At 72.5% G+C, this 115,343-nt stretch carries 104 protein-coding genes and 5 pseudogenes (2 of these 109 only partly in view); 86 read left to right on the top strand and 23 right to left on the bottom strand.

All coding sequences use genetic code 11. The features are described 5' to 3' along the window. The 38 genes from rplA to FE251_RS13200 form a co-directional block, all read left to right on the top strand. Positions 1-562 carry the 3' portion of a 50S ribosomal protein L1 gene (gene rplA, locus FE251_RS13385; RefSeq protein ID WP_139071853.1) on the top strand. The gene continues 155 nt to the left of window position 1, outside the view, so only the last 562 of its 717 coding nucleotides appear in the window; its start codon lies beyond the left edge, outside the window; it ends in the stop codon at positions 560-562. 300 nt (positions 563-862) lie between these two features. Then, a complete protein-coding gene (rplJ, locus tag FE251_RS13380; protein WP_139071852.1) occupies positions 863-1,387 on the top strand; it encodes a 50S ribosomal protein L10 in 525 nt (174 codons plus the stop codon). A gap of 74 nt (positions 1,388-1,461) precedes the next feature. Then, complete coding sequence (gene rplL, locus FE251_RS13375) at positions 1,462-1,851, top strand: 50S ribosomal protein L7/L12 (RefSeq protein ID WP_139071851.1); 390 nt, start codon at positions 1,462-1,464, stop codon at positions 1,849-1,851. A 403-nt stretch (positions 1,852-2,254) separates the two neighbouring features. Continuing rightward, positions 2,255-5,770: a DNA-directed RNA polymerase subunit beta gene (gene rpoB / locus FE251_RS13370; RefSeq protein WP_139071850.1), complete on the top strand. Its 3,516-nt coding sequence runs from the start codon at positions 2,255-2,257 to the stop codon at positions 5,768-5,770. A 92-nt stretch (positions 5,771-5,862) separates the two neighbouring features. Further along, complete coding sequence (locus FE251_RS13365) at positions 5,863-9,753, top strand: DNA-directed RNA polymerase subunit beta' (protein WP_139949027.1); 3,891 nt, start codon at positions 5,863-5,865, stop codon at positions 9,751-9,753. Between the two features lie 277 nt (positions 9,754-10,030). After that, on the top strand, positions 10,031-10,405 hold the full coding sequence (gene rpsL / locus FE251_RS13360; protein ID WP_110852524.1) for a 30S ribosomal protein S12: 375 nt from the start codon (positions 10,031-10,033) through the stop codon (positions 10,403-10,405). After that, positions 10,405-10,875 (top strand): 30S ribosomal protein S7, encoded by a 471-nt coding sequence (gene rpsG / locus FE251_RS13355; RefSeq protein WP_139071849.1) that lies wholly within the window; start codon positions 10,405-10,407, stop codon positions 10,873-10,875. Before rpsL ends, rpsG begins: the two co-directional genes overlap by 1 nt. A 48-nt stretch (positions 10,876-10,923) precedes the next feature. Then, positions 10,924-13,026: an elongation factor G gene (fusA, locus tag FE251_RS13350; protein WP_139071848.1), complete on the top strand. Its 2,103-nt coding sequence runs from the start codon at positions 10,924-10,926 to the stop codon at positions 13,024-13,026. Positions 13,027-13,143: 117 nt separating this feature from the next. After that, entirely contained in the window at positions 13,144-14,337 is a 1,194-nt protein-coding gene (gene tuf, locus FE251_RS13345; RefSeq protein WP_139071847.1) for an elongation factor Tu, read from the top strand. 1,114 nt (positions 14,338-15,451) lie between these two features. Continuing rightward, positions 15,452-15,760 carry a 30S ribosomal protein S10 gene (gene rpsJ / locus FE251_RS13340; RefSeq protein ID WP_110852528.1) on the top strand — a complete coding sequence of 103 codons (309 nt, stop codon included), beginning with the start codon at positions 15,452-15,454 and terminating at the stop codon, positions 15,758-15,760. A gap of 11 nt (positions 15,761-15,771) precedes the next feature. Next, positions 15,772-16,440, top strand: a complete 669-nt coding sequence (gene rplC / locus FE251_RS13335; RefSeq protein ID WP_139071846.1) for a 50S ribosomal protein L3 — start codon at positions 15,772-15,774, stop codon at positions 16,438-16,440. A 2-nt stretch (positions 16,441-16,442) separates the two neighbouring features. Further along, on the top strand, positions 16,443-17,096 hold the full coding sequence (rplD, locus tag FE251_RS13330) for a 50S ribosomal protein L4 (protein ID WP_139071845.1): 654 nt from the start codon (positions 16,443-16,445) through the stop codon (positions 17,094-17,096). Further along, positions 17,093-17,398 carry a 50S ribosomal protein L23 gene (gene rplW / locus FE251_RS13325; protein WP_139071844.1) on the top strand — a complete coding sequence of 102 codons (306 nt, stop codon included), beginning with the start codon at positions 17,093-17,095 and terminating at the stop codon, positions 17,396-17,398. Before rplD ends, rplW begins: the two co-directional genes overlap by 4 nt. Positions 17,399-17,432: 34 nt before the next feature. After that, positions 17,433-18,269: a 50S ribosomal protein L2 gene (gene rplB / locus FE251_RS13320; RefSeq protein WP_139071843.1), complete on the top strand. Its 837-nt coding sequence runs from the start codon at positions 17,433-17,435 to the stop codon at positions 18,267-18,269. Between the two features lie 18 nt (positions 18,270-18,287). Further along, positions 18,288-18,569, top strand: a complete 282-nt coding sequence (rpsS, locus tag FE251_RS13315) for a 30S ribosomal protein S19 (protein WP_122824923.1) — start codon at positions 18,288-18,290, stop codon at positions 18,567-18,569. A gap of 50 nt (positions 18,570-18,619) precedes the next feature. Then, positions 18,620-19,015, top strand: coding sequence for a 50S ribosomal protein L22 (gene rplV / locus FE251_RS13310; protein ID WP_139071842.1), 396 nt, complete (start codon positions 18,620-18,622; stop codon positions 19,013-19,015). Beyond that, entirely contained in the window at positions 19,015-19,827 is an 813-nt protein-coding gene (gene rpsC / locus FE251_RS13305) for a 30S ribosomal protein S3 (RefSeq protein WP_139071841.1), read from the top strand. Before rplV ends, rpsC begins: the two co-directional genes overlap by 1 nt. Before the next feature lie 5 nt (positions 19,828-19,832). Then, on the top strand, positions 19,833-20,252 hold the full coding sequence (gene rplP / locus FE251_RS13300) for a 50S ribosomal protein L16 (RefSeq protein ID WP_139071840.1): 420 nt from the start codon (positions 19,833-19,835) through the stop codon (positions 20,250-20,252). Next, positions 20,252-20,491 (top strand): 50S ribosomal protein L29, encoded by a 240-nt coding sequence (rpmC, locus tag FE251_RS13295; RefSeq protein WP_139071839.1) that lies wholly within the window; start codon positions 20,252-20,254, stop codon positions 20,489-20,491. The genes rplP and rpmC overlap by 1 nt, the downstream gene beginning before the upstream one ends. A gap of 5 nt (positions 20,492-20,496) precedes the next feature. Continuing rightward, positions 20,497-20,778 (top strand): 30S ribosomal protein S17, encoded by a 282-nt coding sequence (rpsQ, locus tag FE251_RS13290; RefSeq protein ID WP_139071838.1) that lies wholly within the window; start codon positions 20,497-20,499, stop codon positions 20,776-20,778. Between the two features lie 140 nt (positions 20,779-20,918). Further along, positions 20,919-21,287: a 50S ribosomal protein L14 gene (gene rplN, locus FE251_RS13285; protein ID WP_139071837.1), complete on the top strand. Its 369-nt coding sequence runs from the start codon at positions 20,919-20,921 to the stop codon at positions 21,285-21,287. Between the two features lies 1 nt (position 21,288). Then, on the top strand, positions 21,289-21,630 hold the full coding sequence (rplX, locus tag FE251_RS13280; protein WP_139071836.1) for a 50S ribosomal protein L24: 342 nt from the start codon (positions 21,289-21,291) through the stop codon (positions 21,628-21,630). A gap of 1 nt (position 21,631) precedes the next feature. Next, positions 21,632-22,201, top strand: a complete 570-nt coding sequence (gene rplE / locus FE251_RS13275) for a 50S ribosomal protein L5 (RefSeq protein WP_139071835.1) — start codon at positions 21,632-21,634, stop codon at positions 22,199-22,201. 1 nt (position 22,202) lies between these two features. Beyond that, on the top strand, positions 22,203-22,388 hold the full coding sequence (locus tag FE251_RS13270; protein WP_110852541.1) for a type Z 30S ribosomal protein S14: 186 nt from the start codon (positions 22,203-22,205) through the stop codon (positions 22,386-22,388). 58 nt (positions 22,389-22,446) lie between these two features. Then, on the top strand, positions 22,447-22,845 hold the full coding sequence (rpsH, locus tag FE251_RS13265) for a 30S ribosomal protein S8 (RefSeq protein WP_139071834.1): 399 nt from the start codon (positions 22,447-22,449) through the stop codon (positions 22,843-22,845). Between the two features lie 19 nt (positions 22,846-22,864). After that, on the top strand, positions 22,865-23,404 hold the full coding sequence (rplF, locus tag FE251_RS13260; RefSeq protein ID WP_139071833.1) for a 50S ribosomal protein L6: 540 nt from the start codon (positions 22,865-22,867) through the stop codon (positions 23,402-23,404). Further along, entirely contained in the window at positions 23,404-23,778 is a 375-nt protein-coding gene (gene rplR, locus FE251_RS13255; protein WP_139071832.1) for a 50S ribosomal protein L18, read from the top strand. Before rplF ends, rplR begins: the two co-directional genes overlap by 1 nt. Before the next feature lie 34 nt (positions 23,779-23,812). Further along, a complete protein-coding gene (gene rpsE, locus FE251_RS13250; protein ID WP_139949026.1) occupies positions 23,813-24,487 on the top strand; it encodes a 30S ribosomal protein S5 in 675 nt (224 codons plus the stop codon). Next, complete coding sequence (gene rpmD / locus FE251_RS13245) at positions 24,487-24,669, top strand: 50S ribosomal protein L30 (RefSeq protein ID WP_139071831.1); 183 nt, start codon at positions 24,487-24,489, stop codon at positions 24,667-24,669. The genes rpsE and rpmD overlap by 1 nt, the downstream gene beginning before the upstream one ends. A 1-nt stretch (position 24,670) precedes the next feature. After that, positions 24,671-25,147 carry a 50S ribosomal protein L15 gene (gene rplO / locus FE251_RS13240; RefSeq protein WP_139071830.1) on the top strand — a complete coding sequence of 159 codons (477 nt, stop codon included), beginning with the start codon at positions 24,671-24,673 and terminating at the stop codon, positions 25,145-25,147. A gap of 164 nt (positions 25,148-25,311) precedes the next feature. Next, the gene (secY, locus tag FE251_RS13235; RefSeq protein WP_139071829.1) at positions 25,312-26,616 is read left to right on the top strand and encodes a preprotein translocase subunit SecY; all 1,305 of its coding nucleotides are present in this window, start codon (positions 25,312-25,314) and stop codon (positions 26,614-26,616) included. Then, positions 26,613-27,185, top strand: coding sequence for an adenylate kinase (locus FE251_RS13230; RefSeq protein WP_139071828.1), 573 nt, complete (start codon positions 26,613-26,615; stop codon positions 27,183-27,185). Before secY ends, FE251_RS13230 begins: the two co-directional genes overlap by 4 nt. Continuing rightward, positions 27,185-28,012 (top strand): type I methionyl aminopeptidase, encoded by an 828-nt coding sequence (gene map / locus FE251_RS13225; RefSeq protein ID WP_139071827.1) that lies wholly within the window; start codon positions 27,185-27,187, stop codon positions 28,010-28,012. Before FE251_RS13230 ends, map begins: the two co-directional genes overlap by 1 nt. Positions 28,013-28,019: 7 nt before the next feature. Next, positions 28,020-30,497: a helix-turn-helix transcriptional regulator gene (locus tag FE251_RS13220; RefSeq protein ID WP_139949025.1), complete on the top strand. Its 2,478-nt coding sequence runs from the start codon at positions 28,020-28,022 to the stop codon at positions 30,495-30,497. Positions 30,498-30,581: 84 nt separating this feature from the next. Then, complete coding sequence (locus FE251_RS16040) at positions 30,582-33,017, top strand: LuxR C-terminal-related transcriptional regulator (protein ID WP_139949024.1); 2,436 nt, start codon at positions 30,582-30,584, stop codon at positions 33,015-33,017. A gap of 154 nt (positions 33,018-33,171) precedes the next feature. Beyond that, positions 33,172-34,197, top strand: coding sequence for a glycosyltransferase (locus tag FE251_RS13210; protein ID WP_223147545.1), 1,026 nt, complete (start codon positions 33,172-33,174; stop codon positions 34,195-34,197). Between the two features lie 190 nt (positions 34,198-34,387). Continuing rightward, positions 34,388-35,641: a right-handed parallel beta-helix repeat-containing protein gene (locus FE251_RS13205; protein WP_168202741.1), complete on the top strand. Its 1,254-nt coding sequence runs from the start codon at positions 34,388-34,390 to the stop codon at positions 35,639-35,641. 285 nt (positions 35,642-35,926) lie between these two features. After that, the gene (locus FE251_RS13200; protein WP_168202740.1) at positions 35,927-37,375 is read left to right on the top strand and encodes a lipopolysaccharide biosynthesis protein; all 1,449 of its coding nucleotides are present in this window, start codon (positions 35,927-35,929) and stop codon (positions 37,373-37,375) included. Between the two features lie 37 nt (positions 37,376-37,412). On the opposite strand, the gene FE251_RS13195 is transcribed toward FE251_RS13200, so the two are convergent. The 7 genes from FE251_RS13195 to FE251_RS13165 all read right to left on the bottom strand — a co-directional run bounded on the left by FE251_RS13195 (position 37,413) and on the right by FE251_RS13165 (position 49,475). Continuing rightward, on the bottom strand, positions 37,413-38,393 hold the full coding sequence (locus FE251_RS13195; protein WP_168202739.1) for a glycosyltransferase: 981 nt from the start codon (positions 38,391-38,393) through the stop codon (positions 37,413-37,415). After that, positions 38,390-39,235 (bottom strand): glycosyltransferase, encoded by an 846-nt coding sequence (locus FE251_RS13190; protein WP_139949021.1) that lies wholly within the window; start codon positions 39,233-39,235, stop codon positions 38,390-38,392. The genes FE251_RS13195 and FE251_RS13190 overlap by 4 nt, the downstream gene beginning before the upstream one ends. Further along, positions 39,232-40,371, bottom strand: coding sequence for a Coenzyme F420 hydrogenase/dehydrogenase, beta subunit C-terminal domain (locus FE251_RS13185; protein WP_223147544.1), 1,140 nt, complete (start codon positions 40,369-40,371; stop codon positions 39,232-39,234). Before FE251_RS13185 ends, FE251_RS13190 begins: the two co-directional genes overlap by 4 nt. Positions 40,372-40,466: 95 nt before the next feature. Then, on the bottom strand, positions 40,467-41,780 hold the full coding sequence (locus FE251_RS13180) for a polysaccharide pyruvyl transferase family protein (RefSeq protein ID WP_139949019.1): 1,314 nt from the start codon (positions 41,778-41,780) through the stop codon (positions 40,467-40,469). A 198-nt stretch (positions 41,781-41,978) separates the two neighbouring features. Further along, on the bottom strand, positions 41,979-47,081 hold the full coding sequence (locus FE251_RS13175; protein WP_139949018.1) for a Kelch repeat-containing protein: 5,103 nt from the start codon (positions 47,079-47,081) through the stop codon (positions 41,979-41,981). Between the two features lie 4 nt (positions 47,082-47,085). After that, a complete protein-coding gene (locus tag FE251_RS13170) occupies positions 47,086-47,985 on the bottom strand; it encodes a glycosyltransferase (protein WP_139949017.1) in 900 nt (299 codons plus the stop codon). 23 nt (positions 47,986-48,008) lie between these two features. Next, a complete protein-coding gene (locus FE251_RS13165; protein ID WP_139949016.1) occupies positions 48,009-49,475 on the bottom strand; it encodes a sugar transferase in 1,467 nt (488 codons plus the stop codon). 692 nt (positions 49,476-50,167) lie between these two features. Between FE251_RS13165 and FE251_RS13160 the strand changes: the two genes are divergently transcribed. Genes FE251_RS13160 through FE251_RS13150 form a run of 3 tightly spaced genes read left to right on the top strand, consistent with a single transcriptional unit; the run spans position 50,168 to position 53,573 of the window. Then, entirely contained in the window at positions 50,168-50,890 is a 723-nt protein-coding gene (locus FE251_RS13160; protein WP_139949015.1) for a hypothetical protein, read from the top strand. Next, a complete protein-coding gene (locus FE251_RS13155) occupies positions 50,887-52,404 on the top strand; it encodes an O-antigen ligase family protein (protein ID WP_139949014.1) in 1,518 nt (505 codons plus the stop codon). The genes FE251_RS13160 and FE251_RS13155 overlap by 4 nt, the downstream gene beginning before the upstream one ends. Continuing rightward, positions 52,401-53,573: a glycosyltransferase family 4 protein gene (locus FE251_RS13150; RefSeq protein ID WP_223147543.1), complete on the top strand. Its 1,173-nt coding sequence runs from the start codon at positions 52,401-52,403 to the stop codon at positions 53,571-53,573. The genes FE251_RS13155 and FE251_RS13150 overlap by 4 nt, the downstream gene beginning before the upstream one ends. A gap of 27 nt (positions 53,574-53,600) precedes the next feature. On the opposite strand, the gene FE251_RS13145 is transcribed toward FE251_RS13150, so the two are convergent. Continuing rightward, entirely contained in the window at positions 53,601-54,497 is an 897-nt protein-coding gene (locus FE251_RS13145) for a glycosyltransferase (RefSeq protein WP_168202738.1), read from the bottom strand. 330 nt (positions 54,498-54,827) lie between these two features. Here FE251_RS13145 and FE251_RS13140 point away from each other — a divergent pair, with 330 nt between their 5' ends. The 15 genes from FE251_RS13140 (at position 54,828) to FE251_RS13070 (ending at position 71,194) form a co-directional block, all read left to right on the top strand. After that, a complete protein-coding gene (locus tag FE251_RS13140; RefSeq protein WP_139949013.1) occupies positions 54,828-58,931 on the top strand; it encodes a vWA domain-containing protein in 4,104 nt (1,367 codons plus the stop codon). Positions 58,932-59,702: 771 nt separating this feature from the next. Continuing rightward, positions 59,703-61,889: a prealbumin-like fold domain-containing protein gene (locus FE251_RS13135; RefSeq protein ID WP_139949012.1), complete on the top strand. Its 2,187-nt coding sequence runs from the start codon at positions 59,703-59,705 to the stop codon at positions 61,887-61,889. Positions 61,890-61,988: 99 nt separating this feature from the next. Continuing rightward, entirely contained in the window at positions 61,989-62,618 is a 630-nt protein-coding gene (locus tag FE251_RS13130) for an alternate-type signal peptide domain-containing protein (protein ID WP_139073182.1), read from the top strand. A gap of 92 nt (positions 62,619-62,710) precedes the next feature. Next, the gene (locus FE251_RS13125) at positions 62,711-63,313 is read left to right on the top strand and encodes a signal peptidase I (protein ID WP_139949011.1); all 603 of its coding nucleotides are present in this window, start codon (positions 62,711-62,713) and stop codon (positions 63,311-63,313) included. Beyond that, a complete protein-coding gene (locus FE251_RS13120; RefSeq protein WP_139073183.1) occupies positions 63,310-63,933 on the top strand; it encodes an alternate-type signal peptide domain-containing protein in 624 nt (207 codons plus the stop codon). Before FE251_RS13125 ends, FE251_RS13120 begins: the two co-directional genes overlap by 4 nt. After that, positions 63,930-64,637 (top strand): hypothetical protein, encoded by a 708-nt coding sequence (locus FE251_RS13115; protein ID WP_139949010.1) that lies wholly within the window; start codon positions 63,930-63,932, stop codon positions 64,635-64,637. The genes FE251_RS13120 and FE251_RS13115 overlap by 4 nt, the downstream gene beginning before the upstream one ends. Next, a complete protein-coding gene (locus FE251_RS13110; protein ID WP_139949009.1) occupies positions 64,634-65,392 on the top strand; it encodes a hypothetical protein in 759 nt (252 codons plus the stop codon). The genes FE251_RS13115 and FE251_RS13110 overlap by 4 nt, the downstream gene beginning before the upstream one ends. A gap of 355 nt (positions 65,393-65,747) precedes the next feature. Continuing rightward, on the top strand, positions 65,748-65,969 hold the full coding sequence (gene infA, locus FE251_RS13105) for a translation initiation factor IF-1 (RefSeq protein WP_110851913.1): 222 nt from the start codon (positions 65,748-65,750) through the stop codon (positions 65,967-65,969). Positions 65,970-66,029: 60 nt separating this feature from the next. Further along, a complete protein-coding gene (gene rpmJ, locus FE251_RS13100) occupies positions 66,030-66,143 on the top strand; it encodes a 50S ribosomal protein L36 (RefSeq protein ID WP_139073186.1) in 114 nt (37 codons plus the stop codon). A 134-nt stretch (positions 66,144-66,277) separates the two neighbouring features. After that, positions 66,278-66,652 (top strand): 30S ribosomal protein S13, encoded by a 375-nt coding sequence (rpsM, locus tag FE251_RS13095; protein ID WP_139073187.1) that lies wholly within the window; start codon positions 66,278-66,280, stop codon positions 66,650-66,652. A 73-nt stretch (positions 66,653-66,725) separates the two neighbouring features. After that, positions 66,726-67,136 carry a 30S ribosomal protein S11 gene (rpsK, locus tag FE251_RS13090; RefSeq protein WP_139073188.1) on the top strand — a complete coding sequence of 137 codons (411 nt, stop codon included), beginning with the start codon at positions 66,726-66,728 and terminating at the stop codon, positions 67,134-67,136. A gap of 133 nt (positions 67,137-67,269) precedes the next feature. Further along, complete coding sequence (locus FE251_RS13085; RefSeq protein WP_139073189.1) at positions 67,270-68,280, top strand: DNA-directed RNA polymerase subunit alpha; 1,011 nt, start codon at positions 67,270-67,272, stop codon at positions 68,278-68,280. A 30-nt stretch (positions 68,281-68,310) separates the two neighbouring features. Then, positions 68,311-68,853 carry a 50S ribosomal protein L17 gene (gene rplQ, locus FE251_RS13080; protein WP_139073190.1) on the top strand — a complete coding sequence of 181 codons (543 nt, stop codon included), beginning with the start codon at positions 68,311-68,313 and terminating at the stop codon, positions 68,851-68,853. A 213-nt stretch (positions 68,854-69,066) separates the two neighbouring features. Then, entirely contained in the window at positions 69,067-69,318 is a 252-nt protein-coding gene (locus tag FE251_RS13075; RefSeq protein ID WP_139073191.1) for a PqqD family protein, read from the top strand. Positions 69,319-69,325: 7 nt separating this feature from the next. Beyond that, entirely contained in the window at positions 69,326-71,194 is a 1,869-nt protein-coding gene (locus tag FE251_RS13070; RefSeq protein ID WP_230976432.1) for an ABC transporter ATP-binding protein, read from the top strand. A gap of 1 nt (position 71,195) precedes the next feature. On the opposite strand, the gene FE251_RS13065 is transcribed toward FE251_RS13070, so the two are convergent. From FE251_RS13065 to FE251_RS13050, 4 genes are all read right to left on the bottom strand, one after another. Next, entirely contained in the window at positions 71,196-72,155 is a 960-nt protein-coding gene (locus FE251_RS13065) for a phosphoenolpyruvate carboxykinase (ATP) (RefSeq protein WP_139949008.1), read from the bottom strand. Continuing rightward, the gene (locus tag FE251_RS13060) at positions 72,152-72,607 is read right to left on the bottom strand and encodes a lasso peptide biosynthesis B2 protein (protein WP_168202737.1); all 456 of its coding nucleotides are present in this window, start codon (positions 72,605-72,607) and stop codon (positions 72,152-72,154) included. The genes FE251_RS13065 and FE251_RS13060 overlap by 4 nt, the downstream gene beginning before the upstream one ends. Continuing rightward, positions 72,604-73,782 (bottom strand): asparagine synthase-related protein, encoded by a 1,179-nt coding sequence (locus FE251_RS13055; protein WP_139949007.1) that lies wholly within the window; start codon positions 73,780-73,782, stop codon positions 72,604-72,606. Before FE251_RS13055 ends, FE251_RS13060 begins: the two co-directional genes overlap by 4 nt. Before the next feature lie 82 nt (positions 73,783-73,864). Then, entirely contained in the window at positions 73,865-74,014 is a 150-nt protein-coding gene (locus FE251_RS13050; protein WP_139071099.1) for a lasso RiPP family leader peptide-containing protein, read from the bottom strand. 290 nt (positions 74,015-74,304) lie between these two features. Between FE251_RS13050 and FE251_RS13045 the strand changes: the two genes are divergently transcribed. Continuing rightward, positions 74,305-75,438, top strand: a complete 1,134-nt coding sequence (locus FE251_RS13045; RefSeq protein WP_139071100.1) for a nucleotidyltransferase domain-containing protein — start codon at positions 74,305-74,307, stop codon at positions 75,436-75,438. 29 nt (positions 75,439-75,467) lie between these two features. Continuing rightward, complete coding sequence (locus FE251_RS13040) at positions 75,468-76,199, top strand: alpha/beta fold hydrolase (protein WP_139949006.1); 732 nt, start codon at positions 75,468-75,470, stop codon at positions 76,197-76,199. On the opposite strand, the gene FE251_RS13035 is transcribed toward FE251_RS13040, so the two are convergent. Next, positions 76,177-76,974, bottom strand: coding sequence for an ROK family protein (locus tag FE251_RS13035; RefSeq protein WP_139949005.1), 798 nt, complete (start codon positions 76,972-76,974; stop codon positions 76,177-76,179). The two genes, FE251_RS13040 and FE251_RS13035, sit on opposite strands and share 23 nt — an antisense overlap. A gap of 27 nt (positions 76,975-77,001) precedes the next feature. On the opposite strand from FE251_RS13035, the pseudogene truA reads away from it, so the two are divergent. The 6 genes and pseudogenes from truA to FE251_RS13005 form a co-directional block, all read left to right on the top strand. Further along, positions 77,002-77,889 (top strand): annotated as a pseudogene (gene truA / locus FE251_RS13030) (tRNA pseudouridine(38-40) synthase TruA); the annotation flags it as partial. A gap of 310 nt (positions 77,890-78,199) precedes the next feature. Next, entirely contained in the window at positions 78,200-78,415 is a 216-nt protein-coding gene (locus FE251_RS15740) for a DUF5709 domain-containing protein (RefSeq protein WP_223147541.1), read from the top strand. A gap of 218 nt (positions 78,416-78,633) precedes the next feature. Beyond that, a complete protein-coding gene (rplM, locus tag FE251_RS13020; RefSeq protein WP_139071105.1) occupies positions 78,634-79,077 on the top strand; it encodes a 50S ribosomal protein L13 in 444 nt (147 codons plus the stop codon). A gap of 44 nt (positions 79,078-79,121) precedes the next feature. Continuing rightward, positions 79,122-79,613 carry a 30S ribosomal protein S9 gene (rpsI, locus tag FE251_RS13015; protein ID WP_139071106.1) on the top strand — a complete coding sequence of 164 codons (492 nt, stop codon included), beginning with the start codon at positions 79,122-79,124 and terminating at the stop codon, positions 79,611-79,613. 91 nt (positions 79,614-79,704) lie between these two features. After that, positions 79,705-81,057: a phosphoglucosamine mutase gene (glmM, locus tag FE251_RS13010; RefSeq protein WP_139071107.1), complete on the top strand. Its 1,353-nt coding sequence runs from the start codon at positions 79,705-79,707 to the stop codon at positions 81,055-81,057. A gap of 84 nt (positions 81,058-81,141) precedes the next feature. Then, positions 81,142-81,858: a DedA family protein gene (locus FE251_RS13005; RefSeq protein WP_139071108.1), complete on the top strand. Its 717-nt coding sequence runs from the start codon at positions 81,142-81,144 to the stop codon at positions 81,856-81,858. Here FE251_RS13005 and coaA read toward each other — a convergent pair. Beyond that, on the bottom strand, positions 81,855-82,820 hold the full coding sequence (gene coaA, locus FE251_RS13000) for a type I pantothenate kinase (RefSeq protein ID WP_139071109.1): 966 nt from the start codon (positions 82,818-82,820) through the stop codon (positions 81,855-81,857). The two genes, FE251_RS13005 and coaA, sit on opposite strands and share 4 nt — an antisense overlap. Before the next feature lie 69 nt (positions 82,821-82,889). Here coaA and glmS point away from each other — a divergent pair, with 69 nt between their 5' ends. From glmS to rimI, 8 genes are read left to right on the top strand one after another with little or no spacing between them, the layout of a single operon-like run. Further along, positions 82,890-84,740 (top strand): glutamine--fructose-6-phosphate transaminase (isomerizing), encoded by a 1,851-nt coding sequence (gene glmS, locus FE251_RS12995; RefSeq protein WP_139071110.1) that lies wholly within the window; start codon positions 82,890-82,892, stop codon positions 84,738-84,740. Between the two features lie 4 nt (positions 84,741-84,744). Next, positions 84,745-85,095: a holo-ACP synthase gene (locus tag FE251_RS12990; protein WP_139949004.1), complete on the top strand. Its 351-nt coding sequence runs from the start codon at positions 84,745-84,747 to the stop codon at positions 85,093-85,095. Next, positions 85,095-86,630 (top strand): NAD(P)H-hydrate epimerase, encoded by a 1,536-nt coding sequence (locus FE251_RS12985; protein WP_139949003.1) that lies wholly within the window; start codon positions 85,095-85,097, stop codon positions 86,628-86,630. The genes FE251_RS12990 and FE251_RS12985 overlap by 1 nt, the downstream gene beginning before the upstream one ends. 31 nt (positions 86,631-86,661) lie before the next feature. After that, positions 86,662-87,807, top strand: coding sequence for an alanine racemase (gene alr, locus FE251_RS12980; protein WP_139949002.1), 1,146 nt, complete (start codon positions 86,662-86,664; stop codon positions 87,805-87,807). Next, positions 87,804-88,328 (top strand): tRNA (adenosine(37)-N6)-threonylcarbamoyltransferase complex ATPase subunit type 1 TsaE, encoded by a 525-nt coding sequence (gene tsaE / locus FE251_RS12975; protein WP_139071114.1) that lies wholly within the window; start codon positions 87,804-87,806, stop codon positions 88,326-88,328. Before alr ends, tsaE begins: the two co-directional genes overlap by 4 nt. Then, positions 88,325-89,122, top strand: coding sequence for a hypothetical protein (locus FE251_RS12970; protein WP_139949001.1), 798 nt, complete (start codon positions 88,325-88,327; stop codon positions 89,120-89,122). Before tsaE ends, FE251_RS12970 begins: the two co-directional genes overlap by 4 nt. 40 nt (positions 89,123-89,162) lie before the next feature. Further along, the gene (tsaB, locus tag FE251_RS12965; protein ID WP_139949000.1) at positions 89,163-89,867 is read left to right on the top strand and encodes a tRNA (adenosine(37)-N6)-threonylcarbamoyltransferase complex dimerization subunit type 1 TsaB; all 705 of its coding nucleotides are present in this window, start codon (positions 89,163-89,165) and stop codon (positions 89,865-89,867) included. Then, positions 89,864-90,322: a ribosomal protein S18-alanine N-acetyltransferase gene (rimI, locus tag FE251_RS12960; RefSeq protein WP_139071117.1), complete on the top strand. Its 459-nt coding sequence runs from the start codon at positions 89,864-89,866 to the stop codon at positions 90,320-90,322. The genes tsaB and rimI overlap by 4 nt, the downstream gene beginning before the upstream one ends. 32 nt (positions 90,323-90,354) lie before the next feature. Here rimI and FE251_RS12955 read toward each other — a convergent pair whose 3' ends face one another. Continuing rightward, positions 90,355-90,969, bottom strand: a complete 615-nt coding sequence (locus tag FE251_RS12955; RefSeq protein ID WP_139071118.1) for a malonic semialdehyde reductase — start codon at positions 90,967-90,969, stop codon at positions 90,355-90,357. A 95-nt stretch (positions 90,970-91,064) separates the two neighbouring features. Here FE251_RS12955 and tsaD point away from each other — a divergent pair. After that, positions 91,065-92,109: pseudogene (gene tsaD, locus FE251_RS12950) on the top strand (tRNA (adenosine(37)-N6)-threonylcarbamoyltransferase complex transferase subunit TsaD). 89 nt (positions 92,110-92,198) lie between these two features. Continuing rightward, a pseudogene (locus tag FE251_RS12945) lies at positions 92,199-93,035 on the top strand (acyltransferase family protein); the annotation flags it as partial. Between the two features lie 232 nt (positions 93,036-93,267). On the opposite strand, the pseudogene FE251_RS12940 reads toward FE251_RS12945, so the two are convergent. Together FE251_RS12940 and FE251_RS12935 are read right to left on the bottom strand one after the other, a co-directional pair. Then, positions 93,268-94,406 (bottom strand): annotated as a pseudogene (locus tag FE251_RS12940) (glutamate--cysteine ligase). Positions 94,407-94,450: 44 nt separating this feature from the next. After that, positions 94,451-95,655, bottom strand: a pseudogene (locus FE251_RS12935) (class I SAM-dependent methyltransferase). 208 nt (positions 95,656-95,863) lie between these two features. On the opposite strand from FE251_RS12935, the gene groES reads away from it, so the two are divergent. Continuing rightward, positions 95,864-96,160: a co-chaperone GroES gene (gene groES / locus FE251_RS12930; protein WP_139071700.1), complete on the top strand. Its 297-nt coding sequence runs from the start codon at positions 95,864-95,866 to the stop codon at positions 96,158-96,160. Positions 96,161-96,251: 91 nt separating this feature from the next. On the opposite strand, the gene FE251_RS12925 is transcribed toward groES, so the two are convergent. Continuing rightward, positions 96,252-96,542 (bottom strand): WhiB family transcriptional regulator, encoded by a 291-nt coding sequence (locus FE251_RS12925; protein ID WP_139071699.1) that lies wholly within the window; start codon positions 96,540-96,542, stop codon positions 96,252-96,254. Positions 96,543-96,778: 236 nt separating this feature from the next. Here FE251_RS12925 and FE251_RS12920 point away from each other — a divergent pair, with 236 nt between their 5' ends. The 3 genes from FE251_RS12920 to FE251_RS12910 all read left to right on the top strand — a co-directional run bounded on the left by FE251_RS12920 (position 96,779) and on the right by FE251_RS12910 (position 100,065). Then, entirely contained in the window at positions 96,779-97,696 is a 918-nt protein-coding gene (locus tag FE251_RS12920) for a MerR family transcriptional regulator (protein WP_139948999.1), read from the top strand. 43 nt (positions 97,697-97,739) lie between these two features. Continuing rightward, on the top strand, positions 97,740-99,242 hold the full coding sequence (gene guaB / locus FE251_RS12915; protein WP_139071698.1) for an IMP dehydrogenase: 1,503 nt from the start codon (positions 97,740-97,742) through the stop codon (positions 99,240-99,242). A gap of 103 nt (positions 99,243-99,345) precedes the next feature. After that, a complete protein-coding gene (locus FE251_RS12910) occupies positions 99,346-100,065 on the top strand; it encodes an exonuclease domain-containing protein (RefSeq protein ID WP_139071697.1) in 720 nt (239 codons plus the stop codon). Between the two features lie 268 nt (positions 100,066-100,333). On the opposite strand, the gene FE251_RS12905 is transcribed toward FE251_RS12910, so the two are convergent. Then, on the bottom strand, positions 100,334-100,744 hold the full coding sequence (locus FE251_RS12905) for a QcrA and Rieske domain-containing protein (RefSeq protein ID WP_139071212.1): 411 nt from the start codon (positions 100,742-100,744) through the stop codon (positions 100,334-100,336). Positions 100,745-100,781: 37 nt separating this feature from the next. On the opposite strand from FE251_RS12905, the gene FE251_RS12900 reads away from it, so the two are divergent. The 8 genes from FE251_RS12900 (at position 100,782) to FE251_RS12865 (ending at position 110,697) form a co-directional block, all read left to right on the top strand. Next, positions 100,782-101,915 (top strand): GuaB3 family IMP dehydrogenase-related protein, encoded by a 1,134-nt coding sequence (locus FE251_RS12900; RefSeq protein ID WP_139071213.1) that lies wholly within the window; start codon positions 100,782-100,784, stop codon positions 101,913-101,915. Between the two features lie 12 nt (positions 101,916-101,927). After that, positions 101,928-102,197, top strand: coding sequence for an HPr family phosphocarrier protein (locus tag FE251_RS12895; RefSeq protein ID WP_139948998.1), 270 nt, complete (start codon positions 101,928-101,930; stop codon positions 102,195-102,197). 33 nt (positions 102,198-102,230) lie between these two features. After that, positions 102,231-103,634, top strand: coding sequence for a class II fumarate hydratase (locus FE251_RS12890; protein WP_269144717.1), 1,404 nt, complete (start codon positions 102,231-102,233; stop codon positions 103,632-103,634). Further along, the gene (aspA, locus tag FE251_RS12885; protein ID WP_139949343.1) at positions 103,631-105,148 is read left to right on the top strand and encodes an aspartate ammonia-lyase; all 1,518 of its coding nucleotides are present in this window, start codon (positions 103,631-103,633) and stop codon (positions 105,146-105,148) included. Before FE251_RS12890 ends, aspA begins: the two co-directional genes overlap by 4 nt. A gap of 191 nt (positions 105,149-105,339) precedes the next feature. Further along, positions 105,340-106,725: a polysaccharide biosynthesis tyrosine autokinase gene (locus FE251_RS12880; protein WP_139948997.1), complete on the top strand. Its 1,386-nt coding sequence runs from the start codon at positions 105,340-105,342 to the stop codon at positions 106,723-106,725. 19 nt (positions 106,726-106,744) lie between these two features. Beyond that, positions 106,745-108,004 carry a polysaccharide biosynthesis protein gene (locus tag FE251_RS12875; RefSeq protein WP_139071216.1) on the top strand — a complete coding sequence of 420 codons (1,260 nt, stop codon included), beginning with the start codon at positions 106,745-106,747 and terminating at the stop codon, positions 108,002-108,004. After that, a complete protein-coding gene (locus FE251_RS12870; protein ID WP_139948996.1) occupies positions 108,001-109,215 on the top strand; it encodes a hypothetical protein in 1,215 nt (404 codons plus the stop codon). Before FE251_RS12875 ends, FE251_RS12870 begins: the two co-directional genes overlap by 4 nt. Positions 109,216-109,218: 3 nt before the next feature. Continuing rightward, complete coding sequence (locus FE251_RS12865) at positions 109,219-110,697, top strand: glucosamine inositolphosphorylceramide transferase family protein (protein WP_139071218.1); 1,479 nt, start codon at positions 109,219-109,221, stop codon at positions 110,695-110,697. On the opposite strand, the gene FE251_RS12860 is transcribed toward FE251_RS12865, so the two are convergent. The 4 genes in view from FE251_RS12860 to FE251_RS12845 are tightly spaced (at most 41 nt apart) and all read right to left on the bottom strand, a layout consistent with a single transcriptional unit that may run on beyond the window. Further along, complete coding sequence (locus tag FE251_RS12860; protein WP_139948995.1) at positions 110,636-111,859, bottom strand: glycosyltransferase family 4 protein; 1,224 nt, start codon at positions 111,857-111,859, stop codon at positions 110,636-110,638. The two genes, FE251_RS12865 and FE251_RS12860, sit on opposite strands and share 62 nt — an antisense overlap. Then, positions 111,849-113,057, bottom strand: a complete 1,209-nt coding sequence (locus FE251_RS12855; RefSeq protein WP_139071220.1) for a DUF1972 domain-containing protein — start codon at positions 113,055-113,057, stop codon at positions 111,849-111,851. The genes FE251_RS12860 and FE251_RS12855 overlap by 11 nt, the downstream gene beginning before the upstream one ends. 41 nt (positions 113,058-113,098) lie before the next feature. After that, positions 113,099-114,913 (bottom strand): right-handed parallel beta-helix repeat-containing protein, encoded by a 1,815-nt coding sequence (locus FE251_RS12850; protein ID WP_139071221.1) that lies wholly within the window; start codon positions 114,911-114,913, stop codon positions 113,099-113,101. 2 nt (positions 114,914-114,915) lie between these two features. Further along, positions 114,916-115,343 carry the 3' portion of a CDP-alcohol phosphatidyltransferase family protein gene (locus tag FE251_RS12845; RefSeq protein ID WP_139071222.1) on the bottom strand. 298 nt of this gene lie beyond the right edge of the window, so 428 of the gene's 726 nt are visible here — the last part of the coding sequence; the start codon falls outside the window, past its right edge; its stop codon occupies positions 114,916-114,918.

Below are 115,343 nucleotides of genomic sequence, written 5' to 3'. Positions count from 1 at the left end.
CCGCAAGGCCGACCAGATGGTCCGCGGCACCGTGAGCCTGCCCCACGGCACCGGCAAGACCGCCCGCGTCATCGTCTTCGCCGTCGGTGAGCGTGCGGCGCAGGCCGAGGCCGCCGGCGCCGACGTCGTCGGTGGCGACGAGCTCATCGAGAAGGTCGCCGGCGGCTGGACGGACTTCGACGCCGCCGTCGCCACCCCGGACCTCATGGGCAAGGTCGGTCGTCTCGGCCGCGTCCTGGGCCCCCGCGGCCTCATGCCCAACCCGAAGACGGGCACGGTGACCATGGACGTCGCCAAGGCCGTCAACGAGATCAAGGGCGGCCGGATCGAGTTCCGTGTCGACAAGAACTCCAACCTGCACTTCATCATCGGCAAGGCCTCCTTCTCCGACGAGCAGCTCGTCGAGAACTACGCCGCCGCCCTGGACGAGATCCTGCGTCTCAAGCCGTCCTCCTCGAAGGGCCGCTACATCTCCAAGGCGACGATGACGACGACGATGGGCCCGGGCATCCCGCTCGACGCGACCCTGACCCGCAACCTCGCGTCGGACAGCCCGTCCTGACCTGAGCTCTGACAGCGCCCCGACCCTCCCGAGGGTCGGGGCGCTGTCGTTTCTCCCTGTGCGGTGCGGCACAGTCGGTCCCACGCACTTGGAGCCGCGGCGCCGGCGGGGTAGTGTTGCTCCTGCCCAAGACCGCCGGTCTCCCGTCAGCCATGACGGGCCGAAGTCCGCAGCTAGCGGAGCCAGCGCAGGTGAACATGAGACGCCGTCTCGCGACGAGCGCCCCGTGCACACGCTGCGCGGGGCTTTTTTCTTGCTCGCGGCCCTCACTCTCCGGCGGCACGATCGAAAAGGAGGGCCATGGCGAGGCCTGACAAGGTGGCGGCAGTCACCGAGCTCACGCAGCAGCTGCGTGAGGCGAACGCCGTCGTGCTCACCGAGTACCGCGGGCTCAGCGTCGGCCAGCTCAAGGAGCTGCGCCGCTCGCTCGGCAGCAATGCCAGCTACGCCGTGGTGAAGAACACGCTCACCGCGATCGCGGCCAAGGAGGCGGGTCTCGGCGAGCTCGAGAGCCAGCTCAACGGCCCGACCGCGATCGCCTTCGTCACGGGCGAGCCCGTCGAGGCGGCCAAGGGTCTGCGTGACTTCGCCAAGACCAACCCCCAGCTCGTCATCAAGGGCGGTGTCCTCGAGGGACGCATGCTGTCGGCGCAGGACGTCGACAAGCTTGCGAGCCTCGAGAGCCGCGAGGTGCTGCTGGGCAAGGCTGCTGGCGCGTTCAAGGCAGCGCTCTACCAGGCTGCTTACCTGTTCACCGCGCCGGCCACCCAGGCTGCGCGCACCATCGAGGCCCTTCGCGAGAAGCAGGCCGCCGACGCTGCCTGAGGCATCGGCACCCCCACCCACCCTGCTCCACGCAGTACCAGCACGGGCAGACAGATAGGAAGGAACGCCCCATTATGGCGAAGCTCACCACCGAGGAGCTCATCGAGGCCTTCAAGGAGCTCACCCTCATCGAGCTCTCCGAGTTCGTGAAGCAGTTCGAGGAGACCTTCGAGGTCACCGCTGCTGCTCCGGTCGCGGTTGCCGCGGCCGCCCCGGCCGGCGGCGGCGACGCCGGCGCGGCCGAGGAGGAGAAGTCGGAGTTCGACGTCGTCCTCGAGGCCATCGGCGACAAGAAGATCCAGGTCATCAAGGAGGTCCGCGCGCTCACGAGCCTCGGCCTCAAGGAGGCCAAGGACCTCGTCGACTCGGCCCCCAAGGCCGTGCTCGAGGGCGTCGACAAGGACACCGCGGAGAAGGCGAAGGCGGCCCTCGAGGGCGCCGGCGCGACCGTCGCCGTCAAGTGACCTCTCACTGACACCTGAGCCTCACGGCTCACGCTCACGGCCCGGTACCCCCAGGGGTGCCGGGCCGTCGGCGTCCCCGGGGCCGCGCCCGTCGCGCGGGGGAGCGGTCCGCAGCGGCTCGGCGGGCGGGCCACGCACGCCGATGTGCAACGAAACGGCAACGACCCGCGCGCCGGCGCTTCACGCACAAGCCCTCATGGCGTATGGTGGGCGCCGTTGGCCCTGAGTCTTCAGCGTGATGGAGCGCTGGACACAGCCCTGCCTGCGCATGTATGCTATCGCTTTGCGCTGACTTCTGCCTGCCCGCCAGCCGTCCTCGGCCATGCCCGACTCTTCGGGCTCGTGACGGCGAGCCAGTCACCATCAGCGCAGTGTGCACACAATTCGCAGGGAAGGACCCCCTTTGGCTGCCTCGCGCACCTCTTCTGTTCCCACCGCTGAAGACATTGCCGCACGGACCGCATCGCGCCGCGTCTCGTTCGCAAAGATCCACGAGCCGCTCCAGGCACCCGACCTGCTCGGCCTGCAGACCGAGAGCTTCGACTGGCTGCTCGGCAACCCGGCCTGGCGCGCCCGCGTCTCCGCCGCCATCGAGCGGGGCGACAAGAACGTCCCGCAGACCTCGGGCCTCGAGGAGATCTTCTCGGAGATCTCCCCGATCGAGGACTTCGGCCAGTCGATGTCGCTGTCCTTCAACGACCACCGCTTCGAGCCGCCGAAGTACACGCCGGAGGAGTGCAAGGAGAAGGACTTCACCTACGCGGCCCCGCTGTTCGTCACGGCGGAGTTCACGAACTACGAGACCGGTGAGATCAAGTCGCAGACGGTCTTCATGGGCGACTTCCCGCTCATGACCGAGCGCGGCACGTTCATCATCAACGGCACCGAGCGCGTCGTCGTCTCCCAGCTGGTCCGTTCCCCGGGTGTGTACTTCGAGCGCTCCGCGGACAAGACGTCCGACAAGGACATCTTCACGACGAAGGTCATCCCCTCGCGTGGCGCCTGGCTCGAGTTCGAGATCGACAAGCGCGACGCCGTCGGCATCCGCATCGACCGCAAGCGCAAGCAGTCCATCACGGTCTTCCTGCGCGCCCTCGGCATGACCGAGAGCGAGATCCGCGAGGAGTACGCGGACTACCCCGTCCTGCTCGAGACGCTCGAGAAGGACAACGTCTCCACGCAGGAGGAAGCCCTCCTCGACATCTACCGCAAGGTGCGTCCGGGCGAGCCCCCGACGGTCGAGGCCGGCAAGAACCTGCTGGAGAACTACTACTTCAACCCCAAGCGCTACGACCTCGCCAAGGTCGGCCGCTACAAGGTGAACAAGAAGCTGGGCACGGACGCGGACCTCTCCGAGTCGGTGCTGCGCGTCGAGGACATCAAGGCCGCCGTGCGCTACCTCCTCGCCCTCCACAAGGGTGAGACGGAGTACACCGTCGACCGCGACGGCGAGCAGGTCACGGTGCGCGTCGAGACCGACGACATCGACCACTTCGGCAACCGGCGCATCCGCTCGGTCGGCGAGCTCATCCAGAACCAGATCCGCACGGGTCTGTCCCGGATGGAGCGCGTCGTGCGCGAGCGCATGACGACGCAGGACGTCGAGGCGATCACGCCGCAGACCCTCATCAACATCCGACCGGTCGTCGCCTCCATCAAGGAGTTCTTCGGCACGTCGCAGCTGTCGCAGTTCATGGACCAGAACAACCCGCTGGCCGGGCTGACGCACAAGCGGCGTCTCAACGCCCTCGGCCCCGGTGGTCTGTCCCGTGACCGCGCGGCCATGGAGGTCCGTGACGTCCACCCGTCGCACTACGGCCGCATGTGCCCGATCGAGACCCCTGAGGGTCCGAACATCGGCCTCATCGGCTCGCTGGCGACCTTCGCCCGGATCAACCCGTTCGGCTTCGTCGAGACCCCGTACCGCCGGGTCGTCGACGGCCGGGTGACCGACGACGTCGACTACCTCACCGCCGACGACGAGGACCGCTACGTCATCGCCCAGGCCAACGCCAAGGTGGACGAGGACGGCAAGTTCGTCGAGGACCAGGTCCTCGTCCGCGAGAGCGGCGGCAGCGGCGAGATGGCGACCGTGTCGCCCGACGAGATCGACTACATGGACGTCTCGGCGCGCCAGATGGTCTCCGTCGCCACCGCGATGATCCCGTTCCTCGAGCACGACGACGCCAACCGCGCCCTCATGGGTGCGAACATGCAGCGCCAGGCCGTGCCGCTGGTGCGCAGCGAGGCTCCGCTCGTCGGCACCGGCCTCGAGCGCCGCGCGGCGGTCGACGCCGGCGACGTCATCACCGCGACCAAGGCCGGTGTCGTCTCCGAGGTCTCGGCCGACGCCATCCACGTGGCCGCGGACGACGGCACGACCCAGATCTACCGGGTCGCGAAGTTCCGCCGCTCCAACCAGGGCACCTCCTACAACCAGCGCGTGCTGGCCAACGAGGGTGACCGCGTCGAGGTCGGCTCCGCGCTGGCCGACGGCCCGGCGACCGACGAGGGCGAGCTCGCGCTCGGCAAGAACCTCCTCGTCGCGTTCATGTCGTGGGAGGGCCACAACTACGAGGACGCGATCATCCTGTCGCAGCGCCTCGTGTCCGAGGACGTCCTCACCTCGATCCACATCGAGGAGCACGAGGTCGACGCCCGCGACACGAAGCTCGGCCCCGAGGAGATCACCCGGGACATCCCGAACGTCTCCGAGGACGTCCTCGCCGACCTCGACGAGCGCGGCATCATCCGCATCGGCGCCGAGGTCTCCGCGGGCGACATCCTCGTCGGCAAGGTCACCCCGAAGGGTGAGACCGAGCTGACCAGCGAGGAGCGCCTCCTGCGCGCGATCTTCGGTGAGAAGGCCCGCGAGGTCCGCGACACCTCCCTCAAGGTGCCCCACGGTGAGTCCGGGACGGTCATCGGCATCCAGGAGTTCAACGCGGACGAGGACGACGAGCTGCCCGCCGGCGTCAACCAGATGGTGCGGGTCTACATCGCCCAGCGCCGCAAGGTCACCGACGGCGACAAGCTCGCCGGGCGTCACGGCAACAAGGGTGTCATCGCCAAGATCCTGCCCGAGGAGGACATGCCCTTCCTCGAGGACGGGACCCCGGTCGACATCATCCTCAACCCGCTCGGCGTGCCCGGCCGTATGAACGTCGGCCAGGTGCTCGAGACCCACCTCGGGTGGGTCGCCAAGCGCGGGTGGGACGCGACGGACGCCCCGCGCGGCGAGGGTGCGTGGGTCGAGGACCTGCCGGAGGAGGCCCTCGTGGGTGCCCCCGGCACCCCGGTCGCCACCCCGGTCTTCGACGGCATCCACGAGCACGAGCTCACCGGCCTGCTCGGGCACACCACCCCGAACCGCGACGGCGTGCGCATGGTCGGCACCGACGGCAAGGCCCGCCTCTTCGACGGCCGCTCCGGCGAGCCGTTCCCGGAGCCGGTCGCCGTGGGCTACATGTACATCCTCAAGCTCCACCACCTCGTGGACGACAAGATCCACGCCCGGTCCACCGGTCCGTACTCGATGATCACCCAGCAGCCGCTCGGTGGTAAGGCGCAGTTCGGTGGCCAGCGCTTCGGTGAGATGGAGGTGTGGGCCCTGGAGGCCTACGGCGCCGCGTACGCGCTGCAGGAGCTCCTCACCATCAAGTCCGACGACATCCCCGGTCGCGTCAAGGTCTACGAGGCGATCGTCAAGGGCGAGAACATCCCCGAGCCCGGCATCCCCGAGTCCTTCAAGGTGCTCATGAAGGAGATGCAGTCGCTGTGCCTGAACGTCGAGGCGCTCGACGCGGAGGGCAACGCCATCGAGCTGCGTGACGCCGACGAGGAGGTGTACCGCGCTGCAGACGAGCTCGGTATCGACCTGTCCCGTCGTCCGGACGCCAGCAGCGTCGACGACATCTAGTGGCCGCGGCTGCCGTGGCGTCCCCGCCACGGCAGCCTGCCGGCCCCTTGTTTGGATTCCACACGGTGACTCGCCGAAGGAAGTAGGAAACCTTGCTCGACGTCAATGTCTTCGACCAGCTCCACATCGGACTGGCCACGGCATCGGATATCCGTGGCTGGTCGCACGGAGAGGTCAAGAAGCCCGAGACGATCAACTACCGCACGCTCAAGCCGGAGAAGGACGGCCTGTTCTGCGAGCGGATCTTCGGTCCCACCAGGGACTGGGAGTGCAACTGCGGCAAGTACAAGCGCGTGCGCTACAAGGGCATCATCTGTGAGCGCTGTGGCGTTGAGGTCACGCGCTCCAAGGTGCGCCGTGAGCGGATGGGCCACATCGAGCTCGCCGCTCCCGTCACCCACATCTGGTACTTCAAGGGCGTGCCCTCGCGCCTCGGTTACCTCCTCAACCTCGCCCCGAAGGACCTCGAGAAGGTCATCTACTTCGCGGCGTACATGATCACCGAGGTCGACGAGGAGGGGCGTCACGAGGACCTGCCCAGCCTCCAGAACGAGATCGACCTGGAGAAGCAGGACGTCGAGCGCAAGCGCGACACCGACATCGAGGCGCGCGCCAAGCGCCTGGAGGAGGACCTCGCCGAGCTCGAGCAGGCCGGCGCGAAGGCCGACGCCCGCGAGAAGCTGCGCAAGTCCGCCGAGCGCGAGATGGCGCAGCTGCGCAAGCGTGCCGACCAGGACCTCGAGCGTCTCGCGACGATCTGGGACCGGTTCAAGAACCTCAAGGTCGGTGACCTCGAGGGCGACGAGCTGCTCTACCGCGAGCTCCAGAGCCGTTACGGCATCTACTTCAAGGGCTACATGGGGGCCGAGGCCATCCAGAAGCGCCTGGAGACCTTCGACCTCAAGGCGGAGTCCGACTCGCTGCGCGAGACCATCGCCACCGGCACCGGTCAGCGCAAGACCCGCGCCCTCAAGCGGCTCAAGGTCGTCAACGCGTTCCTCACGACCGACAACTCCCCGCTCGGCATGGTGCTGGACGCGGTCCCGGTCATCCCGCCGGACCTGCGTCCGATGGTCCAGCTGGACGGTGGCCGCTTCGCGACCTCCGACCTCAACGACCTCTACCGCCGCGTCATCAACCGGAACAACCGCCTCAAGCGGCTGCTCGACCTGGGCGCGCCGGAGATCATCGTCAACAACGAGAAGCGGATGCTCCAGGAGGCCGTGGACTCGCTGTTCGACAACGGCCGCCGCGGCCGCCCCGTCACCGGACCGGGCAACCGTGCGCTGAAGTCGATCTCCGACATGCTCAAGGGCAAGCAGGGCCGCTTCCGGCAGAACCTGCTCGGCAAGCGCGTCGACTACTCCGGCCGAAGCGTCATCGTCGTGGGTCCGCAGCTCAAGCTCCACCAGTGCGGTCTGCCCAAGCAGATGGCCCTCGAGCTGTTCAAGCCCTTCGTCATGAAGCGGCTCGTCGACCTCAACCACGCGCAGAACATCAAGGCCGCCAAGCGCATGGTCGAGCGCGCCCGCACCCAGGTGTGGGACGTGCTCGAGGAGGTCATCACCGAGCACCCGGTGCTGCTCAACCGCGCCCCCACGCTCCACCGTCTGGGTATCCAGGCGTTCGAGCCGCAGCTCGTCGAGGGCAAGGCGATCCAGCTCCACCCGCTCGTGTGTGGCGCCTTCAACGCCGACTTCGACGGCGACCAGATGGCGGTCCACCTGCCGCTGAGCACCGAGGCGCAGGCCGAGGCCCGCATCCTCATGCTCTCGAGCAACAACATCCTCAAGCCGTCGGACGGCCGGCCCGTGACCATGCCCACCCAGGACATGATCATCGGCCTGTTCCACCTGACCGGTGAGAAGGCAGACGCCAAGGGCGCCGGCCGGTCCTTCACCTCCCCGTCCGAGGCGCTCATGGCCTTCGACGCCGGTGAGCTGGACCTCAACGCCGTGGTGAAGATCCGCCTGGACGACATCGTCCCGCCGCGCGGCTGGACGGCTCCGGAGGGCTGGGAGCAGGGTGACCCGATCACCCTGGAGACCTCGCTCGGCCGCGCGCTGTTCAACGAGCTGCTCCCGGTGGACTACCCGTTCGTCAACGGCGTGGTGACCAAGAAGGAGCTCTCGGCGATCGTCAACGACCTCGCGGAGCGCTACCCCAAGGTCGACGTCGCGGCGAGCCTCGACGCGCTCAAGGAGGCCGGCTTCTACTGGGCCACCCGCTCGGGCGTGACGATCGCCATCTCCGACGTCGTCGCCCCGGACGCCAAGGCCAAGATCCTCGAGGGCTACGAGGAGAAGGCGCAGAAGGTCCAGCGCGAGTACGACCTCGGTCGTCGCAGCGAGGAGGAGCGTCGCTCCGAGCTCATCGACATCTGGACCCAGGCGACCAACGAGGTCGACGAGGCCATGCGGGTGAACTTCCCGCAGGACAACAACATCTTCCGGATGGTGTCCTCCGGTGCCCGTGGTAACTGGCACCAGGTCCGTCAGATCGCGGGTATGCGTGGTCTGGTGGCCGACCCCAAGGGTCAGATCATCCCGCGTCCGATCAAGTCGAACTACCGCGAGGGCCTGTCCGTCCTCGAGTACTTCACCGCGACGCACGGCGCCCGTAAGGGCCTGGCGGACACCGCACTGCGCACCGCCGACTCCGGGTACCTCACCCGTCGTCTGGTGGACGTGTCGCAGGACGTCATCGTCCGTGAGGACGACTGTGGGACCTCGCTCGGCCTCACCATGCCGATCGCCGCGCCGGACTCCTCCGGGAAGCTCCAGCGCGTCGACACGGTGGAGACCAGCGTCTACGCCCGCACCATCGCCCAGGACGTGACGGCGCCGGACGGCACCGTCGTCGCCGAGGCCGGTGCGGACGCCGGGGACGTCCTCATCGCCAAGCTCATCGAGGCCGGCGTCTCGGAGGTGAAGGTCCGCTCGGTCCTCACCTGCCAGTCCCGCGTCGGCACGTGCGCGAGGTGCTACGGCCGTTCGCTGGCCACCGGCAAGCTCGTCGACATCGGCGAGGCCGTCGGCATCATCGCCGCGCAGTCCATCGGTGAGCCCGGTACCCAGCTGACGATGCGTACCTTCCACACCGGTGGTGCGGCCTCCGCCGACGACATCACCCAGGGTCTGCCGCGTATCCAGGAGCTCTTCGAGGCCCGCACCCCCAAGGGTGAGGCCCCGATCAGCGAGGCGGCCGGCCGGGTGAAGATCGACGACAGCGAGCGCACCCGCAAGATCGTCGTCGTCCGCGACGACGGCGGTGAGGACCTGTCCTACCCGGTGTCCAAGCGCATGCGTCTGCTGGTCGAGGACGGCGAGCACGTGGCCGTCGGCCGCCAGCTCGGCGCCGGCGCCGTCGACCCGAAGAAGGTCCTGCGCATCCTCGGCCCGCGCGCGGTGCAGAAGCACCTCGTCGACCAGGTCCAGGAGGTCTACCGCTCGCAGGGCGTGGACATCCACGACAAGCACGTCGAGGTCATCGTCCGCCAGATGCTCAAGCGCGTGACCGTGCTCGACTCCGGCGACTCCCGGCTCCTGCCGGGTGAGCTGGCGGAGCGCTCGCGCTTCGAGGACGAGAACCGTCGCACCGTGTCCGAGGGCGGCACCCCCGCCTCCGGGCGTCCCGAGCTCATGGGCATCACGAAGGCCTCGCTCGCGACCGAGTCGTGGCTCTCGGCGGCCTCCTTCCAGGAGACCACCAAGGTGCTCACCGAGGCCGCGATGAGCAGCCGGCGTGACCCGCTGCTCGGCCTCAAGGAGAACGTCATCCTCGGAAAGCTCATCCCCGCGGGGACCGGCCTGCCCCGGTACCGGAACGTGGCGGTCGAGCCCACCGAGGAGGCGAAGGCCAAGGCCTTCTCCCAGATGGGTTACAACGAGCTGGACTTCGTCCAGGGCGGTTCGGACCCGATCGTCCTCGAGGAGCTGGACTTCGGTCCGGACTCCTTCGGGGTCGACTTCCGGGGAGTCTGACACCGGCCGTGGGGCGGCCCCCGGGCCGCCCCACGGACCACCCGGCGTGACGGACGTCAAGCCGCCACGCTTTGACGCGATAAACAGCCGCAGAGTACGCTACTGGGCGGTGCCCGCGACATCGGGTCCCTCGTGCGTGCGTGTGAACCGCAGGCTCGGCGACACTCCCGAGTGCGGGGGACAGGGTCGGCAGTCAGGCCGCCCGGTGTCATGCCGGCGGCCCACCCGGTCCGCCGGGCGAACATCAAGCAGAGAACACATCCGAGACGGAGACGTAGTGCCCACGATTCAGCAGCTGGTCCGCAAGGGCCGCAGCGTCAAGACCTCGACGTCGAAGACGCCTGCCCTCAAGGGCAGCCCTCAGCGGCGCGGGGTGTGCACCCGTGTGTACACGACGACCCCGAAGAAGCCGAACTCGGCCCTTCGCAAGGTCGCACGTGTGCGCCTGTCCAGCGGGATCGAGGTCACGGCCTACATCCCGGGCGTCGGCCACAACCTCCAGGAGCACTCCATCGTGCTCGTCCGCGGCGGGCGCGTGAAGGACCTGCCCGGCGTTCGCTACAAGATCGTGCGCGGCGCACTGGACACCCAGGGTGTCCGTGGGCGTCAGCAGGCTCGCAGCCGTTACGGCGCGAAGAAGGAGAAGAAGTAATGCCGCGCAAGGGCCCCGCCCCGCAGCGGACGCTCGTGGTCGACCCGGTCTACGGGTCCCCGGTCGTCACGCAGCTCGTCAACCGCATCCTCAAGGACGGCAAGAAGTCGACCGCCGAGCGGATCGTCTACGACGCCCTCGAGGGCGTTCGTCAGAAGACCGACGGTGACCCCACCGTCGTCCTCAAGCGTGCGCTCGAGAACGTGCGTCCCTCCCTCGAGGTCCGTTCCCGCCGTGTCGGTGGCGCCACCTACCAGGTCCCCGTCGAGGTCCGCCCGGTCCGCGCCACCACGCTGGCCCTGCGCTGGCTCGTGGACTACGCCCGCGCCCGCCGCGAGAAGACGATGACCGAGCGCCTCATGAACGAGATCCTCGACGCGTCCAACGGTCTGGGTGCCGCGGTGAAGCGTCGCGAGGACACCCACAAGATGGCCGAGTCCAACCGGGCCTTCGCGCACTACCGCTGGTAGTCGCCGCCTCCTCGCCCTGCACCCGCAATCGACTGAAGAGAGTCTCCTGTGGCACTTGACGTGCTGACCGACCTGACCAGGGTCCGCAACATCGGCATCATGGCGCACATCGACGCCGGCAAGACGACGACGACCGAGCGGATCCTGTTCTACACGGGCATCAACTACAAGCTCGGCGAGACCCACGACGGCGCGTCGACGATGGACTGGATGGAGCAGGAGCAGGAGCGGGGTATCACCATCACCTCCGCCGCCACGACCTGCTTCTGGCGCGACAACCAGATCAACATCATCGACACCCCGGGTCACGTCGACTTCACCGTCGAGGTGGAGCGCTCCCTGCGCGTGCTCGACGGGGCCGTCGCGGTGTTCGACGGCAAGGAGGGCGTCGAGCCCCAGTCGGAGACCGTGTGGCGGCAGGCCGACAAGTACAACGTCCCGCGGATCTGCTTCGTCAACAAGATGGACAAGCTCGGCGCGGACTTCTTCTTCACCGTGCAGACCATCAAGGACCGCCTCAAGGCGAAGCCGCTGGTCATGCAGGTGCCGATCGGCTCCGAGTCCGACTTCATCGGCGTCGTCGACGTTGTGCACCGGCGCGCGCTCACGTGGCGTGGCGAGGTGCAGAAGGGCGAGGACTACGCGATCGAGGAGATCCCCGCGGACCTCGTCGACCTCGTGGAGAAGTACCGCTCCGAGCTCATCGAGCAGGTCGCCGAGTCCGACGAGGCGCTGCTCGACAAGTACCTCGGCGGCGAGGAGCTCTCCATCGAGGAGATCAAGAAGGGCGTCCGCGCCCTCACGGTCACCGGTGAGGCCTTCCCGGTCTTCTGTGGCTCGGCGTTCAAGAACAAGGGCGTGCAGCCCATCCTCGACGCCGTCCTGGACTACCTGCCCTCCCCGCTCGACGTCCCCGCCGTCGAGGGCCACGCCGTCGGCAACGAGGAGGAGATCCTCATCCGCCGGCCGAGCGAGGACGAGCCGTTCTCCGCGCTGGCCTTCAAGGTCGCGGTGCACCCGTTCTTCGGCAAGCTCACCTACGTCCGCGTGTACTCCGGTACCGCCTCGCAGGGCGCCCAGGTCCTCAACTCGACCAAGGGCAAGAAGGAGCGCGTCGGCAAGCTCTTCCAGATGCACTCCAACAAGGAGAACCCGGTCGAGGAGGCCCACGCGGGCCACATCTACGCGTTCATCGGCCTCAAGGACACCACCACCGGTGACACCCTGTGCGCCCAGGACGCCCCGATCGTCCTCGAGTCGATGAGCTTCCCCGAGCCCGTGATCCACGTGGCCGTGGAGCCCAAGACCAAGGGTGACCAGGAGAAGCTCGGCACCGCGATCCAGAAGCTCGCCGAGGAGGACCCGACCTTCACCGTCCGCCTGGACGAGGAGACCGGCCAGACCGTCCTCGGCGGTATGGGCGAGCTTCACCTCGACGTCCTCGTCGACCGCATGCGTCGCGAGTTCAAGGTCGAGGCGAACGTCGGCAAGCCGCAGGTCGCCTACCGCGAGACCATCCGCCGCAAGGTGGAGAAGATCGACTACACGCACAAGAAGCAGACCGGTGGCTCCGGCCAGTTCGCGAAGGTCCAGGTGACCCTCGAGCCCCTCGACACTGCCGAGGGCGAGCTGTACGAGTTCGAGAACAAGGTCACCGGTGGCCGCATCCCGCGTGAGTACATCCCCAGCGTCGACGCCGGTATGCAGGACGCGATGCAGAACGGTGTGCTCGCCGGCTACCCGCTCGTGGGTATCAAGGCCACCCTGCTCGACGGCGCCTACCACGAGGTCGACTCCTCGGAGATGGCCTTCAAGATCGCCGGGTCGATGGTGCTGAAGGAGGGCGTCCGCAAGGCGGACCCCGTCCTCCTCGAGCCGGTCATGGACGTCGAGGTGCGTACGCCCGAGGAGTACATGGGTGACGTCATCGGCGACCTCAACTCCCGTCGTGGGATGATCCAGTCCATGACGGACGCGACCGGCATCAAGGTCGTTCGCGCCCTGGTGCCGCTGTCCGAGATGTTCGGCTACGTCGGTGACCTGCGTTCCAAGACGCAGGGCCGCGCGGTGTACTCGATGCAGTTCGACAGCTACGCCGAGGTCCCTCGGAACGTTGCCGAGGAGATCATCAAGAAGACCCGGGGCGAGTGAGTCCCACAGGTCGATCCAGCAGTACCCGTTAAACAACCGACCCGTAGGGCTCGCTCCCCGCAGGCGCATCCGCACCTGTTGAGAGCAGACAACTACCCGAGTCCCAGGAGGACACAAGTGGCGAAGGCCAAGTTCGAGCGGACCAAGCCGCACGTCAACATCGGCACGATCGGTCACGTCGACCACGGTAAGACGACGCTGACCGCGGCCATCTCGAAGGTGCTGGCGGACAAGTACCCGGACCTGAACGAGTTCACCCCGTTCGACCAGGTCGACAACGCTCCCGAGGAGCGTCAGCGCGGTATCACGATCAACGTCTCGCACGTCGAGTACCAGACGGAGAAGCGTCACTACGCTCACGTCGACGCTCCCGGTCACGCGGACTACATCAAGAACATGATCACCGGTGCCGCCCAGATGGACGGCGCGATCCTCGTGGTCGCCGCGACCGACGGTCCGATGGCCCAGACGCGTGAGCACGTCCTGCTCGCCCGCCAGGTCGGCGTGCCCTACGTCCTCGTCGCGCTGAACAAGTCCGACATGGTCGACGACGAGGAGATCCTCGAGCTCGTCGAGGTCGAGGTCCGCGACCTGCTCTCCAGCCAGGGCTTCCCCGGCGACGACGCCCCCGTCGTGCGCGTCTCCGCGCTCAAGGCCCTCGAGGGTGACCCGAAGTGGGTCGCCGCCGTCGAGGAGCTCATGGACGCCGTGGACGAGAACGTCCCGACCCCCGAGCGTGACGTCGACAAGCCGTTCCTCATGCCCATCGAGGACGTCTTCACGATCACCGGCCGCGGCACCGTGGTCACCGGTCGTGTCGAGCGTGGCACGCTCAAGGTCAACGACGAGGTCGAGATCGTCGGCATCAAGGAGAAGAACCTCAAGACGACCGTCACCGGCGTCGAGATGTTCCGCAAGCTCCTCGACACCGCCGAGGCCGGCGAGAACGTCGGTCTGCTCCTGCGCGGCATCAAGCGCGAGGACGTCGAGCGCGGCCAGGTCGTGTGCAAGCCGGGTTCCATCACCCCGCACACCGACTTCGAGGCCCAGGTCTACATCCTCAACAAGGACGAGGGCGGGCGTCACAACCCGTTCTACTCGAACTACCGTCCGCAGTTCTACTTCCGCACCACGGACGTCACCGGCGTCATCCAGCTGCCCGAGGGCACCGAGATGGTCATGCCCGGCGACAACACCGAGATGACGGTCAGCCTCATCCAGCCGATCGCGATGGAGGAGGGCCTCGGCTTCGCCATCCGTGAGGGTGGCCGCACCGTTGGCTCCGGCCGCGTCACCAAGATCCTCAAGTGATCTCCCGCCGGACGTGAGTCCGGCACCCCGAAGGGCCCGGCGAGCACCGCTCGCCGGGCCCTTCGCCCTTTCTGCCCAAGCCCCCCGCCGAGGCTCCGGACACCCCAAGCCCCAGCCGGCCCCCACGCCCCCGAGCACCCGCCTCCCCTCTCCCCCCCCGGGGCCCCCGCCGGCAACCCCCCGCGCCGACAGCCGACTTCTGCGCGAGAGCCGACTTCTGTGCGACAGCCGACTTCTGCACGAGAGCCGACTTCTGTGCGACAGCCGACTTCGGCACGAGAGCGGGACTTTGTCGCGAGAGCTGGATCGTGCGCAACAACGGAGCTGCGGGCGTGAGCGGGCTTCTTCGCTCGAGCGGTGCTCCGGACGAGGCCACGGACCGCAGGCCGGCCGGCACGGTACCGCTGTGGCCTCAGTGAGGTGCGGGCGCGCTTCGTACTTTCCGTCCGAGGTCGTTCGAAACATCAGTGCACCCGTGAATGGAATGTGCGACCTCGCAGGCAGTCAGCTCGCGCGCGGAAGTCCGCTCTCGCGCGGAAGTCGGCTCTCGCGCGGAAGTCGGCTCTCGCGCGGAAGTCCGCTCTCGCGCGGAAGTCGGCTGTCGCGCGGAAGTCGGCTGTCGCGGGGGAGGGCGGTGTAGGTGTGGGGCGGGGGAGGGCGGTGTAGGTGTGGGGCGGGGGAGGCCTGTGGGGGCCGGGTGAGGGCCGGCGGGGGTGGGCGGGGTGGGTGGGCGAGGTCACGGGAGGGCGTCTCGTCAAGGAGGCGCGCGGGCTGGTAGAGTTTGTCGTTGGCCGCGGTCACGCTGGCCCGCGCGTCGGGCAGCCGGCCGCAGCACACCTCGTCGGGGAGCTCCGCGTTTCCCCGATGACCAAGAACACACCGGCGTTCGCCGGACTCGATTCGCCATGCGGCGTGTCGGTCTGGCAGACTGTTCCGGTTGCCTGGGACCGAGTGTCCCGAGCAAAGATCCGAGTCGGGCCCCGAGCCCAGGCTCCACAGCAAGTACAAGGGCCCCGCATCGACGATGCGCCGCGGTCAGGTGTGAGCGTCACAGGCGACACGCCCGAGCGCGGGGGACGGTAACAGAGCGGTACGAGAGAGGTTAGACGACGCCATGGCGGGACAGAAGATCCGCATCAGGCTCAAGTCCTACGACCACGAAGTCATCGACAGCTCGGCGCGCAAGATCGTCGACACGGTGACTCGCGCTGGTGCGACGGTCGTGGGTCCGGTGCCGCTGCCGACGGAGAAGAACGTCTTCGTCGTCATTCGCTCACCGCACAAGTACAAGGACAGCCGCGAGCAGTTCGAGATGCGCACTCACAAGCGCCTCATCGACATCATCGACCCGACGCCGAAGGCCGTTGACTCGCTCATGCGGCTCGACCTGCCCGCTGACGTCAACATCGAGATCAAGCTCTGAGGTTCCCGCAAATGACTACCTTTACCAAGCAGGCTGCGGGCACGCCGGTCACGGCGCTGCTCGGCACGAAGCTCGGCATGACCCAGGTGTGGGACGAGGCAGGGCGCCTCGTTCCCGTCACGGTCGTGCAGGTCGGCACCAACGTGGTGACCCAGCTTCGTACCGAGGAGACCGACGGCTACAGCGCCGTCCAGCTGGCCTTCGGCGAGATCGACCCGCGCAAGGTCACCCAGCCCCTCAAGGGCCACTTCGAGAAGGCGGGCACGACGCCGCGCCGCTACGTCGCGGAGATCCGCACCTCTGAGGCCGACGGGTTCTCCGTCGGTCAGGAGCTGCGTGCGGACGCGTTCGAGGCCGGCACCGTCGTCGACGTCATCGGCACCACCAAGGGCAAGGGAACCGCGGGCGTCATGAAGCGCCACGGCTTCTCCGGCGTCGGTGCCTCCCACGGTGCGCACCGCAACCACCGCAAGCCCGGCTCGATCGGCGGGGCCTCGACCCCGGGTCGCGTCTTCAAGGGTCTGCGCATGGCCGGTCGCATGGGCAACAAGCGCCAGACCACCCAGAACCTCAAGATCCACGCCGTCGACGTCGAGAAGGGCCTGCTGCTGATCACCGGCGCGGTCCCGGGCCCGAAGCACGGCGTCGTGGTCGTCCGTACCGCCGTGAAGGGGGCGTGACCATGGCTGACACCCAGACCGTGGATGTCCTGGATGCCGCAGGCAAGAAGACCGGCTCCGCCGAGCTGCCTGCCGCCATCTTCGACGTCCCCACGAACGTTCCGCTGATCCACCAGGTCGTCGTCGCCCAGCTCGCCGCAGCGCGTCAGGGCACCGCGAAGACCAAGACCCGCGGCGAGGTCCGCGGTGGTGGTCGCAAGCCGTACCGCCAGAAGGGCACCGGCCGCGCCCGTCAGGGCTCGACCCGCGCTCCGCAGTACGCCGGCGGTGGCGTCGTCCACGGCCCGGTGCCGCGCGACTACACCCAGCGCACCCCCAAGAAGATGAAGGCTGCCGCCCTCCGTGGCGCCCTCTCCGACCGGGCCCGCGCCGGCCGCGTGCACGTCGTCAGCTCGCTCGTCTCCGCCGAGACCCCCTCGACCGCCGCCGCGCTCACCGCGCTGCGCAACATCGTCGAGGACCGCAGCGCGCTCATCGTGGTCCGTCGCGACGACGAGCTCACGGTCAAGTCGCTGCGCAACGTGCCCAGCACCCACCTCATCTGGGTCGACCAGCTGAACACCTACGACGTCCTCGTCAACGACGACGTCGTGTTCACCGCCGCCGCTCTCGAGGAGCTCCTCGGTGCGGGTTCGCGCGAGGAGGATGACAAGTGAGCGTCGAGCACAACAAGAACCCCCGGGACGTCATCGTCGCCCCGGTGGTCTCGGAGAAGAGCTACAGCCTTATCGACGAGGGGAAGTACACCTTCCTCGTCGACCCGCGCTCGAACAAGACCGAGATCAAGAACGCCGTCGAGGCGATCTTCGGAGTCAAGGTCAGCTCGGTGAACACGGCCAACCGCAAGGGCAAGACCCGGCGGACCCGTACCGGCCTCGGCAAGCGCAAGGACACCAAGCGCGCCATCGTGACGCTGCGCGAGGGCACCATCGACATCTTCGGTGAAGTCGCCGGCTGACGCCGCGTACTGGAGAGATTGAGGATCGACACCCATGGCAATCCGTAAGTACAAGCCGACGTCGCCGGGCCGCCGCGGCTCGAGCGTGGCCGACTTCGTCGAGATCACCCGGTCGCAGCCGGAGAAGTCGCTGGTCCGCCCGCTGAGCAAGAGCGGCGGGCGCAACAGCACCGGCCGCATCACCACCCGTCACAAGGGTGGCGGCCACAAGCGCGCCTACCGCGTCATCGACTTCCGTCGCCACGACAAGGACGGCGTCCCCGCGAAGGTCGCTCACATCGAGTACGACCCCAACCGCACCGCGCGCATCGCGCTCCTGCACTACGCCGACGGCGAGAAGCGCTACATCATCGCGCCGAACAAGCTGACGCAGGGCGCGGTCATCGAGAACGGCCCCGGGGCCGACATCAAGCCGGGCAACAACCTGCCGCTGCGCAACATCCCCGTCGGCACGGTCATCCACGCGATCGAGCTCAAGCCGGGCGGCGGCGCCAAGATCGCCCGCTCCGCGGGTGCCTCGGTCCAGCTCGTCGCCCGCGAGGGCACGATGGCCACGCTGCGTATGCCCTCGGGCGAGATCCGCATGGTCGACTCCCGCTGCCGCGCCACCATCGGCGAGGTCGGCAACGCCGAGCAGTCCAACATCAACTGGGGCAAGGCCGGCCGCATGCGCTGGAAGGGCAAGCGCCCGACCGTCCGTGGTGTCGCGATGAACCCGGTCGACCACCCCCACGGTGGTGGTGAGGGCAAGACCTCCGGTGGTCGCCACCCGGTCAGCCCCTGGGGTCAGGTCGAGGGCCGGACCCGCCGTCCGAACAAGCCGAGCGACCAGCTCATCGTGCGCCGCCGGCGCACCGGCAAGAAGCGCTGAGAGTAGGAGTACGACGAGATGCCTCGCAGCCTGAAGAAGGGTCCCTTCGTCGACGGCCACCTGCTCAAGAAGGTGGACGCCGCGAACGAGACCGGCTCCAAGAACGTCATCAAGACCTGGTCCCGACGGTCGGTCATCACGCCCGACTTCCTGGGCCACACCTTCGCGGTCCACGACGGCCGCAAGCACGTCCCGGTCTTCGTCACCGAGTCGATGGTCGGCCACAAGCTGGGGGAGTTCGCCCCGACCCGCACCTACCGCGGGCACGACAAGGACGACCGCAAGGCCCGTCGCCGCTGAGGCGACAGGCAACCCAGCAACCCGAACATCCGACAAGTAAGGCAGGAATGATGGAAGCCAAGGCGCAGGCGCGATATGTGCGCGTCACGCCCCTCAAGGCTCGGCGCGTCGTGGACACCATCCGTGGACAGCGCGCCACCGAGGCCGTGACGGTGCTGCAGTTCGCCCCCCAGGCGGTTGCCGAGACGGTGCGTAAGGTCGTGGAGAGCGCGATCGCCAACGCGCGCGTCAAGGCTGACCAGGCCGGCGAGGCGTTCGACGAGAACGCTCTCGTCATCAGCGCTGCTTACGTGGACGAGGGTCCGACGCTCAAGCGTTTCCGGCCGCGTGCCAAGGGCAGCGCGAGCCGCATCCTCAAGCGGACCAGCCACATCACGGTCTACGTGGGCGACGACAACGACGGCGCGAGCTCTTCCGCCGCTGGAACGAAGGGGAGGACCCGCTAGTGGGTCAGAAGGTCAACCCGACCGGGTTCCGGCTCGGCATCACCACGGACCACCGTTCCCGGTGGTTCGCTGACAGCACCAAGCCTGGTCAGCGCTACCGGGACTACGTCCGCGAGGACGTCGCCATCCGCAAGCTCATGGCCTCCGGCCTCGAGCGGGCCGGCATCTCCAAGGTCGACATCGAGCGCACCCGTGACCGGGTCCGCGTCGACCTGCACACCGCGCGTCCGGGCATCGTCATCGGTCGCCGCGGCGCCGAGGCCGACCGCCTGCGCGGCGAGCTGGAGAAGCTCACGGGCAAGCAGGTGCAGCTGAACATCCTCGAGGTCAAGAACCCCGAGATCGACGCTCAGCTCGTCGCCCAGGGCATCGCCGAGCAGCTCGCGAGCCGCGTGTCCTTCCGCCGTGCGATGCGCAAGGGCATGCAGTCCGCCCAGCGCGCCGGCGCCAAGGGCATCCGGGTCCAGTGCTCCGGCCGTCTCGGCGGCGCCGAGATGTCCCGCTCGGAGTTCTACCGCGAGGGCCGCGTGCCGCTGCACACCCTCCGCGCGAACATCGACTACGGCTTCTTCGAGGCCCGCACCACCTTCGGCCGCATCGGCGTCAAGGTGTGGATCTACAAGGGCGACCAGACCGAGCGCGAGTTCGCTCGCGAGCAGGCCGACGCCGCTCCCCGTGGCCGTGGCCGTGCCGCCGCCGGTGACCGGCCGCGTGGCCGTCGTCCCGAGGGTCGCGGTCCCCGGTCCGAGCAGACCGAGGGCGCGTCCGCTCCGCAGGACGCCGCCCCCGCCGAGTCAGGAACGGAGGCCTGAGCGAGATGCTCATCCCCCGGCGGACCAAGTTCCGCAAGCAGCACCACCCCAAGCGCTCCGGCGTCTCCAAGGGTGGCACCGAGATCGCCTTCGGTGACTACGGCATCCAGGCTCTCGAGCCGGCCTACGTCACCAACCGGCAGATCGAGGCCGCCCGTATCGCCATGACCCGTCACATCAAGCGTGGCGGCAAGGTGTGGATCAACGTCTTCCCGGACCGCCCGCTCACCAAGAAGCCGGCCGAGACCCGCATGGGTTCCGGTAAGGGTTCGCCCGAGTGGTGGGTGGCCAACGTCAAGCCCGGCCGTGTGCTCTTCGAGCTGGCCGGCGTCCCCGAGGAGCTCGCCCGCGAGGCACTGTCTCGCGCGCAGCACAAGCTCCCGATGAAGACCCGTTTTGTGCGCCGTGAGGGTGGTGAAGGCTGATGGCTATCGGTTCGAAGGGCATGACCCCGGTCGACCTGGACGAGATGACCGACGAGACCCTGGCCGAGAAGCTTGCCGAGGCCAAGGAGGAGCTGTTCAAGCTCCGTTTCTCCTCGGCAACCGGACAGCTGGAGGACCACGGTCGGCTCAAGGCTGTGCGGCGTGACATCGCCCGCATCTACACCATCGTGCACGAGCGCGAGCTCGGCATCCGCACCGCGCCCAGCAGCGAGAAGTGATCGATATGAGCGAGAACACCGCAGAGACCACCACTGAGCGCAACGACCGCAAGGTTCGCCGTGGCTACGTCGTGTCCGACAAGATGGACAAGACCGTCGTCGTCGAGGTCGAGGACCGCGTCAAGCACCCGCTGTACGGCAAGGTCATCCGCCGCACCAGCAAGGTCAAGGCGCACGACGAGACCAACTCGGCCGGCGTCGGCGACCTCGTTCGCATCATGGAGACCCGGCCGCTGAGCGCGACCAAGCGCTGGCGTCTCCTCGAGATCGTCGAGAAGGCGAAGTAACCCGCCGACCCACCTGGCCGGGCCCGCCCGGCCAGGTGGAACAGACAGGCAGCCCGGCGGCAGCCGGACCGAGCTGTGAAGAGAACTAGTTCACCAAGGCTCGCGCAGCACGCGAGAACCAGGTCGACAAGGAGAAACCAGTGATCCAGCAGGAGTCGCGACTCAAGGTCGCCGACAACACCGGCGCGAAGGAGATCCTCTGCGTCCGTGTGCTCGGAGGCTCCGGCCGGCGCTACGCCGGTATCGGTGACGTCATCGTCGCCACCGTCAAGGACGCCATCCCCGGCGGCAACGTGAAGAAGGGCGATGTCGTCAAGGCGGTCGTCGTGCGCACCACGAAGCAGCGTCGCCGCCCGGACGGGTCCTACATCCGCTTCGACGAGAACGCCGCCGTCATCCTCAAGGCCGACGGCGAGCCGCGCGGAACCCGCATCTTCGGCCCCGTGGGCCGCGAGCTGCGCGACAAGAAGTTCATGCGCATCGTCTCCCTCGCTCCGGAGGTGATCTGACATGGCACGGATCAAGAAGGGCGACCTCGTGGTCGTCATCGCAGGCCGTGACAAGGGCAAGCAGGGCCGTGTGCTCGAGGTCGACGTCGAGCGCTCGCGCGTCGTCGTCGAGGGTGTCCAGCGCATGAAGCGCCACACCAAGGTCGGCCAGTCCGGCCGGGGCGCGCGCACCGGTGGCATCGAGACGATCGAGGCCCCGATCCACGTCAGCAACGTCATGGTCGTCGACCCGGAGACCAAGAAGGGCACCCGGGTCGGGATTCGCACCGAGACGGTCGAGCGCGACGGCGTGGAGCGCACGCAGCGTGTCCGCGTGGCCAAGCGCTCCGGTAAGGACATCTGAGATGACTGAGACCACCACCGCAACCACGAGCCCGCGGCTCAAGCTCCGTTACCGCGAGGAGATCCGTAGCGCCCTGCGCGAGGAGTTCCAGCACGGGAACATCAACGAGGTCCCGACGCTGACCAAGGTCGTCGTCAACATGGGTGTCGGGGACGCGGCTCGCGACTCCAAGCTCATCGAGGGCGCCATTCGCGACCTCGGCCTCATCACCGGCCAGAAGCCGCAGGTGACGAAGGCCCGCAAGTCGATCGCCCAGTTCAAGCTCCGTGAGGGTCAGCCGATCGGCGCCCACGTCACGCTGCGCGGCGACCGCATGTGGGAGTTCCTCGACCGCCTGCTGTCGATCGCCCTGCCCCGTATCCGCGACTTCCGTGGGCTCTCGCCCAAGCAGTTCGACGGGAACGGCAACTACACCTTCGGTCTCAACGAGCAGTCGATGTTCCACGAGATCGACCAGGACAAGATCGACCGCGTGCGCGGCATGGACATCACGGTCGTCACCACGGCCAAGACCGATGACGAGGCCCGCTCGCTGCTCAAGCACCTCGGCTTCCCGTTCAAGGAGAACTGACGTGGCGAAGACCGCCCTGATCCAGAAGGCGAACCGCAAGCCCAAGTTCGCGGTGCGCGCCTACACCCGGTGCCAGCGGTGCGGCCGGCCGCACTCGGTCTACCGCAAGTTCGGCCTGTGCCGCATCTGCCTGCGCGAGATGGCCCTTGCGGGCCAGCTCCCGGGCATCACGAAGAGCAGCTGGTAAACGACTACGTCGTAGGTCCGGCGACCGGAAACCACGACGAGGAAGGGCCAAGGCCCCGATGACAATGACAGACCCGATCGCAGACATGCTCACGCGTCTGCGTAACGCCAACTCGGCGTACCACGAGTCGGTGACCATGCCGTACTCCAAGCTCAAGGCGAACATCGCCGAGATCCTCAAGACCGAGGGTTACATCGCCGGCTGGGAGGTCGAGGACGCGCCCGTGGGCAAGAACCTCACCCTGCAGCTGAAGTTCGGCCCGCAGCGCGAGCGTTCGCTCGCCGGCGTGCGCCGCGTCTCCAAGCCGGGACTGCGCGTGTACGCCAAGTCGACCAACCTGCCGCGCGTTCTCGGCGGCCTCGGTGTGGCCATCCTGTCCACCTCCTCCGGACTCCTCACGGACCGCGAGGCTCAGACCAAGGGCGTTGGCGGGGAAGTCCTCGCCTACGTCTGGTGATCGGGAAGGAGTAGACACTATGTCCCGCATCGGAAAGGTCCCGGTCCCGGTTCCTGCAGGCGTCGACGTCACCATCGAGGGGCGTCTCGTGACGGTCAAGGGTCCCAAGGGCACCCTGTCCCACACGGTCCCCGAGCCCATCACGGTCGTTCGCGACGACGATGGCGCGATCCTGGTGAGTCGGCCGAACGACGAGCGCGAGTCGCGGTCGCTGCACGGCCTCACCCGCACGCTCATCTCCAACCTCGTCACGGGTGTGACGCAGGGCTACGAGCGCAAGCTCGAGATCGTCGGCACGGGTTACCGCGCCGTCGCCAAGGGCAGCTCGGTCGAGCTCGCGCTCGGCTTCTCCCACCCGGTGGTCATCAACCCGCCGGAGGGCATCACGGTCACCGTCGACGCCCCGACCAAGCTCACGGTCTCCGGGATCGACAAGCAGCAGGTCGGCGAGGTCGCCGCGAACATCCGCAAGATCCGCAAGCCCGAGCCCTACAAGGGCAAGGGTGTGCGCTACGCCGGCGAGCAGGTCCGCCGCAAGGCCGGAAAGGCAGGTAAGTGATGGCTGTCACCGTCAAGAGGGCGAAGGGCAAGAACGCCGCTCGGACGCGCCGTCACATGCGTGTCCGCAAGCACATCTCCGGCACCGCGGCGCGTCCGCGGCTCGTCGTCACCCGTTCGGCGCGCCACATGGTCGCGCAGCTCGTGGACGACACCACCGGTACGACGATTGCCTCCGCCTCGACCCTCGAGGCCGACCTGCGTGCGTCCAGCGACGAGAAGGTCGCCAAGGCACGCCGCGTCGGTGAGCTCCTGGCCGAGCGGGCCAAGGCTGCCGGCATCGAGGTCGCCGTGTTCGACCGCGCCGGGAACAAGTACCACGGTCGTGTCGCGGCCGTCGCCGAAGGTGCGCGCGAGGGCGGGCTCGCCCTGTGACCCGCGTGAACGTACGAGAGCAAAGGAACATCTGATGGCTGCACCGCAGCGAAGCAGGACCGGTTCCGGTACCGGTACCGGCACCGGCGGCGAGCGCGAGCGTTCCGGCGGCCGCCGGAACGAGGGCGGCCGTCGCGGCGCCGAGCCGAGGAACGAGTTCATCGAGCGCGTCGTGACCATCAACCGCGTGTCGAAGGTCGTCAAGGGTGGTCGTCGCTTCAGCTTCACCGCCCTGGTCGTCGTCGGCGACGGTGACGGCACGGTCGGCGTTGGCTACGGCAAGGCGAAGGAGGTGCCGGCCGCCATCGCGAAGGGTGTCGAGGAGGCGAAGAAGAACTTCTTCCGCGTCCCCCGCATCCAGAAGACGATCCCGCACGCCGTCACCGGCGAGGCTGCGGCCGGCGTGGTCTTCCTGCGCCCCGCCGCCCCGGGTACCGGTGTCATCGCCGGTGGTCCGGTCCGCGCCGTCCTCGACTGCGCCGGCATCCACGACGTGCTGAGCAAGTCGCTCGGGTCCGAGAACGCGATCAACATCGTCCACGCCACCGTGCAGGCGCTGCGCAACCTCGAGCAGCCCGAGTCCGTCGCGGCCCGCCGCGGCCTCCCGCTCGAGCGCGTCGCCCCCGCCGTCATGCTCCGCCGCCGTGCGGAGGGTGAGGACAAGGTCCGCGAGGAGAAGCAGGCCGAGGCCGGGAAGGTCGGTGCCTGATGGCTCAGATCAAGGTCACGCAGACCAAGTCCGCCATCGGCGGCAAGGAGAACCAGCGCCAGACGCTGCGCACGCTCGGCCTGGGTCGTATCGGCCGTAGCGTCGTGCGTGAGGACCGTCCCGAGGTCCGCGGCATGATCACGACCGTGGCTCACCTGGTCACCGTCGAGGAGGTGGACTGACATGGCAGAGTCCAAGCAGACCCCCGCGCAGCCCCGCACCCTCAAGGTGCACCACCTGCGTCCCGCCCCGGGTGCCAAGAGCGCCAAGATCCGTGTGGGTCGTGGTGAGGGCGGCAAGCGTGGCAAGACCGCGGGTCGCGGTACCAAGGGCACCAAGGCCCGCTACCAGGTCAAGGCCGGGTTCGAGGGCGGGCAGATGCCGCTGCACATGCGGCTGCCCAAGCTCCGCGGGTTCAAGAACCCCTTCCGCGTCGAGTACCAGGTCGTCAACCTCGACCGTCTCGCCGCCCTCTACCCCGAGGGTGGTGCGGTGAACGCCGAGGACCTCGTCGCCAAGGGCGCCGTGCGCGCCAACCAGCCCGTCAAGGTGCTGGGCAGCGGCGAGATCAGCGTCAAGCTCGATGTCGTCGTCGACGCCTGGTCGGCGTCGGCGAAGGAGAAGATCGAGGCGGCAGGCGGGTCCCTGACCCAGGGCTGAGCCGTCGCACGGAAACGGGCGGTCCGGAGTTCCGGGCCGCCCGTTCTCGTCCCTGGGCGTCGTTACGTTCGCAGGGGCGTGAGCGGGTACAGTACGTGGCGGCCCAGACCGCCGTTCGGGGGCAAGGTAGCCCCATGACGTGACGATGCATTCCAGGAGGAAGATTGCTCAGCGCATTCGCCCAGGCGTTCCGTACGCCGGACCTGCGGCGCAAGCTGCTCTTCACGCTGGGGATCATGGCGATCTTCCGCCTCGGGTCCGTCGTCCCCACCCCCGGGGTGTCCTACCCGAACGTGCAGCAGTGTCTCGACGCCGCAGGCAGCACCAACGACCTGCTCGGCCTCGTCAACCTGTTCTCGGGTGGAGCCCTGCTCCAGCTCTCGATCTTCGCGCTGGGCATCATGCCCTACATCACCGCGAGCATCATCGTGCAGCTGCTCCGCGTGGTCATCCCGCGGTTCGAGGCGCTGCAGAAGGAGGGCCAGGCCGGCCAGGCCAAGCTCACCCAGTACACGCGCTACCTGACGATCTTCCTCGCCATCCTGCAGTCGACGACGATGATCACGATGGCCCGCAGCGGCAACCTCATCCCCGGCTGCCCCGTGCCGCTCATCCCGAACGACTCGGTGATGACGATCATCCTCATGATCATCACGATGACCGCCGGCACCGGCTTCATCATGTGGCTCGGCGAGCTCATCACCGAGCGCGGCGTCGGCAACGGCATGTCGCTGCTCATCTTCACCTCGATCGCGGCCGGCTTCCCGTCGGCGCTGTGGTCCGTGGGTGGTGCCGCCAACGGCATCGCCAACGTGACGATCGTCGTCGCGCTGCTGCTCGTCATCACGCTGCTCGTCGTCTTCGTCGAGCAGTCCCAGCGCCGCGTGCCGGTCCAGTACGCCAAGCGCATGGTCGGACGGCGCATGTACGGCGGGTCGAGCACCTACATCCCGATCAAGATCAACATGGCCGGCGTCATCCCGGTGATCTTCGCGTCGTCGCTTCTCGCGCTGCCGGGCCTGTTCGCCCAGTTCGGCGACCAGACCGAGGGCTGGGTCCAGTGGATCTCCCTCAACCTGCTCTCGCCGTCGGCGCCGCTGTACATGGTGATCTACTTCTTCCTCGTCCTGTTCTTCGCGTTCTTCTACACGTCGATCACGTTCAACCCCGACGACGTCGCGGACAACATGAAGCGCTACGGCGGGTTCATCCCCGGCATCCGCGCGGGCCGCCCGACGGCCGAGTACCTCCAGTACGTCATCTCCCGCATCACGACGGCCGGCGCGTTGTACCTCGCGCTCATCGCGATCTTCCCGGTCATCGTGTTCGCCGCGCTCAACCTGCCCGACACCGTCGGCTTCGCGCTCGGCGGCACGTCGATCCTCATCGTCGTGGGCGTCGGTCTGCAGACCGTCAAGGAGATCGACTCCCAGCTCCAGCAGCGTCACTACGAAGGGTTCCTGCGATGAGCCGCCGCCTCGTCCTCCTCGGCCCGCCCGGAGCGGGCAAGGGCACCCAGGCCGCCCGCCTGAGCGCCGAGCTCGGCATCCCGGCGATCTCCACCGGCGACATCTTCCGCAGCAACGTCGCCGAGCGCACCGAGCTCGGCCGCCGCGCGCAGCGGTACATGGACGCGGGGGAGTACGTCCCGGACGAGATCACCAACGCGATGGTCCGCGACCGGCTGGCTCGCGAGGACGCCGCCGAGGGGTTCCTCCTCGACGGCTACCCGCGCACGCTGGACCAGGTGCGTGAGCTCGACGACATGCTCGCCGCGAACGGCCTCGCCCTGGATGCCGTCATCGAGCTCACCGCCGACGACGAGGTCGTCGTCCAGCGCCTCCTCGGCCGGGCGGCCGAGCAGAACCGCGCGGACGACACGGACGTGGTCATCCGCCGCCGGCTCGAGGTCTACCACGACCAGACCGCCCCGCTCGCCGACCACTACGCCGAGCGCGGCATCCTCGCGCGCGTCGACGGGATCGGCGCCGTCGAGGAGGTCACCGAGCGTCTGCTCGGCGCGCTCCACGCGGGCTGATGCGCGAGCGCATCGAGTACAAGACCCCGGACCAGGTCCGGGTCATGCGGCGGGCCGGCCTCGTCGTCGCGGACATCCACGCGGCGCTGCGCGAGGCGGCAGCCCCCGGCGTGAGCACGGCCGACCTCGACGACGTCGCACGCGGTGTCCTCGAGCGGGCCGGCGCCCGGTCGAACTTCCTCGGCTACCACGGCTACCCGGCGCACGTGTGCATCTCCGTCAACGAGGAGGTCGTCCACGGCATCCCGGGCAGCCGCGTGCTCGCCGACGGTGACGTCGTCTCCTTCGACTGCGGCGCCGTCGTCGACGGCTGGCACGGGGACGCGGCCTTCACCATGGTGCTGGGCGAGGCGGACCCCGAGGACCTCGCGCTGAGCGAGACGACCCGCAGGGCCATGTGGGACGCGATCGCCGCGCTCGACGGCGCGACCCGCATCGACGTCGTCGGTGAGGCGGTCGAGGACGCGGTGGCCGCGCACGAGGCTGCCGGCCACGCCCCGCTCGCCGTCATCGAGGACTACGTGGGCCACGGGATCGGCTCGGCGATGCACCAGCCGCCCGACGTGCTCAACTACCGCACTGCCCGCCGCGGGCCGCGGCTGCGGCCGGGCATGTGCCTGGCCATCGAGCCGATGATCACCCGAGGCGCCATCGAGACCCGGATCCTGGCGGACGACTGGACCGTCGTCACGGCCGACGGCGCGCGATCGGCGCACTGGGAGCACACTGTCGCGGTGCTCGAGGAGGGCCTGTGGGTGCTCACGGCGCCCGACGGTGGGGCCGCTGAGCTCGAAAGTCGAAACGTACGGTTCACCCCTCTGTCATGATAAGGACATGGGTGGCGGGCGGCGGGTGCGGGGTCCGCTTCCGCGTGCCAGCCGGACGGCGCACGTCGCGCCGCGGGTCCTCGCCGCACTCGAGTCCCGTGCCCCGCTGACGGTCCTGCGTGGTCCGCGCGGGTACGGGAAGACGACCGCGCTCGTGGAGTGGCTCTCGCGCCAGACCGACGACGTCGAGACGCTCTACGTCCCGCTCGACGCCGAGGCGCGGCTGCCGAGCGGCTTCTGGTGCACCGTGCGCGACGCGCTCGTGCGGGCAGGGCTCGCCGCGCAGGACGGCGTCGGTGACGTCGCGCGCGGGGGCGCCGAGCAGTCGGCCGTCCTCCGGTCCGTGAGCGGCCGCGAGGACACGCTGCGCATCGTCCTGGACAACTACCACGAGGCCGGGCTGCTCGACGGACGCGCGGAGATCGACGACGACCTCCTCGAGCTCGTGCGCACCAGTCCCGCGCTCGAGCTCGTCGTCGCGACCCGGGCCCTGCGCTCCCTGGAGACCACCGGGGCGCTGTCGGTCGACATCACCGTCGTGCGCCCCGCCGACCTCGCCATGCACCCCGACGACGTCATCGCGCTCGCCGAGCGGCACAGGGTCGCGATCACCCAGGACCAGGCCGACCAGGTGGTCGTCGAGCTCGGTGGCTGGCCGGCCGCCGTCCGGGCGTGCGTCGCGGCCGCCGCCGTCGGCGGGCACGAGGTGCGGGTCGACGCGGAGACGGTCGACGGGTACATCGACACGCTCCTCGCCGACGTCCGCTCGGCGGCCCTGCGTGAGTTCCTCCTGCGCACCTCGGTGCCCGACGAGTTCTCCGCCTCCGCCGCCCGCGCGATCGTCCCGGACGGCACCGGCATCCGCGAGCTGCGCAACCTGCGCCTCAGCGGGCTGCTGCGGGAGCGGGACACCGTCAACGGGCTGCGCTACTCCTACCCGCCGGCCGTCCGCGAGGCCCTGCGCCGGGTCGGCGTCGAGCGCCACCCCGAGCTCGAGCGGGAGGTCCACATCGCGCTCATGGCCCTCGCCGCCGAGGAGGAGGGCCCCGTCGGCGTGCTCGGGCACGCCGTGCGGGCCAGGGAGTGGGACACGGCGCTACGGATCATCGAGGAGGAGTGGGCCGGCCTCGTCACCGGGCACCCCGAGCGCCTCATCGAGGTCGCCCTGGAGTTCCCCCGCGACCTGCTCGAGTCCGAGCCCCGGCTCCAGGTGGTGCGCCGTCACCTGCCGCGCATGGCGGGCGGGGCCGGGCTGCGCGCGAGTGAGTGGAAGCCGACCGGTGCGCACTTCGTCGACGCCGCCGTGCAGCAGCGCTGGCGTGAGATGGAGGAGACCACCGACGAGGTGCTCGTCCTGGTCCAGTCGGGCCTCGCGGCGGTCTTCGCAGGCGAGAACGAGGCGGCTGCGTACGCCTTCGAGCGGGTGCGTGACCACGGCCTGGCGCACGACGACCGCACCGCCCGGCTCATGGGGATCGGCGGCATGCTCACCGCGAAGGCGATCCACGGGGAGGCCGACCTCGCGCTCGCCCTCCTCGATGACCCGGAGCTGGCCGACGTCGTCGCCGGTGGGGACGACGACGACGTCAGTGTGCTCGTCCGGGTCAGCGCGCGGATCATGCGGGCGATGGCCAGCGTGGACGCGATGCGTCCGGACGCCGAGGACGCCGTCGGCGCCATGCTCGAGCCGGTCCGGCGTGATGAGCTGTGGGCACTGGGCATCATCATCCGCGGCCTGTACGCCTCGGTGTACGGCAGCCCGGAGGACCAGGCCCGCATCGTGGGCCAGCTGCGCGCAGCGATGCGGCACCTCGAGCCCGGCGGGATCGCCGAGTCGACGATCGCCACCCAGCTCGTCGAGCTGCTCGTGGCCGGGGGAATGGTCGACGTCGCGGAGCAGGTCTTCGAGCGGCTCACCGACTCCTTCGTCTCGAGCGCGACGCGCGCCTACCTCCTCCAGGCCCAGGGCCGGGACCAGGAGGCGATCGATGCCGCCTCGCGCGGCCTGGCGGACGCGCGGATGACCGCCCGCAGCCGGGTCTCCAGCGAGCTCGTCATCGCGGGCTCGCTCTACCGGCTCGGGCAGACCACGGCGGCGCGGCGACGGTTCGGACGCGCGGTCCGGGTGGCGTACGAGACCGGGCAGCGCCGACCGTTCGCACTCATGGCTCCGGAGGTCTTCGCCGCGCTCGCGGGCCACGACCCCGAGCTGCTCGCGCTGCGTCCGCTGCCGTCCACGGCCGAGGCCTCGCTCCAGCGCCCGGTGGCCGCCGCCGTGCCCGGGCCGACCGAGCTCAGCGCCCGTGAGCTGCAGGTCCTCGCCGCCCTCCAGGACTGCCCCGGTCCCGCCGGGGTCGCGGCGGCCCTGGGGATGTCGGTGAACACCGCCAAGACCCACCTGCGGCACGTCTACCGCAAGCTCGGCGCCTCGAGCCGCGACGAGGCGCTCGTCCTCAGCCGAGGCCTCGTCAGAGGACGGAGCTGACCCGTGCCGGACCGGGGGAGCCGTCATAGTGGCCTGCCACGAGTCCCGAGCATCTTCTGCCCGACGCCTGCCGCCCAGGAGGTCGTGCGTCACCTGCCGCCGCTCGTCGTCCTGCGCGCCCCGCGCGGGTTCGGCAAGACGAGCACCGTCGCCTACTGGCTGCGCAGCGGCGCGCTCGACGACCGCACCGCGCTGTGGCTCACGCTGCCCGAGCACACGACGCCCGCCGAGCTGTGGGCCGCGATGCACGCCTCGCTCGTGTCCGTGGGCCTCACTGAGCCGACGGTCGCCCCCGACCGGGGGGCGGTCGACCAGGTCCTGCGGCAGCTGGGCCGACGGCTCGTCGTCGTCGTCGACGGCCTGCACAACCTCACCGACCACGCGGTCGACGCCGAGCTCGTCGAGCTCGCCCAGGCCCACGAGCTCGTCCACCTCGTCGTCCTCACCCGGGTGGACACCCCGATCGTCAGCATCGGGCCGGCGACCGTGGACACGACGGTGCTCGGGGTGCCCGAGCTCCTGCTCACGACCGCGGAGGCCAGGCTCCTCGCCACGCGCCTGGGCCTGAGCGCGGAGGAGGAGGAGCTGGCCCGGCTGGTCGCGGACTACGCGGGCTGGCCGGCGCTGGTCCGGGCGGCGCTGCTGGACACGCGGCGCGGACCCGACGGGCGGCTGGTCACCGAGCCGACCGGGGCGGCGCGGTACGTCTCCCTCATCCTCGCCGACCCGGAGCAGCAGAAGTGGGGTCCGATCGTCAGGGCGCTGGCGGTCCCCGGTCCGGTCCAGCGCGACGACCTGCCGGTGCTCTTCGACGACCCGGAGCAGCGGGCCGCCGCCGAGCTCGTCATGGCGAGCTCCTTCACGATGGTCCGCGCGAACGGGTACGCCGTGTACCCGGACGGGCTGCGCACGGCGATCGTGGAGAACCTACGCACCGAGGACCCGGAGCGCTACCGGGAGCTCAACGAGCGGGTGAGCCGGCGTCGGCGCCGACAGCAGCGCCCGGAGGAGGCGCTGCGGTACGCGATGCGGGCCGAGTCGTGGCCGCTCGTGCTCGCGATCCTCGAGGAGAACTGGGCTCAGCTGCTGCGGCGGCACACCGGCCAGGTCACCGCGGCGGTGCAGGCCATGCCCCGGGAGCTCGTCGCCTCGAGCCCTCGTCTCGTGGTCGCCCGTGACTACGTGCTCGACCGGGCCGTGGCGGTCCAGGCGGAGGCAGCGCTGCGCGGTGGGCTGCTCACGCCGAGGGCCCGCATCCCGGTCGGGTCGATGACGACGACGCAACGCCTCGCGCTGCGCTTCGACGGCACACCGACGTTCGGGGCCGAGGACATCCTCCTCGGCCGACTCGACAGCACGCTCACGAGCGGCGAGCACGGCCAGCACGCCCCGCACGTCGAGCGTGCCGTGCCAGAGCTGCTCACCCAGTGGGCGCTGTCCCTGCTCTACGACAACGACGGCGTCGGTGCGGTGTACGGCTTCGCGCTCGCCTGCCAGGAGGCCGAGCGGCTCGGCGACGCCCCGGCTGCGCGGGAGGCGGCGAGCGCGACCGCGCTCGCGATGGCGCTCCTCGGTCACATCCGGGTGGCCGAGATGTGGACCGAGCACGCCGCCCGCTTCCCGGTCCCGCCGTCGCGCCTGGAGGAGGTCGCGGAGCCGCTGACGCTCGCCCTGGTGCGAGGCCTGCGCATGGAGGAGACCCCCTGGCCGGAGCCGCCGCAGGCGGGTCTGGAGCACGGCCTCGCGCCGCTCGCGGCACTCAGCCGTGTGGCGGCGGCGTTCGCGGACATCCTCTTCGGACGGCTCGAACGCGTCCGGGCCGAGCTCCAGCGGCGGACGGGTGACCACGAGGGGGAGCAGGAGGAGGTCGTCCGGGCCTCCGTCGGGGCCCTGCAGGTCGACCTCGCGCTCGCCGAGGGCCGGATCGACCGTGCGGGGGCGCTGCTGGTCGGCACGCACGGGGGTGACTCGTGGTCGCTCGCCTCGCGCGCGCGCCACGCCTTCTACGTCGGCGCGTACGCGGAGGCACTGCGGTTGACGGAGCAGGCCGCGTCGCACGCCGGGACCAGGCCGCGCGTGGGCCTGGAGCTGCTCCTCCTGCACGCGTGCGCGGCGTGGCGCTCTGGACAGCGCGAGGCCGCCGTCGACCACCTGGCGAACGCCGTGAGCATCGCCGCGGACACCGGTGTGCTCAGCCCGTTCATCACGGTGCCGCGGGCCGACCTCGAGGCCATCGCGCCCGCGGGGTCCTGGGCCCGCGAGCTCCTCGACCAGCCTCCGCTCGCGGGCACCGACACGGTCTTCCCCGAGCCGCTGCGGGCGGGGCAGCTGAGCGTCGCCGAGATGCGGGTGCTCCGTGAGCTGCGCGCCGGCGTGCCGCTCGCGCACATCGGACGACGGCTCTACCTGTCGGAGTCGACCGTGAAGACCCACGTGCGGCGGATCTACCGCAAGCTCGGTGTCTCGGACCGGGCGCACGCCCTGGAGCGTGCCCGCGAGCTGTCGCTGCTGGACGACTGAGCGGGTCTCACCCCCCGGCGAGCTCCGATTCGGCTCCCGATCACCCGGGCGTGCGGGGTCGCCGGGGTCGGGGAGGTGGTGGGCTGATCAATGCATCCGTCGGCCGGCAGGTGCGTGTCCCGGCCGGCCGCTGCTTCCGTCGGGGAGGGCCCACGTGAGCTCCGTCAGATCCATCACCGCAGCGTCCGCACGCGCGGGCGCCCCGCGCCGCAGGCGCGCGCTGCTCGTGGCCTCCACCGGAGGTCACCTCGAGCAGCTGTGGCGTCTCCACGAGCGCTTCCGACCACCCTTCGACGAGGTCGAGTGGGCGACCTTCGACGAGGCGCAGTCCCGCTCGCTCCTCGCCGGGCAGGTGGTCCACCACGTGCCCTACATCCCGCCACGCGGGTACGGGCAGGTCGCGAGGGCGATGGTGGGCGCCCGCCAGATCCTGCGCTCGGGCCGCTACGACGTGGTGGTGAGCACCGGCTCGGGCATCGCGCTCGCCTTCCTCCCGGTGGCCCGCGCGCTGGGGCTGCAGACCCACTACGTCGAGAGTGCCGCGCGCGCGGACGGCCCCAGCCTCACCGGCCGGCTCGTCTCACGGGTGCCTGGAACCAGCACCTACAGCCAGTACCCCGCGTGGGCGGGCGATCGCTGGCAGTTCCGCGGCTCCCTGTTCGACGGGTACGAGGCCGTGCCCGCCGTGCCCGCCTCGCCCTCCGGGGCAGCGCACCGGGTGGTGGTCACCCTCGGGACGATGCGCCGTTACGGGTTCCGCCGGGCGGTGGAGGCCGTGCTCCGCGCGCTGCCCGAGGTCCTGGCGCCGGACGCCGAGGTGCTCTGGCAGGTGGGCGTCACCGACTGCTCGGGCCTGCCGCTCGACGGCCGGGCGGACGTCCCCGCGGCAGAGCTGCGCAGGGCGATCGCCGACGCCGACCTCGTCGTCGCGCACGCCGGGATCGGCTCGTGCCTCACGGCGCTGGACGCCGGTCGCACCCCCGTGGTGCTGCCGCGACGGCGGAGCGAGGGCGAGCACGTGGACGACCACCAGGAGCTCATCGCGCGCGAGCTGGACCGGCGCGGACTGGCGGTCCGCAGACTGCCCGGGGAGCTCACCGCGGCGGACCTCATGGCGGCGATGTCACGGCGCGTCCAACGAGCAGAAAGCACCCGAGAATTCACTCTCGGAAGGGTGTGACGATTCTCACTAATTGCTCGACGGCTATTCGCTGACCAGGCGATTTGAGCCCATCTGTCCCGGTTTTGGGACTTTGGGCCGATTTGGCATGTAACGATCTGGTTACAGTGGGGGCGTTCACGGGGGACCGGGCGGGATCCCCATACAGGCGTGCTCAGGCACGCCTCCCTCCCAAATGAAAAGAGTACCCATGCGAGCCACACACATACTCGCGGCCGTCGCCGTCGCGCTCGGGGGAGCGATCACCGTCGCAGCCCCCGCCGCCGCCGTGACGGCCGGAGTCCCCGATGGAACCACCCTGACACCTTCCGGAAGCCTGACGATCACCGAGGACGGCACCGTCATCGACGGACTCGACGTCCACGGCAACATTCACATCAAGGCCGACGACGTGACCATCATGAACACGCGGGTCACCTACGGCGGCAACCACAGCATCCGCGTCGACTCGGACGTCGAGAACGCACAGATCCTCCACTCGACCGTGAACTGCGAGAACCCGAAGAAGACGAACGGCATCACGTTCGGCAATTACTACGCCGAAGGCGTCGCTATCGAGGGATGCCGCCACGACTTCATGTCCTCGGAGAAGTCGCCCGCCGTCGTCGTCGACAGCACGGTCGACGGCGTGCCGTACGAGCTCAACGCCGGCCAGCTCGGTGAGTCGGTGCTGCCGGAGCCCGCGCCGGGGCCCGAGTCCGGCCGCGACGGGTTCCCGACCGCGGAGACGACCGGTGTTCCCGACGGCGTCAGGCTCACGGACTCCGGCGGCCTGACCATCACGGAGCCGGGCACCGTCGTCGAGGGCATGCACATCCGCGGCACTGTCACCATCGCCGCCGACGACGTCACCATCCGCAACTCGCTGATCGAGACCGGCACGCCCCAGTACCCCGTCAAGGTGGAGAAGGGCGTCACGGGGGCACTCATCGAGAACGTCGAGATCGACAACCAGGACGGCACCGGCATCGGGGTCTTCTTCAAGGGGGCCGGAACTCTACGTGGGGCGGACATCCACTCCGCCGAGGACGGTATCCGGATCGAGGCGGACAACGTCACCGTGGAGGACACCTACATCCACGACCTCTTCCGTCAGCCCGGTGGCCACCACGACGCCCTGCAGATCCGCAAGGGTGACAACATCACCATCCGGGGCAACAACTTCCAGGCCTACCGGGCGGCGACGGACGACCCGATGAACGCGGCGATCCAGATCGGCTCGCTGCTCGGTGACGACCCCATCAGCAACCTCGTGGTGGAGGACAACCTCTTCAACGGAGGGAACTTCACCATCAACGGGGGCAAGGGCATCGTCGACAGTGCGCGGTACAGCAGGAACCAGTTCGGTCCCAACTACCGCTACGGCGCCGTCGGCAACCTCGCCGACGCCAGCCGGTGGGACGACAGCAACGTCTGGCAGGGCACTGACACGCCGGTGCGCTGATCCAGCACTCCGATGACGGGCCGGTCCGACGCACGTCGGGCCGGCCCGACGTACGTCACCGTCGGCTCACCCCCGGTCCGGGAGCCGTTCACCTCTCGGTCCGCCTGGGCGCGGGGACGGGCGTCACTACGCTGAGAGGGTTGCTACCGGAGGAGGCGAGGAGGTCCGGACTTGCGTCTCCGCGGAGAGGGCGGTGGAACAGGCAGGAGCACGCCGCGAGAGCTCGACGGCTGGCTCGCGCGGTCCGTCGCGGACGGGCAGCTCGGGCGCTCGGTCGCACGGGGAGTGAGCTGGACGCTGCTCGGGAGCTGGCTGTCCGCCCTGGTCCAGATCGGGACCACGATGGTGCTCGCCAGGCTCCTCACCCCCGCTGACTTCGGGCTCATGGCGATGGCGCTGACCCTGAGCGTCATCGTGACCCAGTTCAGGCAGCTCGGCCTCAGCCAGGCCGTCGTCCAACGCGCCGACCTCACCTGGAGCCAGGTGAACGCGCTGTTCTGGGTGAACGCGGTTGCCGGTCTGGTCCTCGCTGCGCTGGTCGCGGTGGGCGGCGTGCCGCTGGCGTCGTTCTACGACGAGCCGGCTCTCGTGCCGATCTGCATCGCGCTCGGTGCCGGGTTCGTCGTGTCCGGCCTGTCCGTCCAGCACGGCGCGCTGCTCAACCGCGCCATGCAGTTCCGGCGGATCTCCATGAGGGACGTCCTGGCCGGGCTCCTCGGCAGCGTCGCGGCGATCGTCGCGGCGCTCCTGGGGATGGGTGTGTGGTCGCTCGTGGTGCAGAACGTCAGCGCCCTGCTGTTCAGCACGGTCCTCAACTGGTGGGCCGTGCCGTGGCGTCCCTCGCGACCGCGTCAGCTCGCCGAGGCACTGCCGCTGCTGAGGTTCGGCGCGCACGTGTCGATCGCCAACCTCTTCCACACCGTGTCCCGGGAGGCCGACAACGTCGTCATCGGTCGGTTCCTCGACGCGGGCGTGCTGGGTCTCTACACGCGCGCGTACAGCCTGCTCATGCTGCCGTTGCGCCGGATCAAGACACCGATCCAGTCCGTCATGGTCCCCACACTCGCGAGCCTCCAGGAGGAGCCCGAGCGCTACCGTCGCGCCTACCGTGCGGCCATCAGCGGCTTGTGCCACGCGGGCATGCCCCTCGTGGTCGTCCTCGCCGTCGGTGCGAGGGAGATCGTCGACGTCGTCCTGGGCGACCAGTGGCTGGCCGCGGCGGGGATCTTCCAGCTGCTCGCCGTCGCGGGATTCGTCCAGCTCGTCTCGACGACGACGGGCTGGATCTACACGAGCACGGGTCGGGGCAGGCCCTACGCGGGCTGGGCCGTGCTCAGCGGGGCGGTGACGGTGGCGGGCTTCCTCGTGGGGGTGCGCTGGGGCGTCGACGGCGTGGCGGCGTCGTACGCCGTGAGCCAGGTTGTCCTGCTCGTCCCGGGCTTCGTGCTCGCCTGCAGGCACACCTCGGTCGCGCTCCGTGACCCGTTCGTGGCCATGACCCGTCCCGCGGTGATCGCGCTGCTCGTGCTCGGCGTCTCCGTGACGGTCCGGTCGGTCCTGCCGCAGGACCTCGGGTCGGCGGTCGTCCTGCTCGTCGTCGGCGCCAGTGCGCTGGTCGTGTGGGGTTCGTGCATGGCGCTGTGGCGCGGCGCTCGCCGCGAGCTCGCCGTGCTCGTCAGGACCGTCCGGAGCGGTCGCGGGGCCAAGCAGAAGCTGGGCGCACCTGCGAGCTGAGCCCCCGGAAGGACCTGCTCGGGAGTGCCCTGACGCGTCAGCGCGTCGCCCGCGCTCCCCCCGTCTGCACGGGACCCGGGGCGGTGTCCACCGGGAAGCGCACACCGCGGAGCAGCGCCCGGACGGCCTCGCGGTGCTGAGGACCGCGGCGGACCCGGAGCACCTCGTTGAGGAGCACGGCGGACCAGTAGGCCGCGCTCGGCAGCGCCCGATGGCGTCGGCGATACAGGCGCGTCCGGTTCACGGCCGCGAGGCTCCACAGCCACGGCGACGTGCCGAGCTCACCCCCGGGGTGCATGACGCTCGCGTCGGCGACGAGCGCGAGGCGCAGGCCGGCATCGCGCGTACGCAGGGCGAAGTCGGTCTCCTCGGAGTAGAGGAAGAAGTCCTCCGACCACGGGCCGACTCGTTCGACCGTCCGGGGCGCGATGAACATGGCGGCACCGGTGGCCCAGTCCGCGGTCGCGCCGTCGACGTACCTGTCCACGTCGCCGACGACCTCACCGAGCAGAGGCACGCGTGACGCGCGCCGGCCCCCGAGTGTGGCCTCTCCCAGCGCTCGCCAGAGCGTCGGCTCACGCCGCAGCGAGAGCTTCAACCGACCTTGCTCGTCGACGATCCTAGGGACCGCGATCCCCAGCCCGGTGTCCGTCTCGACCGCGCGCGCGAGGCGGTCCACGCTGCCCGGCGAGGGGATCGCGTCCGGGTTGAGCACGTAGGAGCCGCGACGTGCCGACGAACAGCTCAGCGCCAAGTTGATCCCGGCCGCGTACCCGCGGTTGGCGCCCACCTCGAGGACCACCGCCCACGGAGCCACGGTGCGGACGAGGTCCGGTGTGCCGTCCCGTGAGCCGTTGTCCACGACGACGACCCTCGCGGTGCCCGCGCCGGCGAGGGCCGCCGGCAGGGCGCGCAGGAACCCCTCGATCAGCGGTGCGCTGTTGTAGGTCACCACGGCGACGAGCACGTCCGGATCGGCCTCCGCCGCTGCCGGCGTGGGGGCCGCGACCGCCGTCACCACTTCGCGGGCCTCCCGGCCAGGCGCGCGACCTTCTTGCGAGCGGAGCTGACCTTACGGCGCCACCCCACGTAGGCGCGCGGGTCGACCGAAGCCGCTTGCAGGACGCGTGCGCTGCGCTCGAGCTGGGCGGTCCAGTCGGCGACGGTCTCGACGCCGTTCGCCGCCGCGGAGAGCGGCATCCGGTCACGCAAGTCGGCGTCGGTCCGGATGAGGGTGTGCGGCGAGCGAGGGTCGTCCATGTGGTCCTCAGGCACGAACGGGTAGTAGAAGCCGTTCAGTGCGCCCGCCTGGGCGAGACGGATGCAGAAGCTCGTGAAGGCCTCGCCCTCCCGGATCCCACCGTGCTGGACCGCGAGGGCGCGAGGCATGAGGTAGCCGCTGCCCTGGACCCAGAGGTTGCGCATGAGCCGGTGGCCGCCGGCCAGCGTGACGGTTTTGCGCTGGGCGAGCGCGGGGAGGTAGTCGGAGTCGGGATGGCGCCAGCTCCCGACCACGCCCAGCTCGGGGTTCGCGTCGTGGGCCGCGGTGAACGTGTCGAGCCAGCCGGGGGCGACACGGCAGTCGTCATCGACCTTGGAGACGAACCGCGCGGTCGACTCCTGCCACAGCCAGTTGGTCGGTTCGCGGAGCCGGACGTTCTCCCTGCTGTGGTGGTACCGGTGGACCCGGGGGTCGCTGCGGAAGGGGCGCAGCGCCTCGAGGGTGGCCTCGTCGTCGCCGTTGTGCCACAGCCAGACGCGGTCGCGCTCCCCGAGCGTCTCGAGGAGGCGCGGGAGGCTGAGGTGGAGGTAGCCGGCGCTGCGGTAGGTGATCATGAGGATGTCGGCTCGGTGGCTCATCGCGCCGCCACCTCCGGGCGCCGCAGGCCGCGCTCGCGGGCGCGCCGGTAGGTTCCCCCGACGGACGTGACCTTGCCGCGCAGGGGGAGGTCCCACCACAGCCGGAAGGCGGGCATGTGGCGGTAGCGCGGCACCTTCAGGCCCATGAGGGCCATGGTGAGCACGCGGCCCCAGACCGCGCCGCGGGTGGCCGCGAGGCCGGGCTGCGACTGCGGAAGGCGGTCGAGGGGGAGCGGTTCGCCGGCGAGGGCACCGTCCGCGAGGGCCGACATCAGCGCCGCCCGCCCGGCCTCCGTGCGCACGACGACGAGGGAACGCCCCGGCTCGTCGGGCCCGATCTCGCGGTACCACGGGTCGCCCACGGAGAGATCGGCGAACTCTCCGGTGTGGTCCGGGCAGACGAGGCAGCGCCACTGCCGGTGCTTGGTGAGGGTGCCGCCCCACGACTCGGCGTACGACATGCTCCTCACCTCCCCGTCGGTCCCGCGGACCCGGAAGAGCCCCGGCCAGCCCTCGCCGCGGTAGTCGACGGAGACGACGTCGGCGGGGTCCGTGCCGAGCCGGCGGACGAGCTTCTCCGTCGCGGCTGTCGACGGCGTTCCGGCACAGAAGATCGCGATCGTGACGTCGAGCTTGCCGTCGAGCACCGGCCGGAGCTCGGCGGCGCGACGGGTGGCGGCGACGTCGCACGGCTTTCCGACGAAGACGGTCCGGCCCTCTGCCTGCTCCACGAGGTCCAGCCGTTCGCACGGGCTGGCCGGGGAGTACCGCGAGCCGGTGGCCGCCGTGATCGTCGCGTAGGTCGTGTTCCGGACGGTGACGTTGCGCAACGGGTCGCCGGGGTCGGCCTGCACCTGCAGGGCGCCGGTCGCGCGCCCGGACGTCACGGCGTGGGCCGCGAGGGCCGTCGTCACGCCGCCCGAGGAGCCGCGGTGCCGGACGTCCGGGTCGGTGGACCAGCACTCGTAGAGCGCGAGGACCGGACCCCACTCCCCGCGCAGTGGGGCGCCGTCCAGCGCTCCTGGATCGTGGGCGAGGGCGCGGCCGGGGCAGGCGGCGAGCGCATCACCGGTCACGGTTCCGTTGACGGAGGCGATCGGGAGCGGACGTCGCCCGACGCCGGGCACCTCACGCATCTCGAGCGCGTCAGGCGCGAGGTGGGCGCAGGCACCACACCCTGTGCACAGGTGCGCGTCCACCACCTCCTGGATCGAGCGGGGCGTGCGGCCGATCACGCCACCACCTCCGCGGATCCCTCGGCCCGCCACGCCTGTGCCGCAGCAAGCACCTCGTCGAGCTGCTCGGTGGCGCGGTCGACCACGGCGGGGACGTGGTCCTCGAGACGACGGCGGACCTCATCGCGGGCGGAGAAGGACGCCATCGCCTGCTCGACGGCCTCCGCCCCCGCAATGTCGCGCGCGTCGGCGACCTGGTCCGCGGTCCCACAGGTGCCGAAGACCCCGCGCGCCTTGTCGCTGTAGGCGTAGCCGAACGCGGGGACGGCGGAGCTGAGCGCGGCGATCGTCGCGTGCATGCGCGAACCGGTGAACCAGTCCATCCGCGCGATGCACCACTTGAGGCGAGCCGCCCGGAGTGTGGGGTCGAGCCGCCACGTGCGCCGGCGCTCCGAGGGGCTCAGGGCGTCGTCGATGAGGTCGAACGCCGCCGAGTCGTTCTCGAGAGGGTGCTTTCCGTGCACGTGGGAGACCAGCACGACGTATGCGCCGGCGGCCACCAGGGCCTTGACCATGTCGGTCATGGTCCCGATGTAGTCGCCTGCGAGCCCGAAACGCTCCCCGGCCGACACCTCACGCAGGAGCCCGCTCGCGTTCACCCCGACCACGACCTCACCGGCGAGCGCGTCGAGGTGCGCCGCGATCGCGTCGTCCGGCCGCTGGGGGGCCAGGCCGAACGCGACGTCGACCCCCTCGCGGAAGCGACTGCTGTGGGCGTCCGGACCCGCGAGCTCGAGCAGACGGTCGTGGCTCCAGCTGTCGCGTGCGTAAGCGATCGTCGCCGAGCGCACCAGCCGCTCCGCCCGCCGTCGGCCGTCGGTCGTGGTGAACGGCCCGTAGGTCTGGGGGAGGAGCACCAGCGGTCTTCCGGAACGCAGGGCCGCCTCCTTCGGTGCGCAGACCGTGTCGAGACGCTGGGGTCCGTAAAGGTCGGTGAAGCTGTCGCCACCGCTGAGGTCGACGACAGCGTCCGCCTGTGTGAGGCGTGCGACAAGAGGGTTGCCGAGCCCACCCAGCGCCTGGTCGATCCGTACGCGTGTCCAGCTCTCCCGACGGTGCCAGCGCCGTGAGTTCCGCACCCCGATGCGCTCGACGACCGCGGAGCTGTCTGGCAACGGGGTCGTCCGTACTCCCCACCCGCCGTCCAGCATGCTCAACCGTTCGACCGAGGGTGCCCCTGCGAGATACGTGGCGACCGAGGTCCCCAACGCCTCGACCCCCCGGTTGTCGTTGTCGAGAGGGGCGCCCGCGAGGACGATCCTGATCCCGTCCTCGCGTGCCTCGATGGGGGCGTATGAGTTGGTCTTCATGGTCGGCGGGCGCTCCTCGGAGGTCGTCCATCAGCGAGTGGGGTGAGTCGGGAAGTTCTTCTGTGCGGTCGAAGCTCTGGCGCCTGTCCGGCCCCGCCCACGGCGGGCACTGCTGCGCGCCCACCAGCCTGGTGGGGGAACGGGTGAGCCGGTGAGTGGGCGCCCACGTCCTGGTCCGTCGGGGAGACGGGCACCGGCTCACTCATCGGGCATCGTCATGACCTCGTGCACGGAGGACGCGCTCGCACCGGTGGACGTGCCGCCGCCCACGACGTGGAGGCGGCCGTCGATCACGGCAGCCGCTGCGCCGTGTCGGGCCGTGGGCATCCGCCGCAGGGCGGTCCACTCGTCGGCGACGGGGTCGTAGACCTCCGCGGCGTCGAAGGGCAGCCCGTCGGGACGGGCCTCGCCGCCTGCGGCGACGATCCGGCCGTCGATGACTCCGGTGGCCATGGTCCGCCGGGCGGTCGGCATCGAGGCCCGTGGCGTCCACGCCCCCGCTGAGGGGGTGAGAGCCTCGACGGACCCGAGGGTGGGTGAGGGGGACTGCCCGTTCGCGAGACGTGTACGGCCGCCGAAGACGTACAGGGTGTCGCCGACGACGGCGGAGCCGGGGTTGTCCCGGGCCACGGACAGGGCCGGCGCTGTCTGCCAGGTGCCGGTCGCCAGGGTGAGTCGCTCGACGACGGCGGTGGACGCGCCGTTGCTCGTCATGCCACCGGCGACGTAGACCTGGCCACCGACCACCTGGGCCGTGGCACCGCCGCGGGCCGTGGGCAGCGCGGGCAGGGCCTGCCAGCTGTTGCTCGCGGGGTCGTAGGACCAGGCGGCGGAGACGGCGCCGGAGAACGGTGCGGTGGACCCGCCGAGGACGAGGAGCCTGCCGTCCGCCGTCGTGACCGCGGGGTTCTCGACCGCCGGTCCGGGACGGTCCGCCACCCGTGTCCACGTCCCGGGGCCGGCGTCGTAGCGGTAGACACGGTTGGAGTGCCCGTCAGGTCCCTTGCCGCCGACCACGTACATGGCGTCCCCGATCGCGACCCCGCCGGCATCCAGCACCTCCACGGGCAGCGGCGCGGCGGTGCTCCAGCAGCCGATGTCCCGGGGGGACAGGAAGGTGATCTTGCCCCCGGACCCGGCGAACTCGCCGACGACGATACGCCCGTCCGGGGCCTGGGTGATGGGGAGCGGGTCGGTGAACCCGCCGACGAGGCTGCGCGCCCGCTCGACCGAGCGGCCGTCGGGGGACAGCCGCACCGCCGTGATGTCGTCGCCGACGGAGTAGTTGGTGATGAGCAGGTCGTGGTCGAGCGCGCCGCAGAAGGCGTCGCCGTTGAACTCGATGATGCCGTTCGCGGAGCGGTTCGAGCCGAGGTCGGCGATCGGCGGGGTGTAGTTCGGCAGGGGCGCGACGCTCTGGTAGCTGCCGTCCTTGAACACGCACTCACCTCGCGTGGGGTTGGGAGAGCCGTAGTAGCGCCCCTCCTCGAGGAGGTTGAGCGAGTCGTGCTGGTTGCCGGGGTTGTTGCCTCCTTGCGTCCACGCGCGGGTGTCGCCCATACCGAAGCAGGGTGCCTGGGCGGAGGGCGGGTAGCTCCCCACGACGCCGAGCCCGTTGTCCGGCCCGTACATGTTGCCGTTGGAGTGCTCGACGAAGTCGTAGGTGTTGCGCAGGCCCGACGCGAAGACCTCGACGTCACAGTCGCCCGAGAGGTAGATGTCCGTCGGGTGCGCGCACGCGCCGTCGAACCCGGGCGCCTTGACGTCGGCGACCAGGAGGGCGGCGGAGAGCGGCTGCTCGCCGCGGTCACCGAACTCGGTGTTCGCGAGGTTCGGGGCGCCGGCGCCGGTGTTCCCGCCCTGCGCGATGTAGAGCCGCCCGTCGCTGCCGAAGTGCAGGGCGTTGGTGCCGTGGTTGGCCACCGATCTCGGCAGGCCGGTGATGACGTCCGTGCGCTGGCCGAGGCCCGGGCCGGAGAGGCGCGAGACGACGCCGGAGTCGGCCTCGCCCTCGTCCGCGGACGGGGAGGAGTGGCCGGCCCAGACGATGACGTCCTGCGGGGTGGAGGCAGGGTCGACCGTGAGCCCGAGGGCCAGGCGGCTGCCGAGCGTGGAGACCACCTGCGTGTCGGAGACGGTGCCGTCCGGGGCGAAGGACAGGACGTAGATCCTGCCGAACATGGACTGGACGTAGAGCCTGCCGTCCGGCGCGAACGCCATGGACGTCGGGAACGGCACGGGCACCGAGTAGCGGTCGAAGGGGTAGTCCGCGACGTCCGACGGGTCGTGCTCGCCCGTCACCGAGAACTGCGAGAAGCCGAACTCGGTGTCCTGCGTGGCGGTCCGCCGGCTGGCGAACAGTCCGCCGAAGCTCCGGGTGCCGATGAGGGGGTCGATGCCGGCGGCGTCGAAGCTGAAGAACTCCCCGGGGACGTCGAACGAGCGCATGGCGGACCGGCCGCCGTCGCCCACCCGGTAGTAGCCCGTCGCCTGGCGGGTCACCGGGTCCACCCGGATGGACAGCTCGACGGGGGTGCCGGCGGGAATGGTGAGGTAGGCGGAGTTGCGCCGGGCGACCTCGACGCCACCGACCTCGAGGACGTGCTCCACCCGCCAGCCGAGCGGGGCATTGACGAGTGAGACCCGGTCGACGTGGTCCTGGTCGTAACCGAACCAGATCCCCGCCTGCTCGAACTTGCCGGTCGCGGCGGGGAGCTCGGCGATCGTCGCGGTGAGGACGGTGGTCGTGGTCGGGCCGTCGAACCCGACGCCCAGGGCGTTGTCGAGCGTGTTCTCCTTGACCGAGCCGGCGGTGCCGGTGATGTCCAGGGTGCCGTCGCCGAGGTCGACGTCGAGGTGGTCGGGCCTGTACTCGGTGCCGTCGGGGCGGGCCAGGAGCATGGTGAACCCGGTACCGACGCCGGAGGAGTCGATGATCCCGCCGCTCCCGTAGCGGAAGCCGAGGTTGTAGGGCGTTCCGACCTTGATGAGCTCGCACGAGACGGGCTCGCAGCCGCCGGGGTCACCGACGACGAGCTCCACAGGGAGGACGGCCGAGAACGCGCCGGGGGCGGTGGCCACGACGTGACCGTGCCACACCCCTGCCGTCAGCCCGGAGGGGTCGACGGTGACGTCGACGGCCGCCGGGGCGGTGGCGGTGGCCGGGGTGACCTGGAGCCACGGGGCCGTCGACTCCAGGGACACGGCGGTGCCGGGGCTCGTCGCGCTCACGGTGGCTTGACGGGTGGTCGGCGTCTCGCCCTGGGGGACCTCGACGCGCAGCGTCCCGGGATCGAAGGCCAGTGAGTTCGTGTCGTTGACCGTCGTGAAGGCCGTGTGGGTCACGTGCACGGCGCCGTCCGAGCCCAGTACCGCCACGGTGATCGTGTGCTGCCCGTCGGGTATCTGCGCGGTGTCGAACGGTGCCGCGGAGTGCGCGACGGAGCCGGGGGCGAAGTCGAACGGTGGGGCCGAGTCGGTGCGCAGCGGCTGGCCCGTCATGCCGGGATCGTCCAACCACCACGTGGTTGAGGAGACGCCGTCGGTCTGGGCGAGGAACGCGTACATGCCGCCGCTGACCGTGCGGCCCGCGAGCGGGGTGGGGGAGCGGCGCTTGGCGTCGGCGCCGGTGACCACCTGGAAGGGGGCGGTGTCGCGCACGGTGAACGTCACGGGGACGACGACGTCGGGCAGGTCGGGTGACGTCAGGGTCACCTCGGTGCTGTGCTCGCCCGGCGGCAGGCTGCCGGGCGTCGCCCGGACGGCGAGCTGGGCCGGGGTGGTGCTCGTCGGCGGGTCGACCACGAGCCAGGGGGAGGAGGTGGACACCTCGAAGGGGACGGCGGTGCCGTCGCTCGCGCTCACGAGGAGCGGCCCGGTGACGGGGTCGCCGCCGGCCGGTGCCTCGAGCGTGATGGCGCCCGGGTCGACGACGAGCCCCGGCTCGGCGTCGACGACGAGCGACACGGTGAGCACGCCCGTCACCGCTCCGCCCGCGGTGGCCGTGAGGCGGCCGGTGTGGGTGCCGCCCGGCAGGCCGCTCGGATCGACACTCACCGTGACGTCCGCAGGTGTCGTGACCGTGGTCGTGGCCACGGAGAGCCACGGGGCGTCGCTCGTCAGCGTCACCGTCGTGCCCGGCGTGGTCGAGGTGAGCGGCACCGAGCGGGTGACGGCACCGTCGTCCTCCGCGGCCTCCACGACGAGCCGTGCCGGTTCCCAGGTGAGCGCGTTCGTGCCGTTGGCGGTGACGAAGTGCGCCGAGACGACGTGCTCGGCGCCGTCGGTGGTCGTCACCCGCACCGTGATGACGTGCTCCCCGTCGGGGAGCATCGTCGTGTCCAGGGGCTCGGCGCGGTGGGCGACGGAGCCCGACCCGAAGTCGAACGGAGCGGCGGAGTCGGTCCGCACGGGAGTGCCACCCATGTCGGGGTCGTCGAGCCACCACGCCGTGCTCGCGACCCCGGTCGTCGGGGCGAGGAGGGGGTACACCGCCCCGGAGATCTCGGCGCCGTCGAGCGGTCGCGGGCTCGTGCGCTTGGAGCTGAGGCTGTGGACGACCGTGAAGCCCTCCAGCGGCGCCGCGGACACGGTGAACGTGACAGCGACCGTGGCGCTGGGCAGGCCGGGCGACTGGAGCACGACCTCGGCCTGGTGGGTGCCGACGGGGAGTCCGGCCGCTGCCGTGAGGGTGAGCTGGGCGGGGGAGGTCGCGCCGCTCGGAGTGACCGTCAGCCAGCCCGATGACGAGGTGGCCGAGAACGTGCGCGCCACGCCGTCGGACGTGCCGACGTCGACGGTCGCGCCCGGTGCGGCACCACCCTCGGTGGCGGTGAGGGCGACGGTGGAGCGCGAGGTGGTGAGCAGGGCGGCGACGTCGTTGTCGGTGACGAACACCGCCTGCAGGGTCGCGGGCCCGGTGCTCGTCGTCACGCGGGCCGTGATCGTGTGCTCGCCGTCGGGCAGCGTCGCCGTGTCGAAGGGGGCCGAGGAGTGGGCGACCGAGCCCGGCGAGTAGTCGAACGGGGCGGCGGTGTCGGTGCGGACCGGGGCCCCTGTCATCTGTGGGTCGTCCAGCCACCAGCTCACGGCGCTGACGCCGGCGTTGCCGGTGAGGAAGGGGTGGATGACGCCCTGGACGTCGGCGCCGTCGAGGGGGCCGGGGGAGCTGCGCTTGCGGTCGAGGCTGAAGGAGATGGTCTCGTCGCCGGTGGCGGCCGGGGCGGACCCGGCAGCGACGAGGGAGAGCAGCACGGTGAGGGCGGTGAGGAGGGCCCAGCGGCGGGCCTGGGGTCGAGCCATGATGTCAGTACTCCGGAGGGACGTGGACCGCGGGGGAGGTGGCGCGGGGGAGGGTGGGAGGAGGGGAGGGGGTGCGGCTGCTCTCGTCCCGCAGCCACACGGTGCTGCCGCGGGAGATCGCCCAGCGGGCCCTGAGGCGCGCGATCGCGGCGGTGCCGAGGAAGACGGCCACACCCGGTGCCAGGCGCGGTTCAGCACGGGCGAGGGCCAGCAGCGTGCCGAGGCCGGCCCCGGAGCCGCGGACGACGGGAGCCGAGGAGTCGCGGGCGAGCCGGTGGTTCCCGGTCATCGCCCGCACCCGCCGCCGGAGAAGGTCGCCGTAGCGCCGTGGCGGCTGGATGAGGACCCGGGCGGTGGGCACGACCCTGACCTCGTGGGGTGCGAAGGACATCGCCGCGACGAGGTCGTCGGACATCGCCTCGCGCCACCCTGCGAGCCGGCTGTGGCCCTCCTCGTCGACGGCGATGACGCCGCGCCCGTAGAGCTCGGCGCGCACGCCCGGGAGCCTCTGCCAGACGGCGTAGTAGGCGCGGACCGTCCGGCTCACCCCCTCCATGACGAGCTCACGCGTCGGTCCTGCGGCGTGGACCCCGGGCTCGTCGAGGGCGGCGGCGAGCGCGCGCAGGTCCTCGGTCGTGACCACGACGTCCCCGTCGACGTAGAACCGCGGGAAGCGTGAGGTGAGGGAGTCCCCCAGGGCGAGCGCCTGGACCTTCGACGGGACCGGGGTGTCGACCACCCGGACACCCGCGTAGCCGCGCGCGACGTCGGCCGTGCGGTCCGTGCACCCGTTGGCGACGACGACGACCTCCGTCGCGCCGTCGGCCGGGAGCGCGGCGAGGAGCCGCCCGAGGACGTGCTCCTCGTCGTGTGCCGGAATGATGATCGCCCCCGTGCCGCTCATGTCGCACCTTCGTCCTGACGTGATCAGTACGCGCCGTTCCCGCTCAGCACCGCGTGGGCGGTGCGCCAGAGGATCGCGACGTCCATGCGCACCGACCAGTTGTCCGTGTAGCGCAGGTCCAGGCGCACCGACTGCTCGACCGAGAGGTTGGACCTGCCGCTGACCTGCCACAGGCCGGTGAGCCCGGGCTTGACGCGCAGTCGCTGGAGCACGTCGCCGTCGAACTGGGCGACCTCCGACGGCAGGGCGGGCCGTGGTCCCACGAGGGACATGTCGCCCCTGACGACGTTCCACAGCTGCGGCAGCTCGTCGATCGAGAGCCGCCGCAGGACGCCCCCGACCCGGGTGACCCGCGGGTCGTCACGGAGCTTGAAGAGCATGCCGTTGCCCTCGTTGCGGTCACGCAGCGCCTCGAGCCTCGCCTCGGCGTCGACGTACATCGAGCGCAGCTTGAGCATGGTGAACGGGACGCCGTCCAGGCCGACCCGGGTCTGCGCGAAGAAGGCCGGCCCCGGGGAGGTGAGCCGCACGGCGAGCGCGGCCGGGAGGATGACCGGGGTGGCGAGGAGCAGCAGGGCGGTTCCGACCACCTTGTCGAACACGAGCTTGGACAGGCGGCTGGGCCGGGGCGGCACGAGGGACACGCCCAGCAGCGGCGTGCCGCCGAGCGACTCGACGTGGAGGCGGCGCGGGGCCACCTCGGTGATCGAGGGCAGGACGAGCAGGTCGGTGGACAGGAGGCCCAGCCGCCAGCCGAGCCGGCGCAGGTCCGCGGCGTCCATCGCCCCTGCCGAGACGAGGACGGCGTCGATGTGCAGGTCGCGGACGAGGTCAGGGACGTCGGCGTACCCACCGAGCACCGGGCTGCGACTGCCGGCGTCCGCGGTCGTCGTCGGCGTGCACACCCCGACGACGACGAGCGCACGGGACTCGGCCTCCTCGAGCACGTCGAAGAGGTGGGTGAGCTCGGTCTCGGGCCCGACGAGGAGCGTGCGCCGGAGGAAGACACCGCGGGCCCGGACCTGGCGGGTGAGCAGACGAGCGACCAGCCGGACGAGGGCGGCCGCGAGGACGGTTGCCGCGAGGGCCTCGAAGAAGAGCCGGCGCGGAACCTGTGCGATCCCGGCGTAGTGGACGGCCAGCGAGGTGACCGCGAGCACGCCGGTCACCCGCATGAGGCTGCGGGGCTCGTTGCCGCCGGTCGCGGCGCCCGCGGGGCGGTAGCCCTGGCACAGCGCCATGGTGAGGACGAACCCGACGCCGGCGAGGACCGCCAGGGCGAGGGAGGCCTCCGGGGCACGCGCCCGGCCCGTCACGAGGCCGACGACGGTGGTGGTGACCGCGAGGTCGGTGACCACGAGGGCGACCAGGTAGCGGGAGACGGCGGTGTGCCAGGGCGTCGTGCGCCGGGCGGGACGGCCGCGGAGGAACGGGCGTGAGGAGGGGTCGACCTGGTCGGCGTCGCGGAACCGGTCCGTGTGAAGGGTCATGAGAGCCGCCTGCGGGATAGCACCGGGGGAGCCGGTGACGGAGCCACCAGCGGCAGCCGCCCTCGGGCGAGGACGGTGTGCCGCGTGGGGCGTGGAGGGGTCGTCACTTGTGGAGCTCACCTCCGTCGCGCGTCGTGGCCTGTGCCGATCGGCTGGTCCTCCGTCGGTACCGCTGAACGACGCGTTCCAATCTGGCACGGGCGATTCGGGGTCGTAAGGATGACCGCCGGGTGACGGTCAGGGGATGATCCGGGTCCCGGGGGTGAGCCCTCGGGGTGGCCCCCGACCAGGCTTTTCGTGGGCTCACCCCGGCTCTCACCTCGCCCGGTGGATGAGTCACCTTGCCGTCATCCGCCGAGGGGCAGAACGTGCCGCGGGAGGGGTGTTCTGCTAGTGCCCGGGTCCACGTGAGTGGTGCCCGAAGCTCTCGGCCCGTCGTCGGCACCGCCCGGCCGGCGACGGGTCGGGGGTCGCCCACGGGCCGGGACGCGACTGCTCTGTGATCGGTCGGTCGTCGTCATGGCTCGACCGCGACGTGGCGGGTGGGGACTCGCTCCCCACCCGCCATCGCTTTTGTGGGACCCGCCGCCTCGCGGCGACACGGGCGGTGCACGTTCCGGGCGGGGGCCTACCGGCCCTGAGGCCCGGGTGAACAAGACGCACATCACACCCGGCTCACGACGGAGGCACCCGTGGACGTCTGGCGCATCACCGTGGCGACCCTGCGCCGCTGGTACATCTTCCTCCCGCTGCTCGCGCTCACCGCGGGAGCCGTGTTCGTCGTCGGCCAGGGCGTGCAGCCGGAGTACGAGGTCTCCGGCACCGCGCTCATCACCCCCGGCCGGACCCCGTCGCCCGTCCCCAACCCCTACGGCGGGGAGCAGCAGGCGAGCGCCGCCGTGGCGATCGTCCTCAACAGCACGGAGTCCAGGGCGGGAGTGCAGGCAGCGGGTCTGCTACCGGCCTACGAGGTCGCCGGACGGAGCCGCAGCACGATCTTGAACGTGGCCGTGCGTGGGGGTGACGCCGACCAGGCCGTGGAGACCGCCCGTCACGTCCTGGAGCTGGCCGGGCAGGAGCTCGCGGAGCGCCAGGGCGGGGCGGGCATCCCGAGCTCGGCGCAGTACGGCCTCGACATCCTCGCCGCGCCGGCGCTCGCCGGCGTCGTGTACGACGGGAAGATGCAGGTGCAGGCCGTGACCGGTCTGCTCGGGGCCAGCCTCGCGCTCCTCGTCGCGGTGCTCTTCGACGACATCGTCGGCCTGTTCCGGCGGCGCCGGGCGCGCCGTCGCGCCGACCCTGCCGGGGCAGCTCCGACGGTCGCCGCGGAGGGCGCGCCGTCGACCGACGGGACGAGGTCCCGTGACCCGGAGCGCCCGCCCCGGTCGAGTGCCCGCGACCACGCCCGCGCGTGAGCACCGACGGTCGCGCGTCGCCGCGGACGGCGCGCCGTAGCGGGACGACGGAGCTCGACTTCGAGCCCGTCCTCCTGCGCCGCCCGGGTGCCGGCCGTCCGTGGGAACCCGCACTCCTGCGGCGGTGGCGCCCTCCCACCCTCGTCCTCCTCGTCGTCTTCCTCTGCCTCCAGTTCCTCATCCCGGCGCGGCTCGTCATCGGCGGGCTCGGGTCGGTCGGGCGCCCCTCGGTGGCCGTCGGCATCCTGCTCGCCTTCCTCTGGGTCGTCTCCGCCCGCCGGCCGGGACGCCTGCCCGCAGGACGTCAGCCGGTCCGGTGGCTGCTCGGCGGCTACCTCGCCGTGCAGCTCGTCGGCTACGCCGTCGGGTACGACCGGCTCCTGCCGCAGATCGAGGCGAGCAGCGCGGACCGCTGGCTCATCTACAACGTCGCGATGGTCGGTGTGGCGCTCGCCGTCACCGACGGGCTCGTGACGCGGCGCCATCTCGACATCCTGCTCCGGAGCGTGGTCGCCCTCGCCGCCGTCATGGCGTTCGTCGGCACGTTGCAGTTCCTCCGCATCGTCGACCTCACCCGGTACATCCGCATCCCCGGCCTGCGCGCGAACCGTGAGCTCATCGGGGTGGGGGCGCGCGGGGACGGGGACTTCGCCAGGGTGGCGGGAACGGCCAACCACTACATCGAGTTCGGGGTGGTGCTCGCCCTCGTGCTGCCGATCGCCCTCCACTACGCCTTCTTCGCCCCGCCCGGACGCCGATGGGTCCGATGGCTGTCGGTCGCACTCATCGCCTCCGCCATCCCGCTGTCGATCTCGCGCTCGGCGATCCTCACGGTCGCCGTCTCCATGGGGTGCCTCGCCGTCGTGTGGCCGTGGCGGCGGCGCTACAACGTGTTCGCGGTCGGGCTGGTCGGGCTCGTCGTGTTCCACTTCGTCAACCGCGGGGTGCTCGGGACGATCCGCTCGTTGTTCACGAACATGGACAACGACCCGAGCGTGCAGAACCGCATCGCGGACCAGGCGTTCGTCCAGCAGATGTTCGCCCAGCGCCCCTGGCTCGGCCGCGGGCCCGGGACCCTCCTGCCCGAGCGGTACATCCTGCTCGACAACCAGATCTACGGGACGCTCGTCGGAGGCGGCATCCTCGGGCTGGTCGCTCTCGTCGCCCTGTTCGCCGTGCCCTACGCCATGGCGAGGAGCGTGCGCCTGCGGGCCGCGGGCGAGGAGAGCCGGCACCTGGGCCAGGCCCTGGCGGCAGCGTTCCCGGCAGGGCTCCTCGCGAGTGCCACGTTCGACTCCTTCGGGTTCGCCACCTTCGCCGGGACGACCATGGTGTTCGTGGGCGCTGCCGGAGCGCTCTGGCGGCTCGAGGACGTCCGTCCGTGGCGGCCGATCTCGAACCAGCAGGGAGAGTTCGTGACCATGCCGCTGACCGCCGAGGTTCGCTCGCGGGCTCGCGCGGGATGGCAGAAGTCCCGGATCGGGCGCCCCGTGCTGTCGGAGGAGAACAGGTGAGCAGGAGCGGGCCGATGCGGGTCCTGTACAGCTTTCCCCAGCGACTGGGCGCCGGACGTATCTGCTACACGGCCTGGCAGCAGGTGCTCGGTCTGCACGCGGCCGGTGCGTCGGTGACGGTCCTGGCCGGCTCGGTCGCACGTCCTGTCCCGCCCGAGGTCGAGGTCCGCACCACCCTCAGCGTGGGGCCCGCTCGGTTGCCGCTGCGGCTGGTCGGGGTCACCCGTGCCTGCGAGCTGCACGACAGGATCGTCGCCCGGCAGCTGCCGCGACTCGCCGATCGCGTCGACGTGCTCCACCTCTGGCCGCGGGGAGCCCGCCACACCCTGCGGGTCGCACGGGAGCTCGGCATTCCCACCTTCCTCGAACGCCCGAACGCGCACACCCGTTTCGCCTACGACGTCGTCGCCCGGGAGAGTGCCCGTCTCGGTGTCGTGCTTCCCCCAGGGTCGGAGCACGCGTACGACCCTCACGTCCTTCGCATCGAGGAGGCCGAGTTCCGCCTCGCCGACAGGCTGCTGTGCCCCTCCGACTTCGTCGTCCGCAGCTTCCTGGACCAGGGGACACCGGCGGACAAGCTCGTCCGGCACACCTACGGCGTCGACCTCGAGCGTTTCGGTGCACTGGAGGCGCGCGAGCCGGGCCGCCCGTTCACCGCACTCTTCGTGGGGCACGCCGCGGTGCGCAAGGGGCTGCACGTCGCGCTCGAGGCGTGGCTGTCCTCGCCCCTCGCGGAGGCGGGCGAGCTCCTCGTGGCCGGGACGATCGTGCCCGAGTACGAGGCGCGGCTCCGCACGCAGCTGGCCCATCCGAGCGTCCACGTGCTCGGACACAGGGAGGACATCCCCGACCTCATGCGACGGTCGGACGTCATGCTCCTCCCCAGCTTCGAGGAGGGCTTCGGACTGGTCTGCGTCGAGGCGATGGCCGCCGGCAGCGTCCCGCTGGTGTCCGACGCGTGCACCGACCTCTGCCGGCACGACGACAACGCCCTGGTCCACCCCGCCGGTGACGCGGTCCGGCTCCGTGAGCACCTCACCGAGCTGGCAGCCGACCCGGCGAGGCTGCGGCGGCTGAGGGACAGTGCCCTGCGCACCGCCCCGGGCGTGACCTGGAGGGCGGCGGGCCGGCGGCTCCTCGACGTCTACACGGAGCACGCCCCGGTCTAGGTCGCCCGGCTCCTGTGGGCTCCGCCGTCACCGCCTCGTGCGTCCGAACCGGTCCCGCAAAGCCAGGTCGGTGGCCACCCACGCCGCGACGTACCGGTGGTAGAACTCCCCGACGAGGAGCGCGGCCCGCGCTCGCGGCGTGGTCAGCCGCTCGTCCCGCATGCCGCGCCGTGCCGAGCCCAGCGGGGGCACCAGTGACCGCAGCGGCGGCCACGGGGCCGGCCCCGTGCGCCCGTCGAGGACGTCACGCTCGTGGCGGCCGACCATGACGCGGCGCAGCTTCGTGCGCAGGGCGGCGTAGGACTCGCGGGCGGGGTGGTGGACGACGGCGCGGGCCCCGTAGACCGTGCGCAGGCCGAGGTGGTTGGCGCGCTGCGCCCACTCGATGTCCGCGCCGGAGCGCAGTGCGTCACGGAACGGTCCCGCGCGGTCGAACGCGGTTCTCGTCGTGCACATGTTCGCCGTCACCGCGGCGCCGCCCCGGGCCACGTAGGTCTCCTGCGGGAAGGCGTGGACGAGCTCGTAGGCCTCGACGGGGTGCGGGCGGGCCGGGTCGCGGGCGTACACCGCGACGTGGCCCGCGACGATGTCGGCGCCCTCGCGCAGCTCGTCCACCGCGCGTTCCAGCCACGTCGGCTCGGGCAGGCAGTCGGCGTCGGTGAACGCGAGGACCTCGCCGGCGCTCGCGAGCACGGCCGCGTTGCGCGCCGTGTACGAGCCCCCCGACGGCTCGGCGAGGTACCGGACACCGGGCTGGGCGCTCGCGGCCGCGAGTGCCTGCCCGTCCTTGCTGCCGTTGTCGACGACGACGACCTCGACGAGCTCAGCCGGGTAGGTCTGGCGGGCGAGGGCCGCCAGGCAGGCCGACAGCCGGGGGTCGTCCCGGACAGGGACGATCACCGACACCCGGGGCAGTGACGTCATGGTCGCCATTGTGTTGGACCGGGCGCGGCCGTGGAACCGCTTCGGGACGCCACCCGCGGCGGCCGGAGGCCGGGTGTCGGGGATGTCGCCCGGCAGGTCGGGCAGAACCGCCCGTGGAGGGTGACGTCGGCTCACCCCGGCAGGTGTCGACGTCAACCGGTGATCCCCCGCGCCCCCGGCGGCGCACCGGAGAGCCCGGTGGTGGGCTGGCAGCGCCCCATCGATCACAAGGAGCGCGCCATGCCTACTCACGCCCGTCCGTACAGACTCCCCCGCACATGGCACCACCGGGTTCGCGGAACGCTGGTCGGGCTGACCAGCCTCGCGCTCGTGCTCACGGGCAGCGCCTCCCTCGCGCTCACCGAGGAGGCCACGGCGGGCGACGTTCCCGAGGTCGTCGCGACGGCCCCCGCCGAGCCGGCGCCCACCCCCACCGAGCCGGCCGCGACGCCCGCGGAGACGGCCGATGCCCCTGCCACCGAGGAGACGACCGGTGTCCCGGTCGTCGAGGAGCCGCCCGCCGAGGAGTCGCCCGCCGAGGAGACCGACGCCCCGGAGGTCCAGGACACGGCGGCCTCCTTACCCGTCGCCCGGCTGAGCTCGGGTCCCGTCCCTCGCGACACCGTCGTGCCGCTGGAGGTCCCTCCCGGTGACCCCGGTGCGAACCAGGCCAAGATCATCGTGCGCGCGGGCGGGGACCGGACCGGGTCCGGACCCACGAGCTCCTCAGCCACCCCCCTGGCAGACGTCACCTTCGAGATCTACCGGGTGACCGCGCTCCCGGGCCCCGGCGGCACGCCGACCGGCGTGTCCGTCGGCACCTGCACCACCGACGCGACCGGCGAGTGCGGGCTGTTCGTCGACCTCGTCGGCGCGATCAACGGCGGCGACGTCTTCTACGCCGCGCAGACCGCAGCGCCCGCCGGGTGGGTCGCCCCGGAGCGCTGGGGGCCCGACGCCGGCCAGGAGTACATCTTCGCCAGCGGTCTCATCTCTGCCAGCGACCCCGTCGCCCAGCGGACGGTGGAGCTCCCGCTGGCGTTCAACAGCACCGTCACCGAGCCCACCGTCGCGAGCGTGCGGCCCAACAACCGGGTGGCGCCCCAGTGCGGCCTCGACCTCGCGATGGTCGTCGACCTGTCGAACTCGGTGACCGAGAACAACGCGCTGCTCAACCAGTACAAGGCCGCCGCGACCGGCTTCATCGACGCCCTCACCGGCACCCCCTCCCGGGTGGCGCTGTACACCTTCGCCTCGCTCGCCCCCGCCCAGGGCGCGACGAACGGCGGGGTTCCCCTCACCAGCGTCGCCACGGCGGCGGGCGCGGACGTCATCAACAACCGGATCAACGGCTTCGCGCAGCCGCCCTCCGGCGGTGGCGGCACGAACTGGGACCGCGGCTTCCACCAGGTCGCCGAGTCCACGGACGACTACGACGTCGTCCTGTTCCTCACCGACGGTGAGCCCACCTTCCACCGCGACCGCCAGGGTCCCGGCAACGCCTCCACCATCGCCGAGGTCAACGAGGCCATCCTCTCCGCCAACGCCGTCAAGGCGTCCGGTGCGGAGGTGATCGTCGTGGGCATCGGGGCCGACCAGGCCCCCGGCGCCGATATCCGGATCCCGTTGGTCTCCGGGCCCGTCGAGGGTGAGGACTTCTACCGCACCGACTTCGACCAGCTGGGCAGCGTGCTCCAGGAGATCGCGAGCGCGGAGTGCGCAGGCACGCTCACCGTCGTCAAGGAGGTCCGGGACACCGAGGGCGAGCTCCAGCCCGGCGGGGCCGGCTGGACCTTCAGCACCCCGACGGCGCTCGTCACCCCGGCGTCCGCGACCACCGACAGCACGAGCGCCGTGAACTTCGCGGTCTCCTACGAGACCGGCACCACCGCCCGCTCCGTCACCGTCAACGAGACCCAGCAGACGGGGTATGAGCTTGAGCAGGTGGGCGGCGCGAACGCCGTCTGTGTCGACACCGTGAGTGGTGACTCGGTCGCGGTGACGAACACGGGCGCCCTCGGGTTCACCGTCGACGTCGCCCAGCTGGCGGTGGTGAGCTGTACCGTCCGCAACGCGGAGGTCCCGCCGGACTACGAGGACCTCGTCGTCACGAAGACGGTGACGCCCGCCCTCGACCGGGACTGGGACTGGGAGATCGAGAAGCTCGCCCGGGAGGACCGCCTCGAGGTCCCCGCCGGCGAGGACGGCACCTTCACCTACGACGTCACGGTCACCCCGAGCGGCCCCACCGACAGCGGCTTCACGCTCGGCGGGGAGATCACGGTGACGAACCCGAACGACATCGCCGTCACCGGGGTCGACGTCGTCGACGCGGTGAGCACCCCGGCCGGCGCGCAGTGCACCGTCACGGGCGGTACGGACGTCACCGTCCCGCCGGACGGCTCGGTGACGCTGCCCTACTCGTGCTCGTTCACGAGCGCGACGGCCACGACGACGGGCACGAACACCGTCACCGCCACGTGGGACGCCGCCGCCTACCCGGGCTCGAGCGGCACGGCCACGGGGACCGCGGCGTTCGACTTCGCGGACGCGGACGTCGCCGAGACCGACCGGTTCGTCACGGTCACCGACTCCGAGCTCGACCTGTCCACCCTCCCCGGCGGCAACGAGCTCGACGCCGTCGACGGTGAGCGCGTGCTCACCTACGAGCTCACCTGGCCGAGCACGCCCGGTGAGTGCGTGGAGTTCCCCAACACGGCGACGGTGACCAACAGCGTCGGGGCGCTGGTGGGCCCGCTCGCGGTGGCCGAGGAGAGCACCGAGGACGTCACCCTGTGCGCCGGCCTCGACCTCACGGTCGAGAAGAACGTCATCCACTCCTTCGCCCGCACCCACCTGTGGGAGCTCGCCAAGGACGTCGACGCGACCACCGTGACGCCCGACCCGGTGACCGGGATCGCGCTCGTCGACTACGCCGTCACCGCGACCCCGGCGGGCCGCACGGACGGGGAGTGGGCGATGCAGGGCACGATCACGCTCACCAACCCCAACCAGTGGCTCGACATCACCGCTGAGGTCACCGACACCGTCGACGTCGGTGGTGGAGCGGTGTGCACGGTCGCGGACGCGAACGGGGCGCTCGTCGCCCGGAACAGCTCCCTCGACCTCAGCTACACCTGCACCTTCGTCACGCAGCCCAGCTACTCGGGCACGAACACCGCCACGGCGGTCTGGCCGGACACGCTCCCGACGCCCACGAACAGCGCCACGGGCACCGCGGAGATCACGGCAGAGGACTGGAACCCGGAGCTGGTGAACCGGACGGTCACCGTCGTCGACGACAAGACCGACCCCGCGAACCCGGTCGTGCTGGGTACCGCGGAGTGGAACGAGGAGGGGACGCCGACCCTCTTCACCTACACCCTCGAGCACCAGGGGGAGCCGGGCGAGTGCGTCGAGCACGTCAACACCGCCTGGCTCCAGGAGACCGGTCAGGACGACCAGACGTCGGTCGAGATCTGCCTCGGCGTCTCGGTCGACAAGCGGGCGGTGTCCGCCGACCTGCAGGACGACGGCACCTGGCTGGTGACCTACGCGATCGACGTCGAGAACGTCGAGGAGAACGACACCGCCTACAGCCTGAGCGACACCCTGGAGTACGGCGAGGGCATCACGCCGCTCGAGGCGGACTGGGTGCTCGAGGGCACGGACGAGGCGGGCGAGTGGACCGGCCTGCCGGACGACCCGACCACCATCCTGGCCACCGACCGGGTGCTCGCCGGCGGGGAGACGCACACCTACGTCGTCGCCGTCCTCGCCGAGGTCGCCGAGGGCGTCGCCGGGACCCCGGCCGGGCGCTGCACCGGCGAGGACGGCACCGAGGGCGGTGGCTTCCTCAACGCCGCGATCCTCACCGTCCAGGGTGAGGAGACCGTCGACCGGGCCTGCCTGCCCCCCGGCGGGGAGCTGCCCGACGAGCCGGCGTGGACGCTGCTGAAGACCTCGGACCCCGCCTCCGGGAGCACGGTGCGACCGGGTGACACGATCACCTACACGATCACCGCGACGCCCACGAGCGAGAGCGACCCCGTCGACCTCGTCGTGCGCGACGACCTCACCCGGGTGCTCGGCAACGCGCGGACCGTCGGAGCGGTCGAGGTGAGCACCGGCAGCGTCGAGTGGGACGGGGACGTCATCGTCTGGGACATCCCGCGGCTCGGTGAGGCGGAGACGCTGACCTTCAGCGTCGTCGTCGACCGCGGCGCCTGGGGCGTGACGCTGCACAACGTCGTCACCGGCGACGGGTCGCCGCCGCCCGTGTGCATCACGTGCACGACGACGCACACCACCCCGCCGCGGCCGGGGCTCCCGACGACCGGCACGGACCTCTCCGGGGCGGTGCTCATCGCGGTGCTGCTCTCCGCGGGCGGTGGCCTCGCGTTCGCCACCACGCGCAGGCGCAGGGAGAGCTGATGCACGGCGCCGGGCGGCAGGTCCGCCCGGCGCCCATGAACCCCCGTGTCCCTGCCAGCACCGCCCGGCAGGTAGGGACGCGGGCGGCCCATCCGGCCAACGGGACGCTCGGTGTAGTGATCGGCATCGCAGTGTCCCGCCCCGGTGACGGCCGGCGGACGGGGTCGTCGAAAGACGGCCCCGTCCGCGCTGTCCCCAGGCAGCTCGCCTTCCGCAGCCCCGGCGACTCCCACCCCCTCTGGGACACCCCCCGGCGCCCGCGGACACCCCGTGCGCGGGGCCTTCGAGCCGCGAAGGGGCGTCCCAGACGCGTCGCCGACGCACCGATGCGCGCTGGACGCTGGACGCGCTCCTCCTCCGGGACGCCCTGTTCTCCTCCGGCCGCCTCCGGGACACCTCGCGCGCTCTGGGACGCCCCTTCGGAGGCCAGGAGCGTGCTGTCGGGGGCGTCCGCGGGCGCCAGGGGGCGTCCCAGAGGTGGCGAGGGGGGCCGGGAGGGGGGCGGCGACAGCACGCCACTCACCCTCCTTTAGTGGGGGTGAGTGGTACGAAAGGAGGAGCCACCTCCCCCTTTGAGCGGAATGGCGCGGAAGGGGCGGCGGGCGCCCGGCACTGCTCCTCGCCCGGCTCACCCCCGCGCGGTGCGCGACACGTGAGGTCTAACCCCGGCGACGCCTGCCGATCATCTTGTCGCCACCCGCTGCGGAAGGTCGGACGGCCGGGGCGTTCTGGTGGGCTGACGTCATCAGCACACAGGGCGGAGCACAGATCATGAAGCACGGAGCCGACGACGGCACCCGGCGGCGCACTTGGCGCGTCGCCGTGACGACACTCATCAGCCTCGGCCTCGTCGCGAGCGCGACGACCTCGGTCGCCACCGGACTCGACGAGGACGTCGCCGGGGGGCCGAGCACGACCTTCGTCGAGCCGGCACAGGTCCTCACGCCCGCGGCCGAGGGTGACCTCGTCCTCGACGGCGACGCCGCGCCCGCGCCCCAGGACGAGGCGCCGGCACCCGCCGCCCCCGCTCCGAGCGCTCCTGCCCCCGTCGACGCGGCGCCCCCTGCCGCCCCGCTGACCGGGGCCCCCTCCCCGGCAGCCGCGAACGAGCGGGCCGAGGCGAGCAGCGTCGCCGCCCCGGCCGCTCTCGCGCCGCTCGCCGTGCCCGCCCCCACCGGGAACAGCGCCGTCATCACCGTCAAGGTCGGGGGCGACCGCTCGACGACATCGGCGGTGGCAGGCCTCCAGGGCGTGCGGCTGCGCCTGCACACCGGCTCCTCCAGCCCCGCCGGCCCGGTGAACGAGAGCTGGGCCTCGTGCGTCTCCGACAGCGCCGGCGACTGCTCGTTCGTCGTCCCCGAGACCCAGGCCGGGACCCGGGTGTGCGTCGAGTTCTTGTGGGGGTTCTGCATGCGCTGGGACGAGACCCCCGGCGGGGCCAACTACGACCGCAGGTTCTGGGTCGTCCAGGACTCGGCCCCCACCGGCTGGTACACCAACCCGGCGCTCGTCACCGGCGGAGCGAGCTCGCAGGTCGCCTCCACCTACGCCTTCCGCACGGGCGAGCAGCTCCGCGCGGCGACGACGTACCGGGCCGGGTCGCAGTTCATGACGGCCGGCAGCAGCGAGACCCGGACCGGCTCGGCCGGCACCTGGCAGACCTCCCGCGCCAACCCCCGCCTCACCCAGACGTGCGAGGCCGGCCTCGACGTCGCCCTCGTCCTCGACCTCTCCGGCTCCGTCGCCAACGCCGGTGCGGTCGGCGACCTCAAGGCCTCGGCCATCGCCTTCGCCGAGGCGCTGCAGGGCACCGGCTCCCGGATCGCGCTCTTCACCTTCGCCGAGACCGCCCCGCGGGCCAACGGCAGCTCGGGCCAGAACTACCCGACGCTGCTGCCCGTCGACGGCAACCTCGCGACCATCCGCGACCGGATCAACGCCTACAGCGCCGGCGGCGGCACGAACTGGGACCGCGGCATCCACCAGGTCGCGCAGAACGGCCAGCAGTTCGACCTCGCCATCGTCGTCACCGACGGCCAGGCCACCTACTCCGGGAACCCGGCGACGGGCCCGGGCAGCTTCACCCGCTTCTCCGAGACCGAGCAGGCGATCTTCTCGGCCAACGGGCTCAAGGCCAAGGGCACCCGGGTGCTCGCCGTCGGCGTCGGCGGCGGCATCGGCGGCGACGCCGCCAACCTCCGCGCGGTCTCCGGGCCGAGCGGGCACGCCCCCGGCGCGTCGGCGAACAGCGCCGACTACTTCCAGACGGGCTGGCGTCAGCTCGCCCCGCTCCTGGAGAACCTTGCGAAGGGCGCCACCTGCCAGGCGACCGTCAGCGTGGAGAAGGTCGCCCAGCCCTACGGCGGGACGGCGGCCCCGGCCGCCGGCTGGACCTTCGCTGCGACGACGTCGAACGGTGCCCTCACGCCCTCCGGCCCGCGGGTCACCGGCTCCACCGGGACGCTGGAGTACGCCGTGCGCTTCTCCAGCCCCGACGCCGCCACTGCGGCGGTGCGGATCGAGGAGCGGATGACCGCGGACCAGCAGGCCGCCGGATGGTCGCTCGCCGATGTCAGCTGCACGGCCAACGGCGTGCCGCGCCCCGCCACCCGCGACGGCGCCGCCCTCACCCTCGACGTCACCGTCGGCGACGACGTCAGCTGCACCTTCACCAACGTCCAGACCCGCGAGCCCGGCGTCGAGATCGTCAAGCGGGCCTGGGACGTGCCGACGGCCGCGCAGCTCGGCGGCGCCGCCGAGCTGGCGCCCGGCACGACACTCACCGACGGCGCGACCGTCACGTGGACCTACACGGTCCGCAACACCGGACGGACGGCGCTGCTCGACATCGTCGTCGTCGACCGACCCACGGTCGACGTCACCTGCCCGCGGACCCGACTCGAGGTCGGCGAGCACATGGTCTGCACGGGGTCCGCGGCGCTGACGCCGCGGCCCTAGGACGGGCCCCAGAACTACCGGGCGAAGCCCGGTCCACGGCGCCGGCGCGACCACTGGTCGAGAGCCGTGGCCACCCCACCCCCACACAAGGAGATCACGATGAACAAGAAGACCACCGGCGTCGTCGCCGGCGCCGCCGGCGCAGCCCTCCTCCTCGGCGGGGCGACCTTCGCCCTCTGGAGCGACAGCGCTCCCGTCGACGGCGGCACCATCACCGCCGGAAACCTCGACGTCGAGGCCGTCGCCGCGCAGTGGAAGGACGTCTCGGCCGACCGCACCGACGCCGGCCACGCGATCGACCTCGACACCTTCCGCATCGTCCCGGGCGACACGGTCCAGGGCACCTTCGGCTTCCGGGCCGCCCTCGAGGGCGACAACATGGTCGCCCGGCTCTCCCTCGACGACCTCAGCGCCCAGGGCGCCCTCCTCGCCGAGCTCGCCGAGCACGCCACCTACACCGTCCTGTCCGGCGGCACCGTCGTCGAGACCGGCGACCTGAGCGACGCCGAGGGCGTGCTCTTCGCCTCGGCCGACAACAGCAACAACGTCGCGGCCCTCCCGACGCTGCCCGCCGACCTCGGCACCGACCCGAACGTCTCCCTCGTCGTCGAGGTCACCTTCGACGAGGACGTCGCCGACCAGGACCTCGTCCGCGCGAACGCCGTCATGGCCGACTTCAGCGCCACCCTGTCGCAGGTCCGCGACGCCGGCGTCGGCGGCGGTTTCTGACGCACCCCCAGGACCCGGGTGGGGGTGCGCTCGCCCCCCGAGGACGCGCCCCCGCCCGGCACCACCGGCACCACCACCCGAGAGGAGGAACGATGAACACGCTGACGACGACGCCGACCGAGGCCCCGGCCCCGGCCGAGTCGACCGAGGCCCCGGCCGAGGCCCGCGCCTTCCGGCGCGCGGTGCTCCGCGGTCTCAACCTCGTGCTCGTCCTCGCGCTCCTCCTCCTCGTGCTCGCCGTCGCCGTCGTGCCGCGGCTGCTCGGTGGTGCCGCCCTCACGGTCCTCACCGGCTCGATGGAGCCGACCTACTCCCCGGGCGACGTCGTCGTCTCCGTGCCGGCCGAGCGTTACGACGTGGGCGACGTCGTGACCTTCCAGCCGGTCCCCGACGACCCCGCGCTCATCACCCACCGCGTCGTGGGGATCGAGCTCGGCTCCGAGACCCGATACGTCACCCGCGGCGACGCCAACGGCGCGGACGACGAGCCGATCGTGCACGAGCAGGTCATGGGCCGCGTCGCCTACCACGTCCCCCTCGTCGGCCACGTGGCCGACGCCGCCGGGCCCCACCGCGGGCTCGTCGTCACCGGCGTCGCCGCCCTCCTCATCGGGTACGGCGCCTACCTCTTCATCTCCGACTCTCTTGCCGGCCGCCGACGCGGCGCAGGACAGATCACCAAGGGAGAATCATGAACCCCCCACCTCGCAGACGCCGACGCCGGCGCGGCGCCGGACCCCTGGTCCTCGCCGCGGCCTTCCTCGCCGGTGTCGCCGGGGCCGGCGGCACCGCCGCCCTCTGGTCCGCAGACGCCGCCACCCCCCTCGGCACGATCGTCGCCGGGGACCTCGACCTCGAGCTCCTCGACCCGACCGTGTGGCAGGAGACCTCGCCGGACGTCGCGGGCGCCCCGCGCACCATCGACCCGGCCGCCTTCCTCGTGCGCCCCGGCGACACGCTCGCCGCGCACCAGCGCTTCACCACCGACCTCACCGGCGACAACATGCTCGGCCGGCTGAGCGTGGCGTGGGAGCAGGGCCCCCAGCTGCCGGCCGGAGCCACCGCGACCTACACGGTGCGCGACGGCGCGGGCGACGCGCTCGTCGCCGACGTCCCGCTCGGGACCGCCGCGACGCTGCCCACGCTCGACGCCGACGACGACGGTCGCGCCGACGAGTTCACCCTCGAGGTGACGCTCGGTTTCCCCGGCACCGCGGACCGGTTCGGTCCGGGCGCCCCCGCCCAGGTCACCGACCTCGGCGCGATCGTGCTGGACCTCGACCAGGTCCGCTCCGGAGAGGGGTTCACCTCATGAGGACCAGCAGGCGCGCACGACGCACGCTCGCGGTCACCGCAGTCGCCCTCGCCGGTGGCGCCGTCGGTATCGGCGGGGTCTCCCTCGCGCTGTGGGGTGACTCCGAGCGGGTCACCGGCGCCGTCGCCGACGGGTACGAGCTCTTCGCCGTCGGCGCCCCGGGCGCCACGACGCCCACGCCCGCCGGGACCGCGACGTTCGTCGTCGGTCCCGAGGCCGCGGCGGCGCTCGCCCGGGACGGGGAGGTCGCCGTGCCGATCCAGGTCGACAGCGTCAGCCAGGGCAACAAGGGGCTGCACTACGTGCTCACGCCCCCGCAGGACTGGGGCGGCAACCTCCTGGGAGCCGCGGACGTCGCCGTCTTCCGGGTCGACACGGCCGCTGCCTGCAGCACCGACGCCCTGGCCCCCGGCGACCCCCACCCCGCCGGGCCGTGGGACTCCACCCCGGTGCCCGCCACCTACTCCACGACGACGACGCCGGTCACCGAGTACTGGTGCGTGTACGCCGCCTACGACGGCCCGCCCGTCACCGGGGAGTACGAGAACACCGCCACGGTCACGGCGACGTCGCCCGACGGCCGGCAGGTCACCGACGAGGACTCGTGGAACGCCGTCCTCGTCGCCGGCCTCGACCCGGCCGCCGAGCCCGACCACGAGATCACCCTCACCTACACGACGTTCCGACCTGGGGAGGAGCCGTGAGCACGACACGAGCCCGACGGGCGGCGACGACCGCGGCCCTCACCCTCGTCCTGAGCGGCGCAGGGGCGGCAGCCCACGCGGACGTCTACTTCGACGAGGCCGTCCACCTGTCCTGGGACGGGCGGACCTACTCCGGGGTGACCGTCGAGAGCTTCCTCGGCACCCCGGTCACCGTCCCCGGGGACTCCACCTCCCGCACGCTGCTGGTCCGCAACGACGGACCGACGGCGGGGCTCCTGCGGGCGAGCATCGTCGACGTCGAGCTCCTCGACCCCGACACCCCGGACACCCACCACGCGACGGGGGAGGACCTCGGCAGCTTCTACGACGACCTCGTCGTCGGGTGGGGGAGCGGCTCGGCATCGCTCACCGACCTCGGCACGGACGGTGTCACCGCGATCCTCGAGCAGGAGCTCGCCAAGGACGAGGAGCTGGCGATCACGCTGAGCTACGCACTGCCGGCCGACGCGACCTCGGGCAACCGGGCGAACGTCGGGCCACGGGAGGCGTCCTTCGACGTCCTCCTCGAGATCGGCGGGGACATGCCCACCGACCCACCGGAGGAGTCGACGGCCGCCCCGGTCGTGCTGCCACCGCAGCCGCCGGCGAGCGGGACCAGCGGCACCACGGACCTGCCCACGACGGGCGCCGAGGTCCGGGTGCTCGCCGGCCTCGCGGCGCTCGTCGCAGGGCTGGGGGCGGCCGTGCTCGTCGCACGCCGCCGGACGGTGGCAGGCCGGGTGCCCGGCCCCTGAGACGTGTCCCGCCGGTTCGCCCGCCGGCGGGGCGCACGGGACGTGCCGGTCCGTGGGACCGCCCTGGCGCTTGTGATCGGCGCCGGGGCGGGGAGCGGCAGCGCAGGCACGTCCGCGGGCGGGGTCCTTCGGGGCCCCGCCCGCACCTGTCGTCCGGGTAGGCTCGTGGCCCGGCGCAGGCGCAGCGCTGTGAGTGAGGTCATGGACACGGGCAGGTGCCCGATGTCGTATGATGGAGCGCTGGACGAGCGTGCCTGCCCACAACTCTGCCCGGAAGCAGACGAGTGGGGCTCATGGGGTGCGCCCCACCGCCGAGACGCGGTGGCCATGCAGGAGAGAAGAGTTAGCGGAGGACATGGCGAAGAAGGACGGCGTCATCGAGATCGAGGGCAGTGTCGTCGAGGCACTGCCCAACGCGATGTTCCGGGTGGAGCTGAGCAACGGCCACAAGGTGCTCGCGCACATCTCGGGCAAGATGCGTCAGAACTACATCCGGATCCTTCCGGAGGACCGGGTCGTCGTCGAGCTGAGCCCGTACGACCTCACCCGGGGTCGCATCGTCTACCGCTACAAGTAATCACCCGACACAACTGCATCGCCGTCCCGACGTGTGCGTCGACGGCGGCGGAGGAATGACATGAAGGTCAAGCCCAGCGTCAAGAGGATCTGCGACAACTGCAAGGTCATCCGGCGGCACGGCCGCGTGATGGTCATCTGCACGAACGTTCGGCACAAGCAGCGTCAGGGCTGACCTGACGACGGCGGCGACCTGCCGCCAGACGTACCACCAGCACAGCGTGCAACCCCCGGTTCGGAGGCCGGGGCCCGTCCGGCTCGGACGGGAGGGTGGTGCGGAGGACCTCCGAGCAGCATGAGGAGCACAAGTTGGCACGACTCGTCGGCGTCGACCTCCCCCGCGAAAAGCGGCTCGAGATCGCGCTCACCTACATCTACGGCGTCGGTCGCACCCGCGCCAAGCTGGCGCTGGAGGCCACGGGCGTGAGCCCGGACCTGCGCGTCAAGGACATGACGGACAGCGACCTCGTCGCCCTGCGTGACTACATCGAGGGCAACTTCAAGGTCGAAGGAGACCTGCGCCGCGAGGTCCAGGCCGACATCCGCCGCAAGGTCGAGATCGGGTCCTACCAGGGCCTTCGCCACCGCCGCGGTCTGCCGGTCCGCGGTCAGCGCACCAAGACCAACGCGCGCACCCGCAAGGGCCCCAAGCGCACGGTGGCCGGCAAGAAGAAGGCCCGCTAAGAAGTAGTCCGGTCGCACGACACGGCGCCCCGCGCCGCGTGCCCCGGTCCGACGACCAGGAGAGAAGCACCACATGCCCCCCAAGACCCGCCAGGCCTCGTCCGCGGCGCGCAAGCCGCGTCGCAGCCAGCGCAAGAACGTCACGCACGGCCACGCGTACATCAAGAGCACGTTCAACAACACGATCGTCACCCTCACCGACCCGAGCGGTGCGGTCATCGCCTGGGCCTCCTCCGGCCAGGTCGGCTTCAAGGGCTCGCGCAAGTCGACGCCCTTCGCCGCCCAGATGGCTGCCGAGGCCGCGGCGCGCCGCGCCCAGGAGCACGGCATGAAGAAGGTCGACGTCTTCGTCAAGGGCCCCGGCTCCGGTCGTGAGACCGCGATCCGCTCCCTCACGGCCGCCGGCCTCGAGGTCGGCTCGATCCAGGACGTCACGCCCCAGGCCCACAACGGCTGCCGTCCCCCGAAGCGTCGCCGCGTCTGAGTCGTCCGCGCCGCACGCCGCCTCGCGCGGCGTGCGGCCGGTGCTCTCTCGCTCCACCCCGCCGGTCGGACCGATGACCGGCGGGTGCCCTGCACGGCGTCATATAGCGGATGCCTGCTGAAAGGAACACATCGTGCTCATCGCACAGCGCCCCGCCCTGACCGAAGAGGTCGTCTCCCCCACGCGCTCCCGGTTCGCTCTCGAGCCGCTCGAGCCGGGCTTCGGCTACACCCTCGGCAACTCCCTGCGTCGGACCCTGCTCTCCTCGATCCCCGGTGCTGCGGTCACGAGCATCCGAATCGACGGTGTGCTCCACGAGTTCTCGACCGTCCCCGGGGTCAAGGAGGATGTCACCGAGATCATCCTCAACATCAAGAACATCGTCGTCTCCTCGGAGCACGACGAGCCGGTCGTCATGTACCTGCGCAAGCAGGGCCCGGGTGTCGTCACCGCCGGTGACATCACCCCGCCGGCCGGTGTCGAGGTGCACAACCCCGACCTCCACCTGGCGACGCTCAACTCCAAGGGCAAGCTCGAGGTCGAGCTCACGGTCGAGCGCGGGCGTGGCTACGTGTCCGCCGCTCAGAACAAGAGCCTCGACTCCGAGATCGGGCGCGTTCCGGTCGACTCGATCTACTCCCCGGTCCTCAAGGTGACCTACAAGGTCGAGGCCACCCGAGTCGAGCAGCGCACCGACTTCGACAAGCTCATCGTCGACGTCGAGACGAAGAGCGCGATCAGCCCGCGGGATGCCCTCGCCTCCGCCGGCAAGACCCTCGTCGAGCTCTTCGGCCTGGCCCGTGAGCTCAACGTCGAGGCCGAGGGCATCGAGATCGGCCCCTCGCCGACCGACGCCGCCCTCGCCGCCGACCTCGCCCTTCCGATCGAGGAGCTCGGGCTGCAGTCGCGCTCGTACAACTGCCTCAAGCGCGAGGGCATCCACTCCGTCGGGGAGCTCGTCGCGCGCAGCGAGGCCGACCTCCTCGACATCCGCAACTTCGGCTCGAAGTCGATCACGGAGATCCGCGAGAAGCTCGCCGGCCTCGGCCTGAGCCTCAAGGACAGCCCGATCGACTTCGACATCAACGCCGTGGACGAGCCCTCCTACGAGGGCGACGTCGAGTTCAGCGACCCGCGCGACTGACGCCACCAACGAACGACTACAGGAGAGATCATGCCCACTCCCCCCAAGGGCCCCCGTCTTGGTGGCAGCCCCGCCCACGAGCGTCACATGCTGGCGAACCTCGCCACCGCGCTGCTCGAGCACCGCGCCATCACGACGACGGAGCACCGCGCCAAGCGCCTGCGTCCCGTCGTGGAGAAGCTCATCACCCTCGGCAAGCGTGGTGACCTGCACGCCCGCCGCAAGGTCATGACGACGGTCAAGGACAAGAGCGTCGTCCACGAGCTCTTCACCGAGATCGCCCCGGCGATGGCCGAGCGTCAGGGTGGCTACACCCGGATCACCAAGACGGCGCCGCGCAAGGGCGACAACGCCCCCATGGCGGTCATCGAGCTCGTCATGGAGCCGGTGAGCCCGAAGCAGGCCACCGTCCGCGAGGCCGAGAAGGCCACCGCGCGCGCCGCGGCCGCCCCGGCCGTCGAGGCCGAGGTCACCGAGGAGACCGTCGTCGAGGAGACGCCGGCCGAGGAGGCCGAGGAGGCCGCCGCCGAGGAGACCACCGAGGCCCCCGCCGAGGACGCCGAGAGCAAGTGACGTCGGGCCGGGCCCACCACCGTGTGCCCGGTCCGCGACGGCGCCCTCACCAGGCGCGCCGACACAGACGAGGCCCGCTGCCCCCACCCGGGGCGGCGGGCCTCGTCCGTCGTCGGCCCCCGCAGCAAACCGCCCTCCCGGGAGGGCGGGCGCCAGTAGGCTGACGAGCGGCCGCCCCGCGCACTGCCGGGCCGCGAGGACGAGGGAGCGCACGTGCAGCTGCGGAGCGAGGACATCACCTGGCAGGAGATCGACGGCGAGCTCGTCGTCCTCGACACGGCCAGGTCCGTCTACCTCACGACGAACGTCGCCGGCGCCACCCTGACGCGGCTGCTCACCGAGGAGCGCTCGCTCGACGAGCTCGCGGACGCGCTCGTCGAGGAGTTCGGCATCCCGCGTGAGACCGCCGAGGCGGACGCCCGCTCCTTCGTCACCGACCTGCGTGACAAGGGCCTGCTGCGGTGACCCGGCGGTGAGCGAGGAGGCCGGCGAGCCGCTCGACCCGCTCGACCTGCAGATCGAGAGCCGGAACCAGCGACGGTCCGTGGGACGGCTGTGGCGGCTCCTGCGCCGCTCCACCCAGCTCGTGTGGGGCGCCGGACGGTCCCTCTTCCTCGGCCTGCTCGTCGTGCAGGTCCTGGCCGCGCTCGTGCTCGCGGGCCAGGTGCTCATCGTCGAGTCGTTCCTCTCCGCCGTCCTCACCCTGGGACCGGGCGACGGGGTGCCGACCTCGCTCCTCCTCGCCACGCTCGGCCTCGCCGGGCTCATGGCGCTGGCCACGCTCCTGGACGCCGTCCGCGGCAGGTTCAGCCGGTACCTCGGGGAGTCGGTGGCGCGCCGCACCTACCAGGACGTGCTGGACGCCGCGACGGGCGTGTCCCTGCGCTACTTCGAGTCGGCGGCCTTCTACGACCGGCTCCAGCGGGTCGAGGCGGCGGCCACGAGCCGGCCCTTCCAGGTGACCCAGGCGCTCCTCGGGATCGTCGGGGGACTGACCGCCACGGTCGGCGTCGGCGCGGTCCTCGTGGGGATCCATCCGGTCCTCCTGCCGCTGCTGCTCCTCGGCGGGCTGCCGCTGATCCTCACCAACCGGCGGGAGAGCCGCCTGGAGTTCGGCTTCACCGTCGACCAGACGCCGCACCAGCGGCGGCGCGCCTACCTCAGCTACCTCCTCACCACCCGGGAGGAGGCGAAGGAGGTCCGGGCCTTCGACCTCGGGCGGCCGTTGCGTGCGCGGTTCGACGAGCTCTACGCGGCCTACCTCGCCGACCTCGCCCGTCACCTGCGGCGCCGGCTGACCCTGAGCACCATGGGCAACCTCGGCTCGGCGGTCGTGCTCACCGGGACCCTGCTCGTCCTCGTGCGGCTCATCGGCGACGGGGCGGTCTCGGTCGCGCAGGCCGGCGCCGCGATCGTCGCGATCCGGATGCTCCAGGGCCAGGTGCAGACCCTCCTGCGGAGCACGCAGTCGATCTTCGAGGCGGGGCTCTTCCTCCACGACGTCGACGAGTTCATGGCGCTGGGCACGGTGGCGCGGGACGAGGAGGCCGGTGCCCCCGCGCCGGAGGGCTTCGAGGAGATCTCCGTCGAGGACGTGCGGTTCACCTACCCGGGCAGTGAGGCAGAGGCGCTGCGCGGGGTCGACCTGCGGATCAGGCGCGGCCAGGTCGTCGCGCTCGTCGGGGAGAACGGCTCGGGCAAGACCACCCTGGCCAAGATCCTCGCCGGGCTGTACGACCCCACGGACGGGGCCGTGCGGTGGGACGGCCGCGACACCCGGGAGTACTCCCGTGTCTCGGTGCGCGAGCGGGTCGCGGTGATCTTCCAGGACTTCGTCCGCTACGCCTTCACCGCCCGGGAGAACATCGCCTTCGGCAGGTACGCCGACGGGCCCGACGACGAGCGCGTCGCCGAGGCCGCCGCGCGCTCCGGGGCCGCCGGCTTCCTCACCGCCCTGCCCCAGGGCTACGACACGGTCCTCTCCCGGATCTTCAAGGGTGGGCGCGACCTGTCGGGAGGCCAGTGGCAGCGCGTGGCGATCGCCCGCGCCTTCTACCGCGACGCCGAGCTCATGATCCTCGACGAGCCCACGGCAGCGCTGGACCCGCGAGCCGAGAGCAGGCTGTACGAGTCGCTGCGCGCCGTGCTCGCCGGGCGTACGGCCGTCTTCATCTCCCACCGCTTCTCCTCGGTGCGCTCGGCGGACGTCATCTACGTCCTCGACGAGGGCCGGGTGGTGGAGTCCGGCTCGCACACCGAGCTCATGGCCCGCGACGGGATGTACGCAGAGCTGTTCCGGCTGCAGGCGGCGGCCTACCTCGACGCCCCCGCCCGCGAGTGACTCAGGCGCCCGCGACGGGAGTCCGGTCGACGGCGGCCCAGATCGTCTCGGCGACGTCCGCCCGGAACGGGGGTCCCCAGGGGACGTGGGCGACGAGCACCGGGACCGTCCTGGCGAGCCAGGAGGCGTGGGCGAGGACCTGACCGAGGACCGCGGGGTCCCGCCAGCCCATGAGCCGCGGGAAGCTCATGATCGCGAACGCCGCGGACTTCGGGTCCAGCCGCTCCATCTCCAGGCGGCCATCCCGGTTGGGGCGGGGGATGAGCACGGCGCCCAGGGGCACGTCCTCGGTCTGCGGGGAGGGCAGGCCGACGACGGTCCGGTCGTCGGCGCTCGTGCGTACCCGGTAGCTGCCCGTCGCCATGGCCTCGGTGACCGCCTCGGCACCCGGCCGCAGCCGGAGCTCGGTGGCCCCGAGCGGCACGCAGGGACGGCTGCCCGCCGCGACCGGGACGACGTCGTCGCTGACGACCCGCGCCCCGTCGGCGCACATGAGCGCGGCGAGGGTGCTCTTGCCCATCCCGGAGTGGCCGAGGAAGGCGACGGCGGTGCCGTCGCGCTCGACGGCGCTCGCGTGGAGGACCGCGTTGCCCCGGAGGTAGAGCTGCAGGGCGAGGAGCGTGCCCGTCGTCATGATCGCGCGCATGCCGGGGTCGGTCCCGCGCACGAGGTGCACGGTGACGTCCGCGAGGTCCGGGCCGAGGACGAAGTCGCACACGCCGTGGACGCGCAGGAGGACGGAGGCGTCGGGGCGGCGCACCGCGGTGTACCACCGGTCGGGCTCCTGCCCGAAGTCGAGCAGGACCTGCCCGGCGGGGGTGCCGTGGTTCCCGTCGAGCGGCTCGCCGTCGAGCACGGTGAGGTCGACGCGGGCGCCGGCCGGCGCGGGGCGGTGCTGGTGGAGCGGGAAGTCCGCCGCGACGGTGAGGCCGTAGAGGCGCTGGGGTGGTTCGGGCCTCATGCGGGTGCCCCCGCCGTGAGCGACCGGAAGCTCTCGATGCCGTCCGGGTCCATGACGATCCCGTCCACCTCGAGCCAGGCGTGCGCCTTGACCTCCCCGGCGACCTTCTGCACCCCGATGCGGACCGCGTGGTCGCGGTGGCGCAGCGCGTGGGCGCCGAGCAGCGCCCGGCGCAGGCAGGTGCCGTTGAACGGCCGGTGGCGCAACAACCGCCAGGTGACGTCGAGGCGCTCCGCCTCGGAGGAGGACAGCCGTACCAGACCGGGGTCACCGACCCGCCCGACGGCTCCGTCCAGGACGAGGCGCACGCCCAGCAGCCGCGTGAGCCGGGGGAGTCGCACGGTACGCAGCCCGACCTCGACGACCCCGGCGAGGGCGGCGGCCTGTGCTGCCCGGAACCACGCGCGGGGCGGACGCCGCAGGAGCGTGCGGACCGTGCCGAGCGGCCTCACGACGAGCCCTCCGGCCACACCGGGACGCCGTGGGCGTGCGCCCAGGCGACGTGGAGGAGGAAGTCGGCCGCCGGGTGGGGGTCCTCCTCGAGCCACGCCGCGCGCAGCGCCACCGGGTCGACCCACGCCGGGTCGAGGCCGCTGCCGTCCCAGCCGTGGGCGAACTCCCGCTCCTGCGGCCCCCAGCGGGTGGAGTTGAACGAGGCCTTGGAACGGCGGGCGAGGACGCGGTCGGGCAGGACGTCGTGGAAGAGCCGGCGGAAGATCGCCGTCCGGTCCCCGAGCCCGAGGGGCCCGCCCTCCGCGGCGAGGGCGTCGGCGACGCGCAGGTCGGTGAACGGGGTGACCGGCCGCGAGCCGTACTCCGCGATGCCGGCCTCGAAGTTGTCCATGGCCACGACCATCGGGCGGGCGCGCAGCCCGGCCCGGGTCGCGGCGTCCCACCGCAGCGGCTCGGCGCTCATCGCGAGGACCTGGCGCAGGTACGCCTCGGCGGCCGGGGGCCGTAGCCACGGCGGGGTGAGGTCGGAGCGGTGCCGGCGCAGCTCACGACGGCGCAGGTGGGTGGGGCGGGCCGCCCGCAGCCCGCGACGCAGGTGCCGGCGCCGGGGCCGGGTCATCGCGAGGGCGTCGCGGAGGGCACCGGCACGCCGGCCGTCGAGGAGCAGGTCGCCGCCCTCCCCGGAGACGACGGCACCGACGTCGAGCTGCCGGTAGACGGCTCCCTGCAGCTGGACTGCCTCGGGCCACAGCGGCCCGTGCCGGAGCAGCGCGGCGGTGGCGACCTCGCCGAGGAGGCGCTGCTCGCCGCGGAACTCCAGGACGACGTGCTCGCGCAGGCGCAGGTGCCCCAGGACGAGGTCCTGCCAGGAGGTCTCGTCGGCCTCCGGCACGCCCGGGTGGCGAACGGTGACCGGGACCGGCTCCGGCAGACCCTGCCTGCGCGCGACGTGCGTCGCCAGCGCGAGGAGGGCGGAGGAGTCACGGCCGCCGGAGAAGAGGACGTAGCACGGGGAGGTGGTGAGGGCGTCGAGGAGCACGGACTCGAGCACCTGGCGGGCGGTGCCGCTTGTGGGGTGACGGGGCGCGTCCACCGGACCCTCGGCCGGCAGGGCGAGGTGCGTCTCGGCCCGCGTGAGCCGGGTGAACGTCGCGTGCGCCGTCGGGGTGCTCATGGACGCCTCTCGTCGAAGGTGCACGTACCGGCGGGCCGGCCGGACCACGTGGTCCGGCCGGCCCGCCCCGAAAGCGTCGCGGTCAGCGGGAGCCGACCGGGGGCTTCGGGTCGGCCGGGTCGCCCCAGACGTCCCACCAGATGTGGTTGTCCTTCTGAGGACCCCAGGCGAGCTTGCCCAGGGTCAGGCCGTGGACGCTTCCCACCTCGGTCATGCGTGGCGCTTCGTACATGGAGCCTCCTTCGTCACGGTGTGCACGGCACCCTCGTGGGGGCCGGCTCCGACAGCGGAACGGGGGGTGCCGCTGACGTGGGACCGAGCCTAGGGTCGGCGACCCCTGTAGGAGGATGCCCTGGGCCCGAGAACCTGGGTGAAGCCGGGGTGACCAGCTGGGACGGGTACTGTCACCCGGCCTCTCACCCCCCGCGCGGGGCGACCTCGTGGAGGCGGCGAATCGGCGTCCCCGGCACCGCCGCGTCGCTACGCTCGCCCTGACCACGCGGCGACGAGGACGGGACGAGGATGGACGGGACCAGGGCCGGCGAGCGCGCCGTCTCCGAGCTGCTCGTCGCGGTGTGCCGCGACGAGGTCGGTGGCCGTGCTGCCGACGTGCCGGACGCCGCGCTCGTCCGGGCGGCCCGGCACCACCGGATCTCCCCGCTCACGCACGTCAGGCTCCGTGAGCAGGCCCCCCGGGCCGCCGAGCTGCTGCGCCCCGACCGCGACGTCGCCAAGTCCCTCCACATCCGGGCCGGGATGCTCCTCGGGCAGGTCGGTGAGCTCCTCGGGGGAGTGCCGTGGGTCGTATTCAAGGGCCCGGTGCTCTCCGAGCTCGCCCACCCGGTCCCCGGCCTGCGGCCCTACGGCGACCTCGACCTGCTCGTCGCCCCGCAGGACCTGCGCCGGGTGAGCGCGGCGCTCCTCGCCGCCGGCTGGGAGGTCGGGGACTACGAGGACATGCTCCGCAACCCCGAGGTCCCCGGTGAGATGCACTGGTTCACCCCCGCGGGCATCCCCGTGGACCTCCACTGGGCCATGGTCAACATGCGCTCACGGCGGCGGCTGTTCACCATCCCCACCGACGAGCTGCTGGCCCGGCGCCGGCAGGTGCGCATCGGGCTCGCGCGGGCGTGGACGATGGACGGGGCCGACTCCCTCGTCCACGTCGCCCTGCACGCCGCCCTCGCCGGCGCGAACCGGCTCGCGTGGATGCTCGACGTCGACCAGCTCGCCCGGCAGGTGGAGGACTGGGGGGTCGTGGCGGACCGCGCCGTGCAGTGGGGCGCCCAGGCCCAGGTCTCGCTCGCGCTGCGCAGGTCGGTGGCCACGCTCGGGACCCCGGTGCCGGACGAGGTCCACCGCAGGCTCGGGACGTCGGCGCCGCTGGGTGCGCTCCTGGACGCGGTCGACCGGCTCTGGCCGGTGGCAGCGCACCGCAGCGACGCCTCCGTGCCCCGGCTCGTCTCGCGCGCCGTGCGACCGGGCGCCGTGCGCACCGCTGTGCAGGTCGCGCGGAACGCCGGCCAGGGCATGCGCGACCGGGTGCGCCCGGCGGCCGGCCCCGCCCCGGACCGGGTGCCCGCCGGCCCGCAGGCGCTGGAGGTCTACCTCCGGGCGGTGGAGGCCGGCGCCCGGTCCGCGGCCGCCGCGCGGTGAGCGGCCCGGAGACCGTCGACGGTCGGCCGGTGACGGTCCTCCTCGTGCACGGGATCCGCGCGTCGCGGACGATGTGGCTGCGCCAGCTCACCGCGCTCGAGGAGGCCGGCGTGCCCGCCCTCGCCCCGGACCTGCCCGGGCACGGCGAGCGCGCGGCCGAGCCCTTCACGCTCGACGGCGCCCACGCGGCGATCGAGGACGCCGCGCGGTCCGCGGGCGGCGCCGTCGTCGTCGTGGGGCTGTCGCTCGGGGGGTACCTCGCCCTGCACTGGGCGGCCCGCACCGCACGGCCCGTCGCCGGGGTCCTCGCCGCGGGCTGCTCGACCCGGCCCAGAGGGCCCGGGCTGGCCGGCTACCGCCGGGTGGCCCGGCTCATCGCCCGGCTGCCGGACGGCGGACGCGGCCTCAACGACACCCTCGCCCGGCTCGCGCTGCCCCGGGAGGCCGTCGCCGACCTCGACGCGGGCGGCATGGCGCTCGGGGTGATGGACGCGGCGCTCGCCGCCGTCGCGGGCATCGACCCCGTCGCCGACCTCCGGGCGCTCGGGGACGTGCCGGTGCGACTGGTCAACGGCCGCTGGGACCACTTCCGCCTCGAGGAGCGCCGGCTGCTCGCGGCCTGCGCGAACGGCCGGCTCCACGTCGTCCCCGGAGCCCACCACCTCGTCTCCCTCGTTCGCCCGGCGGACTTCAACCGCATCATGCTCGACCTCGTCGCGGAGGTCGGCCCCGGCACGGTCAGGGCCGGCGGCTCGGGCTGATCCCGCCCAGGGCCCATGCCCGCACGCCGCCGACGATGCCCGCGCTGTTCGGCACGACGACCACCTCGTCGCCCAGCCGGTCGACCGCCTGCGGGGTGATCCGGCGGGAGTTCCCGCCACCGAGGTAGAGCCGGTCCCACAGGAAGACCGGCCGCAGCGAGTCGACCACCTGGCGGACGCGACGGGACCACATCGCATCGCCGAGCCGGAGCCGCTCGTGCTCCCCGATGTACTCGTCGTAGGTGAGCCCCCAGCGGGCGGGGGAGCGGGAGAGCTCGAGGTGCGGGGCGAGACGGCCGCCGTCGAACAGGGCGTTGCCCAGCCCGGTGCCGAGGGTGACGACGAGCTCGAGGCCCGCGCCGGCGATGACCCCGGCGCCGTGCACCTCGGCGTCGTTGAGGAGGAGGACCGGCATCCCGAGGGTCGCGCTGAGCGCGTCCTGGAAGTCCAGCCCCTCCCACGCCGTGACGAGCTCGGGCAGGACCCGGGTGCGCGGGCCGGCGCGGGTGACGTAGTGGGGGGTGCTCACGACGACGCCGTGGCGGATCATCCCGGGCATCCCGACGGTGGCGCGGTCGGCCGGCGGGAGCTGCTCGGCGAGCGCGCGGATCGTCTCGAGCAGGCGCTCGGGCGGCAGCGGGTAGGGGGTGGCCGCCCGGACGGGCGCGGCGTGCATGGTGCCGGCGGCGTCGAGCACGGAGGCCTTGATCCCCCCTCCGCCGCAGTCGACGGCGAGGGTGGCCGGCGCGCGGCCGTCGGTGCTCACTGGGTCCACCCGTCCGACGCTACTAGCCTCAGGCGGGTGAGCGCAGGAACCCCCACCCCGACCGGGACCCTCAGGGTCCGCCTCGACCTGCGCTACGACGGCACCGGCTTCGCCGGGTGGGCCACCCAGCCGGGCCTGCGCACCGTCCAGGGGACCCTGGAGGAGGCGCTGACCACCGTCCTGCGCCTCCCCGCGCCGGCCAGGCTCACCGTCGCGGGACGCACCGACGCCGGCGTGCACGCCCGCGGGCAGGTCGCCCACCTCGACGTCCCGCGCGAGGCGTGGGCGGCACTGCCCGGGCGCAGCGACCGCGCGCCGGGGGAGGCCCTCGTCGCCCGGCTCGCCGGGGTGCTCGGGCGGGGCGCACACCCCCGCGGCGCGGGTGACGTCGTCGTCTGGCGCGCCGCCCCCGCCCCCGCCGGGTTCGACGCGCGCTTCTCCGCGGTGGCCCGCCGCTACGCCTACCGGATCGCCGACTCTCCGGGCACCCGTGACCCCCTGCGCCGCCACGACGTCCTGTGGCACGGGCGACCGCTCGACGTCGCCGCGATGGACCTCGCCGCCCAGTGGCTGCTCGGGGAGCACGACTTCGCCGCGTACTGCAAGCCCCGGGAGGGGGCCACGACGATCCGCACCCTGCAGGTGCTGCGCTGGGAGCGGGTGCCCGAGGCCGACGGCGGGCTCGTCGTCGCCACGGTGCGTGCCGACGCGTTCTGCCACTCGATGGTCCGCGCGCTCGTCGGCGCGAGCCTCGCGGTGGGCGAGGGGCGCCGCCCGGTGGACTGGCCGGCCGCGGTCCTGGCCGCGGGGCGGCGCGACCCGGCCGTCGCCGTCGCCCCCGCCCACGGCCTCACCCTCGAGGAGGTCGCCTACCCGCCCGACGCGGAGCTCGCCGCGCGCGCGGCGCAGGCGCGCAACGTCCGCACCGCTGCCCGCCCCGCTCCCCGTGCGCGAGCCGGGAGCCGATGGCAGCCTGGAACCATGACCGAACCAGCAGAGGACACCCCCGCGACCAGCCCGGACCTCCAGTGGCCCGGCGAGGGGGACACCCGACCAGCTCTCCAAGGAGGACACGCTCGAGGAGCGGGGGGTCGACGACCTCATCGAGGAGGGGTACTCCCCGCCGGAGCGCGACCCGCTGCGCGGCCAGAACCTCACCGAGCGCGAGCTCATCGAGGGCCACACGCTCGACGAGCGGCTCGAGGCGGAGGAGCCGGAGGTCTGGGACGCTCCCGTGGCGGCCGACCCGTCCCGTGAGCCGGACCGCGCCGGACGGCTCGAGGCGGTGCCCGACGAGGCCGCCGGAGCCGGCGGTACGCGGGAGCAGGACATGATGGCGCGCGACGTCGGGGTCGCTGGGGGAGCGGCCAGCGCCGAGGAGGCAGCGGTGCGCGTGCGCGACGAGAACGACCCCATCGGGCTCACCGACGAAGGGGGTACCCCGGGCTGACCGGTGGCGCGTCTCACTCGACCCGGATCACGGGCCCTTTGACCAGGCCCGGACCGCGGCGGTACCCTTGGATGTCGTTGTGCATCCCTTTGCGCTCCCCGGTGCTCCCACTCGCCGGCGCCTGCGCGGATGCGCGCAGCGAGCATCACCAGACCATGGGCGGCAGTGCGCCTCGCGCACAGTGTCCGCCCTCGATGAGAGAAACGAAGGCTACGCCCGTGCGCACGTACACACCGAAGCCCGGCGACGTCGAGAAGAACTGGTACGTCATCGACGCTACCGACGTCGTCCTCGGCCGACTGGCGACCCACGTCGCCACCCTGCTCCGTGGGAAGCACAAGCCGAGCTTCGCTCCGCACGTCGACAACGGTGACTTCGTCATCGTCGTCAACGCGGAGAAGGTCGCCCTCACCGGCAGCAAGCTCGAAGACAAGCTCGCCTACCGCCACTCGGGCTACCCGGGCGGCCTCAAGGCGACCACCTACGCACAGCTGCTGGAGCGCTTCCCCGAGCGCGTCATCGAGAAGGCCGTGCGCGGGATGGTGCCCAAGACGACCCTCGGTCGTGACCAGCTCAAGAAGCTCAAGGTGTACGCCGGCCCTGAGCACCCCCACGCCGCGCAGCAGCCGCAGGCCTTCGAGATCACCCAGGTTGCCCAGTAGTCCGTCAGGACCGGGCAGCCTCTCACCAGGACACGAGGAGAACTGTGGCTGAGACCACTCCTGAGATCGAGCTGGACGACGAGAACGTCCCCAGCAGCTACACCACCGAGACCGAGGCGCCCGCCCAGGGCGCCGGTCAGAGCCTCACCGCTCCGGGCCAGGCGCTCGGTCGCCGCAAGGAAGCGGTCGCGCGCGTCCGACTCGTCCCCGGGACGGGCAACTGGACCATCAACGGCCGCACGCTCGAGGACTACTTCCCCAACAAGCTGCACCAGCAGCTCGTGAAGTCCCCGTTCACGCTCCTCGACATCGAGGGCCGCTTCGACGTCATCGCCCGGATCCACGGCGGCGGCATCTCCGGTCAGGCCGGCGCGCTGCGCCTCGGCGTGGCCCGCGCCCTCAACGAGATCGACGCGGAGTCCAACCGCCCGACGCTGAAGAAGGCCGGGTTCCTCACTCGCGACGCCCGCGCCGTCGAGCGCAAGAAGGCCGGCCTCAAGAAGGCCCGTAAGGCCCCGCAGTACTCCAAGCGCTGACCTGCGCCATGGACGACGGTCCCGTGCCGGCTCCGCCGGCCCGGGACCGTCGTCGTATCTCGACACCGACCTGAGACGTGAAGGACTGCTGATGCCTCGACTCTTCGGCACCGACGGCGTGCGAGGGCTCGCCAACCGGGACATCTCCGCCGAGCTGGCGCTCGGGCTGGGCGCCGCCGCCGCGCGGGTGCTCACCGCCAGCACGGAGGGTTCGGGCCGCCGGCCACGTGCCGTCATCGGCCGTGACACCCGCATCTCCGGTGACTTCCTCTCCGCCGCGATCGCCGCCGGGCTCACGAGCGCGGGCGTCGACGTCGTCCAGGTCGGCGTGCTGCCGACGCCCGGTGTCGCACACCTCACGGCGACGACGGACGTCGACCTCGGCGTCGTCATCTCCGCCTCCCACAACCCCATGCCCGACAACGGCATCAAGTTCTTCGCGCGAGGTGGCTTCAAGCTCGAGGACGCCATCGAGGACGCCATCGAGGAGAGCCTGGGCACCGACTGGGCGCGCCCGACGGGTGACGGCGTGGGCCGCATCGAGGAGGACGCGCGCTCCGCGGACCGCACGTACATCGACCACCTCGTCGCCGCCACCGGCCGACCGCTCGAGGGCCTGCGCATCGCCATCGACTGCGCCAACGGTGCCGCCAGCGACATCGCCCCGCTCGCCCTGCGGGAGGCCGGTGCCGACGTCGTCGTCATCAACGCCTCGCCCGACGGCCGCAACATCAACGACGACTGCGGCTCGACCCACCCCGAGCAGCTCCAGGCCGTCACCGTCGCCTCCGGCGCGGCGATGGGCGTGGCCTTCGACGGCGACGCCGACCGCTGCATCGCCGTGGACCACGCCGGCACCATCGTCGACGGTGACCAGATCATGGGGGTGCTCGCCACCGCGCTCAAGGAGCGCGGGCAGCTCGCCGAGGACACCCTGGTCGTCACCGTCATGAGCAACCTCGGCCTGCTCCTCGCCATGCGGGAGGCGGGCATCCGCACCGTGCAGACGGGGGTCGGGGACCGCTACGTGCTCGAGGCCATGCGCGCGGGCGGCTTCAACCTCGGCGGTGAGCAGTCCGGCCACGTCATCGCCAGCGACCACGCCACGACAGGCGACGGCCTGCTCACCGCGCTCCTCCTGGCGGCGCGGGTCGTGGAGAGCGGCCGCCCGCTCGCCGACCTCGCCTCGATCGTCACCCGGCTGCCGCAGACCCTCCTCAACGTCGGTGGCGTCGACAAGGCGCGCGCAGGGCAGGACGCCGTCCTCCAGGAGGCCGTCGCCGCCGCCGAGACGCGCCTCGGGGACACCGGCCGCGTCCTGCTCCGCCCCTCGGGCACCGAGTCGCTCGTCCGGGTCATGGTCGAGGCCGCGACCCAGGAGGAGGCCGACCTCGTCGCCGGCGAGCTGGCAGAGGTCGTGCGTGCGCGCCTGTCCCTCGGCTGACCACCGACCGGACCGACGACTCCTCCCCGGTGACATCCGGGGCCCGGCGGGATTCAATGGTGAGGTGAGCCCGGTGAGAACCTCGTGAGCGAGGCGATGATGGGGATCGAGGCCTGGGTCCTCGGCATGGCCGACTCCCCGTGGCTCCTGGTCGCCGTCCTCACGCTCGCCATGATCGACGGGTTCTTCCCGCCGGTCCCCAGCGAGTCGATCGTCATCGCCGTCGCCGTGCTCGCGATGACCGGGGAGGGGCCCAACCTGTGGCTGCTCATCCTCGTCGCCGCGACGGGCGCGTTCGCCGGGGACCTCATCGCGTACACGATCGGCACGAAGGTGCCCATCGACCGGTTGCGGATCTTCCAGGGAAGACGCGGGCAGGCCAGCCTGGGCTGGGCCAGGCGCGCCCTCGTCCACCGGGGCACCGTCCTCATCCTCTCCGCGCGCTTCATCCCGATCGGCCGTGTGGCGGTGAACATGACCGCGGGCGCCGTGCGCTTCCCGCGCCCCCGCTTCGTCCTCGTCGCCGGGATCGCGGCCATCCTCTGGGGCGGGTACGCGACGTTGCTCGGCATGGGCGCCGGCGTCTTCCTCCACGACCACCCGCTCGTCGCCGTCGGCGTCGGTGTGGCCGGTGGCGTGCTCCTCGGGTTCGGGGTCGACGCGCTGCTGCGGTGGGTCCATCGGCGCCTGGGCAGCAAGCTGCCCGAGAGCCTGGGGGCCCTGGACCCCGACTACGTGCCGCCCGCGGACCCGCCCGCGCCGGGGCGCGGCAGCGACGAGCGCACGAGCACCTCCGGCTAGATCTTGCGCAGGCGCATCCGGCGCATCCGGTGGTCGCCCGCCTTGGTGAGGACGAGGGAGGCCCGGCTGCGGGTCGGGAGGATGTTCTCCTCGAGGTTCGGCTCGTTGATCGTGCTCCAGATGCGGGTCGCCGTGGCGGTCGCCTCCTCGTCGCTGAGGTCCGCGTAGCGGCGGAAGTAGGACCGTGGGTCGGCGAACGCGGTGCGGCGCAGCGAGAGGAACCGGTCGACGTACCAGCGGCGCACGTCGTCGGTGCGGGCGTCGACGTAGATCGAGAAGTCGAAGAAGTCGCTCACCGCGAGGCTCGGGGAGCCGTCCGACGTCGTGCGCGCCGGCTGGAGGACGTTGAGGCCCTCGACGATGAGGACGTCCGGGCGGCGCACGGTGATCTGCTTGCCGGGGACGATGTCGTAGGTGAGGTGGTCGTACACCGGGGCGCTCACCTCCGGCACCCCGGACTTCACCGCGCTGAGGAAGCGCAGCAGCGCGCGCTGGTCGTAGGACTCCGGGAAGCCCTTGCGCGTCATGAGCCCGCGCCGCTCGAGCTCGGCGTTGGGGTGGAGGAAGCCGTCGGTGGTGACGAGCTCCACCCGGGGCGTGCCGGACCAGCGGCGCAGCATCTCGCGCAGGAGGCGCGAGGCCGTCGACTTCCCGACGGCCACCGAGCCGGCCACCCCGATGACGAACGGCGTGCGGCCCATCCGCTCCCCGAGGAACGTCGACGTCACCGACCCGAGCCGGCGCGAGGAGGCGACGTACAGCGACAGCAGCCTCGACAGCGGCCGGTAGACCGTGTCGACCTCCTCGAGGTCGATGGGGTCGCCCAGGCCGCGGAGGCGGTCGATGTCGCCGGCCGTGAGCGGCTGCGGGGTCGACGCCGACAGCCTGCTCCACGCCCTGCGGTCGAGCTCCAGGAAGGGGGACAGCGACGTGGGGGCTGCCGGGAGCGCGGGCTGGGTCACGGCACACAGTGTCCCCTACCGCGAGGTGTGCCGCGCCCGGCCGCCGCCCGAGACGATAGCCTGGGCGACATGTGCGGAATCGTGGGTGCCGTGTCCGTGGCGAGCGCAGGCACCCCGCCTGCCGAGGTCGTGCTCGACGGGCTGGCCCGTCTGGAGTACCGGGGCTACGACTCCGCGGGGATCGCCGCCGTCACCGACGGCGGGCTCGCGGTGCGCAAGAAGGCAGGCAAGCTCCAGAACCTGCTCGACGAGCTCGAGCGCTACCCGCTGCCGCCCTCCAGGGCCGCGATCGGGCACACCCGGTGGGCCACCCACGGCGGCCCCACCGACGAGAACGCCCACCCGCACCTGTCCGGGGACGGCAACCTCGCCGTCGTCCACAACGGGATCATCGAGAACTACGCCGCGCTGCGCCGCGAGCTCGAGGCCGACGGCGCGCTCTTCCTCTCCCAGACCGACACCGAGGTCGTCGCCCACCTCCTGGGACGTGCCTACGCCGGTGACCTCACCGCCGCGATGCTCGCCGTGACCGCGCGGCTGGAGGGGGCCTTCACGCTCGTCGCCGTCCACGCCGACCACCCGGGCACGATCGTCGCGGCCCGCCGCAACTCCCCGCTCGTCATCGGGCTGGGCGAGGGCGCGAACTACCTCGGCTCCGACGTCGCCGCGTTCGTCTCCCAGACCAAGCGGGCGCTGGAGGTCGACCAGGACCAGGTCGTCACCCTCACCGGCGACTCCGTCACCGTCGTGGACGCCGCCGGCCAGGAGGTCGAGCCGCGGGCGTTCACCGTCGAGTGGGACGCCGCCGCGGCCGTCAAGGGCGGCTTCGACTCCTTCATGGACAAGGAAATCCACGACCAGCCCCAGGCCGTGGCCGACACCCTGCTCGGGCGCACCGACGAGCTCGGCCGTCTCAAGCTCGACGAGCTGCGCATCGACGAGACGATCCTGCGCAGCATCGACAAGATCATCGTCGTCGCCTGCGGCACCGCCGCCTACGCCGGGTTCGTCGCGAAGTACGCCATCGAGCACTGGTGCCGCATCCCGGTCGAGGTCGAGCTCGCCCACGAGTTCCGCTACCGCGACCCCGTCGTCAACGAGAAGACGCTCGTCGTCGCGGTCTCCCAGTCCGGGGAGACGATGGACACGATCATGGCCGTGCGGCACGCGCGCGAGCAGGGCTCCAAGGTGCTCGCCGTCGTCAACACCTACGGCTCGACGATCGCGCGGGAGTCCGACGCCGTCCTGTACACCCACGCCGGGCCGGAGGTCGCCGTCGCCTCGACGAAGGCCTTCATCGCCCAGATCACCGCGACCTACCTCCTGGGCCTCTACCTCGCCCAGCTGCGCGGCAACAAGTACATCGACGAGGTCGCCGACTACCTCGCCGAGCTCGGGCGCATCCCCGCCCGCATCGAGGAGGTCCTCTCCCGCCAGGACGAGGTCCGCGAGGTCGCCCGCGCGATGCGCGACACGACGTCGGTGCTCTTCCTCGGGCGGCACGTGGGCTACCCGGTGGCGCTCGAGGGTGCGCTCAAGCTCAAGGAGCTCGCCTACATCCACGCCGAGGGCTTCGCCGCCGGGGAGCTCAAGCACGGGCCGATCGCGCTGGTCGAGGAGGGACAGCCGGTCTTCGTCGTCGTCCCCACGCCGCGCCGGCCCACCCTGCACGCCAAGGTCATCTCCAACATCCAGGAGGTGCGGGCGCGCGGTGCGCGGACCCTCGTCATCGCCGAGGACGGCGACGACGCCGTCGAGCCGTACGCCGACGTCGTCTTCCGCTACCCGGCCACGCCGACGCTCATGACGCCGCTCGTGTCCGTCGTGCCGTTGCAGATCTTCGCCTCCGAGCTCGCCCGGGCGAAGGGCTACGACGTCGACCAGCCGCGCAACCTCGCGAAGTCCGTGACCGTGGAGTGAGCCGGTGATCGTCGGGGTGGGGATCGACGTCGTCGACGTCGAACGGTTCATGGCGACCCTCGAGCGCACGCCCCGGCTGCGGGACAGGCTCTTCACCACCGAGGAGCGCGGCCTGCCGCCGGCCTCGCTCGCGGCGCGCTTCGCCGCGAAGGAGGCCATCGCCAAGGCGCTCGGGGCACCGGGCGGCATGTCGTGGCAGGACTGCACCGTCGAGCGTGTGCCGGGCGGGGCGCCGGTCGTCCACGTGCGCGCCTCCGTCGCGCAGCGGGCCGCCGAGCTCGGCGTGCGCACCTGGCACCTGTCCATCTCCCACGACGCCGGGATCGCCTCGGCCATGGTCGTCGCCGAGGGCTGATGATCCGCGCACACGAGGCACAGGCGATCCGGGAGGCGGAGGCCCCCCTGCTCGCCGCCACCCCGACCGACGCGCTCATGACCCACGCCGCCTTCGCCGTCGCGACGGCCGTGCTCGAGGAGCTCGACCGGCTCGGGGCGCGCCGCAGCGGCACGACGGTGCTCCTGCTCGTCGGCGGTGGCAACAACGGCGGGGACGCCCTGTACGCCGGCGCCTACCTCGCCCGCCGCGGGCTGCAGGTGGCCGCCGCGCTGTGCACCGACCGCCCCCACGAGCGCGGCCTGGCCGCGGCGCGCCGGGCCAGGGTCCGCACCCACGACGTCCTCGACGCCGCCGGCCGGCCACGCGAGGAGCTCCTCACCGTCCTCGCCGACCGCGCCGGGGTGTGGCTCGACGGGCTCACCGGCATCGGCGCGCGCGGCGCCCTGCGCGAGCCGCTCGCCGGGATCGTCACGGCGCTCGCCGACCGGCGGGCCGCGATGCCCGACGAGCCGACCGTCGTCGCCGTCGACGTCCCCTCGGGCATCGGGGTCGACGACGGCACGGTGGCCGGGCCGGTCCTGCGCGCGGACGTCACGGTGACGATGGGCGCGGCCAAGCCGGGCCTGCTCGCCCGCCCGGCCGAGGCGCTCGCCGGACGGCTCGTCGTCGTCGACATCGGGCTCGGGCTGGGGGAGGCGGCCCTCGCCCGCCTCGGCCCCGCCGACGTCGCCGACCTGCTCCGCCCGCCCCTGCCCACCGACCACAAGTACACGCGCGGTGTCCTCGGCCTCGTCGCCGGGTCGACGACCTACCCCGGCGCCGCCGTCCTCGCCGCCGCCGGCGCGCTGCGCACCGGCGTGGGCATGGTGCGCTACCTCGGCCCGGAGGGCCCCACCCGCCTCGTCCACGAACGCTTCCCCGAGGTCGTCGCCGGCAGCGGCCGGGTCCAGGCCTGGGCTGCCGGCAGCGGCGTCGACCCGGCCGACGAGGGACGCGCCGAGGACGTCCGCGACGCCCTGCGCCGGGCGCTCGCCGACGGCCTGCCCGCCGTCCTCGACGCAGGGGCGCTGGCCCTGGCCCCCGAGCGGCTGCCCGCGACCGTCGTCCTCACCCCGCACGCCGGGGAGCTCGCCCAGCTCCTCACCGAGCGCGGGGAGAGGACGAGCCGCGCCGACGTCGAGGCCGCGCCGCTGCCCGCCGCCCGCCGCGCCGCCGCGCTCACCGGCGCCACCGTCCTGCTCAAGGGGGCGACGACGGTCGTCGCCGCCCCGGGCGGCACCACCCTCACCCAGGCCGACGGCGGCCCGTGGCTGGCCACCGCCGGCACCGGCGACGTGCTCGCCGGTGTGCTCGGGGCGCTGCTCGCCCAGCGCGCGGAGGACCTCGCCGGCGGGGGAGACCCGGACGGCGCCCTCACCGCCGAGCTCGCCGCGGCCGCGGCCCTCCTCCACGGCCGGGCCGGGACGCGTGCGTCCGCCGGTGGCCCGGTCACCGCCCTCACGGTGGCCGACGCCCTCCCCGGCGTCGTCGCCGACGTCCTGGCCTCACCCTGAGGGCCGGGCACAGGTGGGAGACTCGGGGACTGTGAGCTACTACCCGGCCCGGGCGGTCGTCGACCACGCCGCCATCCGCGCGAACGTCGAGCGGCTGCGCGCCGTCGCCGGCCGTGCGGAGGTCATGGCCGTGGTCAAGGCCGACGCCTACGGGCACGGCCTCCTCCCGGTCGCGCGCACCGCGCTGGCCGCCGGGGCGACCTGGCTCGGCGTCGCCCAGCTCGGGGAGGCGCTCGGCCTGCGCGCCGCGGGCGTCACCGAGCCGCTCCTCACGTGGATCTACGCGCCGGGCGCGCCCCTGACCGACGCGGTCGCCGCCGGGATCGACGTCTCGGCCGCCGCGCCGTGGGCGCTGGAGGAGCTCGCCGCGGCCGCCGTGCGCGCCGGCCGGCCCGCCCGCGTCCACCTCAAGGCCGACACCGGGATGGGCCGCGGCGGCGCCCGGCCCGAGGCGTGGGACGGGCTCGTCGACCACGCCGCCCGGCTCGCCGCGGAGGGCACGCTCGACGTCGTCGGGGTGTGGTCCCACCTCGCCCGGGGCGACGAGCCGGAGGCCTCCACCACCGCCGAGCAGGTCGCGGCCTTCCGCGCGGCGCTCGCCGTCGTCTCCCGCGCGGGCCTGCACCCCGCCGTGCGCCACCTCGCGGCGTCCTCCGGGACGCTCTTCCACCCCGAGACCCACTTCGACCTGGTCCGGCCCGGCATCGCCCTCTACGGCCTGTCGCCGGCGCCCGACGTCGCGAGCCCCGTCGACCTCGGCCTGCGCGCGGCGATGCGCCTGGAGGCCGACGTCATCCTCACCAAGGACGTCCCCGTCGGCACGCGCGTCGGCTACGGCCACACCTACGCCACCCCGGAGGCCGGGCGGCTCGCCCTCCTCCCGCTCGGCTACGGCGACGGCATCCCCCGCCACGCCGGCAGCACCGGGCCGGTCCAGCTCGCCGGGCGCAGGGCGCGCATCGCCGGCCGGGTGAGCATGGACCAGATCGTCGTCGACCTCGGCCCCGGCGCCGACGTCGCCCCCGGTGACGTCGCCGTCCTCTTCGGCGACGCCCGCGACGGCGTCCCCACGGCCGAGGACTGGGCGGCGGCGGCCGGCACCATCGGCTACGAGATCGTCACCCGCCTCGGCACCCGCGTCCCCCGTACCCACGTCTCGCAGGAGGTCACCCCGTGAGCACCACCTGGCAGCTGCCCGACCCCGAGGCCACCCGCGAGCTGGGCCGCCGGCTCGCCGGCGTGCTCCGGGCCGGGGACCTCGTCGTCCTCACCGGCGACCTCGGCGCCGGGAAGACGACCCTCACCCAGGGCATCGGCACCGGGCTCGGGGTGCGGGGCCAGGTCGCCTCCCCGACGTTCATCATCGCCCGCTCCCACCCGAGCCTCGGGCAGGGCCCCGACCTCGTCCACGTCGACGCCTACCGCCTCGGGTCCCTCGCCGAGGTCGACGCGCTCGACCTCGACAGCTCCCTGGAGGACTCGGTCACCGTCGTCGAGTGGGGCGAGGGGATGGTCGAGGACCTCACCGAGGACCGGCTCGAGATCAGCGTCGCGCGTCCCCGCGGCGGCCTGGCCGGGCAGGACGAGGTCGCCGACGCGGGCACCCGCACGGTCACCGTCCGCGCCGTCGGGCCGCGCTGGGAGGGTGTGGACCTCGCCTCCGCCGTCGGGCGGGCGGACGCCTGGGACCGGCCGTGACCCACCGGCTGCTCAGGGCGGTGCTCACCGCGCTGCTCGTCGCCGTCCCCACCGCCGCCCTCGCCGCGACCGAGGACCCCGGCGCTCCCGCCGTCGTCGTCACGACCGCGCCCGAGGACGTCGTCGCCTGGTTCGCCGAGCAGGGGCCCCGCGCCCTCACCGCGGCGGAGCTCGACGCGCCCGACCAGCTCACCGTCGGCACCCCCCGGCCCGTCGCGAGGTGGACCGAGGCCTTCCTCACGGGGCAGGACGCCGACCAGGTGGCCGAGCAGACCGCGGAGTGGGTCGCCCCGGTGCTGCGCCAGGTCGAGGACGTGGCCGAGGCCGTCGCCGTCGTCCATGCCGCCGAGGACGGCGGGCTCGAGCTCGTCGCCGTCGTGGCGGACACGCTGCTCGCCGAGACGGTCGCCGGGGCCCCCGAGGATGCCGTCCTCGTCGCGGACGACACCGTCGAGGGCTGGTTCGGGCTCCTCGACGGGGAGGTCCGCGCGGTGTCCGAGGGCGCCCGCGGCGTGCTCCAGGGCTCGCTGCCCCCCGAGGTCTTCCAGACCTTCCTCGCCGGTTGGCACGGGGAGTCCGGCACGGCCCCGCCCCGGGCGGCGGAGCAGGAGGACGCCGCCGCGCTCTCCCCGCTCGTGCCGGTCGCGATCATCGTCGTGGGCGCGGTCGTCGCCTGGCTGCTCGTGCGCCACTACCGGCGCGCGGACTCCCGGATCGCGGCCGACGTCCGCGCCGGGCTGGAGCCGCCCCCGCCGGGGGAGGACACCGCCACCGAGGACCCGGCGCAGCGGTAGCCGCGTGCCCGCCGTGCCCCGCGCGGACTACCCTGGGCGCGTGCGAACCCTGTGCATCGACACCTCCGCCGGCAGCGCCGTCGCCCTCCACGACACCGAGGCCGGCGTCCTGGCCCGGGCGCGCAGCGCCGACCACCGCGGACACGCCGAGCGGCTGTCCGCCCTCGTCGTCGAGGTGCTCGAGGCGGCCGGTCTCACGACGGCGGACGTCGACCGGGTCGCGGTCGGCACGGGGCCGGCGCCGTTCACCGGGCTGCGCGTGGGCATCGTCACCGCGCTCGCCCTCGGTCGGGCGCGCGGGATCCCCGTCCACGGCGTGAGCAGCCTCGACGTCCTCGCGCGCCAGGTCCTCGACCTCGAGCCGGACGCCACCGTCGTCGTCCTCGGTGACGCGCGGCGCAAGGAGGTGTACTCCGCGCGCTACCGCGCGCTCGGGGCGGACGACGTCGAGCTGCTCGAGGGCCCTCGCGTCGGCCCGGCGGCGGACGTCGCCGGTGACGCGCTGGGCGCGGCCGTCGACCAGCCGCCCGTCGTCGTCGCCGGGGCGGGCGCGGTGCTCTACGCGGACGTCGTGCCCCCGACGCCGGGGACCCCCGACGAGGTCGACCCAGGCGTGCTCGGGCGGATCGTGGCGGCACGCCTGGCGCGCGCCGACGCCGGTGAGGACGTCGCGCTCGGCACCGAGCCGCTCTACCTGCGCCGCCCGGACGTGTCCCCGGCGGGAGCCCGCAAGCGGGCCTCGTGACCCTCCGGCCGCTGCGCGAGGGCGACCTCGACCGGGTGATGGAGCTCGAGGCCGAGCTCTTCGGTCGTGGCGCCTGGTCCCGCGAGGTCTACCTCGGCGAGCTCGCCCTGGCCGGCCGGTACTACGTCGCGGCCGAGGAGGACGGCGTGCTCGTCGGCTACGCGGGGATCGCGCTGGCGGAGGACTCCGAGGTCATGACCGTCGGGGTCGCTCCCGCGAGCCGCGGCAGGGGCGTGGGGGCGGCACTGCTCGCCGACCTGCTCGAGCGGGCCCGTGCCGCCCGCGCCCGCCACGTGTTCCTCGAGGTGCGGGCCGGCAACGACGCCGCCCAGCGGCTCTACCGCCGGGCGGGGTTCGAGGAGATCGGCACCCGGCCGCGCTACTACGGCGACGAGGACGCCGTCGTCATGCGGCTGCGGCTGCGTGGTGGCCTGGGGGACCTCACCGCCGGCTGACGGGCGCGGCCAGTGCCCGGGGCCGGCCGCGGTCACAGGACGACGGCGGCCGTCTCGAAGTCGAGGCGCCCGGCGCGCGGCCGAACGGCCCCGTCCTCCTCGCTCGCGGCGTGCCCGACGTTGAGCACCGCGAGGGTGCGCCAGCCCGACTCGGCGAAGAGCTCGGCGTCCACGCCAGCGGCGTCCAGGCCGGTCATCGGGCCGACGGCGAGACCAGCCGCGCGCAGCCCGAGGATGAGGTAGCCGAGCTGGATGAGGGCGTTCGTGCGGGCGAAGCCGTCGCGGAACTCGGGGTCGCCGTCCATCTTCTCCCGGGCCCCGGGGCGGTGCGGCGCGAGGACGTCGAAGTGCTCGTGGAACGCCGGGTCGTAGGCGACGACGATGCTCAGCGGCGCGACGAGGGTCTTGTCCTGGTTGCCCTTGGCCAGGTGCGCGACGAGACGCTCGCGGCCCTCGCCCCGCTCGACCAGCGCCAGGCGCAGCGGCTGGCAGTTCATCGCCGTCGGCGCCCAGCGCACCGCCTCGTAGACCTCACGCACCGTCGCGACGTCGACCGGCTCGTCGGTGAAGAGGTTGGTCGTGTGCGCGTCCTGGAAGATCCGCGGGTCGAGGGAGACAGAGGGGTGCTGGAGAACGTCGGTCGTCATGTCGGTGGCAACGACGCCGGCCGCGCGCCCCATCCCGCGGTGCCGGTGATGTCGGCCACACGTGTCCCGGCACGGTGGCGCACTACCCTGTGGGGGTGAGCGAACCACTGGTCCTCGGGATCGAGACGAGCTGCGACGAGACCGGCTTCGCGCTGGTCCGCGGCCGCGAGCTGCTCGCCGACGTCACCGCCTCCTCGATGGACGAGCACGCACGCTTCGGGGGCATCGTGCCCGAGGTCGCGAGCCGGGCCCACCTCGAGGCCTTCGTCCCCACGCTCGACGCCGCGCTCGACGCCGCCGGGTGCCGCCTGGAGGACGTCGACGCCGTCGCCGTGACGGCCGGCCCAGGACTCGTGGGCTCGCTCACCGTCGGCGTCGCCGCCGCGAAGTCCCTCGCCCTCGCCCTGGACCGCCCGCTCTACGGCGTCAACCACGTCATCGGGCACATCGCCGTGGACGAGCTCGTCCACGGTCCGTTTCCCCGAGCGCTTCGTCGGGCTCGTCGTCTCGGGCGGTCACACGAGCCTGCTCGAGGTGCGCGACATCGCCACCGACGTCGTCGAGCTCGGCCAGACGCTCGACGACGCCGCGGGGGAGGCCTTCGACAAGGTCGGCCGCCTGCTCGGGCTGCCCTACCCGGGCGGCCCGCACGTCGACCGGCTCGCCAGGGAGGGCGACCGCGCAGCGATCCGCTTCCCGCGCGGGCTGTCCAAGGGCAAGGACGCCGTGCGCCACCCCTACGACTTCTCCTTCTCGGGACTGAAGACGGCCGTGGCCCGCTACGTCGAGGGCGTCGAGGACGCGGGCGAGGAGCTCGCCGCCGCCGATGTCGCGGCCTCGTTCTCCGAGGCGGTCGCCGACGTCCTGGTGAGCAAGACGCTGGTCGCCGCCCAGCGCGCCGGCACGGGGACCGTCGTCGTCGGCGGTGGCTTCTCGGCGAACTCGCGGCTGCGCGAGCTGTTCGCCGAGCGTGGCGAGGTGCACGGCATCGAGGTGCGCATCCCGCCGATCCGCTACTGCACCGACAACGGCGCGATGATCGCCGCGCTCGGCTCGGCGATGCTGCGTTCGGGCGTGGCGCCGTCGGCGATCGACATCCCGGTCGACTCCGGCATGCCGCTCACGCTCGTGCGCGCCTGAGGCCTCACCCCGAGCTTCACCCTCCGCCCGTCGTCCTCGGCCCCCCGGTCATCTCCGCCGGGCGAGGGGATCGTGGCTACCGTCACCTCATGACTACAGGTGTGCCGCCTCGTGAGGGCTGGGTGGACGTCGCCAAGGGGGGCGCGATCATCCTCGTCGTGCTCTACCACGCGGCCTTCTTCCTCGACGACGTGGGCCTGGCCTGGTTCTGGGGAGAGGCCGGCGGCGCGCTGACGACCTTCCGGATGCCGCTCTTCTTCTTCACCGCCGGGCTCTTCGCCGCGAGGGCGCTCTCCCTGGACCTGCGCCACCTGCTCGCGCGGCGGGTCCTCCTGCTGCTGTGGCTCTACGTCCTGTGGTCCTTCACCTGGACGCTGGCGTTCCGGGTGCTCCCGAACCTCGACCACGTGCCGACCTGGGGTGAGCTCGGCCTGATCCTCGTGTGGCCCCACGCGAGCACCAGCACCTGGTTCATCTACTCCCTGGCGCTGTACTTCGTGGTGGCCTGGGCGATCCGCCGGCTGCCGGTGTGGGCGCAGCTGACGCTCGCCGCCGTGGTGTCCGTCGCCTTCGAGGCCGGCGTGCTCGACACGGGGAACATGACGCTGGACAAGATCGCGACGTACTTCGTCTTCTTCCTGGCGGCCGCGCTCCTGGGGCCCAGGGTCCGGGACGCAGCACGTCTGGTGCGCCCGCGCCACGCGGTCGTGGCCGCGGCAGGCTACCTCGCCGTCTCGGCAGCGGTGTCCGCGGCGGACGCGATGCGGGTCCCGGGTGTCCGCCTCGGCGTGAGCTGCCTCGCCGTCGCCTTCGGCGTCGCTCTCGCCGTGGTGCTGAGCAGGAGTCCCGCCATGTGGTGGCTGGAGTTCCTGGGGCGCCGGACGCTCCCGATCTACGTCCTGCACTTCTACCCGGTGATCGTCCTGAGCGCGCTGCTCGAGCCGGTCGCTGCGCGGGATCGGCTGGGCCGCCCCGGTGCTCCCGCTGGTGCTGACCGCCGGGGCGATCCTCTTCAGCCTGGGCGTGGAGCGGGTCACGCGCCAGGTGCCCGGGCTCTACACCCTGCCCTCGGTGCGCAGGCGGCGGGCCACCTCCGCCCGGAGACCCGCGCCGGACCCGGCTGCCTGACCGTCCGGCCGGACCGGCGGGCGGACACGCTCAGAGCGGCCGGCCGGCCCTCATCTCGGCGACGAGCGAGGCGACGACGGCGTCGAGGTCGCCGTCGTTGCGGCGGGCAACCCGGCGCTGGCGCTGGTAGGACGCGCCCCTTGCGGATGATCGTGCGCACGCCGTCGAGCTCCTCCAGGCAGCCCAGCCGGTCGGCGACCGGCTCGAGCGTGCGCAGCAGCTCATCGAGGGAGTCGGTGACGAGCTGCTCGTTGCCCGCGGCGTCGAGGATGACGATGGCGTCCATGCCGTAGCGCGCCGAGCGCCACTTGTTCTCGTGGAGGTACCACGCGGGCATCCGCGGCAGCTCCCGGCCCTCGTCGAGCATCGTCGAGAAGTGCTCGACGAGGCAGTGGGTGAGCGCCGCGAGGGCGAGCACCTCGGTGAGGTTCGAGGCGCCGTCGAACACCCGCATCTCCAGGGTGCCCAGGTGCGGGGCCGGGCGGATGTCCCAGCGGACCTCGTTGAAGTGGTCGATGACGCCGGTGTGGAGCATGTCCCGCGTGTAGGCCTCCAGCTCCTGCCACTGGTCGAAGAGCTGGGGCAGCCCGGCGGTGGGCAGCTGCTGGAAGAGCAGCGCGCGGTTGGAGGCATAGCCGGTGTCGCGCCCGGACCAGAACGGGGAGGGAGGCCGACAGCGACTGCAGGTGGGGGAAGTAGGAGAGCATCGCGCGCAGGATCGGCAGCACCTTGCGCTGGTGCTCGACGCCGACGTGGACGTGGACGCCGTAGATGACCATCTGGCGGCCCCACCACTGGGTGCGCTCGATGAGGGTGGCGTAGCGCTCCTTGTTCGTCACCCGCTGGTCGTCGTACTGGGCGAAGGGGTGGGTGCCGGCGCACATGAGGTCCACCCGCAGCGGTTCGCACACCGCGCGCAGCTCCTCGATCGTGCGCTCGAGGTCCGTGCCCGCCTCGCGCACGGTCGCGGCCACCCCGGAGACGACCTCGATGGTGTTGAGCAGGAGCTCGGGGTGGACGTTGGGGTGGGCGTCCGCGCCCGCGGGCCGCACCCCCTCGAGGACCGTCGGGGCGACCTGGCGCAGGTGCCCGGAGTCGGCGTCGACGAGGGCGAGCTCCCACTCGATGCCGATCGTCGACCGCGCCGACGGCGCGAAGGGGATCTCCATGGGCCCATGATGCCGTCGAGTGCCCGGCGAGGACGACAGGGCGCTCAGACCGGCTCGACGACGATGACCGTCTGCCGGCCCGCGACGCGCGTGAGGACGATCGTCGCGCTGGCGGGACCGCTGAGCGAGAGCTGGCGGCGCAGCTGGGCGGGCTCCACCGCGGTGCCCCGCTTCTTGATCGTCAGCGTGCCGACCTGACGGTCGCGCAGGTAGGTGCGCAGTGGCTTGAGCGAGAACGGGAGGGAGTCGAGCACCCGGTAGGCGGTGAGGAACGGGCTGTCCTCCAGCCGCGGGCCGGTGAGGTAGGCGATCGAGTCCGCGACCAGCCCGGCGCCGACGAGCTCGCCGGCCCGGGCGACGAGCCCGGCGCGGAATGACCGCGCCGTCGGGCTCGTAGAGGTAGTGGTCGAGCGGGCGGACCTCACCCGTGCGCACGGGCGCGTCCGCGGTGGCGACGGCGTCGTCGGCCAGGGTGTGCGCGCCGCCGTCGCGCAGGACGAGCGCGCTGCGGCCCGGGCCCTCGGGAGCCAGGGCGCCGAACCACAGCCCGGCCTCGACGACGTCGCCGTCGACGCTCACCCACTGGGCGTGGCTCTCCGGCGGGAGCATCGTGTGCGGGATGCCCGGGGCGACCTTGAGGCCGAGGGCGGGCACCTGCTCACGCAGCGCGAGCAGCTGGTCCAGGGGCGGGGTGTAGGCCCGGGGGTCGAAGACCCGTCGCCCTCCGGTGGTGCGGCGGGCCGGGTCGGCGAACACGGCGTCGACGCCCTCGGCGCGCAGGTCGACGGCCATCGCGTCGGCGTGCCGGACCGTGACGTCGGGGAAGTGACGGGTGTTGACGGTGGCCACCGCCGCGGTGAGCTCGTCCTGCTCGACGGCGAGGACCGACAGCCCCAGCGCCCCCATCGCCATCGCGTCCCCGCCGATCCCGCAGCCGAGGTCGGCTACGAGGGTGGCGCCGGCCCCGGAGTAGCGAGCGGCGTGGCGGGCGGCGACGGTGAGCCGGGTGGCCTGCTCGAGCCCCGCCTGGGTGAAGAGCATCCCCGTCGGCGAACTCCCGGAACTTGGCCCGGCCCTTGGCGCGCAGCCGCGACTGCGTCATCGCCGCGGCGACGAGCTCGGCGTCCACCCCGCGCTCGCGCAGGCCGCTCGCCAGCCGCAGGGCGGTCGTCTCGTCGTAGGGCGGGAGCTGGCCGAGCAGCGCCCAGCCCTCCGGGGAGAGCAGCTTGCTCAGCGCACTGGGGTCCACCCGTCGATCCTAGGTGGACGGCGGACGGGAGCAGCACGTTGGCACTCGCCTTGACCGAGTGCTAACCCGGGCATAGATTTGGGCATGTTGCGGCACTGCTGCAGCGCCAGCACCCGAACCCAGGGCCGACCCCCGCGACGGCGGCCCGGTAGGGGAGGGTGCGATCTGACCTTGTTCCGTACCCACTCATGTGAAGGGGAGGTCCGTAGTGTCGGTCTCCATCAAGCCCCTCGAGGACCGCATCGTCGTGCAGACGCTCGAGGCCGAGCAGACCACGGCGTCTGGCCTCGTCATCCCGGACACCGCCAAGGAGAAGCCCCAGGAGGGCACCGTCGTCGCCATCGGCCCCGGCCGCGTCGACGACAGCGGCAACCGCGTCCCCATGGACGTGGCCGTGGGTGACGTCGTCATCTACAGCAAGTACGGCGGCACCGAGGTGAAGTACGCCGGCGAGGAGTACCTCATCCTCTCCGCGCGCGACGTCCTCGCCGTCGTCGAGAAGTGACGTCCGCCTAGTCCGGACGCGAACAACGGGCCCCGGTCCTCCGTCATGGAGGGCCGGGGCCCGTCGTCGTGCGGCGGCGACGCCGCGGAAGTCAGCTGGCCCGACGCAGCGGGGTGGACAGGATCTGCAGGCGCTCGTCCTCGGACAGGCCGCCCCACACGCCGTAGGGCTCGCGCACCTTGAGGGCGTGCTCACGGCACTGCTGGATCACGGGGCACTGTGCGCACACGACCTTGGCGGCCTCGTCGCGCCGACGGCGGGTGCCTCCACGCTCGCCCTCGGGGTGGAAGAAGAGGTTGGGGTCGGCCTCGCGGCACTTGCCCTGGTACTGCCACTCCCACAGATCCATGATCGGGCCGGGGAGCCTCGAGAGCTCTGCCATGTCCGCGCTCCTTCGTTCGGGTTGCGACTCGGGGCCGCCTGGGCGAATGGGTTGAACCTAGCAACCGATGCAAGGGTTGTTCAAGTCCCTTCCGGAAGTGATTCAGGAACCGACTCACGAACGGCCGGTGCGCGCGTCACCGGCGGCGCGCTGCGGTGGGCGCGTTCGGCGCCCGGGGCGGAGGTGCCCTAATCTCTGTCGGGGTGGATGATCGAGGTCGAGGCGGAGGAGGACAGGTGGCGCGAGCGACCCCCGGTGCGGGGAGCGGCGACTCCCGGCTCGAGGCGGCACCGCTGACCGTGGCAGCTGTTGCGCGTACCTTGGGCGTCGCCGCGTCGACCCTGCGCACCTGGGACCGCCGCTACGGCCTCGGCCCCTCCGCGCACCAGGCCGGCAGCCACCGTCGCTACACCCCCGAGGACGTCGCCCGGCTCCAGACCATGCGCCGGCTCACCCTGCGCGGGGTCGCGCCCGCCGACGCCGCCCGCATCGCCACCGAGCCCGGCGGCTCGGAGGGGCAGACCGTCGCCGACGAGGTCCCGGCCGTCACCGTCGACGACGGGTCCCTCGCGCTCGACCCGCTCACCCTCGCGGCCGCCGCCGTCGAGCCCGACCTGCGGCGCGTCCACCGGATGCTCCAGCGGGCCACCCGCCAGGCCGGCGTCGTCGCCGTGTGGACCGACCTCGTCCAGCCCGCCGAGGACATGGTCGACCAGGGCCGACGGCGCCTGGGTGAGCGTCCCGGCACCGACCCGCACGGCGTCATGCACGTGGGGCTCATGCAGGCCATCCGCGAGCTCGTCGTCACGGGCCCCTCGCCCGTGCGCATCCTCGCCGCCCCGGAGGACCGGGTGCGGGCGCACGTCATCGCCGGCGGGCTGGCGGAGAACGACCTCGGCGCGCTCGTCGTCGGGGCGGAGCACGTCGCGGACGTCGAGCTCGACAGCTGGCTCCCGCCCGGGGAGGCGAAGGTCCTCGCCGTCATCGGGAACCCACCCGTCACGGAGGAGATCGTCACCCGCGCCTCCGAGCGCGGGGACGTCGAGGTCTTCCTCCTCGGCAGCCAGAGCCCGGCGATCTGGCTGCGCAAGGTCCATCGCGTGCGCACCGCCCAGGCAGCCGTGGCGGAGATCACCGCCGCTGTCCGCGAGTAGACCCCGGCACCCACCGGCCCGCGGGCGCACGTAGGATCGTCCCGTGAGCGACTCCACCGACCCCTTCGGCCTCACGGGCCTGACCTACGACGACGTCCTCCTCCTGCCCGGAGCCACCGACGTCATCCCCTCCGAGGTGGACACGACGGCGCGGCTGACCAAGGAGATCAGCCTGCGCGTCCCGCTCGTGTCCGCCGCGATGGACACCGTGACCGAGTCGCGGATGGCGATCGCCATGGCCCGCCAGGGCGGCATCGGCATCCTCCACCGCAACCTGTCCATCCCGGACCAGGCCCAGCAGGTCGAGACGGTCAAGCGCTCGGAGTCCGGGATGATCACCGACCCGGTGACCATCCAGCCCGACGCCACCCTCGCCGAGCTCGACGCGCAGTGCGGGCGCTACCGCATCTCCGGGCTGCCGGTCGTCGACGACCGCGGCGTGCTCCTCGGCATCATCACCAACCGCGACACCGCCTTCATCGAGCGCTCGGAGTTCGCCACGCGGCTCGTGCGCGACGTCATGACGCCGATGCCGCTGGTCACCGCGCCGGTCGGGATCGCGCGCGAGGACGCCGCCGCCCTCCTCGCCCGGCACAAGATCGAGAAGCTGCCGCTCGTCGACGAGGCCGGGGTGCTCCGGGGCCTCATCACCGTCAAGGACTTCGTCAAGTCCGAGCAGTACCCGAACGCGACCAAGGACGACGAGGGACGGCTGCGCGTCGGCGCCGCGATCGGCTTCTTCGGTGACGCCTGGGAGCGGGCCACCGCGCTCGTGGACGCCGGCGTCGACGTGCTCGTCGCCGACACCGCCAACGGCCACGCCCGCCTCCTGCTCGAGATGGTCACCCGGCTCAAGACCGACCCCGCCACCCGGCACGTCCAGGTGGTCGGCGGGAACGTCGCCACCCGCGAGGGCGCGCAGGCGCTCGTCGACGCCGGGGCGGACGCCGTCAAGGTCGGCGTCGGGCCGGGCTCGATCTGCACCACCCGCGTCGTCGCCGGCGTCGGCGTCCCGCAGGTGACCGCTATCCACCTCGCCGCCCAGGCGTGCCGGCCGGCCGGTGTGCCGGTGATCGGCGACGGCGGCCTGCAGTACTCCGGCGACATCGCCAAGGCGCTCGTCGCGGGCGCGGACACCGTCATGCTCGGCTCCCTGCTCGCCGGGTGCGACGAGAGCCCCGGCGACCTCGTCTTCGTCAACGGCAAGCAGTACAAGCACTACCGCGGCATGGGCTCCCTCGGGGCGATGGCCTCGCGCGGACGTGTCTCCTACTCCAAGGACCGCTACTTCCAGGCCGACGTCGACACCGACGACAAGATCGTGCCCGAGGGCATCGAGGGCCAGGTGCCCTACCGCGGGCCGCTCGCGGCCGTCGCCTACCAGCTCGTCGGCGGGCTGCACCAGTCGATGTTCTACGTCGGGGCGCACGACCTGCCCGAGCTCGTCGAGAAGGGCCGCTTCGTGCGGATCACCACGGCCGGCCTCAGGGAGTCCCACCCGCACGACGTCCAGCTCACCGTCGAGGCGCCGAACTACACGCGCTGAGCCGGTGCCCCTCCTCCCGCGCGTGCGGCGGCCGCGGTGTCGGTGGTCGCCGGCACAGTGGTGCCCACGACGCCGGCGCACACGCCGCGCGGGAGAGGCGGGCATGGACACCTGGGCGAACGGTCCGTTCCTCGGGTTCGACACCGAGACCACCGGCGTGGACCCGCGCCGCGACCGGATCGTCACCGCGGCGCTCGTCCTGCGTGACGCGCGCGGCACCCGGCAGCGCACCTGGCTCCTCGACCCGGGGGTGGAGATCCCCACGGTCGCCAGCGACATCCACGGCGTGACGACCGACCACGCCCGCGCGGAGGGCGTGGCCCCGCGCACCGCGCTGGAGGAGATCGCCACCGAGGTCGCCTGGGCGATGGACGCCGGGATCCCCGTCGTCGCCTACAACGCGTGCTTCGACCTCACCCTCCTCGAGCACGAGCTCGTCCGCTGGGGGCTGCCGACGGTCGCCGAGCGGCTCGGCCGCGCGCCCGGGCCGGTCGTCGACCCGCTCGTCCTGGACCGCTCGCTCGACAGGGAGCGGCGGGGCAAGCGCAAGCTCGTCGACCTCTGCGCGCACTACGGGGTCGAGACGGACGACCGACTGCACACCGCGGAGGTCGACGTCCTCGCGACGCTCGCCGTGCTCGACCGCCTGTTCGCGGCCTTTCCCGAGCTCGGCGCCCGCACCCTGGCGGACGTCCACGAGTGGCAGCAGGAGCAGCACCGTCAGTGGGTGGTCCGCCTCAACGAGTGGCGCGTGGGCGAGGGGCTGCCCCCCGAGGACACCGCCTGGCTCCCAGCCCCGCCCGCCGCCCGAACCACGGTCTAGCCACCCCACGCGAGGCCGCCTCCGGGGTCTCCCGTCCCCGCCGAGCGCTGGATCTCGAACGAGGGGGCGCCTCAGGTGTGGAGCTCTGGACCTCAGAGGTCCAGAACTCCACACCTCAGGGCGACGCCGCACCGGGTGCGCCCGATCTGCCGGTCGGGGAGGGGGCGGCTGGGTGTGCACGGTCCAGCGCTCGGCGGGACGGTGCCGGGGGGAGGGGGCGGCGGGAGCGGGTGAGGGCTGAGGGCTCGCGTGGGCGGGCCGGGCGGGGTCAGCCGACGACGACGGTGCCGGACTCGATGCGGACGGGCACCGAGGGGAGGGGCTCGTCGGCGGGGCCCTGGAGGACCGCGCCGTCGACGGGCGCGAAGCGCGAGCCGTGGCAGGGGCACACGAGGTCCTCGGTCTCCCGGCGCACCGCGCACCCCTGGTGGGTGCACGCCGCGCTGAGCGCGACGACCTCGTCCTCGCTCACCCGGGTGAGGACGAGCTCGGCTCCCTCGGCGGTCCGCACGGAGCGCGACTCACCGACGGGGATCTCCGAGACGGGCAGCAGCCGTTCGCCCGGCTGGGGCGGCGGGGCCTGCGCCTCCTCCGCGCAGGAGGCCAGCGCGACGGCCGCGGCGCCGGCTCCGGCCAGGGCGAGCACCTGACGCCGGGAGGGGACAGGACGGTCGGGCATGGGAGCAATCTACCGACCGGCGGGTAACCTGACGCCTGTGAGCAACGAGATCGAGATCGGCCGCGGCAAGCGAGGGCGGCGGGCCTACTCCTTCGACGACGTCGCCGTCGTGCCCTCGCGGCGCACGCGCGACCCCCAGGACGTCTCCGTCGGCTGGCAGATCGACGCGTACTACGTCGACACCCCCGTGCTGGCCGCGCCGATGGACTCCGTGATGAGCCCGGCGACGGCGATCCGGCTCGGCGAGCTGGGCGGCATCGGCGTCCTCGACCTCGAGGGCCTGTGGACCCGCTACGAGGACCCGGAGCCGCTGCTCCAGGAGATCGCCGAGCTCGACGGACGCGACGTCACCGCCCGGATGCAGGAGATCTACTCCCGCCCGATCGTCCCCGAGCTCATCACCCAGCGCCTCCAGGAGATCCGCGCCGGCGGCGTCACCGTGGCCGGCAAGCTCTCCCCGCAGCGCACCCAGGAGCACTGGCGCACCGTCGTCGAGGCCGGGGTCGACCTCTTCGTCATCCGCGGGACCACCGTCTCGGCCGAGCACGTCTCCTCGACCGCCGAGCCGCTCAACCTCAAGCGCTTCATCTACGAGCTCGACGTGCCCGTCGTCGTCGGCGGGGCAGGCACCTACACCGCCGCCCTCCACCTCATGCGCACCGGTGCGGCCGGCGTGCTCGTCGGCTTCGGCGGCGGCGCCGCCCACACCACCCGCACCTCCCTCGGCATCCACACCCCGATGGCCACCGCCGTCGCCGACGTCGCCGCCGCGCGCCGCGACTACCTCGACGAGTCGGGCGGGCGCTACGTCCACGTCATCGCCGACGGCGGTGTCGGACGCTCCGGCGACCTCGTCAAGGCCATCGCGTGCGGCGCCGACGCCGTCATGCTCGGCTCCTCCCTCGCCCGCGCCGAGGAGGCGCCCGGGCGGGGCTGGCACTGGGGCTCCGAGGCCCACCACCCCCAGCTCCCGCGCGGCGAGCGCGTGCGGGTCGGGACGGTCGGCTCCCTCGAGCAGATCCTCCACGGCCCCAGCGACCAGCCGGACGGCACCGTCAACCTCGTCGGCGCGCTGCGCCGCGCGATGGCCACGACCGGGTACTCCGACCTCAAGGAGTTCCAGCGCGTCGAGGTCGTCGTGTCCCCGTACACCCCCAACAACAACCGGTAGGAGATTCACCCCATGGCAGAGCGCACGGTCACCATCGGCTCGAAGGTGGGCCTGCACGCCCGTCCGGCGTCCCTGTTCGTCAAGGCCGCCGGCGAGGCCGGCATCCCGGTGAAGGTCGCCAAGGAGGGCGGGACCCCGGTCGACGCCACGAGCATCCTCGGCATCATGACCCTCGGGGCCAAGTACCAGGACTCCGTCACGCTCACCGCCGAGGGCGACCGCGCCGAGGAGGTCCTCGACTCCCTCGCCGACCTGCTGAGCACGGACCTCGACGAGAAGTAAGTCTCCCCACCACCCCCGACCTTGGAGCTTGCAGTGACGCTTGACCATGCCGACTTCCGCATCGAGCACGACACGATGGGGGAGGTGCGGGTCCCGCGTGGAGCGCTGTACAGCGCCCAGACGCAGCGGGCGGTGGAGAACTTCGCGATCTCCGGCACCCGGCTCTCGCGTCACCACATCGCGGCCCTCGCGCAGATCAAGCGGGCAGCGGCGCTGGCGAACGCCGAGCTCGGGGTGCTGGACGACGACGTCGCCCGGGCCATCGCCGCGGCGGCCGAGCAGGTCATCGCCGGGGACCACGACGAGCACTTCCCGGTCGACGTCTTCCAGACCGGCTCGGGCACGTCGTCGAACATGAACACCAACGAGGTCGTGGCGAACATCGCCGCCACGCTCCTCGGGCGCAGCGTGCACCCCAACGACCACGTCAACGCCTCCCAGTCCTCCAACGACGTCTTCCCGTCCTCGATCCACATCGCGGCGACCGAGTCCGTCGTCAAGGAGCTCGTCCCGGCGCTGCACACGCTCGCGACGTCCCTGGAGGCCAAGGCGGCCGAGTTCGCCGACGTCGTCAAGTCGGGACGCACCCACCTCATGGACGCCACCCCGGTCACCCTCGGCCAGGAGTTCGGCGGCTACGCGGCCCAGATCCGCCTCGGCATCGACCGCGTCGAGGCGGCCCTCCCGCGCCTGGCCCAGCTCGCGCTCGGCGGCACCGCCGTCGGCACCGGCATCAACACCCCGCTCGGCTTCGCGCCGCGGGTCATCTCCCTCATCGCCGAGCACACCGGCCTGCCGGTCACCGAGGCGAAGAACCACTTCGAGGCGCAGAGCGCCCAGGACAGCGCCGTCGAGATGTCCGGGGCGCTGCGCACCGTGGCCGTCTCGCTCGTCAAGATCTGCAACGACCTGCGCTGGATGGGCTCGGGCCCCAACACCGGGCTCGGCGAGATCGCGATCCCCGACCTGCAGCCCGGCTCCTCGATCATGCCCGGCAAGGTCAACCCGGTCATCCCCGAGGCGACGCTCATGGTGTGCGCCCAGGTCATCGGCAACGACGCGACGATCGCCTTCGCGGGCGCGTCCGGCTCCTTCGAGCTCAACGTCATGCTGCCGGTCATCGCCCGCAACCTCCTCGAGTCCATCACCCTGCTCGCCAACGCGAGCCAGGCGCTGGCCACCCGGACCGTCGACGGCATCACCGCCAACGTCGAGCGGGCCCGCGCCCTCGCGGAGTCCTCGCCCTCGATCGTCACGCCGCTCAACCGCGTCATCGGCTACGAGGCGGCCGCCGCGATCGCCAAGCACGCCGTGAAGAACGGCACGACCATCCGCGAGGCCGTCGAGGAGCTCGGCTACGTCGAGCGCGGAGAGGTCACCCCCGAGCGGCTCGACTCGGCGCTCGACGTCATGTCGATGACGCGCCCCGCAGGCTGATGAGCGGCACGCGGACGGAGGAGGACCTCCTCGGCAGGCGGGAGATCCCCGACGACGTCTACTGGGGCATCCACACGCTGCGGGCGGTGGAGAACTTCGCGCTCTCCGGCACCACGGTGCGCGACCTGCCCGACCTCGTGCGCGGCATGGTCATGGTGAAGAAGGCCTCGGCGATGACCAACCGGGACCTGCGCACCCTCCCGGCGGACGTCGCCGCGGCGATCGTCGGGGCCTGCGACGAGATGCTCGCGACCGGGCGGTGCCTGGACCAGTTCCCCGTCGACGTCTACCAGGGCGGCGCGGGCACCTCGGTGAACATGAACGTCAACGAGGTGATCGCCAACCTCGCCCTCGAGCGGCTCGGGCTGCCCAAGGGCCGCTACGACGTCGTCCACCCCAACGACCACGTCAACAAGAGCCAGTCGACCAACGACGCCTACCCCACCGGCCTGCGCATCGCGATCCACCAGGCCGTCGAGCGGCTCAAGGTCCGCCTCGAGGCGCTCGCGGTCACCCTCACCCGCAAGGGGCACGAGTTCTCCCACGTGCTGAAGATGGGGCGCACCCAGCTCCAGGACGCCGTGCCGATGACGCTGGGGCAGGAGTTCGCGGCCTTCGCCGCCCTCATCCGCGAGGAGCTGCTCAACCTCTCCCGCCAGCAGGCGCTGCTCCTGGAGGTCAACCTCGGGGCGACGGCGATCGGCACCGGGCTCAACACCCCGCCCGGGTACACCGTGCGGGCGGTGGCCCACCTCGCCGAGGTGAGCGGCCTGCCGGTGGTGCGCTCGGAGAACCTCATCGAGGCGACGTCGGACGCCGGCGCGTACGTGTCGATGCACGCCGCGCTCAAGCGGGTCGCGGTCAAGCTCGGCAAGATCTGCAACGACCTGCGCCTGCTGTCCTCCGGGCCGCGCGCGGGCCTCGGGGAGATCAACCTGCCCGAGATGCAGGCCGGCTCCTCGATCATGCCGGCGAAGGTCAACCCGGTGATCCCCGAGGTCGTCAACCAGGTGTGCTTCGCCGTCATCGGCAACGACACGACGGTGACGATGGCCGCCGACGCCGGCCAGCTCCAGCTCAACGTCATGGAGCCGGTCATCGCGAAGTCGGTGTTCGAGTCCGTCTCGCTGCTCACCCGCGCCTGCGACACCCTCGACCGGCGCTGCGTCGCCGGGATCACCGCCAACGAGGAGGTGTGCCGCGCCAACGTCATGAACTCGATCGGCCTCGTCACCTTCCTCAACCCGATCATCGGGCACCACAACGGTGACCGGGTCGGGCGGGAGGCCGCGCGCACCGGCCGCAGCGTCCGCGACGTCGTCCTGGAGTGGGGGCTGCTGAGCGAGGAGGAGCTCGACGACGTCCTGTCCCCGGAGAACCTCATGCGCCCGCGCTTCCGCGGCACGTACTACGGGGAGGACCCCGTCGTCTTCGCGCCCACGGCCGACGACGTGACCGGTGATGACGAGGCCACGGAGGACGGGGAGCTCGAGGAGACGGGCACGCGGACCTGAGCGTGGACGTCCCCTCTCGGGGGGACGTCCACGCTCGCGGGTGAGGGGAGAGGTCACCCCGGCCCTCCTCGGAGGGTCGGGTGGCGATCCCCCTCCGAGCCGTGCCCGGCGTCAGGACCGCGGAAATAGGATCGGGCGCAGGCTGCGCGGCCTCCACCCGGCAGCGGCCTTTCGCTGCGGGAGGGAGTGCGATGACGTTCCTCGACTACCTCGCGCTGCTCCAGCGTCGCTGGCGGGCGTGTGTGTCGATGATCGCCGTCGGGCTCCTCGTCGGGCTGGGGCTCGGCCTGCTCGCCGAGGAGCAGTACGTGGCCATCGCGCGGTCCTTCGTCACCGTCGCCGACGAGGACGCCGCCGGGGCCGGGGAGAGCTTCCAGGGGGCGCAGTTCGTCACCCAGCGGATGGTCTCCTACGCCGCCCTCAGCACGAGCCCGACGGTCGTCGACGGCGTGCTCGAGGCGCTGGACCTCGACCTCACCCCGAGCGAGCTCAACGACATGGTCGACGTGAGCAGCCCGACGGGCACCGTCATGCTCGAGGTCGCGGTGCGCAACCGGGACCAGGAGCTGGCGGCCGCCGTCGCCGACGAGGTGTCCGAGCAGCTCGGGCTGCTCATCGAGGAGGTCGAGACGCCCCGCGGGCTGGCGGCCTCCTCGGTGGAGGTCGTGCTCACGCACCCCGCGGCCGTGCCGACCGAGCCGTCCTCCCCCCGCGTGCGCCTGGGCATCCTGCTGGGCGGCGTCGTCGGGGCCGCGGCGGGCGTCCTGCTCGCCCTCGTGCGCGAGCACGCCGACCGCCGCCTGCGCACCGCAGCCGACGTGCGTGCCGTCACCGGCACCCGGCCGCTCGGTTCGACCTCCGACGGCGACCCTGCCGGGGAGCCGCTCGTCGCGCTCGACCAGCGGTCGGCGGGCGCCGAGCAGTACCGCGCGGTGCGCGATGCCCTCGCGGTGACCCGCGCGGCGCCGTTGCGCGACCTCGCGGTCACCTCCCCGACCGAGGGGGAGGGCAGGGCGGTGGAGACGGCGAACCTCGCGATCACCGGGGCGCTGGGCGGGGCGCGGGTCTGCCTCGTCGACGCCGGGCTGCGGCAGGGAGCGCTGTCCCGGGTGCTCGGGGTCGAGGACGACCCCGGCCTCGGCGACGTGCTCGTCGGGGACACCGAGCTCGCCTCGGTCCTGCACCCCTGGCGCGACGGGCTGCTCCACGTCCTGCCCGCCGGGCTCGCCCCGCCCGACCCGGCCGCCCTCCTCGCCTCGGAGGCCATGACGCTGCTCGTCACCGAGCTGCGCGCCCGCTTCGATCTCGTCGTCTACGACGTGGGCGCCACGGACGTCGCGGACGCCGTCGTCGTCGCGCGGGCCCTGGACGGCGTGCTCGTCGTCGTGCGCGCCGGCAGGACGACCCGCGAGGAGCTCACCGACAGCCTCGAGACGCTGCGCGGGGGGAGAGCCGAGGTGCTCGGCACCGTGCGGTCCGGGGGCCGGCGGCGGCGCGAGCGGCGCGCCGGGCGTGGCGGCGACCAGCGCCGCACGCACCGGGCCCTCGAGCCCAACGCGATGAGCCCGAGCGTGTGAGGGCCGGGCGGTGAGGCGGGTGCGGGGAAAGGTGCGGTCCACGCTCGCGCGCCTGCCCCACCGGGCGCTGGGTGCGCTCGCCGGCCAGGTCACCCTGGCGCTGGGCAGCCTCGTCCTGTCGGTCGTCGCGGCCCGCTCGCTCGGTGCCGACGGCTTCGGCACGTACGCTCTGCTCTTCGGTGCGGTCGTCATGGCCACGGCGCTGAGCACGGGACTCGTCGGCGACTCCCTCACCGTCCTGGACCGGACCGAGCCGGCCGTCCGCGCCGCCCTCACCCGGGCCGCGCTCGTGCTCGTCCTCGTGCTGGCCGCGGCCGGCTTCCTCGCCACGTTCCACGGGCTCGGGGTGCGCACCGCCCTCGTGTTCACCCTCGCACTCACCGCGTTCGTCGTCGCGGACCTGGGCCGGCGCCTGCTCATGGCGACGCTGCGCTTCTGGAGCCTCGTGCTGGTCGACGCCGCCGGGCTGCTCGCCGTGCTCGCCGTCCTCGGCGCGTCCCGACTCACCGGCCCGCTCACCCTCGACCACGTCCTCGGCGCGCTCGCGGCGGGGCAGGTCGTGGCCGCGTCGCTCGCGCTGGTCCGTCTGCCCGCGGCGGAGCGGCGACCGCGGCTGCAGGGCCCGGCCGACTGGCGCGCCGTGGTCGGGTACGGCTCGTGGCGGGCGGTCCAGCAGTTCGTCCGGCCGACGACGCTCAACCTCGCCCGGTCCGTCGTGCTCGTCGCCGCCGGGACCGCGGCCGTCGGGGAGCTCGAGGCCGCCCGGGTCGTGGTCGCCCCCGCCATGCTGCTCGTCCAGGGCCTGGGCTCCTACCTGTTCTCCACCTACGCGGCGGACCGCCACCTCGGCCCTGCCGCCCTCCTCGCCCGTGCCGACCGGGCCGCCGGCGTCATGCTCGGCGGCGCCGTCGTCGTCGGGGCAGCGGCGGCGCTCCTCCTGCCCTGGCTCGGCCCGCTCGTCACGGCCGACAGGTTCCCGGTGAGCCTCCTCGCCACCCTCGGGTGGGCGGTCTACGCCGCGTCGTGCGCGGCCGTCCTCCCCTACGGCAGCCTGGCTGCCGTCCAGGGCCGACAGCAGTGGGTGCTGCTCATCCGGGCGGCCGACGCCGCCGTCGGTCTCGCGCTCGTCGTGCTCGTGCTGCGCGCCGCGGACGCCGGGCCGGACTGGACCCCGTGGCTGCTGTCTGTCGGCTCCTTCGTCGGCGGGGTGCTGTGCCGCCGGCTCCTCCTGCGCCCGGGCCGCCCGGCGCAGGCGCGGCCGGTCCGGGTGACGTCATGACCCTCGAGCTCGCCCGCCCTGCCGCCGCGCCCACCCTCAGGGCCGTGACGCTGCGCCCGTTCTCCCTCGTCCTCACCTTCCTCCTGCTCCTCGTCTCGGCGGTGGCCTGGCGGCGCGGCGCCTTCTACGAGGGCGGGCTCGACGTCGTCGTCGTCACCAAGGCGGTGCTCACCGTCGTCGCCGTCGGCATCGCGCTGCTCACCCCCCGCCCACCCGGGGCCTGGGGGCGGGTGCGCGCCGCGCCGGTCATCTGGCTCGCCACCTACCTGGCGATCTCGGTCGCCGGGGGGATCCTCAACGCCGACGGCCTGCCCGCCGCCGTCCTCGCCGCCCGGCTCGCGCTGCTCGCCCTCGCCCTCGTGCTCGTCACCGTCACCCACCCGTGGCAGGACGTGCTCAGCGCGCTGAGCAGCGCGATGGTGATCCTCGCCGGCGTCGGGGCGGTGACGGGGGTGGGGTCGCTGGCCGAGACGGGACGGCTGTACGGCGGGATCCCGCCGCTCAACGCCAACGTCATCTGCCTGCTCCTCAGCGTGCCCGTGCTCCTGCTGTTCTGGAAGGCCCTCACCAGGGTCGCCTCCGCCCGGGAGGTCGCCGCGTTCGTCCCGCTGCTCGCGGTCATCTGGCTCACCGGCTCCCGTACCGGTCTGTCGGTCCTGCTCGTCGTCCTCGCCCTGCTCTTCGTGCTCACCCCCCGGGTGCGCCCGCCGATGGTCGCCGGGGTCGTCGTCGCCGCCACCAGCCTGCTGCTCGTCGCCGTGCTCACGCCCTACGTCGCCGCCTTCGCCGGACGCGGCACGCTCGCCGACATCACGACGCTCAACTCCCGCACCGTCGCGTGGAGCGCGGCGGCGGACTACGCCGACACCCTGTCCCAGCAGCTCTTCGGCAGCGGGCTCGCCCTCAAGCAGATCCCGGTGACGGCGCTGTACCGCAACGAGCAGATCCTCGACAGCTCGTGGGTCTCGGCGCTGCTCCAGGTGGGCTACGTCGGCAGCGCCGTCCTCGCCCTCCTCGTGCTCGCCGCGCTGTGGCACGCCGTGCACCTGCCCTCCCCGCAGCGGCTGCTCGTGGCCGCGCTCATCGTCCTCGTCACGCTGCTCGGCGTCCTGGAGAGCGGGCTGTTCGACACCGCCCCCGCCTTCATCGTGCTCTTCACCGCGACGGTGATCGCCTACCGGCTCCCCGAGCCGGCGGACGGCAGGGGGTAGGCGGTGCGGGTCGCGGTCAGGCTCGACCGGCGGGCGCTGCGCCGCTGGCACCTCGAGGTCGTCTCCGCCCTCGCGGGCCGCCCGGACCTCGAGGTCGGGGTGCGGTGGAGCACCGGGTCCCGCCCGCCGGCACCCGAGGTGGACCGGCTCTTCGCCCTCGAGCGGATCCTGCACGGCCTCCCCGCCGGTCGCTCGGCCCGCCTGGAGGAGGCGCACCTGGCGCCCTACCTCGCGCGGGACGGGGAGCCGGACGTCGTGCTCGACCTCGTCGGGGACGACGGCACCGCCGGGCCCACCTGGCACCTCACCTTCGACGGCGGTGCGGGCGAGGCGCCGCTCCTCGCCGCCCTGCTCGCCGGTCGCGTCCCGGCCGTGCGCGTCGTCGACCTCACCGCCGGGCGCACCCTCGCGGCGGGCCGGCCGGGCAGCGAGACCCCGGGCGTCACCGTCGCGGCGTTCGAGGACGTGCTCGCCGGGTGCACGCACCTGCTCCGGCAGGCGCTCGACGGCGGTGCGCCGGTCGACGTCGCCGACGGCGAGCCGTCCCGGCTCGCGCGGGGGGAGGTGCTGCGCCACGCGGGCCGGTCGGTCGCGCGGGCCGCGGTCCACCGGGCCTACCGGCTGCTGTACCGGGCCCCGCACTGGAGGGTCGGGTGGCGCTGGGTCGACGGGCCGGACGTCATCGACCTCGGCCGGCTTCCCGGTGGGTGGAGCGAGCTCCCCGACGACGGCCGGCACTTCTACGCCGACCCGTTCCCCGTCGTCGTCGACGGTGTGACGCACCTGTTCGTCGAGGACTACGACCACGCGCTCGGGCGCGGGGTGATCTCCGTCGTCGACGTCGGCCCGTCCGGTCCGGTGGGCGCGCCGCGACCGGTGCTCGAGCACCGGGCCCACCTGTCCTACCCGTTCGTGCTCGAGGACGCCGGGCAGGTGTGGATGGTCCCCGAGACGTCCGGCGCCCGGACGGTCGAGCTGTACCGGGCCGCGCGCTTCCCCGACCGCTGGGTGCTGGAGGAGGTGCTGCTCGAGGGGCAGGAGGTGAGTGACGCGACGCCGTTCCGGCACGGCGGGAGATGGTGGCTCAGCGCCACGGTCCGCGACGGCGGCTCCTTCTCCGACAGCCTCCACCTGTGGTCGGCGGACCGTCTCCAGGGCCCGTGGGTGGCGCACGAGCGCAACCCGGTGCTCGTCGACATCGCCGCGGCGCGGCCGGCCGGCCGGGTGGTCCGCCGGGGCGGGCGCCTCGTGCGCCCGGTCCAGGACGGGCGCGCGGGCTACGGCGCGGCCCTCGCCCTCGCGGAGGTCACCCGCCTCGACGGCGCCGCCTTCACCCAGCGGGTCGTGGCCCGGCTCGCCCCGGGGCCGCAGTGGCCCGGGACGCGCCTGCACACGCTCAACCGGGCCGGCCGGCTGGAGGTCATCGACGGCTCGGCGTACTCCCCGCGGTCGCGCTACCTGGCCTGGCCGGGGCGGCGCTGACCGGCACCGGGTCGCCCGCGACCTGCGCGACGAGGAAGGCGACGAGGGCGCGGTAGCGGTCCACCCCGAAGCGTGAGGTGGCGCGCTGCCGGCCCGCGTCCGCGAGGCGCTCGGCCAGCGCGGGGTCGGCGTCCAGGGCCGCGACCGCCTCGGCCAGGGCCGGCGCCGAGCCGGGCTCGACGAGCACGCCGGAGACGCCGTGCTCGAGGACCTCGGCCAGTCCCTGGACGTCCGAGGCCACGACGGGGCGCCCGGCGAGCATGCCCTCAACCGCGACGTTGCCGAAGGACTCCCCGAAGGAGGGGACCAGGACGACGTCGGCGGCCTCGAGCAGCGGGCGGGTGGGAGCCACGTACCCGTGGAAGGTGACCGCGTCGGTGAGGCCGAGGTCGCCGACCTGGTCACGCAGCGCCCGCTCGTACCACTCGTAGCCGGGGAAGGTGCTCCCGCAGACGTCGAGGGTGACGTCCAGCCCCTGGTCGTGCAGGAGGGCGACGGCCTGGACCGCGACATGGATCCCCTTGCGCGGGGAGAGCCGGCTGACGACGACGAGGCGGAGCTCCTCACCGGCTCCCCGCACCCGCGGCGGCGCCGGCGGGCCGGGGTCCGGCACCCCGTTGTGGACGACGACGACCCGTCGGGCCAGGCGCCGCAGGGTGGAGGTGAGCACCTCCCGGGTCGAGGCACTGTTGGCGAGGACGACGTCGCTGAGCAGGAGCGGGGCGGTGAGCGCGAGCCGGGCCGGGCGGGCGAGGCGCTCGGCCTCGTGGCTGTGGCACAGCACGGGCAGGCCGGCGGCGCGCGCGGCCACCACCCACAGCGGGATCGTCAGCGTGTTGACGTACACGGCGCGGGCCCCGGAGGCGCGCAGCAGCCGCCGCAGACGCCAGACGGTCGCCGGCGCCCGGAGGACCAGCCCGGCCAGGGGGCGCGGGCGCAGCAGCGCACGGCGGAGCACGGGGAAGTCGCTCACCTGCACCTCGGCGCCCCGCTCCTCGAGCAGCGGCCGCAGCGGGCCGTCGGCGGGCAGCACGACGGTCGGCAGCCAGCCGTGCTCGACCAGCCCTCGGACGCTCTCGGCGAGCTGGAGGTCCGAGCCGTAGACGTCGGGGGAGGGGTGGGCGAGGACGACCCGCCGGCCCCCGCCCGGGTCAGCCCACATGGCCGGCCACGGTGACGGCGGTGCGCGCGGGGGCGGCCGCACCGGCGGGACGCGGGGCCCGGCGTCCCGAGGGCCGCTGCGCTGGTGGCGCGGCGGCCAGGCGCCGGCACAGGTCCTCGTAGCCGTCGGCGACGTCGTCCCACCGGTAGTCCCGGGCCCGCTCACGCAGCCGCTCGCCGCGGGCGCGCCGGCCGGGCTCGTCACGCTCGGCGTCCTCCAGCGCGGCGCGGACGCCGGCACCGTCGGCGAAGTAGACGCCTGCGGTGCCGAGCACGTCGTGGGTGAACACGACGTCGAAGGCGATCGTCGGAGCACCGGCCCCGATAGCCCGCAGGAGGGAGGGGTTGGTGCCGCCGACGGAGTGGCCGTGGAGGTAGGTGCAGCACCCGGCGTAGAGCTGGTCGAGCAGCTCGGCGTCCCACACGCCGCCGAGGAAGCGGACCCGGTCGTCGCCCAGACCGTGGAGGTGGGCGGTGTAGGCGTCGGAGTACGGCGCTGACCCGACGACGACGAGCGGCAGGCGTGCGGCGCTGTCCCGGTAGCCCTCGAGGACGAGGTGGATGTTGTTCTCCGGCTCGAAGCGTGCCACGAGCAGGTGGTAGCCGTGCGGGCGCAGCCCGAGCTCGGCCAGCCGGTCGAGCGCGGGGTCGATGATCGGCGCGCCGTAGGCGATGAGGGTGGTGGGCGCGGAGAACTCGGCGAGGTAGTAGTCGGCGATGCCCTGCGCGTCGGCGATGACGGCGTCGGACCAGCGCACCGCGAGCGCCTCCGCCGCGCGGTAGTAGCGCCGCCCGACCGGGCCCCACTTGCTGCGCAGCCACTCCAGGCCGTCGACGTGCGTCGCCACCGGGATGCGCCGGGCCCGCAGGACAGGCAGGAGGGGGGCGTTGGCGGCGTTGAACACGAGCGCGACGTCGGCGCCCCGCGTGGCGAGGTGGGCGACCGAGGCCGCGGTGTGGCTCAGGGTCTCCAGTGACCGGCGCGGGACGGCGGGCAGGTGGACGAGCTCCATGCCGAGGTGCTCGGCCGGACGGCTGGTCGCCTCGTCGGCGGAGGAACGGCAGTAGACGACGACGCGGTGCCCGCGCGCCGCGAGTCGGGAGCCCACCTCCTCGACGCACGTCTCGAAGCCGCCGTAGTGCGCGGGCACCCCGCGGGTGCCGACCATGGCGATGGCAAGGGAGGGCTGACGGGTCATGCGAGGTCCTTTTCTCGTGCGCGCCGCCCGACGTGTGGTGATCAGCGATGTGGAGGCGGGGACGTCCAGGCACCGAGGTGCTGGGCGCCCTCGTCCTGGCCCACGAGCTCGGCGATCTCGCGTGGCAGCGGCTGTGCCACCGACGCGACGAGCTGCTCGAGGACCGGGAGGGGGTGGAGGTCGGGGGACAGTGCGGCCGTGCCCGTGAGCTCGGTGCCGGTCCCCTCCTGGTTCACCGTGCGGCGGAAGTCCGCCACACTGCGGAACACGTACGGGTCCCGGTCACGCCGGGACCACACGACGACCCACTTGGGCGAGCCCGCGTCGGGTCGTACGTAGACGTTGCCGAGGGCCGTGACGTCCATCTCGGCGGCCGTCCACCGGCCGCTGTGGTCCTCGACGCAGAGCAGGCAGGTCCGCTGCTCGTCGCCGTCCAGCGGGACCGTGCCGGTGCGGACGAGGACGTTGTTGCGGATCGCGACGTCCTGCGTCTTCCAGGTGAGGGGCAGCTCGGGGTCCCGGTAGCTGCCGCGCGGGTCGAGGTCGCGGTCGTCCTGGACGACGTTGATCGACCGGGCGTTGTCGACGAAGGTGTTGTTCCAGACCTCGACGTCCTCGGCGTCGTTGAGCTTGAGCCCGTTGCCGCCGTTGCGGGCGATGACGTTCCCGACGACGACGACCTTCCCGGTGAGCTCGACCGACGCCCCGTGCCCCGTGTTGCCGGTCATCCGCGAGCCGACGAGGCGCAGGTCGTGGACGGACTCGTCGAACCACACGCCGTTGGCGAGGTTGTCGGAGAACGTGCTGTCGCGGACGAGGACCCCGGACGAGCGGCCGATCTTCGCGCCCCCGGCCGCCGGGGAGCGGTTGAACTCCTCGACGTTGTTCCCCCGGGCGGTGACGCGGACGAGCTCGAGGCCGTCGGCCTCGGTGGCGGAGAGCCCCATCATCCCGTTGCCGACGAGCTCGACGTCCTCGAGCCGCACGCCGGTGCTCAGCACGTGGAGGCCGGTGGTGGCGTTGTCGGCGAGCGTGACGCCGTCGAGGAGGACGTGGTGCGCCTCGATCGTGACCGCGCCCATGTGCGGCACGGACGGGGCGTACCGGCGGATGCCGATGTCCCGCAGCACCATCTGGGCGCTGCGCACGCGCAGGGCCCGGGCCAGCGTGCTCGCGGCGACGGTCCGGCCGGTCGGGTCGGTGCCCAGGACCAGCTCGTCGCGGTCGTGGTCGACGTAGAAGGTCCCCTCGCGCACCTCGGCGCGTGAGCCGACCTGCTCCTGGCGCACGTCGTCCACCCACACCTGGTCGGGGTGGGCGGCCATCGGGTGCTCGGGGTCGATGAAGCTCCACCCCGGCTGGTCGTGGTCCGGGGCGCCCCAGCTGTACGTCGGGCTCGGGTCGAACTCGGTGATCCACCCGGGGGAGACCCAGTGCCCGTCCTCGGGCTGCCACCCCTCCACGACGACCGAGCCGTCGAGCCAGACCTCCGCGCCGGGCGCCGCCACGAGGTGCAGCCCCTGCCGGTTCTCGACCTTGAGCTCCTCGTGGTAGCTGCCGCCGTGGACGACGATCGTGTCCCCGGCACCCGACGTCCGCACCGCCGCCGTGATCGTGCGCAGCGGTTCGGCCGGCGAGCCGGTGGCCTCGTCGTCGCCGTCCACCGAGACGTGGATCGTGTCGGGCTCGTGGACGGGCGTGAGCTTGGGCAGCCCGTCGGCCCCGTCCCACGGGGGCAGGTCCAGCGCCCAGGACAGGCAGAGGAGGACGAGGACGGCGGCGCACACCACGGCCGTGACCCTGGCCCGCGTCGCCCCACGCGTCCCCGTGCGCTCGTCCCACCTCGTCTCGACCATCCCTACGACTCCTGGCGGGAGAGCCGGCGGAACCACGTGGGCAGGGCGAGCGCGGTGTAGCCGGCCGTCCCGAGGAACATCGCCCCGTAGAGGAGGAGGAAGGCCGGGGGCCAGGCGAGGGTGAGGAGGACCAGGCACAGCACGCCGTAGTCGGTCGGCAGCGAGAGCACCGAGCGCGCGAGCGAGGCGGGACCGGCGGTCGGCGCCGGGTCGCCCGGGCGCCGGCGGCTCTGGGTGAGGACGAACGCGAAGAACAGGAGCGTGTCGACCGGGGCGTAGAGGAGCGGGAGGAGCAGCCACTCCTGCGGGACGTCGGCGAAGCGGAACAGCGAGACGAGGACCGCGAGGTGGATCGTCGTCGTCTTGAGGCAGTCGCACACGTGGTCGAGCCAGTCGCCCGCCACCGAGCCCGCCCCCAGCAGGCGCGCGA

Origin of the sequence: Georgenia wutianyii, assembly GCF_006349365.1 — a bacterium.
GTDB lineage: Bacteria > Actinomycetota > Actinomycetes > Actinomycetales > Actinomycetaceae > Oceanitalea > Oceanitalea wutianyii.
The sequence above is the reverse complement of the archived record's forward strand: the minus strand, read 5'-3'. Positions and strand labels throughout refer to the sequence as shown.

Bases quoted from the DNA above. Each gene is read 5' to 3' on its own strand.
- rplJ (WP_139071852.1), top strand. From the start codon at position 863: ATGGCGAGGCCTGACAAGGTGGCGGCAGTCACCGAGCTCACGCAGCAG.
- rplL (WP_139071851.1), top strand. From the start codon at position 1,462: ATGGCGAAGCTCACCACCGAGGAGCTCATCGAGGCCTTCAAGGAGCTC.
- rpsG (WP_139071849.1), top strand. From the start codon at position 10,405: ATGCCGCGCAAGGGCCCCGCCCCGCAGCGGACGCTCGTGGTCGACCCG.
- rpsJ (WP_110852528.1), top strand. From the start codon at position 15,452: ATGGCGGGACAGAAGATCCGCATCAGGCTCAAGTCCTACGACCACGAA.
- rplC (WP_139071846.1), top strand. From the start codon at position 15,772: ATGACTACCTTTACCAAGCAGGCTGCGGGCACGCCGGTCACGGCGCTG.
- rplD (WP_139071845.1), top strand. From the start codon at position 16,443: ATGGCTGACACCCAGACCGTGGATGTCCTGGATGCCGCAGGCAAGAAG.
- rplB (WP_139071843.1), top strand. From the start codon at position 17,433: ATGGCAATCCGTAAGTACAAGCCGACGTCGCCGGGCCGCCGCGGCTCG.
- rpsS (WP_122824923.1), top strand. From the start codon at position 18,288: ATGCCTCGCAGCCTGAAGAAGGGTCCCTTCGTCGACGGCCACCTGCTC.
- rplV (WP_139071842.1), top strand. From the start codon at position 18,620: ATGGAAGCCAAGGCGCAGGCGCGATATGTGCGCGTCACGCCCCTCAAG.
- rplP (WP_139071840.1), top strand. From the start codon at position 19,833: ATGCTCATCCCCCGGCGGACCAAGTTCCGCAAGCAGCACCACCCCAAG.
- rpmC (WP_139071839.1), top strand. From the start codon at position 20,252: ATGGCTATCGGTTCGAAGGGCATGACCCCGGTCGACCTGGACGAGATG.
- rpsQ (WP_139071838.1), top strand. From the start codon at position 20,497: ATGAGCGAGAACACCGCAGAGACCACCACTGAGCGCAACGACCGCAAG.
- rplX (WP_139071836.1), top strand. From the start codon at position 21,289: ATGGCACGGATCAAGAAGGGCGACCTCGTGGTCGTCATCGCAGGCCGT.
- rplE (WP_139071835.1), top strand. From the start codon at position 21,632: ATGACTGAGACCACCACCGCAACCACGAGCCCGCGGCTCAAGCTCCGT.
- rpsH (WP_139071834.1), top strand. From the start codon at position 22,447: ATGACAATGACAGACCCGATCGCAGACATGCTCACGCGTCTGCGTAAC.
- rplF (WP_139071833.1), top strand. From the start codon at position 22,865: ATGTCCCGCATCGGAAAGGTCCCGGTCCCGGTTCCTGCAGGCGTCGAC.
- rplR (WP_139071832.1), top strand. From the start codon at position 23,404: ATGGCTGTCACCGTCAAGAGGGCGAAGGGCAAGAACGCCGCTCGGACG.
- rpsE (WP_139949026.1), top strand. From the start codon at position 23,813: ATGGCTGCACCGCAGCGAAGCAGGACCGGTTCCGGTACCGGTACCGGC.
- rpmD (WP_139071831.1), top strand. From the start codon at position 24,487: ATGGCTCAGATCAAGGTCACGCAGACCAAGTCCGCCATCGGCGGCAAG.
- rplO (WP_139071830.1), top strand. From the start codon at position 24,671: ATGGCAGAGTCCAAGCAGACCCCCGCGCAGCCCCGCACCCTCAAGGTG.
- FE251_RS13230 (WP_139071828.1), top strand. From the start codon at position 26,613: ATGAGCCGCCGCCTCGTCCTCCTCGGCCCGCCCGGAGCGGGCAAGGGC.
- map (WP_139071827.1), top strand. From the start codon at position 27,185: ATGCGCGAGCGCATCGAGTACAAGACCCCGGACCAGGTCCGGGTCATG.
- FE251_RS13220 (WP_139949025.1), top strand. From the start codon at position 28,020: ATGGGTGGCGGGCGGCGGGTGCGGGGTCCGCTTCCGCGTGCCAGCCGG.
- FE251_RS13205 (WP_168202741.1), top strand. From the start codon at position 34,388: ATGCGAGCCACACACATACTCGCGGCCGTCGCCGTCGCGCTCGGGGGA.
- FE251_RS13190 (WP_139949021.1), bottom strand. From the start codon at position 39,235: ATGAGCCACCGAGCCGACATCCTCATGATCACCTACCGCAGCGCCGGC.
- FE251_RS13185 (WP_223147544.1), bottom strand. From the start codon at position 40,371: ATGCGTGAGGTGCCCGGCGTCGGGCGACGTCCGCTCCCGATCGCCTCC.
- FE251_RS13180 (WP_139949019.1), bottom strand. From the start codon at position 41,780: ATGAAGACCAACTCATACGCCCCCATCGAGGCACGCGAGGACGGGATC.
- FE251_RS13175 (WP_139949018.1), bottom strand. From the start codon at position 47,081: ATGGCTCGACCCCAGGCCCGCCGCTGGGCCCTCCTCACCGCCCTCACC.
- FE251_RS13170 (WP_139949017.1), bottom strand. From the start codon at position 47,985: ATGAGCGGCACGGGGGCGATCATCATTCCGGCACACGACGAGGAGCAC.
- FE251_RS13165 (WP_139949016.1), bottom strand. From the start codon at position 49,475: ATGACCCTTCACACGGACCGGTTCCGCGACGCCGACCAGGTCGACCCC.
- FE251_RS13145 (WP_168202738.1), bottom strand. From the start codon at position 54,497: ATGACGTCACTGCCCCGGGTGTCGGTGATCGTCCCTGTCCGGGACGAC.
- FE251_RS13135 (WP_139949012.1), top strand. From the start codon at position 59,703: ATGAAGCACGGAGCCGACGACGGCACCCGGCGGCGCACTTGGCGCGTC.
- FE251_RS13130 (WP_139073182.1), top strand. From the start codon at position 61,989: ATGAACAAGAAGACCACCGGCGTCGTCGCCGGCGCCGCCGGCGCAGCC.
- FE251_RS13125 (WP_139949011.1), top strand. From the start codon at position 62,711: ATGAACACGCTGACGACGACGCCGACCGAGGCCCCGGCCCCGGCCGAG.
- FE251_RS13120 (WP_139073183.1), top strand. From the start codon at position 63,310: ATGAACCCCCCACCTCGCAGACGCCGACGCCGGCGCGGCGCCGGACCC.
- FE251_RS13115 (WP_139949010.1), top strand. From the start codon at position 63,930: ATGAGGACCAGCAGGCGCGCACGACGCACGCTCGCGGTCACCGCAGTC.
- infA (WP_110851913.1), top strand. From the start codon at position 65,748: ATGGCGAAGAAGGACGGCGTCATCGAGATCGAGGGCAGTGTCGTCGAG.
- rpmJ (WP_139073186.1), top strand. From the start codon at position 66,030: ATGAAGGTCAAGCCCAGCGTCAAGAGGATCTGCGACAACTGCAAGGTC.
- rpsK (WP_139073188.1), top strand. From the start codon at position 66,726: ATGCCCCCCAAGACCCGCCAGGCCTCGTCCGCGGCGCGCAAGCCGCGT.
- rplQ (WP_139073190.1), top strand. From the start codon at position 68,311: ATGCCCACTCCCCCCAAGGGCCCCCGTCTTGGTGGCAGCCCCGCCCAC.
- FE251_RS13065 (WP_139949008.1), bottom strand. From the start codon at position 72,155: ATGAGGCCCGAACCACCCCAGCGCCTCTACGGCCTCACCGTCGCGGCG.
- FE251_RS13055 (WP_139949007.1), bottom strand. From the start codon at position 73,782: ATGAGCACCCCGACGGCGCACGCGACGTTCACCCGGCTCACGCGGGCC.
- FE251_RS13050 (WP_139071099.1), bottom strand. From the start codon at position 74,014: ATGTACGAAGCGCCACGCATGACCGAGGTGGGAAGCGTCCACGGCCTG.
- FE251_RS13045 (WP_139071100.1), top strand. From the start codon at position 74,305: ATGGACGGGACCAGGGCCGGCGAGCGCGCCGTCTCCGAGCTGCTCGTC.
- glmM (WP_139071107.1), top strand. From the start codon at position 79,705: ATGCCTCGACTCTTCGGCACCGACGGCGTGCGAGGGCTCGCCAACCGG.
- glmS (WP_139071110.1), top strand. From the start codon at position 82,890: ATGTGCGGAATCGTGGGTGCCGTGTCCGTGGCGAGCGCAGGCACCCCG.
- FE251_RS12985 (WP_139949003.1), top strand. From the start codon at position 85,095: ATGATCCGCGCACACGAGGCACAGGCGATCCGGGAGGCGGAGGCCCCC.
- FE251_RS12955 (WP_139071118.1), bottom strand. From the start codon at position 90,969: ATGACGACCGACGTTCTCCAGCACCCCTCTGTCTCCCTCGACCCGCGG.
- FE251_RS12925 (WP_139071699.1), bottom strand. From the start codon at position 96,542: ATGGCAGAGCTCTCGAGGCTCCCCGGCCCGATCATGGATCTGTGGGAG.
- FE251_RS12910 (WP_139071697.1), top strand. From the start codon at position 99,346: ATGGACACCTGGGCGAACGGTCCGTTCCTCGGGTTCGACACCGAGACC.
- FE251_RS12905 (WP_139071212.1), bottom strand. From the start codon at position 100,744: ATGCCCGACCGTCCTGTCCCCTCCCGGCGTCAGGTGCTCGCCCTGGCC.
- FE251_RS12895 (WP_139948998.1), top strand. From the start codon at position 101,928: ATGGCAGAGCGCACGGTCACCATCGGCTCGAAGGTGGGCCTGCACGCC.
- FE251_RS12880 (WP_139948997.1), top strand. From the start codon at position 105,340: ATGACGTTCCTCGACTACCTCGCGCTGCTCCAGCGTCGCTGGCGGGCG.
- FE251_RS12870 (WP_139948996.1), top strand. From the start codon at position 108,001: ATGACCCTCGAGCTCGCCCGCCCTGCCGCCGCGCCCACCCTCAGGGCC.
- FE251_RS12860 (WP_139948995.1), bottom strand. From the start codon at position 111,859: ATGTGGGCTGACCCGGGCGGGGGCCGGCGGGTCGTCCTCGCCCACCCC.
- FE251_RS12855 (WP_139071220.1), bottom strand. From the start codon at position 113,057: ATGACCCGTCAGCCCTCCCTTGCCATCGCCATGGTCGGCACCCGCGGG.
- FE251_RS12850 (WP_139071221.1), bottom strand. From the start codon at position 114,913: ATGGTCGAGACGAGGTGGGACGAGCGCACGGGGACGCGTGGGGCGACG.